We start from the raw sequence: 88,145 nt of genomic DNA, 5'->3' as shown, positions 1-88,145 counted from the left end.
CGCCTTGCCAAGGCGAGGGTCGCGAGTTCGAATCTCGTCATCCGCTCCATTTTTTTATGTATCCTTAGCTCAGCTGGATAGAGCGTCTGGCTACGGACCAGAAGGCCGGGGGTTCGAATCCTCTAGGATACGCCACAAAAACTTGTAATTTTATATTACAAGCTTTTTTGTTTTATGCAGGAATGCTGGAATAGGCAGACAGGCATGTTTGAGGGGCATGTGCGAGAAATCGCGTGAGGGTTCAAGTCCCTCTTTCTGCACCAAAAAACTACTTAACTTTTGTTAGGTAGTTTTTTTATGCAATTTTTTAAAAATTTAAGACTTAAAATTTATATAAGTGAAAAATTTTTTAAATAAAATTCCCTTAAAAGACAAAAATATTAGTGAGATTAAGACATCTGTGATATACTAAAATAAGCAAAATAAAGGAGGTTTTTTATGGAGCAAAATGTCTATTTAGATAAGGAGCGCCTGGAAAATTCCAAATCTACTACTAAGGCTTTGGGAGAGTCTCTTGAGATTGATTCTCTTAAGGAAAAAGTTGTTGAACTTAATAAAAAACAAATGGAACCAGGTTTTTGGGACGACAATGATGCTGCCCAAAAAGTTATAAATGAAACAAATTCATATCAAAGGAAGATAGATCAGTACGACGAGTTAAATGAGTTAATTACCGATGCAGAGGACCTCATTACTCTAATGGAAATAGAGGAGGATTATTCTTCTTATTCTGATTTTCAAGCTGTAGTTGATGAAATCGAAAAGAAAACTGCTGACTTTAAGCTAAACACTCTTTTAAATGGTGAGTACGATTCACATAATGCTATTCTTTCTATTCACGCAGGTGCTGGTGGTACAGAAGCGCAAGATTGGGCTAGTATGCTTCTTAGAATGTACACTAGATATGCTGAAAATAAGGGCTTCAAAGTTGAAACTCTTGACCTCTTAAAGGAAGATGAGGCTGGCATTAAGTCTGTTACTCTTAAAATTTCTGGCGACAATGCCTATGGTTATTTAAAGGGTGAAAAGGGAGTCCACAGACTTGTAAGAATTTCTCCTTTTGATTCCAACAAGAGAAGACACACTTCTTTTTCATCTGTTGATGTCTTCCCAGAGCTTGATGACGATAATGAAGTTGAAATAAAGGAAGAGGAGTTAAAGATTGACACTTACAGATCTTCTGGTGCTGGTGGACAACACGTAAACACTACTGACTCTGCTGTTAGAATCACCCATATTCCTACTGGCATTGTTGTTCAATGTCAAAATGAAAGAAGTCAAATTCAAAACAGAGAAAAGGCAATGAACATGTTAAAGGCAAAACTTATTGCCCTTGCTGAAGAAGAAAAGAAGGAAAAAATCGAAGATCTTCAAGGTAATTATTCGCAAATTGCATGGGGTTCACAAATTAGGTCCTATGTATTCCAACCTTATACAATGGTCAAGGACCACAGAACTAATGTAGATGTTGGAGATGTGGAAAGAGTAATGGACGGAGATTTAGATACTTTTATTAACGCCTATTTGCAAGAAAAGGCGACTGCAGAAAGCTGAGGTTGACATGGCAAAGGATGTAATTATTGCCCTTGATTTTCCAAGTGGCGAAGTAGCTCTTGATTTTTTAAAAAATTTTAAGGACGAAAAAGTTTATGTAAAAGTTGGAATGGAGCTTTTTTATAAGGAAGGTCCAAGTATTATTAATGAGATAAAAAAGCTTGGACACAAAATATTTTTGGATTTAAAAATTCACGACATTCCAAATACTTGTAAGGGTGCTACAAATTCTCTAATTTCACTTGATGTTGACATGATAAACTACCACATAGCTGGCGGCAAAAAAATGTTAAGTGAAGCTAGTGAAATTGTAAATAAGGAAAAGCCTGAGATGATTACTCTTGGCGTAACTATGCTTACTTCTACTGATGAAGAAGTTATGCACCATGAGCTTAAAATTGATAGAGAAAAAACTCTAAAGGACGTTGTTCTTGATTATGCAAATCTTGCCAAGGAAGCAAACTTATCTGGCATAGTTTGCTCTGCCCTTGAAGTGCCAAAGATTAAAGAAAACTTAGGAGATGACTTTATCACAGTTACTCCTGGCATTAGAAAAGTTAAGGGTACTGACGATCAAAAGAGAGTTGTAACTCCAAGTGAGGCAAGAGAATTAGGGTCTGACTATATAGTTGTTGGAAGACCTATCACAAAGGCTGAAGACCCACTAAAGGAATATAAGGAAATTAAAAGAGACTTTTTAGGAGGAGAATAATGCGAGAAATTGCGAAAATTTTATTAAAACTAAAGGCTGTAACACTTTCACCGGAAGAACCTTACACTTGGGCATCTGGCATAAAGTCTCCTATTTACTGTGACAACAGACTTACACTTTCTTATCCAGAGGACAGAAAAGTTGTAGAAGAGGGTCTTGTAAATTTAATTAAAGAAAAGTTTTTTAATGTAGAATATATTATGGGTACAGCAACTGCAGGCATTCCTCACGCTGCTATGATTGCTGATAAAATGAATTTACCTATGGGCTTTGTGAGATCTTCAAACAAGGACCATGGCAAGCAAAATAAAATTGAAGGTGCAAAAATTCCTGGCGCCAAGGTTGTTGTAATTGAAGACTTATTTTCAACTGGTGGCTCATCTATTGAAGCTGCAAAGGCCCTTTCAGATGAGGGATATGAAGTTCTTGGCATAGTAAGTATTTTTACTTACAATATGAAATCAGCTGCTGAAAACTTTAAGGCTTCTGGCTACAAACACGAGTCACTTACAAATTTTGATGAACTAATTGATGTTGCTCACGAAATGGACTATATCAAGGAAAGTGAAATTGAAAAGTTAAAATTATTTAGGGACAATCCAAAGGATTCCTCTTGGATGAATGTTTAATTTATTTTTTGGGTAAAGGAAAAGTGAAATTCAAACTTAGGGGGAAAAAAGTTGAATTATTATAGAACTTTAAGAAAGATATTACCTTACGCCAATCAAGTTTTTAAAAATAAAGATAGGTTAAACAAAGTTATTGAGGAATCCATGTCACAGACTAATAAACTTGAATTGTTAAAAAAAATTTCTCGTGAACTTAAACTTGCCCTTGGACTTGTCATGGACTATTCAAAGGGAAATTATAGAGATGTAAAGAAAAAAGATATTATCTTAATTTTGGCAGGATTTTTGTATCTATTAAATCCAGCTGACATTGTTCCAGATTTTATTTTATTTTTTGGCTTTTTCGACGATTTAAGTGTTTTAACTTACATCATTAAGAAATTGAACAGGGAATTGGAAAAATATGATGAGTGGAAAAATTCTAGGAACTGATTTTTTCGAGAGAGATACTGTTGAAGTTGCAAAAAATTTATTAGGAAAGGAAATTATCAGAAATATTTCTGGTAATTTTTTCTGTGCAAAAATAGTTGAGACTGAAGCCTATCTTGGTCTCAAAGACAAGGCATGTCACTCCTACGGCGGAAATATTACAAAGAGAAATGAAATTTTATATAGACATGGTGGCACAATTTATGTCTACTTGATTTACGGAATGTACAATCTCTTAAATATTGTGACAAGAGATGAAGATGAGCCAGAGGCTGTCCTTATTCGTGCAGTGGAACCCCTAGAAAACCTTGACGCCATAGCTATTAATAGATTTGGAAAAGTTTATAGGGCTCTTTCAAGCTATCAAAGGAAAAATCTTACTAATGGACCAGGCAAACTTTCCCTGGCACTGGGTATAGATAGAAGCTTAAATGGAAAAATTCTTTCGCCAGATTATCTTTACATAGAAGAGGGCGAAGATGTAAAAAATATTGTTGAGGCTAAGAGAATTGGAATTGATTATGCTGGGGAAGACGCTCATCTTTCTCTCAGATTTTACTTAGGGGATAGTCTCTACGTCTCAGTTAAATAATATAGATTTTTGTTAAGTTATGATTTATAATAGGTTAACATAAAGGTGATAAAATGATTAGCATAAAAAATCTGTCTTTTAAATATGATTATGAAGACGAAAATGCAATACAAATTTTAAAAAATATAAATTTAGAAATAAAGGAAGGCGAGTTTGTCGCCCTACTTGGACACAATGGTTCAGGCAAGTCAACTCTTGCAAAATTAATTAATGGACTCTTAATTCCTGGCGAAGGAGACGTCCTCGTTGACGGCATGAACACAAAAAATGAAGAGGAAATTTGGGACATAAGGCGCAATGCTGGCATGGTTTTTCAAAATCCGGACAACCAATTAGTTGCCACAATTGTTGAAGATGAAGTTGCCTTTGGTCCTGAAAATCTTGGCATTGAGCCAGCTGAAATAAGAAAGAGAGTAGACAAGGCCCTAGAAGATGTTGGCATGTCTGATTACAAAAAGAATGCTCCCCATCTTTTATCTGGCGGACAAAAGCAAAGAGTTGCCATAGCAGGAATCCTTGCCATGAGTCCAAAATATATAATTTTAGACGAGCCAACTGCCATGCTTGACCCTAGTGGAAGGCGCGAAGTTATTGACACTCTCGTGAAGTTAAATAAAGAAGAAAATAAAACTATTATCCTAATCACTCACTACATGGAAGAGGCTGCAATTAGCGACAGAGTAGTAGTAATGGAAGATGGAAATATTGTCCTAAGTGGAAAACCAAGAGAAGTATTTTCTCATGTTGATGAAATAAAAAAATTGGGACTTGATGTGCCACAAGTTACAGAGCTGGCACATGAACTTAAAAAATATGGTATTGAGATTTCTACAGAAGTTTTAAATATCGAAGAAATGGTGAAGGAAATATGTCACTTATAGAGATAAAAAATTTAACACATATTTATAGTGAAGGCCTTCCCTTTGAGAAGAAGGCAATTGATGATATAAATTTAAAAATCGAAGAAAATGAATTTATTGGTCTCATTGGTCACACAGGCTCTGGCAAATCAACTTTTATTCAACACTTAAATGGACTTTTAAAGCCAAGCAGTGGAGAAATAATTCTTGATGGAATGAAGGTAGACAAGTCCAGCTCAAACTTAACTGAGCTTAGGAAAAAAATTGGTCTTGTTTTTCAATATCCAGAGTACCAACTTTTCGAAGAGACTATAGAGAGAGACATAGCCTTTGGACCAGGAAATTTAGATTTATCTGAAGAAGAAGTCTCAAGAAGAGTTAAATCTTCTATGGATTCAGTAGGACTTGACTACGAAACTTATAAGGACAAATCGCCCTTTGAACTTTCTGGTGGACTAAAGAGAAGAGTTGCCATAGCAGGTGTCCTTGCCATGGAGCCAAGGGTTTTAATCTTAGATGAGCCAACGGCAGGACTTGACCCAAGAGGTCGTGACGAAATTCTTAGTGAAATAAAAAGTATTCACGAAAAAAGGAAGATCACTGTAATTTTAGTTTCTCACTCCATGGAAGATGTGGCAAAAATTGCGGAGAGAATTATTGTAATGGACAAGGGAAAAGTATTTTTGGACTCAAACCCAAGAGAAATCTTTAGGAATGAGAACAAACTCCTTTCAGTTGGACTTGGTATACCACAAATCACATCCCTTATGAGAGCTTTAAAGAAGAAAGGACTAGACATAAACGAAGACTCCATTACAGTGGAAGAAGCCAAGGAGTCCTTGATAAAATATTTGAGAGGTGTTTCTCATGTTTAAAGATATAACAATTGGACAGTACTTTCCAGGAGAAACCCTAGTTCATAAATACGACCCAAAACTAAAGATGCTTACTATGATACTTTTCATTGCATCTCTGTTTTTCATCTCATCAGTATTTATGTATTTGCCAGTGGTAATTTATTTGTTGCTTATTATTTATGTGGCAAAACTACCTATGGGCTTAGTCCTTCGCGGACTTAAACCACTTAGATGGATAATCTTAGTAACCTTTATAATTAATTTATTTTTCTCACCAGGAGAAGCAAAATACACATTTGGAATTTTAAAAATTTCTCAAGAAGGAATTGACCTTGCAGTATTTATGGGCATAAGACTTATACTTTTAGTTCTTGGAACATCACTACTTACTTATACAACTTCGCCAATTGAACTTACAGATGGAATTGAGTCACTCCTTAGACCATTTAGAAAAGTTGGAGTGCCAAGTCACGAAATCGCCATGATGATGACAATTGCCCTTAGGTTTATCCCAACTCTAATCGAAGAAACTGACAAAATTATGAAAGCACAAATGGCAAGAGGGGCAGATTTTGAATCGGGAAATATAATAAAACGTGCAAAAAATTTAGTTCCCCTACTTGTTCCCCTCTTTATAAATTCTTTTAGAAGGGCAGAAGAACTTGCCACAGCCATGGAAGCAAGATGCTACAGAGGTGGAGATGGCAGGACAAAAATGAATGCATCAAAAATTGTGAAAAAAGATGTAATTATTTTTGTGGGAAATATAATATTTTTCGCAGCAATAATTTTGGTTTCAAAAATATGAATATACTGATAAAAATAACTTATGACGGCACGAACTTTCACGGCTTTCAAAGTCAACCTAATGAGAGAACTGTGGAAGGCGAACTAAATAAGGGTCTTGCCAAAACCTTAAAGGAAGAAGTAAAAGTTTTTTACGCAGGCAGAACTGACAGGGGAGTTCACGCCCTTGGTCAGTACGCAAATTTTTATTCGGAAACCACAATTGACATTGGAAATCTTCCAAAAGTTATAAACTTTAACTTGCCTGAAGATGTTTCAGTTGTTGGTGCAAAATTTGTTCCAGATGATTTTCACGCCAGATACGATGCAAAGTTAAAAAAATATCGCTACGTAATTCACAGATCTCGCTATAGAAATGCTTTACTTTTAAATAGAGCTTATGAATATCCCTATGAAGTGGATCCAGATAGAATGAGAAAGGCTCTCTCATACTTAATTGGCGAGCATGACTTCAACTCCTTTATGGGAAAGGGAGCTGTAGTAAAAGATTCCATAAGGACAATAGAGCGAATTGATGTAATAGAAGATGGAGACTTTTTGTATCTGGACTTTGTGGCAAAGGCCTTCTTAAAAAATATGATACGAATAGTTACGGGAACTGCCCTTGAAATAGGACGAGGACAGAGAGAAATTGAATATATGAAGGAAGCCTTGGAAAAGAAAAAGAGAAAGGCTTCAGGACCGACAGCACCAGCCTGCGGACTATACTTAGTAGATGTTAAGTATTAGCCCTCGGGCTTTTTATTTTCTAAAAAATTTGATTTGACAAAAATTTCAAGAAAAACTTTATTTTTAAAAGTGCGGCAAAGTGCAATAAATTGATAATATAAGAAGTATTTGGTATAATTATTTTAGTTAATTTGGAGGTGTAATAGTGGATAATAAATATCTTGTTAATGGTAATGAGGCAGATGGTAAGGTTAAGATTTCTGAAGATGTTATCGCTACAGTTGCATCAGTTGCAGCTGAAAGTGTTGATGGCGTTGTTAAAGTTGGCTCAAACTTCAAGTCTCAAGTTACTGACATTTTAAATACAAAAAACTTCAATAGGGGAGTCAAAGTAAATATTGGCGAAAGAGAAACTATTGTAGATGTATATATTACTATTGAGTACGGAATTAAAATCGTTGAGGTTTCTGAAAAGGTGCAAGCACAAGTTAAGGAAGCTATTGAAAATATGACAGACTTTGATGTTGTGGAAGTAAATGTTCACATCTCAGGCATAGCTGTTAAAAATTCTGAAAAGACGATTGTAAAATGAGTAGGAAGAAAGCAAGAATAGGTGCCATGCAGGCACTCTTTTCTATGGATATAAACAATGATTTTTCTCTCGACAATTTAAATTTATTTATGGAAAATAATCACTTTTTAGGTGATGAAGCTGATTACATTAATAGGGTTGTGCCAGATATTTTGGAGAAGCTTGAAACTGTCGATGAGACAATTGAAAAGAACTTAAAAGGCTGGACTATGGCTAGGCTTGCCAAGGTGGACAGGCAAATTTTAAGAATTGCTGTCTATGAATTTTTGTATAAAGACGATATTCCACCAGAAGTTTCTATTAACGAAGCTGTTGACATTGCAAGACTCTATAGTTCTGACGATGCACCTAAATTTATAAACGGAATTTTGGGAACTATTTATAGGAGTTTTTAATTTGGCAAAGGCTGCTTTTAATGTAAGTGAACTTAATAATTACATCAAAAAGCTAATCTCAATGGACTACATCTTGAGGGATATTAACATCACTGGCGAGGTCACGAATTTAAATGTGCACAGTAATGGCAATATTTATTTTTCTCTAAAGGACAAGTTTGCAAGAATTGATGCAATGGCAAGTCAGGATGATGTAAATATTAAATTATCTGACGGTGCCAAGGTCATGGCTAAGGGCACTGTCACTTACTATGAGAGAAGTGGCAGGATTTTTTTGTATGTCAGTGAAATTGAGCTTGATGGCAGGGGGAATCTCTATCAAAAATACTTGGAATTAAAGAAAAAACTTTCTGAGGAAGGTCTTTTTGAGCCTTCTCACAAGAAAAAAATCAAAAAATATCCATCTTCAATTGGATTAATCACATCTACAAGTGGTGCTGCAATAAAAGATGTGGTAAATATTTTTAGAAAGAGAAATAAAAACTGTGACATTTATGTTTTTCCAAGTTTAGTTCAAGGCGATGCGGCAAGTGAAAATTTAATTCGCGGCATAAAATATTTTAATGAAAAAGAGATAGTTGACACAATAATTATTGCTCGTGGTGGTGGAAGTTTTGAAGACTTATTTGTCTTTAATGACGAGAGCCTTGCCAGAGAAATTTTTGCGTCAAAAATTCCTATTATTTCTGCCGTTGGTCATGAAATTGACTACACCATATCAGATTTTGTATCAGATTTAAGGGCGGCAACGCCAACAAATGCAGCTGAACTTGCAAGTCTAAGTGAAGATGAAATTAAAGACTATCTTTCTAAAAAGAAAGTTGAGCTAAGTAATTTAATGGAGAGAAGGCTAAGTGCCAGTCACTTGAAGCTACTTTCTCTATACAAAAATATTTCTTTAAAAAACCAGGTCTACAAGATAAATTCAATGACGAGAGACCTACTTTATAAGGAAACTTTATTAAATAATTCCATGAAAAAAATTTTGCAAGCACATGCCTTTGAACTGCAAAATAAAAAGTTCTACTTGCAGAATTTTAAGTTAAATAAGTCCAAGGAAATTGAAAATTATTCCTATAGGCTTAAAAATATTTCAGTAAAATTATCTTCCAAGATCAGCAAAAATAGAGAAAATTTGAACTTTAACAAAAAACTTTTATCTTATTATTTTAATTCACGCATCAAAGATGAATTTGACAAATTTAAATCCTATGAAAAGTTTATTTTGGACTACGATTTAGATAACAGGTTAAAAAATGAAAGAGAAAGGCTAAATTTTTTAAAGGTAAGATTAAATTCAGCCTTTGATAAGATTAATAAAATAGAAATACTTACAGAAGATGGATTAGAGTTAAAATCTGCCAAAGATGCAAGGCTTGGAGAAATTATTTCTTTAAAATTCAAGGATGGCAATGTTAAATCCAAGGTTCAAGAAGTGGAAATGAGGGATTAAATGCAAAGAGATTACGAAAGTTCTTTTAGAGAGCTTGAAAAAATTATAAAGGAACTTGAGTCTAAGGACATTAGTCTTGAAGATTCCATAAAAAAGTACGAAGAAGGCATTGAACTTTACAAGTATCTTAACAATACTCTAAAAGCATATGAAGGCAAAATTAAAACTATTGCAGAAGAAAATTCTGAATTTATTGAGGACAAAAAAGATGACAGATACAGATAATTTACTAGAAAAATTTAACAACTATTTGAGCTCACTACTTGAATACGACGACAGTCCACAACATAAGGTAATTGATTCTATGAAATATTCACTTTTTTCTGGTGGAAAGAGAATTAGACCTATGCTAACTCTTTTGACTTATAGCGAGTTTTCAAGTGAAGAGGATTCCTTTGATAAAATTCTTCCCTTTGCTGCTGCAATTGAGATGATACATACTTATTCTCTAATTCACGACGATCTTCCAGCCATGGATAATGACGATTTTAGAAGAGATAAGCCAACTAATCACAAGGTTTATACAGAGGGAATTGCCACTTTGGCAGGGGACGGACTTCTAAATATGTCCATGGAAATTCTTCTTAGACATATTGAAAATCTTGAAGACAAAGATGACCTCAAACTTGCAATTAGGGCAATGAAATACATTTATAATGCAACTGGTGTAAATGGAATGATTGGCGGACAAACTATTGACATAGATTTTAAGGTGACTGACTACAATGTCGACATCTGCGAAAATATGTACAAGCTAAAGACAGGCGCTCTCATAAAGGCATCTGTAGTTGTAGGTGGCATAATAGCAGGAGTTGAAGCAGATAACATCACTAAGCTTTCAAAGTTTGGCGAAAATATTGGTCTTGCTTATCAATATGAAGATGACCTACTTGATGAGGACAAGGATCCTGACAGTGGCGAAATAAATATGCTCTTTTTCAAGGATAAAGAGGATTTAAAAAATGAAATTGTGGATTTAACTAATTCTTCCTACGAAGCACTTGAAGACCTTGAGCTTAAAGACAATTTACTAAAAAGTTTTGTTGCAAAATTAATAAATAGGAGCAAATAATGGCTAAAAAACGTGCAGATGTTTTATTAGTTGAAAAGGGCTTAATTGATTCCAGAGAAAAAGCCAAGAGATTAATTATGGAAGGCAAGGTTTTTATTGGCACTGAAAGAGTAGAAAAACCAGGCATGCAATTAAAGGATGATGCCAAAGTCTACATTAAGGGCTTAGAGGACAGCTTTGTGTCAAGAGGTGGTCACAAGCTTGAAAAAATGATTGACGACTACGACATAGATTTAAAGGATGCTGTCTGCGTTGATATAGGTGCTTCAACTGGCGGATTTACTCACTGTATGCTAAAACATGGAGCCAAAAAAGTTTACGCCATTGATGTTGGTTACAACCAACTTGACTACAGACTTAGGATGGACGAAAGGGTAGTCTCCCTTGAGAGAACTAATATAAGATATTTTGACAGAGAATTAATAACAGAGGAAGTTGATTTTATTTCCATTGATGTTTCCTTTATTTCTCTTGAATTAGTCCTTCCAGTTGCAAAAGAAATTTGTGGAGATAAGGGAAAAATTGTAGCCTTAATCAAACCACAGTTTGAAGCTGGAAAAGGCAAAGTTGGCAAGGGCGGCATAGTAAGGGATAAAAAAGTACATATTGAAGTTATTGAAAAGATAATAGGCCTTGCAAGGGACTTGGATTTAAATATTGTTGCCCTCACAAATTCTCCAATTAAGGGCACAAGTGGCAACATTGAATTTTTAATTTACTTGTCAAATTCTGAAGTGTCTAGTGAAAATTTTGATGCAAGTGAAATTGTAAATAGGGCTTATGAAAGTTTAAATGATTAGGTGAAATATGCTTTTAGAGTTAAATATTGAGAATTTTGCAATAATTGAAAATATGAAAATTGAGTTTGAAAGTGGCTTAAATGTTTTAACTGGAGAAACTGGCTCTGGTAAGTCAATTATCATAGACTCACTTGGTCTTGTCCTTGGTCAAAGAGTAAATAAGGACATTATAAAAAAAGGCAAGGACAGGGCTTTTATAGAAGCAGTTTTTTCTTCCTATGACGAGGAGACGAAAGAACTTTTGTCTCAATATGGGATTGATTCAGGAGATTTAATTGTAATTTCCAAGGAAATAAGGGACAAGGGTCCATCAATTACTAGGATTAACAACAGAACTATAACTTCTCAAATTTTATCAAAAATTTCAAGTCATCTCATTGATATTTTTGCACAACATGAGTCAATTTCACTTATGGACAACAAAAATCAGCTAAAATTAATCGATGATTTTTCTGGAAAGACTCAAAAAGATTTACTCTTGAAGCTAAGAGAACTTGTACAAGATATAAATTCTTTAAAAGATGAATACCAAGAAAAAACACTTCTCGAAAAAAATAAGGATAGGGAAATGGATTTATTGGGCTATCAAATAAAAGAAATTGAAGATGCAGGCTTAACTGATTACGATGACGAAGATCTTTACGATGATTTTAATGCCCTAAACAACATGACTGATACCCTAGTAAAATTATCTCAGGCAAAGTCACTTATAAATGACGGCTACGAAAGTGCCTCTGCCGAAGATATTTTAGACAAGATAATAGGCAATATTGTTGATGTTACAAAGTACAACAAGGACTTAAAAAGAACAGAAGAAGAACTTGAGGACATTAGGTACAGGCTATCTGACATTGCAAAGGACATTGATAGAATTATAAATTCCAGCGAAGTTGACGAGGAAAAACTCCAGTATTTAAAGGAGAGAATTGACCTTGTAAATAATTTAAAATTAAAATACGGAAACAATGTCAAAAAGATAAATTCATTTTATGATGAAATAAAGGAAAGACTTTTATTTTTGCAAAACTTTGAAGATAATTTGCAAAAACTTTTAAATAAAATAAAAAACTTAGAAGACCAGGCTTTAAAGCTTGCAGGAGAAATTAGCGAAAACAGAAAGAAAACTGCAAGAGTTTTAGAGAAAAAGGTAGAAGAAGAGATTAACAAGTTGAATATTAAGGGTGCAAAATTTAAAATCGATATAAGGGAAAAAAACCTTTCTCTTGATGGAATTGACAAAATTGAATTTTTAATTGCACCGAACTTAGGTCAAGACTTAATGCCTATGGCAAGAGTTGCATCTGGCGGCGAAATGAGTAGAATTATGCTTGGTTTTAAAAGCATCATTGCTGAGAAAGACAACATCCCTACTCTGGTTTTTGATGAAATTGATACGGGTATTAGTGGAAAGACTGCACAAATTGTGGGCAACAAGATAAAAGAACTTGCAAGGGACAGACAAGTCATTGTAATTTCTCACTTGCCACAAATTGTTGCACTGGCAAACACACATTTTGCTATAAAAAAAGATGTGGTTAATAACAGCACGATTTCTACAATTGACAAGCTAAATTATGACGAGAGAGTGGAAGAAGTTGCGAGATTAATTGGCGGAATGAATGTAAGTGAAGTTGCAATAGAAACTGCAAAGGAAATGATTGGTGATTAAATGGCAAATTCAAATAATGAAGAGAGAACTATGAAATCCACAAAGATTTTTGACGGCAAAGTCTTACAACTAAGAGTTGACACAGTTGAGATGGAAGGTCAAAAGTACACTAAAAGAGAAATAGTGGAGAGACAGCCTGCTGTTGGCATAATTGCTATAACAGAAGATGACGAGATTATCCTTATAAAACAATACAGAAAGGCAATTGACAAAGAAATTTATGAAATTCCTGCAGGTATGGTGGACTTTGGAGAAGAACCACAAAAGGCAGCTCTTCGTGAATTAAAGGAAGAAACTGGTTATGATGCAGAAAAATCTGAATATCTTTTAGAGACTTATTCTTCTCCTGGCTTTACTAATGAAAAATTATTTATTTTCTACGCAGGTGGACTCACAGAAGGAGACCAAGATCTTGACGAGTTTGAGCACCTAAGTGTGGTAAAAGTAAAATTCGAGGAAGCGTTAAAACTTATAAGTTTTGGCGAAATAACTGACTCAAAATCTGTGGCAGGAATTTTATTCTACAATAATTTTAGGAGGGAAAATGGATAAGACTATTAAATATATAAGAGAAAAAACAAAGCTTGAACCTGAAATTGGAATTGTCCTTGGCTCAGGACTTGGCGACTTTGCAGATTCAATTGAAGATAAAGTTGAAATAGCCTACAAAGACATTCCAGGCTTTCCTGTTTCAACAGTTAAGGGGCACGATGGCAAGTTAATTTTTGGCAAAATAAATTCAAAAAATGTCTGCCTAATGAAGGGGAGAATTCACTTCTACGAAGGCTACGACATGTCTGATGTTGTCTATCCTATAAGAGTTCTTGCAGATTTGGGAGTTAAGACTTTAATTTTAACTAACGCTGCAGGTGGAGTAAACACTGATTTTAATCCAGCAGACCTTATGATAATTACAGACCACATAAATTTAATGGGCAAAAATCCATTAATCGGTCCTAATGACGAGGATCTAGGTCCAAGATTTCCTGACATGACTGACCTTTACACTCAAGAACTTGTTGATCTTGCAGAAAATTCTGCAAAAAAACTTGGCATTGGCATAAGAAAGGGTGTCTACATGTACTTTACAGGACCATCTTATGAGACAGCAGCAGAAGTTAAAATGGCAAGGATACTTGGAGCAGATGCTGTTGGCATGAGCACAGTACCTGAAGCAATTGTTGCAAGACACAGAGGACTTAAGATTCTAGGCATCTCAACTATTACTAACATGAGTACTGGCATTCTCGACACGCCACTTGACCACGCAGAAGTTGTAGAAGTGGGAAATCTTGTTGCCGGCAAATTTAAAGAACTTTTAAATGAAATCATTGAGGAGATTTGATGAATTTTTTAGATATTATTCAAAAGAAAAAGGAAAATAAAGCCTTAAGTGAAGAAGAAATAAAATTTTTTATTGAAAATTATGTAAAGGGAGAAATACCTGACTACCAAGTTTCAGCTTTTTTGATGGCAGTTTATTTTAACAAGTTAAATTTAGATGAAACTTATTACCTTACCAAGGCAATGATAGAATCTGGTGATCGCGTTGATTTATCTGAAGTGCCAGGTTCTAAGGTTGACAAACATTCAACTGGTGGCGTTGGCGACACAGTTACCCTTGTCCTTGGACCACTACTTGCATCAGTGGGTCTTGTCTTTGCCAAAATGAGTGGCAGGGGACTTGGACACACTGGTGGAACTCTTGACAAGCTTGAGTCAATCCCCGGTTTTAATATAAATATTGGCGGCAAAGAATTTGTTGAAATTTTAAAAAAATCAAATATAGCAGTAATTGGTCAAACAGAAAATATTGTTCCTGCAGATAAACTTCTTTATGCCCTAAGAGATGCAACGGCAACTGTTGACAATGTAAGTTTAATTGCATCATCAATTCTTTCAAAGAAAATTGCCCTAGGCACAGACGGTCTTGTTTTAGATGTAAAAGTAGGAAATGGTGCCTTTATGAAGGATGTGCCATCAGCTGTTGAACTATCAGAACTCATGGTAAATCTTGGCAAAAAATTTGGCAGAAACACTAAGGCAATAATAACAAGCATGAACGAGCCTCTCGGCGATGCCATAGGCAACAGCCTAGAAGTTATTGAAGCTATAAATATTTTAAAGGGCAAAAAATCTGGTCATCTTAAGGAAATTGCACTGAAAATTGGCTCTAAGTTAATGATCATGGAAGGTCTGGCAAAAAGGGAAGATGAGGCAAGAAAAGTTCTTGAAGGGAAAATTTCTGACGGCTCTGCAATAGAAAAGTTTAAGGAAATGGTTGAGCTTCAAGGTGGAGATCCATCCTACATTGATGACACAGATAAATTTAAAAAGTCATCAATAATAAAAGACATCACATCAGAAGAAACAGGCTTTGTAAAAGCCATTGAAGCAATTGAAATTGGCATTGCATCAAGAGATCTTGGAGCTGGTAGACACAAGAAGGGCGATGTTCTTGATTTAAGTGCAGGAATTTACCTTCACAAAAAAGTTTCAGACTTCGTGGAAAAGGGCGAAAAAATTGCCACAATTTACACTGAAAAGGAAAATGAAGTAGAGGGCGCTATTGATAGAATTAAAGCTGCCTATGCTTTTTCTGACAAGAGGGAAGATTATAAATTAATTATAGAAGAGATTGATTGAAATGAATAAATTAGATATAGCATCTATTGCAATAAATATTATTGCACTTATGATTGCCATTATTCCACATGAGATAGCCCACGGCTATGTTGCCTATCTCTGTGGCGACACAACTGCAAAGGACGACGGAAGACTTAGCTTAAACCCACTTAATCACATTGACCCTGTGGGTTTAATTTCTATGATTATTTTTAGGTTTGGCTGGGCAAAGGCTGTGCCAATTAACCCCTATAGGTTTAAAGGCAACAGAAAAGTGGCATCACTTTTAGTTTCCCTTGCAGGAGTTTTTACTAATTTTGTACTTGGTTTCATTTCAGGAATTATTTTAGTTTACTTAAACTACAAGTCATCCTTTTTGACACCACTTTTCACATCAATTTTTTGGTACAACATTATGCTTGGCGTATTTAATCTTGTGCCCCTTCCACCCCTCGATGGCTCAAAGGTTTTGGCAACACTTTTGCCAGAAAAGTTGGAATATAAATTTTATAAGTACGAAAAATATTTTTACTTTGTCCTTGTAATAATGATATTTTCTGGTTTTGTAGACAAATTTATAGCGCCAATTATTGAAAATATTTTAAGTGGAATTATTTACTTGGGAATCAAGCTATGGAATACAATATTGTTTTAAAAACTTATGAAGGTCCAATGGATCTTCTTTTAGATTTAATAAAAGAAAATGAAATAGATATTTACGACATTCCAATTTTTAAAATCACTGAAGAATTTTTAAAATACATTGAAAATATGAAGAAGCTGAACCTCACTCTCACTTCTGATTTTATTTTAATGGCAGCTACTCTTTTGGAGATAAAATCAAAAATGCTTCTTCCAAAAAAAGAAGCCTTAGATGATGAAGAAGTGGAAGAAGACCCAAGACTTGACCTGGTTGAAAGTCTTTTGGAATACAAAAAGTACAAAGAGGCGTCAGAGATTTTAAAAATTCAAGAGGAATACGAGTCAAAATCCTTTTACAAGCTAAGGACAGAAATATTTTCCATGAGCGAAATGGATTTTTTAAAGGATTCCAATGTGGAAAAACTTTCCCTTGCCTTTTTCAATATTTTGAAAAACTACAAGGACAAGGAAATTGTTGGCATTGAAAGAGAATATTTTAAAGTTGAGGACGCATCGAGAAAGATTAAGCAAGCTTTAAAGAAAAATAAAAAAATAAAATTCAGCCAACTTTTAGTAGATATAGTCTATAAGGTTGATGTTATAACTTATTTTTTGGGAATGCTTGAGCTTATAAAGAATCAGTATATCACGGCAAATCAAAGCGACAATTTTGCAGATATTTTAATTGAAGAAAGAGAATACCATGGACAAGAACAAACTCAAATCAATAATTGAATCAATACTTTTTATTTGGGGCGACCCCATAAGCCTTGAGGACCTTGCCAGCACTCTAAAGCTGAGAAAGGACTACGCAAGGGAAATTCTCATGGAAATGAAGGAAAATTATAAAAATGAAACTTCAGGACTTAGGCTAAGAGAAGTAGACGGCAAGTTTCAACTTGGCACTAAGCAAGAAAATGAGCCCTATCTTAAAAATTTAATCAAAGAAAAAAATGAGAAAAATCTTTCAAAGCCTGCCCTTGAAACTCTTTCCATTATCGCCTACAAGCAACCAGTGACAAAAGTTGAAGTAGAAGAGTTAAGAGGAGTCAACTGTGACAGCACAATAAAAGGTCTTCTTGATTTTAATTTAATAGAAATTTCTGGCAAGCTTGACAGAATCGGTCATCCAAATTTATACAGCACCACTGATAAATTTTTGCAAAAGTTTGGCATGAAAAATTTGGAAGACCTACCTGATTTAAAGGAATTAGAGGAGGAATCTAATTGAGATTACAAAAATACATGGCTCACTGCGGAGCTGCATCCAGAAGAAAGTGCGAAGAATACATTAAGGAAGGTCTTGTAAAGGTCAACGATAAAATCGTCACAGAGCTTGGCACAAAAATTGACCCTAATGTGGATAGAGTTTACTTAAATGGAAAGAGACTCACTCTTGAAAATAAAAAAATTTATATGATTTTAAATAAGCCAATTGGAGTTGTCACAAGCGCCAATGATGAAAAGGACAGACAAACTGTAACTGACCTTGTGCCAGACGACTACAGAGTTTATCCTGTGGGAAGACTTGACATTGACACTACAGGCTTAGTCCTTTTAACAAATGATGGCGAGCTTGCAAATATTTTAATGCATCCAAGATATAAAATTGGAAAAAAATATATTGTAACTGTGGAAGGGACACCTAATGCTCATGAGCTTTCTCTTTTAAGAGCAGGACTTGACATTAGAGACTTAAAGACTTCTCCAGCAAATGTAAGAATTTTAAAAAACTTTAAGCAAGATTCAATTTTAGAAATAGAAATTTTTGAGGGACAAAATCATCAAGTGAAGAGGATGTTTGACTACATTGGTCACAGTGTAAAAAAACTAAAGAGAATTTCCATGGGAGAGATTGAACTCCTTGACCTTGAAGTTGGAAATTATAGATACTTAAATGAAAAAGAAATAAAGTATTTAAAGGGATTAAAATGATTGTAAAGGAAAAATATTTTGAGATAGTTGACGAGATTCTATCTCATAATTTTTTAGGCAAAATTGCTGTTGATGCCACTGTGGGAAAGGGTAAGGACAGCCTAAAACTTTTAGAGGCAGTTGGAGATGAGGGCTTCCTCTATGGCTTTGACCTGCAAGAAGAAGCTATTGACGCTACAAAAAAACTCTTAAGGGATTATAAAAATTATAAATTATTTTTGGAAAGCCACGAAAACATTGATAAAATAGAAAAATTTGACCTAGTAATTTATAATCTTGGATATCTTCCTGGCTCAGATAAAAAAATTACAACTCTAAAAGATTCAACTATTTCATCACTTAAAAAAGCCACAGAAAAAATTTCTGAGGGTGGAATAATAATTGTGGTTTCCTATTTAGGCCATGAAAATTCTCTTGAAGAAAGACTTGGAGTAGATGAATTTTTAAAAAATCTCAACCAAAAGATTTTTAAAGTTGAAAAGAGAGAGTTTTACAATCAAAAAAATAATCCACCTATAGTTTATTTAATTGAAAAGAAGGTAGAGAGATGAAAATTGCAATAATTGGAGGAGGACCTGCTGGGATGATGTGTGCCATAAAGGCTGCAGAAAATCACCAGGTTACCATCTTCGAAAAAAATGAAAAATTGGGCAAAAAATTATTTATTACGGGCAAGGGAAGATGCAATCTCACAAATTATTGCGATGAGAGAGAATTTTTGAAAAACCTGGTAAATAATTCTAGCTTTATGTATTCATCAATTTATTCTTTTTCACCCTTTACAACTTACTATTACTTTGAAGAACTGGGCCTTCCTCTTAAAGTTGAAAGAGGTAATAGAGTTTTTCCTGCTAGCGACAAGTCCTCTGATGTCATAAAAGCCTATGAAAAAAAATTAAAGGATCTGGGAGTAAAAATAAATTTAAATTATGAAGTGACTTCCATAGAAAAAGTTGACGACAAGTTTATTATTAATGGCAGAGAAAAATTTGACAAAGTCGTAATTGCAACGGGCGGCATATCCTATAAGCTCACTGGCTCAACTGGCGATGGCTATAAGTTTGCTAAAGGCTTTGGCCACAAGGTCATAGACCAAGTGCCAGGACTCATTGGCATAAATTTAAAAAACAATTTTTCTTTGGCAGGCCTAACTTTAAAAAATGTGGAGTTAAAAATCCTAAAGGATAAAAAAATAATTTCCAGAGAATTTGGCGAAATGCTCTTTACTCATAGGGGCATTAGCGGTCCCATAGTCCTAACAACTTCAAGTAAAATAAATAGATTAAAAGATTTTGAAATGTACTTGGACTTAAAACCAGCCCTTGAGCCTGAAAAGCTTGATGCTAGAATTTTAAGGGACTTTCACGAAAATCAAAATAAAAATTTAGAAAATGTAATGAGAGCACTTTTGCCAAAGGATTTAATTATTTATATTCTTGAAAGTGCAGGCATATCTGGAGACAAAAAGGTAAATCAAATTACAAAAGAGGAGCGAGAAAGTTTAGTAAGAACTATTAAAAACTTTGCCTTAAAATTTGATTCATTAGATGACATTGATAGAGCCATAGTAACAAGTGGCGGCGTCGATGTAAAAGACCTGGACCCAAAGACTATGGAGTCAAAAAAAGTAAGTGGACTTTATTTTATTGGCGAAGTCCTAGACCTTGACGGACTAACTGGTGGATTTAACATTCAAATTGCAAATTCAACAGGATATTCTTGCGGAATCAATTTGTAAGTCCTTTACTTATTTTTGAAAATAAAATATAATTATGTTAATCACTACTATGGATTGTAGTGATTTTTTTTGGAGGTAAAAATGAAAATTGCAATAGATGGACCAGCAGGCTCTGGCAAAAGTTCCATAGCAAAGGAAATAGCAAAAAGACTTGAGATTTTATATATAGATACAGGTGCCATGTACCGTGCCATAACTCTTAAACTTTTAAGGGCAGATGAAAGTGACTATGAAAAAATTTTAAAAGAAACAAAAATAAATTTTGATGGCGAAAAAATTTTTTTAGACGGAAGAGATGTGTCTAAGGAAATTAGGGAAAATGAAATTTCTAATAAAACTTCTGAATTTTCTAAGAAAAAAATTATTAGAGATTACTTGGTAAAGATGCAAAGAGAAATTGCCAAGAATAGAGATGTTGTCATGGAGGGAAGAGACATTGGCTCAGTGGTTTTAAAGGATGCTGAATACAAATTTTTCCTCACAGCAGATGTAGAGACTCGCGCCATGAGAAGGTACAAGCAACTTGGCGACAATAGCCTAAAATTTGAGGATGTCCTTGCCGATTTAAAGGTTAGAGATTACAACGATTCTCACAGAGAAAATTCGCCACTAGTTAAGACTGATGATGCCATTTTAATTGACAGCACAGACTTAAATGCTGAAGAAACTATAGAAAAAATTATTTCATACATTAAAAGGTGATTTATGTTTTACAAATTTGTACAAGTTTTTATTGGATTTTTTGTAAAAATTATATATAGAGTTGAAGTTCTTGGAATAGAAAATATTCCTAGGGAAGACAAAAGACTAATAGTTTGTGGAAATCACAAAAGCAACCTTGACCCAGTGACACTTTCTGCAATTTTTCCAAGGCAAATTCATTGGATGGCAAAAAAAGAACTCTTTCAATATAAAATTCTAGGCGGTTTTTTGAATAAAATGGGAGCCTTTCCCGTGGACAGAAATAATAATGATTTAAAGGCAATAAAGACTGCCCTAAAAATTTTGAAAAATGAAGATGTCCTTGGGATTTTTCCAGAGGCAACTAGGGTTAGTGAAATTGACTATACTAGAATAAAATCAGGCGTGGCACTAATTGCACAAAAAACTAATTCAGAAGTCCTTCCAGTTTATATAGATGGAGACTACAAGCCCTTTAGGAAAACAAGGATTCATTTTAGAAAGCCAGTAAAAATTAATAAGGAAATAAAATATTCTACTGAAGAATTAGAAAATATTTCTCAGGACATAATGAGAATGGTTTATGGTGATGAGATAAAATGGAAATTATTGTAGCAGATGTAAGGGGCTTTTGTGGAGGAGTAAAAAGAGCTGTCAAGATGGCATTTGATAGTGCTGAGGAGGGCGTCTACTCCTATGGCGACTTAGTCCACAATGAATTTGTGGTAAAGGACCTAGAAGATAGGGGTGTAAAAAAAATTGACGACACCCATGTCCATGATTCAAAGGTAATTATAAGAAGTCATGGAGTCCACAAAAAGATTTTAGATGAATTGATAGAAAACAATAATGAGATAATAAATTGCGTGTGCCCCAAAGTAGAAAAAGTTTATAATATAGTAGATAATTTCTACAAAAAAGGTTATAATATAGTAATTGTCGGGAATTATAATCACCCTGAAGTTATAGGGATCAATTCTCGTTGCAATGACTCTGCAACTATTATTTCTAGCTTGGAAGATATAAAAATTCCAGAGGGAAAAATTGTAGTGGTATCACAAACTACAAATAATGTAGAATTTTTTGAAAGTGCAATAAATATTATAAAAGATATTTCAAAAGATGAAGTTTTAGTTTATAATACTATATGTAATGCAACTTTCAAGAGACAAGAGAGTATTAGGGATTTATCAAAAAAAGTTGACGCTGTGATTGTACTTGGCGGCAAAAAATCTTCTAATACAAAAAAACTTGCAGAGATTGCAAAATTAAATTGTAAAAATGTATTTTTAATTCAGTCTATTAAAGACATTGATTTAAATATATTTAAAAAATTTAATAAAATAGGTATTACCGCCGGAGCATCCACACCGGAATCGGTAATCAAGGAGGCTGTTTGTAGGATGGAAAATTTTGACAAAGGTGAGATGATGGAAGCCATTGATAATTCTTTCAAAAGAATTAGAAAGGGCGAAGTAGTAACTGGAGAGGTTTTATATATAACTGATTCAGAAGTAATGGTGAATCTTGGATACAGATCAGATGGTATCATTTCAAAAGATGAACTAGCAGGAGGACCAGATGTTAATCCTCAAGATCTTTATGAACAAGGTCAAGAAATTGATGTATATGTTCTAAAGATGGATGATGGAGATGGCAATGTTGTTCTTTCAACAAAAAGAGTTGCTGATATGAAGATTTGGGATGAAGTTGAAGAACTTTATAACAACAAAGAAAATATCACAGTAACTGTAAAGAACCAAGTAAAGGGTGGTTTAACTGCAGATTACAGAGGATTAAATGTATTTATCCCAGCATCTCATGTTTCTGTTAGATTCCAAAAAGATTTAAGCAAATTCATTGGAGAAGAATTCGAAACTGAAATTATCGATTTTGATAAGAGAAAGAAGAGAATTGTTGTATCCAGAAAGAATGTACTTCAAGAAGAATTAGACAAAGTTCGTGACGAAGTATATGACAAGCTTAAAGAAGGAGACATTATCGAAGGAACTGTACAAAGACTAACTAACTTTGGTGCCTTTGTAGACGTTGGAGGAGTAGATGGACTTATCCATATCTCTGAACTTTCATGGAACAGAGTAAAGCACCCTTCAGATGTTGTAGCACCTGGAGATGTAGTTAAAGTACAAGTTCTAAATGTTGATAAAGAAAAAAATAGAATTGCACTTGGACTAAAACAAACTATGGAAAAACCATGGGATGTATTTACAAGTGAAGTTAAAGTTGGCGATGTAGTTAAGGGTAAAGTAGTTAACCTTCTTGACTTTGGTGCCTTCGTAAGACTTGAACAAGGCGTTGATGGACTTCTTCATGTATCTCAAATTTCAAGAGAACATGTTGAAAAACCACAAGACAAACTTTCTATTGGCGAAGAAGTTACAGTTAAAGTAACTGACATTGATGAAGAAAATCAAAAGATTTCTCTTTCTATCAAGGCTCTAATTGAACCTGAAGAAAAAGAAGAATCTGAAGAAGCTAAACCAAGAGAAAGAAAACCAAGAAGAGAAAGAAAGCCAGCTCCAAAGAGAGAAAAGAAAATTGAAGAACCAAAACAAGATGACTTCAACATGACTATTGGAGAAATGCTAGGACTTAACTTCGCTGATGCAGAATTAGATTCTGAAATTATTGAAGATGAAAAAGAACTTGCTGATTCAGAAGAAACTGAATCAACAGAAGTTCATGAAGAAGTAAAAGAAGAATCTGAAGAATCAACTGAAGAATAATTTTATATAAAATTAGAGAGAGTTTACTCTCTCTTTTTTTTGAATTTATTCAAATTTTAAAAGGAGATGTTCTTGAATAGTTAGCTATTCTTAAACATCTCCTTTTGCTTTTTTATTATTTACTTACTTAATTCTCTTACTATAATTTTTCTCATTAATTCCACTTGGTTTTTGAACTTGTGGTTTTTGTAGTAGAGGATTTGAATTTGTGGTGGACTTTTTATTTTGCTTGGGTTTGTCAAGTCAAAGTCCAAGCCTTTTTTCTTTACATAGTAGCAAGAATTTTTGTCATCATAAAGTCCGTCCTCTGTATTTATTTTTAAGGAAAAATTTTTAGGTTCTTCCTTAATTTTTCCTTGTTCGCAAATTTTTTCTTCTTCCTCAAGACCACTTATCTCAATTGTGTATAATTCATTGTTGGAGAAATAGTCGGATCCGTAATTTGTGACGCCAGATATTTCTAGCTTGTTATCCAAAAGTTTTATGTCTCTTATAAAAAATGTGAAGTCTAAAATTTTTAGGGAGAGATTTTTTTCAAGATTTTCTTTTATTTTTGCGTCAAGTAATATTAAGTTTTCCAGGCTCATAAAATTATAAGCTAAAATTTTTTCTATAGCAGACCTATCGCCCTCTAGGTAATTTTTAAAGAGGGATTTTATTTTTATGCCCTGGTATTCTTTTTGCTCTTTTAAATTTTCTAGTCCAATAAATTTTTCTAGAAGATTTTTATTGGAGTGGGAATCTAAATTAAAGATGAAGTTGTATTTTTTTGTCACTTCTTGCAAGTCTATGAGTTTTAAGTCAAGGTCTCTATTAAAATAAAATTTTACTTTTTCTCTTATAAAGGGAAGGTCGAAGGTCTTGCCAGAGTAAGTTACAAATTCTTTTCCTTCAAGGATAGGCATGACTTCTTCCAACAAATTTTTTTCCTCCTTTAAATTTTCTAAATAAAAAGTTTTTAGGACATCTCTATTTTTTTCCACAAGGCTCACTACAATAATTGAATCTATTTCTCGTGATAAGCCCGATGTTTCTATTTTTAAATAATTTTCCCTAGATTTTATTATTTTTCTTTCCAATTTTTTCATCCTATCACCACTTCAAGTATATCATTAAAACATTTATAAATTTAAAAATTTTCCCTCAAGTTCCAATCTAAATAGAGATAGAAGGACACTTCATGTTATAGTATAATGTATTAGAAAGAAATTATGATAGAAGGAAGATATATGATTTATTTAGATAATTGTGCGACGACAAAACCTGATAGGGAAGTTGTTGATGTCATGATGAAGGCTCTCACAGAGGACTTTGCCAACCCTTCATCTCTTCACAGCTTCGGCTTAAAGGTGGAAAAGAAAATTGAAGAGGCAAGGAAAAATGCTGCTGAGCTTATTGGTGCTCAGGCAGATGAAATTTATTTTACCTCTGGCGGAACTGAGAGCAACAACATTGCAGTTCACGGTTCCATTTTAAAAAACAAGAGGAAGGGCAAGAAGATAATCACTTCTGCCATTGAACACGCATCTATTGACGACCAATTTAAGCACTACAAGGAATTGGGTTACGAAGTAGTTTATCTTGATGTAGACGAGACTGGCGCTGTTGATTTGGAAAAGTTTAAAGAGGAAGTAAATGATGACACTATTTTAGTTTCTCTAATCTATGTTCACAACGAGCTCGGCACTGTCAATAAGGTGAAAGAACTTTTTGAAATTACCAAGGCAAAAAACAAGGATATTTTATGTCACGTTGATGGAGTTCAAGCTGTTGGGAAAATTCCTGTAAATGTTAAGGACTTGGGCTGCGATACTTTTTCTTTTTCTTCCCACAAGATTTATGGACCAAAGGGTATGGGAGCTCTTTACAAAAGACGCGATTTAAACATTGAAAGTCTTGTAATCGGTGGAGGTCAAGAGAAGGGACTAAGATCTGGTACAGAAAATGTTCCTGGAATTCTTGGTTTTGGCAAGGCTTGCCAGCTTACTAAGAGAGATTTAGACAAGAGACTTAGCCACGCCAAGGAAATTAAGGCATATCTTTTAAAGAAACTAGAAGAAAATTTAGAGGACTACAGAATAAACACTCCAGAAAATGCCACAGATTTTATTGTTTCTCTTTCAATTTTAGACATCAGGGCAGAGGTCCTTCTTCACTACTTAGAGGGCGATGAAATTTATATTTCCACTGCATCTGCCTGCACATCTAATGGTACTCACAAGTCCACAACCTTAAAGGCAATTGGTCTTTCAAATAAATACTCTGAAGGCACAATAAGAATTTGCACTTCCAAGGACACTACAAAAGAGGACATAGATATTTTTGTGGAAAAACTTATGAAGTATGTAAGTGAAATCAGAAAGATAATGAGATAGGTGATAGAATGAAAAGAGTTATGGCACTCTCCCTTGGAGAGCTTGTCCTAAAGGGTAAAAACAGGTATAAATTTGTAAATAAACTTATTTCCACTATAAAGAGAAATTTGAGAAATCTTGATCATGGTAAAATTTATCAAAATATGGGCAAGGTCTATGTTGAACTTGTAACAGATAATGAAGAAAAGATGATTAATAGGCTTAAACATGTCTTTGGCATTGTCTACATTGCGCCATGCTATGTTGTGGAAACCGACAAGGAAAAGATTGAAGAAGCTGTAATAAAAATTGTAGATGAAACTTTGAAAAAAAATCCATCTTACAAAACTTTTAAGGTTAAGACCAATAGGGGCGATAAGTCCTTTCCACTTAATTCCATGGAAATTTCTGCAAAAATTGGTGGCGTCATCTTAAAAAATTTTGACATAAAGGTTGATGTTCATGAGCCTGACTTTTTTGTTTATTGTGATTTGAAAAAGGATACCTATATTTATGTAGATAAGATTAAAGCTCACGGTGGACTTCCATCTGGCACAAATGGCAGGGGACTACTTCTTCTTTCAGGAGGTATTGATTCTCCAGTAGCAGGATTTTTAATGGCAAAAAGAGGCGTCCTTGTAGACTGCTTGCATTTCCATTCCTATCCTTTTACATCTGAAAGAGGAGAAGAAAAGGTCAAAAAACTTGCAGAGGACATTTCAAGTTTTTCTGGTCAACTTACTTTTTATTCTGTAAATATTTTGGACATTCAAAAGGAAATAAACATAAATTGTCCTGAAGATGAAATGACTATTATCTCTCGTAGATTTATGATGAGAATTGCAGATAAAATTGCTAGAGAAAATGGCTACGACTGCATTATCACTGGCGAAAACCTTGGACAAGTTGCATCACAAACTATAGACGGTTTGAAGGTTACTAATGATATTACAGATAAATTGGTCTTTAGACCACTTATTGGCATGGATAAGGTAAATATTATTGATATTGCCAAGGACATTGATACTTATGAGACATCTATTCTTCCTTTTGAGGATTGCTGCACAGTATTTTTGCCAAAACATCCACTTTTAACGCCAAGTGTAGAGGGAATAGAAAAGTCTGAAGAGCCACTTGACTGCGAAAAACTTGTAGATGAAGCTTTAAGTAAAATAGAAATAAGTAAAATAGGAGGAGATTATGAAGAATAAGAACAGAGGTGCTGTTGGGATTATTGCCATAATTGCTATAGTAGTTGTGCTTGCAATTTTCTTCGGCGGCCAATGGAACAAACTAGTTAAACTAGATGAAGATGTTAATGGTGCTTGGGCACAAGTTCAAAACCAAGTTAAAAGGCGTGCAGATTTAATTCCTAACGTTGTAGAAACAGTAAAGGGTTATGCTTCTCACGAAAAGGATACTTTCACTGAAATCACTAAGGCTCGTGCTGGTATTAATGAAGCATCTACACCAAAGGAACTTGCAGAAGCCAATGATAATTTGACAGAAGCTATAGGAAGACTTAATGTAGTTGTTGAAAATTATCCTGAACTAAAGGCAAATCAAAACTTCTTAGACCTACAAGCTCAACTTGAAGGCACAGAAAATAGAATTGCAACTGAAAGAATGAGATATAACGAGACAGTTAAACTTTACAATCAAAAAGTTAGAAGATTTCCAACTGCTATTATTGCAAAAATTTTAGGCTTTGGACCAAGAGATTATTTTGAAGTTTCAGAAAAGGACAATAAAGTACCAGAAGTTAAATTTTAGGTGATTAAAATGAAAAAATTGTTAGCTACAATTTTATTTGCCTTCACCCTAGTCTTTAATGTCTATGCCTTTGACAAAAGTGAAATGTCCTACAATGTTTATGACGAAACAAATACTCTAAGCCAAGAGTCCATTGATTATCTCAACAAGACCACTTATGATCTTAAAAAGAAAACTGGTGGAGAAATTGCCATTGTAATCGTTAAGGATTTGGAAGGCTATTCACTAGAAGAGTATGGCACAAAGATTTTTAATGACATAAAAATTGGCGACAAGGATAAGGACAATGGCGTTCTCATGCTTGTGGCACTTTTAGATGAAAATAATAGATATGTAAGAATCGAGACTGGCTATGGCTCTGAAGGTTTTATACCCGATGCCTATGCCTCAAGAATTATAAGGGCAATGGGAAAAGTTGTCTCTGAAAATGAAGGTGACAGACCCTTTGAAAAGGCAGTCCTTGAAGGCTATGCTCAGCTAATAAAATTATATGAAGGGGAATATTATGTGGATATTGTGGCAAGAGAGCCACAGGAAGAAATTGATTATTCATCTGATGAAGGTGAAGGTAATCTATTTATATCAAGTTTTCCTATATTGAGAATAATTTTAATTCTTTTTATAATTTCGCTTATTTTTAGAAATAAGAATGATGGAGGCGGAAGAGGATCTGGCGGCAGAAGAAGACGCCCTGTAATTTTCTGGGGACCAGGAAGCTTCGGAGGTGGATACGGTGGCTTCGGAGGCTCAGGAGGTTTTGGAGGCTCTGGAGGCTTCGGTGGCGGAGGCTTTGGAGGCTTCGGCGGCGGAGGATCTTCTGGTGGCGGTGGCGCCAGTGGAGGAATCTAATTAAAGCTAAAGATTAGAGAGAAAACTCCAATTAAAATAATTTGATGAAGAAAATATATTAAAAGAGAATGCCTACCCATGACATTGATAAAGCATGGGGAGGCTTCTTTTTTTGTAAATTTTACAAAATCAAAGAGGAAGTAGCCCATGTAAAAGAGAAATATCCAGGGAATTATTGGGAAATAATCGCCTGAATAAAAATTTTCGCCAGGCAAACCTAGAAAAAATAAATTTAAGCTGTAAAAAGATTTTGGGACAAGAATTTTTCCAAAGAAAATACTTCCGTAGTAAATTTTTTTAAGTGTGACAAATAAAATTGTGTTGAGAATAAGTCCAAGCCTTGGATTTATTTTTTTTATGTAATTTTTTAAGAGCATGTGAATTAATGTTGCAACTGCAAAAAAGTGAATTACGCCAAAATAAATTGCATCATCTCTTGAAAAGATGTAGGAGCCAAGGGTGATTAAGATAGAAAGTCCAGTCAAAATCAAAAATTTTTTCTTAAAATTATTTGAAAAATGACTTGAGTAACCTGAAATCAAAATAAAGGAAATGCAAATATATTGTTGGTAGTAGTAAAAGTCGTGGTTGAAGTTAAAGCCGTAAAAATTTTCAAGGTCAAAGAGTCCGTGAAAAATTATCATATTTATAATTGTAAAGCCACGCAAAAAATCTATGGCATTGTATCTTTTTTTTCTTGTATCCATGTAACACCTCTGGAAAAATTATAACACAAGGAAGAATTATATTTTAGGAATAAATTTAGGTAGAAATTTTAATAATTTGAGTAAATTATATTTAACAAAAAATTTACTTTATTAAATAGCCCAAATCTATTGACATTAATATCTTTAACAATTATACTCTAATGAGTTTAATAATTTAAGTAATTTGTTTAATATTATAGGTGATGGAATGGATATTGGAAATAAAATAAGAGATATGAGAATTGAAAAAGGTCTTACCCAGGAAGAATTGGCTGACAGGTCAGAACTTACTAAGGGCTTTATTTCGCAAATCGAAAGAGACTTGACATCGCCATCAGTTGATTCTCTTTTAGATATTTTGGAAGCCCTAGGGACAGATCCTTCACACTTCTTTAAGAGAGATGAAAATGAAAAAATTACCTTCAAAGATGAAGATTTTTTTGAAAGTGAAAATGAAGAGCTTGGCTATATCCTTGATTGGGTGGTGCCCAATGCACAAAAAAATCAAATGGAGCCCATGCGAATAAAGATCAGCCCAGGTGGTAAATCTAAAGAGATTTCTCCCTACGAGGGCGAGGAGTTCGGATATGTCATAAGGGGGAGTGTGACTCTCATTTATGGCAATGAACAATACAAGATTAGGAAGGGCGAAAGTTTTTATTTTAAGGCAAATAGCTCTCACTATTTAAAGAATGATGGAAAGCTTGAAACTGAGATTTTGTGGATTTCATCTCCACCAAATTTTTAGGCGGTGAATTATGGAAAATTATGTAATTGAATTAAAAAATGTGACAAAATCTTTTGGAGACAATGTTATTTTAAAGGATTTTGATTTTAAGGTTAAAAAAGATGAATTCTTAACAATTTTAGGTCCTTCTGGCTGTGGTAAAACTACGATATTAAGACTTATTGGTGGCTTTGAAGAACCTGATGAGGGGAAAATTCTTTTCAATGGAGAAGATATTACTAATAAAGAGCCCTATGAGAGAAAAATCAACACAGTTTTTCAAAAATATGCCCTCTTTCCACACATGAATGTCTACAACAACATTGCCTTCGGCCTTAATATTAAAAAAATGGACAAAAAGATTATAAAGGAAAAGGTAAAAGAAGTTTTAAAACTTGTAAACCTTGTTGGCTTTGAAAATAGAGAAATTGAATCCCTATCTGGTGGTCAGCAACAGAGAATTGCCATTGCAAGAGCTCTTGTAAATGAACCCGAAGTTCTCCTTCTTGATGAACCTCTTGGTGCCCTTGACTTAAAACTTAGACAAGCAATGCAGATTGAGCTTAAAAGAATTCAAAAAAGTGTTGGCATAACTTTTATTTATGTAACTCACGACCAAGAAGAGGCACTCTCCATGAGTGACACTGTTGTCGTCTTAAATAATGGTGAAATTCAACAAATGGATAGTCCTTTAAATATTTACAACGAGCCAAAAAATGCCTTCGTTGCAGATTTTATTGGCGAATCAAATATTATCAAGGCGAAGATGCTTCGTGACTTTAAGGTAAGATTTTTAGATTACGACTTTACTTGCGTGGACAGTGGTTTTAAGGACATGGAAGATGTTGAAGTAGTTGTAAGACCTGAAGATGTGCTCTTAGTAGATGAAAATTATCAAATTGAGGGAACTGTGACAAGTCTTGTCTTTAAGGGTGTTCACTATGAGATGACTGTGGATGTAGATGGTTACTCCATGCTTGTGCAATCAACAGAAAAGAGAGAAGTGGGTGAAAAGACAGGCATAATTATAAAGCCTGATCTAATCCATGTAATGAGGTTGATATGAAAAAATTTTCACTAATTTATTTATTTTGGGGACTAATTTTTATTGTACTGCCACTATTTTTAATACTTGCTCATGCCCTAAGTTCAAATACAGATTTATCTGAATTTGCCTTTACTCTTGACAACTTTTCAAGATTTTTTGAACCTTTATATGTAAAAATTTTAATAACTTCACTAATTCTTGCTGGTCTATCAACAATTTTATGCTTAATTGTTGGTTATCCAGTTGCCTATATTATTTCAAAGATGAGTGAAAAAGTTAGAAATAACATGATTTTAATTTTCATAATTCCCATGTGGATGAATTTCTTACTAAGGACTTACGCTTGGCTAACTCTTCTCGGCAACAAGGGACTTATAAATAAATTTATTGGACTTTTTGGACTGGGACCTTGGGATCTTATGTATAATTCCAAGGCAATTATGATAGGCATGGTTTATAACTTCTTGCCCTTTATGGTTCTTCCCATTTACACAGTCCTCTTAAAAATGGATCAAAAATTAATTGAAGCAGCCAAGGACCTAGGAGCAAATGACTTTGAAGTTTTCACAAAAGTTATTTTTCCGCTATCACTTCCTGGCATTTACACTGGCATAACTATGGTATTTATTCCAGCAATTTCTACTTTCGTAGTGCCTAACCTACTTGGTGGAAACAACTTCTACTTAATAGGTAACTTAATCGAAAAACAATTTACTTTCACAGGAGATTGGGGCTTTGGCTCTGCCATTTCCATGATTTTAATTGTAATTATGCTTTTGATTTTAGTTGTGCCAAAACTATTTAACAAAAAAATTAAAACTGGAGATTTGGGAGGGGATATATTTTGAAAAAAATAATTGATAGAATTTATTTATTTTTGATTTTTGTATTCTTGTACGCTCCCATAGTAATTCTCGTTGTCTTTAGTTTTAACAATTCAAAACTAAGGGGTTCCTGGGCAGGCTTTACCTTAAAGTGGTACAAAAATTTATTTAATGACCCAGCAATTTTATCCTCCCTTTGGACAACAATTTTTGTGGCTCTTGTGGCGACAATAATTTCCACAGTAGTTGGTACAATTTCAGCCATAGCCATAAATGAACTTAGAGGATTTAAGAAGGATGCAATCTTAAATATAAATTATCTTCCAGTAATAAACCCAGACATAGTAACAGCTGTGGCCCTAATGGGCTTATTTGGACTCTTTAATATAAGAATGGGATACACAACTATGATAATTTCACACATAGTCTTTTGCATTCCCTATGTAATTTTGTCAATTTTGCCAAAATTAAATCAATTGCAAAAAAATACTCTTGAGGCAGCCCTAGATTTAGGCGCCACGCCAGCTTATGCAATCCTTCATGTGGTAATTCCACAAATTAAACCTGCAATACTTACGGGAGCCTTGATGTCCTTTACACTTTCCATTGACGATTTTGTAATTTCCTTCTTCAACACTGGACAAGGAGTTTCAAACTTATCAATTACAATTTATTCCATGGCGAGAAAGGGAATCAATCCGTCAATAAATGCAGTATCAACGCTTATGCTAGTATCTCTCTTGATTTTACTTGTTATAATTAACAAGAGAAGCGAAAAAAATAAAAAATTTGAGGTGGAAATATGAAAAAAATAATTTTAGCCCTATCAGTCTTAATGCTTTTGACTTTAAGTGCTTGTGGCAAAAAAGACCAAGCAAAGGAAGAAATTTATGTTTACAACTGGGGCGAATACATCGACCCATCTATTTTAAAGGATTTCCAAAAGGAAACTGGAATAAAAGTAAATTATGACACTTACGCTTCCAACGAAGACCTTTACATTAAGATGACACAATCACAAGACAAGTACGATGTAATTGTGCCAAGTGATTACATGATTGAAAGACTTATTAAGGAAGGCTTGATCCAAGAAATTAATTTCAAAAACATTCCAAACTTTGCTGGAGTTGAGGACATTTTAAAAAATCCAAGCTTTGACCCAGAAAATAAATATTCTGTGCCATACTTCTGGGGAACTGTGGGAATTGTCTATAACAAAAAAGAAGTGACAGATAAAGTTGATTCATGGAATATTTTATGGAATGAAAAATATAAAGACCAAATAATTATGTATAATTCTCAAAGAGATACTTTAGGTCTTGCCCTAAAAAGACTTGGCTACTCACTAAATTCAACAAATGAAAAGGAACTTGAAGAAGCTAAAAAATCTCTTATTGAGCAAAAACCACTTGTATATGCTTACCTTGATGACGATGGAAGAGATGTAGTTGTGCAAGGAGATGCAAACTTATCTGTAATGTATTCAGGCGATGCCCTTCTTATGATGCAACAAAATGAAGATTTAGATTATGTAGTGCCAAAGGAAGGCTCAAATATTTGGTACGACTCCATGGTAATTCCAAAGAATGCACAAAATGTTTCTGGAGCAGAAAAATTTATAAATTACATGCTTAAGCCTGAAGTCCAAGCAAAAAATGCAGAACACTGCGTTGGCTACACTTCACCAGTTAAGGGCGTAAAGGAACTTCTTCCAGATGAAATCAAAAATTCAAAGGTTGCCTATCCAGACATAGACTTACTTCCACCACTTGAAGCTTTTAGAGACCTTGGCGACTTTATAAAAGTTTACGATAGAATTTGGACAGAAATAAATGCTTCCAATCTTTAATATGCTAATAAATTTGTTTATTTTAGGACCTTCATGTGATATCATATAGTATAAGCGAAATGTTTTCATAATGGAGGTTTAAAATGAACAAGAGAATAAAAAAGCTTGTAATATTTGCAATTTTCTTATTAGTACTTATGTTAGTTTCTTTAACTGCTTTTTTTAGTAAGTCTCTTATGTGGCCAAACTCAAATGTGGAAAGAGAATTTGACGGAATTTTATTTAACAATTCCGATGGAGTGGAAAATCTTCAAGTTGCAAGGTCTGTTGTAAATGAAGGTAGTGAAAAACTCATAAAATATGACATAAAATTCAATTACACAGGCGAAGACACAACTGCAAGAATAATGGGCACACCAACAAGGCAAATTTTCTTTGGCGAGGGTGCAAACTTTAGCAAGTCAAAGGTAAAGCTAAAGGGCGACTTTGACAAAATTAACAAATCACTTTTTGAAGAAAAATTAAAATTAAAAGTTAAAGATTTTTACAACAAAACTGAAAATAAAGATTTTAATGCAGTAAGTGAAGTAAAATTAGATTTGTCAGAAAAGATTGGAGAATATGCCTTTGAAGTTTACTATAATCCAAACCCACTATATTTTTCTGGCGGACAAAAAGTTGAAGACGCATCTATATTTGTAACCAATGCAAAGGTAGAAAACTGGACAGAAACGACAAAATCAACAGATAGCGTAAAGGAAGCCTACACAAATTCAGGTTATTATATCAATAAATTGGAACTAATAGACCAAGGCTTGATAAATAAAATTTCTCTAATCAACACAATTTCAACAGTTGCCTTTTTAGTTTTGACACTTGCTGTGATTGCACTAATCTGGCTAGGCAAGGGAAGCTTCCCAATTTATCTTGGTGCACTATTTATTATGATTCCTGCCTTTTATAGATTTATGGACAAGGGAACAAGTAACCTTGGACTATTAATTATCTATCCAATTTTAGGATTTATAGCATCAATTGTTGCAAGATTTTTAGCAGCAGATGATGATGTAACTTTTGGCACAAAGGAAATGAAACAATCACTAGCCTTTTTGTTAATGTACTTTGTATTATCAGTAGTATTATTTATGATACCAAGAGTTTTCATAGGATAAAAAAGAATAACAAAATATTATTTAAAGCTCAACTCAGTTGGGCTTTTTTTATGGGAAGATTTGTGAAAACTTTTTTCTAAAAATTTTTATTTTTATATAAAATTGAAATAAGTGTCGCTATAATATATAATTTAATTAAATACAAATAGGAGGATTTATTTATGAAGAAGAAACTTACTTTGCTAGCAGTGTTATTAATGGCAATGACACTTGTTGCATGTGGTGGCGGAAATAAAAAAGAAGCTGATAATAAGGCTGCAAACGCTACTAAAGAAGAAAGTACAGAAGCTAAAACTGATGTAAATGTTGGTTTTGTTACTGACGAAGGTGGAGTTAACGACCAATCCTTTAACCAAGGTGTATGGGAAGGACTTCAAAAAGCTCAAAAAGAACTTGGAATCAAGGCTGAATACATTGAATCTAAGGACACTAAGGACTACACTCCAAACTTAGAAACTTTTGCTGACCAAGAAAAGAATTTAATCGTTGGCGCTGGTTACAAAATGGGTGGCAATGTAGCTGAAGCTGCTGGAATGTATCCTGAAATTAACTATGCAATAGTTGACGTTGATGTTACAGTTGATGGAAAGGGTAACAAGATTGAAGCTCCTAAAAACTTACTTGGAATTATGTTTAGAGCACAAGAACCATCTTTCTTAGTTGGTTACATTGCTGGTATGACTACTGAAACTAATAAAGTTGGTTTTGTTGGTGGTCAAGAAAGTAATATCATTTGGGGATTCGAATATGGCTACAAGGCTGGTGTTGATTACGCAGCTAAGGAAAGAGGAACTGAAATCGAAGTTCTTAGCCAATATGTTGGAAACTTCTCTGATGCACAAAAGGGTAAATCAATTACTGCTACAATGTACCAAAATGGTGCTGATGTAGTATTCCACGCAGCTGGTGGAGCAGGCGAAGGTGTTATCGAAGCTGCTAAAGAAGCTGGCAAGTGGGCAATTGGTGTTGATAGAGACCAAAGCGACAGAGCTCCTGAAAATGTATTAACTTCTGCAATGAAAAATGGCGATGTTGCTGTTTACCAAGTTGTAAAAGATATGCAAGAAGGCAAATTTGAAGGTGGAAGAACTATTGAATTTGGTTTAGCTGATGACGGAGCAGTAGGTATTGCACCAACATCTGATAAAAATGTTAAGCCAGAAGTTTTAAAGAGCGTTGAAGAAATCTCTAAGAAAATTGTTTCTGGAGAAATCAAAGTTCCTTATAACGAAGAAACTTACAATGAATACAAATAATTTTTGAAAAAGTTTTTTTAAAGTCATCTCATTTTTATGAGGTGGCTTTTTTCTTGCAATTTATTTCAAAAAATCATAAATCTTTGGTATAATTTACTTAATAAAACAAAGGAGCGTTTGTCTTGGAAATTGATAACAAAGATTTAGTCGTTCGCATGGAGAATATCACAAAAAAGTTTGGAGATTTCGTTGCAAATGATGGAATTGATCTTGATATTAGAAGAGGTGAAATTCATTCCCTTCTTGGAGAAAATGGTGCCGGCAAAACCACTCTTATGAATATGCTTTACGGCATGAGTACTCCTACATCAGGTGAGATTTATATAAACAATGAAAAAAAAGTATTTAAGGACCCCAATGATGCAATCAAGGCAGGACTTGGCATGGTTCACCAACATTTTATGTTAATTGAGCCCTTTACTGTCGTTGAAAATATTATTCTTGGCATGGAGCCCATGAAGGGCATAAAGGTGGACATTAAAAAGGCAAGGGAAGATGTCATTGCTCTTTCTGAGAGATATGGTTTTAAAATCGACCCCGACGCTAAGATTCAGGATATTTCTGTTGGTACTCAACAAAAAGTTGAAATTTTAAAGGTGCTTTATAGAGGTGCTGATATTTTAATTTTTGACGAGCCAACAGCTGTTTTGACGCCTCAAGAAATTACTGAGCTCATCGAAATTATAAAAAACCTTTCCAAGGAAGGTAAGTCAATTATAATTATCACTCACAAATTAAAGGAAATTAAACAAATGGCACATAGGTGCACAATTATAAGGCGTGGCAAAAAAATTGAAACTGTAGATGTCTCAGATGTTACTGAATCAGAACTTGCAGACATGATGGTTGGTAGAGCAGTTCATCTTGATGTTGACAAAAAAGATGTGGAAGCTGGCGATACTATACTTGAAATCAAAAAATTGTGTGCAAGAGATTTTAGAAATGTAAAAAAATTAGACGAGCTTGATTTAGATGTAAAGGCTGGAGAAATCCACGGCATAGCTGGCGTTGATGGCAACGGTCAATCTGAACTCATTGAGACTTTAACTGGTCTAAAGTTAGCCGAAAGCGGCTCAATTATTTTTAAGGGCGAGGAAATTTTAAATAAAAGTCCAAGAGAAATTATTGAAAGGGGAATTAATTCAATTCCAGAAGATAGACAGCTTAGAGGTCTAGTTTTAGATTTTAGCGTTGCAGAAAATTTGATTTTAAAAAATTATTACAAAGACAAATACTCTAAAAAGGGAATTTTAGATTTTAAAAAGATTGAAGACAATGCTACAAAGCTGGAAGATGATTACGACATCAGACCTAGAAATATAAATAGACTGGCTGGAGAGCTTTCTGGTGGAAATCAACAAAAGGTAATTCTTGCAAGAGAAATTTCAGAAGACCCAGATCTTTTAATTTCGGCACAACCTACTAGGGGTCTTGATGTTGGTGCCATAGAATACATCAGAAACTTTTTAATTAATCAAAGGGACAAGGGCAAGGCAGTCCTTTTAATTTCCTTTGAACTAGATGAAATTATGGCTCTTTCTGATAGGATTTCTGTAATCTACAATGGCAAAATTTTAAAAACTTTTGACGCCAAAGAAACTAATGAAAGTGAAATAGGACTATACATGGCAGGAGGTAAAAATGAAGAGAAATAGATTTTTATATACAGTGCTTGCCATTATACTTGGTATTATTATTGGCTCAATTATTTTAATAGTCAGTGGAACTAATCCAATAGAAGCTTACAAGGTTATATTTTTTGGCGCCTTTGGCAAGCCAAAATATATTTCCTGGACAATTGTAAAGGCAGTGCCACTAATCTTAACTGGACTTTCCGTTGCCTTTGCCTTTAACACAGGACTATTTAACATTGGTGCTGAAGGTCAATACATTGTTGGTTCTATTGGAGCCCTAGTTGTTGGTCTTTTAGTAGACTTGCCACCAGTCCTTCACGGTCTTGTAGCTCTTCTTGCTGGAGCTCTTTGCGGTTATATATGGGGAGCCTTAGTTGGTATTTTAAAGGCAAAATTCGAAGTAAATGAAGTTATTTCATCAATTATGATGAACTGGATTGCCTTTTACCTCAGCAACTATCTTTTAAGTTTTCCATTACTTAGAAACATTGAGTCAGACAACTCCTATCCAATTAAAAAAAGTGCCTCTATAAAAATTCTTGGCTCTTGGAAGGCAAGTGAGGCTGGTAAGGCAGTCTTGGCAAATAATAAATTTTTGAGAGATATTTTAAATCCGCCAGTGAATTTTGGAATTATTATTGCCATAGTAGCTGCAATCGTAATTTGGTATATTCTTAAAAAGACAACTCTTGGTTACGAACTTCGTGCCGTTGGCTTTAACCAAAAGGCAGCAGAATATGGCGGCATTAGCATTAATAAATCCATTGTTACATCTATGGGCATAGCAGGAATTTTGGCAGGGCTTGCAGGGGCAATTACAGTTCTTGGAGTTTCTGGAAACATAGGAATTATGGCTGGGCAAGAAGGATATGGCTTTGATGGCATGGCTGTTGCACTTATTGCTGGAAATAATCCTCTTGGAACAATTCCGGCTGCACTTTTATACGCAGGCCTAACTTATGGGGGAGGAAAACTTACAACAATTGGCACTTACTCTGAAGTAGTTAAAATAATTGTGGGCATTATGATTTTATTTATAGCAATGCCAAAACTTTTAGATATGATTAGATTTTTCTCAGGCAAATGGTTCAAGAAGGATTCAAAGGATGTAAAAAAAGGAGGAGCAAATGAATAGTCCACTTTTAAGTTTAGCAAGTATTTTATCAATTACACTTTTATATTCAGCCCCTCTTATTTATACAGCTCTTGGTGGAGTTTTATCTGAAAACTCAGGAGTTGTAAATATTGGACTTGAAGGAATGATGTCCATAGGAGCAGTAGTTGGCTCAATTGTTGGATATTATGTGGGAAATCCTTGGCTTGCCTTTATATGTGGCGGACTTGGGGGACTACTCATTGCCCTTCTTCATGCCATAGCCACGATAAATTTTGCAGCAGACCATGTTGTTAGTGGTATTGCCATAAATTTAATTGGGCCAGGACTTTCACTTTTCCTTTGCAGACTTTTCTTTGATGGAGCTGCCATGTCTAAGTCAATTAACTACGAAGATAAACTTCCAGTATTATTTGCAAATGTATTTAAGGGCGGCTCAGGTAAGGGAATCACTAGATTTTTGGACATAGTTTTTTCACAATATGTTTCAGTCTATCTTGCCTTTGTCCTAGTATTTATAGTTTACTTTATTCTCTACAAGACAAAGCTTGGACTAAGAATAAGAGCTGTGGGCGAATACCCTAAGGCAGCAGAAACTCTTGGCGTTGACGCCTACAAAATAAAATACATCTGCGTCCTTGCTTCAGGATTCTTGGCAGGACTTGGTGGAGCATCCATGTCTCTTGCAGTAGTTTCAAATTACAGGGAAACACTTATATCAGGTCAAGGTTTTATTGCCCTTGCAGCAGTAATCTTTGGAGGATGGAGACCACAAGGTGCCATGCTTGCTTGTCTATTATTTGGTTTTGCCCAAGGTCTATCAGTTTTTCTTGGCTCAATTGGAATAAAAATCGACACAAATTTACTTTCAATGATTCCTTATGCAATTACTCTTATTGTTTTAATAGTATTTGTTAAGGGCTCAAGAGCACCATCAGCAGATGGAATTCCTTATGAAAGAAATAATTAATAAAAATTATTAATAAAAAAATTTTCTCACGATTAAAAGTCGTGAGATTTTTTTTGCAAAAAATTATAAGAGATGACTTAAGAAATGTAAAATTTTGTGGCAAAAATAAAAAAAGTTTCCAGAGAAAAAATAAAATTTATTTCTGCAAAAAATAAAAGAATTTAAAAATTAAAAATTAAGATTGACTACTTTCTCAACTTGTAAAAGATTTCCCAAGTCTAAATTTTTAAGTAGAATCATATACTTTAATTAAATTTAGTGTTATAATTATAACAAAAGGTAAAAAATTAGGCTTATGCCGAATAAGGGGTGAAGTTTTATGAGTTCAAGAAATCTCACTTTTTCCGTAGGTGGAGTTCACATGGACGAACACAAAACTTTGACAGAAAAGATTGCAATTGAGAGGATGCCAAGTCCTAAGATTGCCTACATACCTATGTCACAACACATTGGAGCACCATGCTCACCAGTTGTGTCAAAAGGCGATTCTGTTAAAGTTGGACAAATGGTGGGTAATTCTGATGCTTATATATCAGCTGCTATACACTCTTCTGTATCAGGTACAGTTAAAGAGATTAAAAAAATGTACACAGCTGATGGAAGGTATTGTGATTGCGTCGTTATAGAAAACGATGGCAAAGATGAAATGACTGATGACCTTAAATCTTTTAAAGATTATAAGGATCATCCAATTGACGATTTAGTTCCTTTTATTAAAGAAAAGGGAGTCGTTGGTATGGGTGGTGCTGGTTTCCCTCTTCACGCAAAATTAAAAGGTGAAGACCCAGTGCTTGATGAATGTATAATAAATGGGGCAGAATGTGAGCCTTTCCTCACTTGCGACCACAGAATTATGCTAGAAAGAACTGAAGAAATATTAGAAGGACTAGATATCTTCTCATATTTTTACAATCAAAAAGCTTCTTACATGGCAATTGAAGAAAATAAACCAGACGCAATTGCTAAAATGGAAGAAGTTATAGGAAAGAATCCTAATTGGAGTCACTTAAAAGTTGTTGGATGTCAAACTAAGTATCCACAAGGTGATTCAAAGAGACTTTCTGAAGCCGTTGTTGGAAGAATTGTTCCACAAAATGGTGTAACAAATGATGTTGGGGTTTTCCTAACAAATGTTGGTACAACTCTTGCATTTTATGAAGCAATGATAGAAGGAAAGCCTTCTTATGAAAGAGTAATAACTGTTTCTGGTTCTGGAATTAAGGAGCCAAAGAATATTCTCGTTAAAATAGGTACTCCTGTTGGAGATATTTTAGATTTCTGCGGAGGAGTAAAGGAAAACTTTAAAGAAATTATTTGTGGTGGTCCTATGACTGGCAAGTCAGTATTTAGCCTTGATGCACCTGTTACAAAGACTACTTCAGGTATTTTAGTTTTCACTGAAGAAGAACTAACAGAAAGAATTGAATCTCCATGTATTAGATGTTCAAGATGTGTAGATCACTGTCCAGCAAATATTAATCCAACTGATATTAATCATGCAATTTTAAAGGGCGATGTTGATTTATGCAGCGCTTTACATGCTGACCAATGTATGGAATGTGGTATATGTTCCTTCGTTTGCCCAGCAAAGAGACATCTAAGTGCATCTGTTAAATTAGCTAAACGAGAAATCAGAGCTAATCAAAAGAAATAGGAGGGATCAATTTGGAAAATAATAAAATAACTAAAGATCCGATGACAGTAAATGAAGCTCGCTTCGTTTCACTTGCTCCTCACATTAGATCAAATGACACTGTTCAAAAGATTATGCTTGATGTAATCATAGCACTTGTTCCTGCAATGATTGCTTCTGTATATTTCTTTGGAATGAGGTCAATTCTCTTGATTCTAACTTGTGTAGTAGCATGTGTGGCAACTGAGTATGTAACTCAAACTGCACTTAAAAAGACTGTACAAATAAGGGACTTATCTGCTGTAGTAACTGGAATTTTGATTGCACTAAATATGCCTCAGTCTTTCCCACTATGGATGGCAGCTTTCGGATCCGTTTTTTCAATATTAATAGTAAAAGAATGTTTTGGTGGTATTGGTTTTAACTTTATGAACCCAGCTCTTGCTGCAAGACTTGTACTTATGGCATCATGGCCAAAACAAATTACAGGTTATATTTCACCTGAATTATTAAAACAAGGCGTAACTGATTTAGATTCAATAACATACGCTACACCACTTCAACTTATAGCAGCTGGAGACTTTACAAATCTTCCTCAAATGAAGGATATGTTTATTGGAAACATTGGCGGCGTAATTGGAGAAACTTCAGCAATTGCACTTTTAATCGGTTTTGTATATTTAGTATTTAGAAAGGTAATTTCTTGGGAAATTCCAGTAATTTATGTTGCAACTACTGCAGTATGTCTTGGAATTTTAGGTATTCCTATGAATATAATTCCTTACGAATTATTAGCAGGAGGATTACTTTTAGGTGCTATATTTATGGCAACTGACTACACTACAAACCCAATAAACAGAAAGGGAAGAATAATATTTGCCCTTGGCTGCGGTATTTTAACAGCAGTAATAAGAGTAAAGGCATCTCTTCCAGAAGGTGTTTCCTACGCAATATGTCTAATGAACCTTGCAACACCTTTAATTGACAAGCTTACAGTAACAAGTGCTTATGGGGAGGCGAAGTAAATGAAAGAACCAGTAAAATTTGGAATTATACTTTTAGTTTTCTGCGCCCTATCTGCAGGACTTTTGGCAGTTGTAAATAGTTTTACTGCTCCAGTAATTGCAGAAACTGAACTAAAAAATACACTTGCATCTTACGAAGTTATCTTTGGCGAAAATGCAGATGGCTTTGAAGAATATGATCAAGAAAAATTAAATTCAATTAAAGAAAAATATCCAAATATTGAAAAAATCTTTGTTGCAAAAAAAGGCGACCAAGTTGTTGGATACGGTGTTAATGTAAAATCAAATGGTTATGGTGGAGCTATGGTTAATGCTCTAGGATTTTTACTTGATGGAGATAAAATCGCTGGATTTAGAAATATTTCAAATGGTGAAACAAGTGGATTCGGTTCAAGAATCACAACTGATGAATACTATCCATCTTACGAAGGAAAATCTGCAGCAGGTCCTTTAAAACTTTCTAAGGATCCAAAGGCTGAAGATGAAGTTATGTGGCTTACATCAGCAACAATCTCATCTAAGGGTGCTCTAGCAGGTTCCAACGATGCCATTAAGGTTTACGACGAAGTTTTAAAGAATGAATAAGGAGGATTAAAATGAAATTATCTAAAGTATTCTTAGACGGTGCTTTTAAAAACAATCCCGTATTCATCCAACTTATAGGGCTTTGTTCAACACTGGCTATCACAAATAACTTAACAAACTCTTTGGCAATGGGAGTCGCAGTTACTTTCGTACTAATTATGAGTAACGGAGTAGTATCTGCACTTAGAAATATAATACCTGATAAAATAAGAATTCCTTGTTTTATTGTAGTAATTGCCACTTTCGTAACATTAGTACAAATGATACTTCAAGCTTATTCACAACCAATTTATGCAGCACTTGGTATTTTCTTACCACTAATCGTAGTTAACTGCTGTATCCTTGGTGAAGCAGAAGGTTTTGCTTATAAAAATGCCCTTGTTCCATCAATAGTTGACGGAATAGGAACAGGCGTTGGATATACTATTGCCGTACTTGCAATGGGTCTTGTTCGTGAATTTTTCGGATATGGCACACTATTTAATGTTAATATTTTGCCAGAATCTTATCCAGGAATTGGAATTATGGGAGCTCCAGCAGGTGCCTTCATACTTCTAGGATTTTTAATTGCAGGATTTAAACTAATGTTAAATAGGAGGGCAGACTAATGTTAGAAAGTATTATTACGATTTTAATTTCAACAATACTTGTAAATAATTATGTTTTTGCTCAATTCTTAGGAATTTGTCCCTTCTTAGGTGTATCTTCCAAGACAGAGACTGCCCTTGGAATGGGAGTAGCCGTTACCTTTGTAGTTGTACTTGCATCTGCAATAACATGGCTAATTCAAATTTTTGTATTAGATAAATTTGGACTTGAGTATTTACAAACAATTGCATTTATTCTTGTAATTGCATCACTAGTACAATTTGTAGAAATGTTTATTAAGAAGTCATCACCTTCACTTTACCAAGCCATGGGTGTATATCTTCCACTTATTACTACAAACTGTGTTGTACTTGGTGTAACAGTTTTAAATGTTCAAAATGGATATAACTTAATAGAAACAATATTTAGCGGATTTGGAGCTTCAATAGGTTTCACACTTGCCCTTGTACTTATAGCAGCACTAAGAGAAAAATTAATGCTAGCAGATGTACCTAAGGCACTTCAAGGAGTTCCAATTGCACTTGTTAGTGCAGGCCTAATGGCAATTGCATTTTCAGGTTTCGGCGGATTGGTATAGGAGGTAATTATGGAAATGAGTACAGTACTTACCCCAGTCTTGTTTTTGGGAATTGCAGGAGCCTTTTTTGGAGTAATTCTTTCAATTGCATCTAAGGTTTTTTATGTAAAGGTAGATCCAAAGGTCGCTGAAGTTAGAGATGTACTTCCGGGAGCAAACTGTGGAGCTTGTGGATTTCCTGGTTGCGATGGTTTAGCAGAAGCCATTGCCAATGGAAAAGCACCAGTAAATGGTTGTGTAATTGGTGGTGCAGATACAGCTGAAAAAGTCAGCCAAGTAATGGGCGTTAATGCAGGAAATGTAGAAAGAAATATTGCCTGTGTACTTTGCCAAGGAGACTGCGACAAGGCAAAAAATAAATATGATTACAATGATTTAGTTGACTGTAGATTAATTTCTGACTATCAACAAGGTGCAAAGGCATGTAACTTTGGTTGCTGCGGCGGTGGCACTTGCGTAAGTGTCTGCGAATTTGATGCAATTCACATGGTAAATGGAGTTGCAGTAGTAGACAAGGAAAAATGTGTTGCCTGCATGAAGTGTATCAACATTTGCCCTAAAAAAATCATTGCACTTAGACCTTACAAATCAAAGACAGTTGTTGAATGTAAGTCACTTGATCCAGGAAAAGTTGTAAGAACTAACTGTTCAATAGGTTGTATCGGATGCGGTATCTGTGAAAAGAACTGTCCTAAGGATGCAATCCATGTAGAAAACAACCTAGCATCAATTGATTATGACAAGTGTATCAACTGTGGAATTTGCGTTTCAAAATGTCCAACAGGAGCAATTTATTGCGAATATCCTGAAAGAGTGGAAAAGATGAAACAAAAGGAAAAAGAAAAGAAAGAAAAAGAAAGACAAGCAAAACTTGAAGAAGCAAAGCTAAAGAAAGCTGAAGCAGAAAAAGAAAAAGTTAATGCTTAATCTTTAAAATCTAAATTAAGAAACTGTCGTGCAAGCGGCAGTTTTTTCTTGCAAATTTTTTAATAAATTTTAAAAAAATTTCAAATACACTTTTTTTAACTACTTTATATATATAAAAACTTCACAAAATTTTGCCATTCTATTTTTTTTTTTTTTGAATAATGTGATATCATGGTAATAAGAAGAACTAAAAATAGAGAAAAATTTAAAAGGAGTGTGTTCTATGAAAAGAAAGTTTTATATGAAGATTGTTTTTGCCTTACTTATAATGATGTTAGTAACTTCATGCAAATCTCAGGAGAAGGCAAGAGTAGAAAATACTTCTAATGCAAAAGAAGTAAGCCAAGAAAATGTAGACAAAGAAAAAGATGAAAAGGTGGAGGATAAACTCTTTGTAGAAAAAGAAAATCCAAGAATTGTTGCTATGTCAGTTAAGGCTGCAAAGGCTTTAAAATTTTTGGGTTATGAAAATGTAGTGGCAGTTCCTAATGGAGCAGAGTCCATTTATCCCGATGCAAGTAGTATAGGCGATGAAATGAATCCTAACTTTAAACTTGTAAAAAATCTAAACCCAGATTATTATCTTACAGATTCAAGTGTAACTTATGATAAACCTTTGGGACAAAAGGTGGAGGGCATTTCCTATGCTTCAGCTTCCTTTGAGACTTTAGAGGACACAAAAAATGGTCTCAACTTCTTTGCCAAGGGCTTGGGCTTAGATGAAGATGCTGCTAAAGAAAAGATTGATTCACTTACAGAAAATATTTAGAGCGAATGAATAGTTCAAAAGAAATTTAAATAATATAAAAAAAATCTCCACAGGCTCGTGGAGATTTTTTGTTACTTTGCAAAAAAAAGGGCGGATGCCCTTATTTTTATCTTTAAAATTTTTTAAATTAAATTTTAAAACAGTCGCACGTCATTAATGTGGGACTGTTTTTTATGCTTTCTTGCAAAGATGTTTTATAAAAAAATTTGAATGTTTTGTGATTAAAGTAAAATATGGTAAATAAATTCTAATTGAATATAATTAAAAAATTTTTTGAATAGAAAAGTATTTTTGTTAAGAAATTTAGGAAAGAAAATATTATAATAATCTCGATAATCATTATCAATTGATTTTTAATTAAATAAAGAGAGGTGTCATATTTTGAAATTATACAAAAAATTATTTTCCTACATACCTGAGAGAAGACTCCACGGTATTCTTGCGAGTCTACTTACAGCGGTGGGCATTTTTTTAGAATTTTATGCTTATTATTTAATTTGGATTTTGCTAAAGAATGTTTTTACTGGCGGGGTCTTGTCTGAAGAAAGGAGTCTTGCCATAAAAATTTTATTTTTATTTATTGCCTATGGTCTTTTATATTTTATGGGTCTTTGGATGAGTCACTTGGCAGGATTTAGGCTTGAAACTCGTCTTCGTGAAAGAGGTATAAGGCACCTTCTCAGGGCATCTAATACTTTTTTTGATCTACATAATTCTGGTGAAGTGAGGAAAATAATTGACAACAATGTTGAGCAAACTCACATGATAGTGGCTCATTTAATTCCAGATCAAACTGCCGCATTATTGACTCCCATACTTATGATTATTTTGACCTTCGTATTGGATTTATACCTTGGAATATTTTTTATTGTCATTGTCCTAATAAGTTTAGTCCTTGTAAAAAATATGATGGGCGATCAGTCCTTTATGAAGAAGTACATGGATATGCTTGACGAAATGAACGCAGGTGCAGTTGAGTATGTAAGGGCTATGCCTGTAGTAAAGATTTTTAATGCGCCCCTAATTGGTTTTAAAAAACTTTATGATTCAATCCTCATTTATAAGGATATGGTCTATAAATATTCTATGTCTTGCAGGATTCCCTATGTCCTATTCCAATGGCTTTTAAATATTTTTATAATTACGCCAATATTTTTGGGAATCTTTATGGTAAACAGGGGAGCTGATCCTGGTCTTTGGGCGGCAAAAATTTTATTTTTCACTTTATTCATGGGGATATTCTTTTCTAACACAATGAAAATTATGTATGTATCTATGTATATCTTCCAAGCCAATTCTGCTGTGGATAATCTTGAAAATTTATTCAAGGAGATGAAGGCCAAGGAAATAGAATTTGGAAGCCAAAGGGAATTTTTAAACAAGAATATTGAGTTTAAAAATGTCGACTTCTCTTATGACGGAGAAAATAAAATTTTAGATAAGTTCTCATTGAGTCTTGAGGAAGATAAGGTCTATGCCTTGGTGGGTAGTTCTGGCTCAGGTAAATCAACTATTGCAAAATTAATTTCTGGTCTATACCCTGTCGACTCAGGAGAAATTTTAATTGGAAACAAAAATATTTCTTCTTATGATAAGGAAAGTCTTATGAAAAATATAGGAATTGTTTTTCAAAACCCACAACTCTTCCAAGGTATTTCCATATTTGAAAATGTTAAGCTTGGAAAAAGTGATGCCTCTGATGAAGAAGTTTTAAGGGCATTAAGGCTTGCAAGGTGTGATGAATTTATAGACAAATTTAAAGATGGTTATGATGTAGTGATTGGAGCAGAGGGTGTAAATCTCTCTGGTGGAGAAAAGCAAAGGGTAAGTATTGCTAGAATTTTCCTAAAGGATCCAAAAATTATAATTATGGACGAAGCTTCAGCTGCAGCTGACCCTGAAAACGAGTATGAACTACAAAGAGCCTTTAAGGAATTAATAAAGAACAGGACTACAATTATGATTGCCCATAGGCTCACTTCCATAAGAGGGGTAGATGAAATTCTTTTGATTGAAGATGGAAAGCTAATTGAAAGAGGAAGTCACGATAAACTTTATAAGGAAGATGGTAAGTATAAGAAGTTTGTGGAAATGTATATGAAGGCAAATGAATGGAGGGTTGACTGATGAAAAATTATTTGAAAAATCGTTTTGGACTTACAGACAAGGGGGCAGAGGGTGCCCTTGTTGCAATAAGATATTCTAGTCTAAAGAGCCTTTCTTATATGCTACCTATGTTCCTTCTTATGTATGTACTGCAAGGCCTGTTAAATTTAGGAGACTTTAGTCCAAGGCTTTCGGTCATCGCCTATGTAATAATTGCCCTTCTCATGATTTTTGTAATTAATAGGGACTACATTACAACTTACAACGAAACCTATAAGGAATCTGCAAATCTTAGGATAGAAATTTCTGAAATAATTAAGGACCTGCCTCTTAGTTTTTATACAAGTAGAGATTTAACAGATCTTTCTCAAACAATAATGAAGGATGTAGAGGCAATTGAGCATAGTCTTTCTCATGCACTTTCAGGATTTTATGCCTTTATAATAAATCTAGTTATTATTTCCATTTTGTTACTAATTGGGAATTTAAAACTTGGGCTTGCAGTTATAGTGCCAATTTATATTTCTGCTATTTTGAATTTCCTTTCAAGCAAGATTCAAAAGAAGGGAGTGAGTTTCTATTATAAGGAGCAAAGGAAGTCCTCAAAGATGTTCCAAGAACTCATTGACCTATCTACAGAGATCAAGTCCTATAATTTGACTGAAGAAAAGGAAAAAAATGGCATTGACTTTGTTAGGTCCTTAGAAAAGAAACACATTAAGTCAGAACTGGGACAAGTTATCCCCATTGTTTCTGCAAGAGTTGTGGCAAACTTATCCCTAGCCCTTGCAATATATGTTGGATTAAATAGCTTGATAGATGGAGAAATAAATATCTTGTATTTTGCGGGCTACTTATTTGCTTCAGCAAGATTAATTGATGGAGTCGCTGCCTTCAACGGATTTTATGCAGAGTTAATGTATATCGATTCGCCAGTTGAAAAGATAAAGGCACTTAGGAATGAAAAAATTCAAAGGGGAAATAGAGCAGACTTGAAGTCCTTTGACATTGATGGAAGGAAGCTTACTTTTTCTTATCTCCATGACAAAAAAGTTATAGATAATATTTCCTTTAAGGCCTTGCAGGGAAAGACTACTGCCCTTGTTGGTCCATCTGGTTGCGGTAAGTCCACCCTAATCAAATTAGTGGCAAGATTATATGATTATGACTCTGGAGAAATCAAAATTGATGGCAAGGAGATAAAAAATATTGCCACACAAGACTTGTTCAAACACATTTCCATGGTCTTTCAAGATGTAACCCTCTTTAATGGATCAGTAATGGAAAATATTAGGTTGGGTAGGTCCAGTGCCAGTGACGAAGAAGTCCTTGAAGCGGCAAGACTTGCCAACTGCGATGACTTTGTAAAGAAATTGCCAAGGGGATATGAAACAGAAATTGGCGAAAATGGTTCAAACTTATCTGGCGGTGAAAGACAAAGAATTTCCATAGCGAGAGCTTTCTTAAAGGATGCAGAAATAATTCTTTTAGATGAAATTGCTGCATCACTTGATGTGGAAAATGAAAAGTATATCCAAGAGTCTTTGAATAAATTAATAAAGAAGAAAACTGTCATCATAATATCCCACAGGATGAAGTCAATAGAAAATGTAGACCAAATAATTGTTATGAAAGACGGAAAAATTGAAGACTTTGGAAGACATGAAGAACTAATAGAAAGAAGCAAGACTTACAAGAAGATGATTGAGTCATCAAAGAAGTCAGAAGAATTTGTATATTAGGAGGAGATAAAATGAATAAAAATAATATGAATGGTCTAAAAACAAAGGATTTGATTACTATAGGGGTTTTCACAGCTCTCTATTTTATATTTAATATGATTGGGGGAATGCCTTTTGGAATGAATCCTGTATTAACCTTTTATCAGCCAATGGGTAGTGCTCTTTTGTCAGGAATAATATTTATGTTTCTGATCTCGAAAGTGGCTAAAAGAGGAACGATTGCTATTTTGGCAATAATAATTTGTATTTTGAGATTTGCAACTGGCATGCATTGGGCTATGGGTCTTGGAACTTTAGTTATGGGTATAATTGCTGAATTTATAGCAGGAAGCAAGGCATATAAAAGTAAAAAAATTAACATCCTTTCTTTTGGAGTATTTGCACTTGGAGATATAGGGACTTTTGTTGTATATTTCATGGATCCTAAGTCTTGGTCAAATGCAATGATAGAAAAGGGGACAGATATAACATATATAGAGTCTATGAATGCAGCAGCTGCTGATTGGATGATTTATGTTATTGTAATTGGAACTTTTTTAGTTGCTTTATTTAGTGCTTTTATAGGTTCTAAACTTTTAAAAAAGCAATTTGAAAAGGCGGGTATTATATGATTTCAGGAGAATTGAATACACATATTAATCCATGCACAAAAATAGTTTTACTATTTTTGTGCATAATTATATCTAGTATATTGCCCTCAATAGAATACGAATTAGCTTTTGTAGCATTAATTGCTATTTTTAGTCTTATAAATAGAAAAATCAAAATTGCTTTTACTGGGATATTAATATATCTATTAGTATATTTTCTTAGTATTTTAACTGTAAGATATGGAAGTAATACTTTTAGAAGCATATTTATGCCATTTTTGGGTTTAGTTAATAAAATTTATCCGGTATGTATGCTCTCTATGATAATACTTAGTACAACGAAAGTAGGGGAGTTTTTATCTGCTATGGATTATGTTGGTGTTTCTAAAAAAATTTCTATCCCACTAGCAGTAATGCTTAGGTATATACCAACTATAAAAGAAGATTGGCTATATATAAAAGATTCAATGGGGCTTAGAGGGATTTCTCCATCCTTTTTTGGATTTATAAAAAACCCTTCTTTAACCGTAGAATGCATTTATTCTCCTATGATAATTATGGCGTCAAAAGCCGCAGATGAATTAACTATAGCTTCTATCACAAGGGGAATTGAATCACCAAATAAACGAACTTCAATTATAAGAATTAATTTTGGAATTTTAGATTATTTATCTCTAATAATTGGAGTAATAATTACTGCATTTACAATATATTTGAGGTATTCTTATGATTAAGTTAAATGAAGTTTGTTTCAAATATAGAAACACTAAGGATATTAGCCTAGATAATATAAATCTAGAAATAAAAAAAGGAGAGTTTATTTTAATATGTGGTTCTTCTGGATCTGGCAAAACCTCTATTACAAGACTTATAAATAAGTTGATACCATATTATTATGAAGGAGATTTAAATGGTGATGTAAAAATAAATGATAAATTATTATCTAACTGTCAAATGTTTGAACTTTCAAAAAATGTCGGAAGTGTTTTTCAAAATCCTAGAACCCAATTCTTTAATGTGGATACAAATAGTGAAATTGTATTCGCACTAGAAAACCAAGGAGTAGAAAGAAAAATTTTAGAAGAGAAATTAGATGAAACCTGCAATAAATTAGAAATAAATAAACTAAAAAATAGAAATATTTTTCATTTATCTGGAGGAGAGAAACAAAAAATTGCTTTTGCATCAGTTTATGCAACAAATCCAGATATTTATTTACTTGATGAGCCTTCTTCTAATTTGGATATACCGACCATTGATATATTAAAAAAACACTTATCCATGTTGAAGGAGAGTGGTAAAACAGTTATTATATCTGAGCACAGAATCTATTATATAATGGATTTAGTTGATAGAATTATTTATATGAAGAATGGGAAAATTGATAAAATTTTTTCCAATAAAGATTTTTTAAGTTTATCTGAAGATGAAATTAAGACTATGGGTTTAAGAACAAGAAACAAACCTAGTTTAAATATAAAAGAAAAATCATCAATTATAGATAAGTCTTATTTACAGGTGAATAATGTTTCAATTTATAGGAAAGATACATGCCTTATAGATAGACTTAGTTTTTCTGCAAACAAGGGTGATATTATTGCTGTTTTAGGATCTAACGGCATAGGGAAAACTACTTTTTTAAGAACTCTTTGTGGACTTTATACTGATTATAAGGGTGAGTTTATTTTAAAATCTAAAAAAATTGATGAAAAAGCAAGAAAACAAATATCTTATATGGTTATGCAAGACGTTAATTATCAATTATTTGCTGAGAGTGTCTTTGCTGAATGTAAACTAGGAATAAAGAACGTAAAAGATGGTTTGATTAATGAACTGCTAAATGATTTTGACTTATATAATTATAAAAATAGTCACCCTAACACTTTGTCTGGGGGACAAAAGCAAAGACTTGCCATAGTTTGTGGACTATTGTGTAACAAAGACATTTTTATTTTAGATGAACCTACAAGTGGGCTTGATTATAAAAATATGCTTAAAACTGTAGAATTATTAAAGTCACATTCAAAAGATAAAATTATTTTTATATCTACCCATGATTTTGAATTTGCAAGTTTAATTTGCAATCGTGTGTTGGATTTAGAAAAAGTTCGAAAGAAAATATAGTGGAGTTTGTAAATGAAAAATACTAATTATTTAGCTTCCTGGGACTTTGAGGTTGTCGATGATAATGATGATTTTATAGAGTATCAAGGAATAAGCCATCCTAAAAATAAAATGAAAAATTATAAACTTTTTCCAGGACTTATGCTGATGTATATTGACTTAAGAGAAAAGTATCAAGTGAAAGCTTCTGAGAGTAAGGGAAATAAGGGTTATAGGATTTCTTATTGCTATGAAGGTAATTACTTTACTTATATTAACGATACAAAAATTTTAATAACGAGAGAAATTTTTATTGGCAAGGCACTTCCCTATGCACGGGAATCTTATACAACCAAGGACAGGGTTCAAGCTTTTAATTTTTTGATTTTTGAAAACGAAATAGATAAGGATTCTTTTTCCGGTAAAATCCTAGTGGAATTTTTGAGAAAAATAAATTCAATAAAGGATATGGGTTTTGTCTATAAAAATGAAAGACTAATTCAAAGGGCCAATGAACTTATCCAAGTCCTAAAAAGTGAAGACGTCTTGGGGATTTCTATAAAGGCTCTGGATTTAATTTACGATATCACGAGAGAAAAAACTTCAGAAATAAGAAAATCTTATCAAAAGGAAGAAAGAAGCGAGGAAATTATTTTAATTGAAGAGTTTATTAAAGAGAATTTAGACAAGGATATAACTTTAGATTTGCTTACAAAGAAATTTAAGATTTCTAAGTCAAACTTAAATAATAAATTCATCAGAAAATTTCAGTACACTCCTATAAAGTACCTCAACAATTTAAGGATGATGAAGGCAGAAGAAATTTTGATGAAGACAGAAAAAAACATAACGGAAATTTCTATGGAACTTGGTGTCACAAGCCCATCAAATTTTACAAGGTCCTTTAAAAAATTTACAGGTCTAAGTCCAAGTGAATACAGAAAAAAAGAAGCTCTAAAGGAATGAGCTTCTTTTTAATGTTTAAATTTTATAGTGTAAAGGAACCAATGTAATAATATTTACCTGCATCCTTTAAGTCGATTGTCCATTTTTTATTTATACCAATAGTCTTTAGCATTTCTTCCATGTAGAATAAGATTACGCCCATGTCGATAAGCGATCTGTTGTCTTCATCAGATTTTACCATATAGGCATCAACTTCTGCTCCCTTAAGGACAAATCTCCAAGGTTGGAAATTTTTGTGACTTGGTGCATATCTTACTGATGAAAATACATCAAAGACGCCATAGTTTTCTAATGTTTCTATGGAAATAGGATTTCCAATTGTATCTGCGAAAACAATTTCTTCAACGCTAAGTCTTGAACTTGTAACTTCTGGGTCAAATAATTTTTTCTTTTGTCCATAACCAAGGGCAATTAAATAATCTATGCCTGTGCCATTTTCTCCGAAGATGGCTCTTTTTGTATCTGCATCAACGCTATCAACTGTGATCCAACAAGTGTCTATGTCAAGGTCAACAATTTTTGTGTTTAATTTTTCTAGGCAGTAGCCACCCTTTAATATGTTAAGTGGTTTGTCTCCGTCAATGTCTAGTGCAATGTAGTGTGGAGCTTCTATCATGACTCCTGCATAGCCTGCCTTGCCTCTTAGACCTTCAGCTACAATTTTTCCGTTTTCATAAAGAGAAAAACTTATGCCGCTTTCATTAGTTCCCAATTCTTCCATAAGTAATTTTATATTTTCCAAGGCATCTCTTGGAACTGTGTCCGTTTTAAAATTTCTGACAGACTTTCTTTTTTGCAAGAAATTTGTCATTAACATAGTTATACCCCCTAAACCAGTTTATATTTAAATTATATCACAATGGCAGGGTTAAAAAAATAGATTTAAAATATTTATGAAATAGTTTACACTAGAGTGGGAGGGATAAAGTGAAATTAACATCTAGTCAATTAAAAGCTGTGGAACATTTCAAAGGACCTGCAATAGTTCTTGCTGTTCCTGGTGCAGGCAAGACAACTATGATTTTACATAGGACTAAGAGATTAATAGATAGGGGAGTGGACCCAAAGAGCATTCTTACTATTACTTTTTCCAAGGCGCAAGCTGTGGACATTAAGATGCGTTACAATTTAATGTTTGAGGATAAAAATGCTGTCTTTTCTACTATTCACGCCTTTTGTTATTCCATAGTTCGCGACTACTCTAAAAAATCTGGCAAGTCCCTTAGCCTCATTGATTCAAATTTAAAGAAAAAATATGAAATTTTAAGAGATATTTATAGAGATGTCAACAAAACTTATCCCACTGAAGAGCGAATTGAAACGGCAATTTCTGAAGTTGGCTACTGCAAAAATATGATGCTCAGTCCATCTTCTTTTGCAAAGACAAAAAGATGCGACACTGACAACTTCGTAAAGTTTTATGAGACCTATGAAAAGTATAAAAAGGACAAAAATTTAATTGATTTTGACGACATGATAAATCTAGCTTATGAGATTTTAAAAAGTGATGCATCTATAAGAAAAAAATATAGAGACAGGTTTAAATTTATCCAGCTTGACGAAGGACAAGACACAAGTAGGAGTCAGTTTCAAGTTTTAAAACTTTTGGCTAAGCCTGTCAACAATTTATTTGTTGTTGCCGACGACGACCAGTCCATTTACGGCTTTAGGGGCGCTAGCACTGAAGAACTTTTTAAGCTGCAAAAAGATTATGAGGACATTGCGACTTTTTACATGGAAGAAAATTTTCGTTCTACAAAAAATATTGTAAACATTGCAAATATTTTTATTGCCCAAAATGAAAATCGCTTCGAAAAAACTGTTGTCACAGACAATCCCTTTGCTAAACCTGTTAATATTATTAAGGTCAAGGAGCCTAAGGACCAGTATGCCTTTATCGAAAGGGAGCTTCAAAAGGAGGCAGGGGACCTTTGTGTTTTATACAGAAACAATCTATCCAGCATTGGACTTGTGGAGTATTTTGAGAGAAAAAATTATGATTTTAATATAAAGGACAAAAAGACTAAGTTCTTTTCTCACTTTATAACTCGCGATATTTTAGATATTTTAAATTTTTCACGTGACCTTTCCGATATTGACCTCTATGAAAAATTTTACTTTAAATTAGATGGCTACATTTCCAAAAAGCATATCGACTATATGAAGAGAAATAGGGGCAAAAATATTTTTAATATTTTAAAGGACTATCCAGGACTTCCATCTTACTACCACAAAAATATTAACAAGTTATTAGTTGGCTTTAAAAAAATTGCCAGATCTAATGTCTACGATGCCATTAATTATATTGACAAGGAAATGGGTTATGGCAAATATTTAAGAGAAAATGCTAAGAGATTCATGGAAACAGAGGCGACTTTAAACGAATACCTCTACTATTTAAAGTTAATTGCAAAGAGCACAGAGTCTCTGGATTTATTTATTGGCAGGTTAAAGGAATTGGAGTACGACCTCTTAAAGCCAAGAACTAATAAGGCAAATTTAACTTTTTCAACTATTCATTCTGCCAAGGGGCTTGAGTTTTCCCGAGTTTTTGTTGTAGACTTATATGAGGGGACTTTGCCATCTACTGCAAGTCTTGAAGCCATAAGAGAAGATGAAGAACTTTTTTGTGAAGAGAGAAGACTCTTTTATGTTGCCATGACTAGGGCAAAAAATGAATTATATTTAATGTACTCCCGATACACAAATGGAATGAAAAATGAAATTTCTTCTTTTGTAACAGATTTAGAAACTTTGGCAGGTGATTAAAATGGATTTAAATGAAGAGATAAGAAAAATTATAAAAATAAAAGATGACATGCTCTTAAACAGTCTCTTTGATGAGTATCACCCTGTAGATATTGCACTTGAAGCAGAGGATTTAGAAGATGAGGACCTGGAAACTTTTGTCAGCCTAGTGAGCCATGACAACATGGCACTTCTCTTTGAATCGGCAGAAGATGATCTCAGCGCTAGGATGATGGCATTTTTTACTGATGATGATCTAATAGAAATTTTTGCTCACATGGAAACTTCAATAGTTGCCGACCTTTTGGGAGTTCTTTCTACTGTTAGGAGAAAGGCAATTTTGTCCTCAATGAAAAGTGCTGAGAAAAACACCTTGAAGATGATACTTTCCTTTGATGAAGAGTCTGCCGGCGGTATCATGACCACAAATTTTATTGCACTTAAGGCAAACTTGACGGCAGAAGAAGCCATAAAAAAACTTAGGGCAATTTCACCTGAGACAGAAATTATTGACGAAATTTTTGTCACAGACGATTATCACAGACTGCAAGGCATTGTGACAATAAGGGATCTCTTAGTTGCCAACGCCAAGACTCCTCTTCAAGATATTTTAAAAGAGGTTGACTTTTATGTATATGGCACTGACGACCAAGAAGTTGCGGCAAACTTGTTTAGCAAGTACGAGCTAGACATTTTGCCAGTAGTTAACAGCAACATGGCAATCCTCGGCGTTATTACATCAGAAGACATTATCGCCATAATCGATCAAGAGCACAACGAAGATATTTTGCAGATGCACGGTGTTAATGCAGACGAAGTCTACGACTCAACTTGGCTGGACTCCTTTAAGAGCAGGATTCCCTGGTTAATTGTAAATTTACTGACAGCCTTTTTGGCATCATCTGTTGTAAAGGGCTTTGAGTCCACAATTTCACAGGTAGTCGTCCTATCTGCAGCCATGCCAATTGTAACGGGGATGGGCGGCAACGCAGGCTCACAAACTCTTTCAATTATACTTACATCACTTGCTCGAGGTGAGTTGTCTTTAAAGGAAGATTACAAACTCATCTTTAAGGAAATATTTTTGGGACTTTTTGAAGGAGCCATTATAGGAATTTTGGCAGCTGGAGTTTTTGTATTTTGGCATCACAATATCTATTTAGGATTTATTTTATTCTTAGCCATGATTGCCAACATGATAATTGCCTGCTCCATGGGCTTTCTCATTCCACTTATCTTGGATAAGATAAAAATAGACCCAGCCATAGCCTCATCAATTTTTCTCACAACTTTTACAGATGTATTTGGTTTTTTTATCTTCTTAGGACTTGCTACAGTTTTCTTGCCACTTTTAATTTAAATAAAAACCACAGTTTACTTTAAGATTTTTAGTAAGCTGTGGCTTTTTTTTAATTTCTTTCAATATAATTTTGTATTTCTCTTTGACTTGAAACGACAACTTTTCCATCAGAGTCTAAAAGGGGAGTGAGGCTGATTCCGTAGCCTGCATTTAGGTGTATATAGTTAACTCCCGTCTCAGTGTCTAATAGAATTTGTATGGACTCAGTAAGAGAGCCCTCCTTAAAAATTTTTATAAACCTCTTGTCTTCTCTATCTTTAAACATATTAACCTCACAATACTTTTTCATAGGCAAATCTTTCACTTTTGCCGCCAAGATAAACTAGTCCCACATAAGTATAGCCAAGTGTATTTAAAAGATTTTGCATGGACTTATTTTTTCTGTGGGTGTCAATGCGAACTGATTTAAAATTATTTTCCCTTGCATAGGCTTCTGCAAATTCAATAATTTTTCTGCCATAGCCCTTTTTTCTCTCACTTGCAAGGCTTCCAATCCTGTGAAGAGCCACATAGGGCTTTGGACTTTTCCATTCTCCAGCTAAATTATTTTCATAGTCCTCATCATGGTCGTAAATTATTACAGTGGACACTACTTTTCCCTGGTCTTCTAAGACATAAATATTTCTGTTTTCAATAAGATCTTTAAAATTATTTAAATTTGGCTTGTCAGCACCCTGCCACTGGTCTATGCCCAGCGATTTTAATTTAAGAGAGCCATCTTCATAAATTTTTTCGATTTTTTCTCTATCTAATTCTTTTGCAAGTCTAAATTCCATCTTTCCTCCAAAACTACAGGCACTTTTTCTGATATTTCCATTGAATTTCTCGTTACTAGGCAGTCGTAGGCGAGAATATTAACTCCAGCCTTTCTTGCCCTTATAAGTCCCTGTGAAAAATTTTTATCTGTCAGGTAATTTGGTGTGAAAAATTTTACGCCCTTCATTTGAATTACAAAGAGGATGTAAGTTAAGTATTCGCCACTAGCTTCAATGAGACCATTTATATGCTTAAGTCCCCTTGTAGTTGGCGCATCGGGAAAGGCGACGATGCCCTTATTTTCAAGAGTCACGCCCTTGACTTCTAAGAGAGCCCTTTTGCCTTCACCTTCTAAATAAAAATCAAAGCGGGAATCGCCATGAGAGTATTCTCTTTTAATTTTATTGTACTTAAAGCCAAGGTTAATTTTATTTTGCAAAAATGCCTGGTAAGCTACCTCGTTGGGAGCTTGCGAGTCAATATTTATTATTTTATCGCCCTTCATGACGGCAATGAGGGTGTAGGAAGTCTTTCTATTGGGATTGTCGTTGTAGGTAAGAAAAACTGTGGCACCTTCTGTTAAAATTTCCTTGCATCTGCCAGTGTTTGGCACATAGACAGTAAGAGTCAAGAAACCCTTCTTGCAAAGAGCGATAAATCTATTTTTTCTATATAAAAATTCTGCTTTTAAAACACTGTTGTATTTCATAATTCACCCCAAAATATTATACAGTGAACTTTAAAATATGTAAAACTTGTTGTATCATAGGATAAAGGAGTGAGGACATGGACGCATTAGTTGTAATTGACATGCAAAATGATTTTATAAGTGGCTCTCTAAAGGGAAAAAAGACAGAAAAACTTTTAGATAAAGTTGTGGAAAAGGTAGAGGAATTTAAGGGGGAAATAATTTACACCTTGGATACCCATTATGAAGACTATTTAAAGACAAAGGAAGGAGAGAATCTTCCCATTGAACACTGCATAAAGGGGACATGGGGTCACGAAATTGCAGATAAGTTAAAGGAAACAAAAAGTTTTGATAGGGCAAAAATATTTGAAAAAAATACTTTTGCATCAATCGAACTTGGAGAGTATCTAAAAAGTTTAGATGAAAAAGAGGGCATAGATAGTATTTATTTCTTGGGACTTGTGACAGATATTTGCGTGGTTTCAAATGCCTTATTGGTAAAGGGATTTTTGCCAGAAAAAAATATTTACCTCTACAAGGATTTGACAGAGGGACTTACAGAGGAAAAGAAAGCAGCAGCCATAAGTGTAATGGGATCTTGTCACATAAAGGCTATTTAAATTTTATTTAATGTTAAGGTAAAAAATTTTAGTGTTAAAAATTTATAGGTAAAGAGAAAAAAGACAGGGGGACTGTCTTTTTTTTGCGTTATTTTTAAATTTATTTTGAAATTATTTTTGGCTCGCCTATATTTAAGGAGTAATAGTAAATTTTTGCTGCGTCTTCCACATATTCTGCTGATAAAAAGGCAGACTCCATGTCCTTGCCGCAAGATACTACTCCATGATTAGAAAGTAAGCAGGAGTTTGATTTTTTCAAATAGGGAAGGATAGACCTTGCAAGTTCAAGAGAACCTGAAGGTTCAAAGGGAGCTACTTCAATTTCGCCACCTAAAAAGGGTTCCATCTCAATTAAAATTAGGGGAATCTTTTTTCGTGAAACTGCAAAGGCTGTGGCAAAACTTGAATGAGTGTGGACTATGGCATTGTATTTTGGATAATTTTTATAAATTTCCGCGTGCATCATCCACTCTGAGGAAGGTTTTTTGTCGCCCTCTAATCTTTCACCCTTAAAATTTATTTTTACAATGTCATCTTCTTTGATTTCTAAGTAGTCCATGCCACTTGGCGTTATGTAAATTTCATCGTCTTGACCCCTAAGGCTTAAATTGCCGCTAGTGCCTGCCACTAATTTTTTATCTAAAAGTTTTTTTCCATATTCTACTAAAATTTTTCTGTAATTCATGTCGCACCTCAAATATAATTTATCACATCTTACCTGCAATTGACAATTGATTATGCTGTGTTAGACTAAAGATAAATGGAGAGGTACTATGTTAAAGAAAAAAATTTTTGATACTTATAAAAAAAGTGCAGACTATATTTTAGACAAGATAAAAATAAGACCTGAGCTTGCCATAATTCTCGGCACAGGCCTTGAAAATCTTTTAGATGAAATGGAAGATAAGCTAGAAATTGACTACAGAGATGTGCCAAATTTTTTGGTTTCCACAACTAATAATAGTGAGGGGAAATTTATTTTTGGAAAATTATCTGGAAAGTATGTTATATGCATGACCAAAAGATTTCACTACTATGAAGGCTACGACTTTGACGAACTTGCCATGCCAGTTTATGTTTTAAAACTCCTTGGGGTGAAAAATTTAATTCTTACAAATGCAGCTGGAGCTGTGAATTATAATTTTTATCCAGGAGATATTTGCCTAATTAGAGACCATATAAATTTTGCTGGCCTTAGTCCTACAAGGGGCAACAATTTGTCAGAATTTGGAGAAAGATTTTATCCCATTGACAATTTATATGACGAGAAACTTCGCAGCCTTGCAAAAAAATTTGCCCTCCAAGAGGGGATTGAATTAAAGGAAGGAGTTTACTTCTTCACTGTGGGACCATTTTTTGAATCGCCATCAGAAATAAGAGCCATAAGAAGTCTTGGTGGCGACTTAGTTGGCATGTCAACTATTACAGAAACTTTGACGGCTGGTCACTGCGGCATAAAGGTCCTTGCCTTCTCAGTTGCCACAAATTATTCATCTGATCGAATAGAAAATATGGACGGAAGCGAAGTTGAAGATGTGGCAAGAGAAGTTTCGCCAAAATTAAAAAATTTAATTGTGAAAATAATTGGAGAGTTGGAATAAATGAAGAGACAAGATTATGATATGCCCTTTATGCTAAGATATGAAAATGTGGCTTGGTATGAAGATGGAGAAGTTAGGATTTTAGATAGAAGAGTCTATCCCAAGGAAATACGCTTTGAAATATGTAGGACTCACAAGGAAGTTGCAAGAGCTATTAAGGATATGGTGACACAGTCAGCAGGACCCTACACAGCAGCAGGAATGGGCATGGCACTTGCAGCCTACGAGGCGAGAAATTTAAAGGGAGAAGATTTATTAAACTTCTTAGAAGATGCAGCAGAGACAATTTCTACTGCAAGACCAACTACATCTACAAGGCTAAAAAAAGTCACTAGAGGGTCTATAGAAGCTGCCAAAAGGGCAATGGAAAAGGGAGAAGACATAGTGGAGGCTCTCTTCCAAGAATCTATAAATTCTTTAAACAGAAGATACAGCGCCATGAATGAAGTTGCAAAATATCTCTGCGATTTGATACCTGATGGTGGAAAAGTTTTGACTCAATGTTTTGCAGAGACAATTATTGGCACAATGACTAGGACTTTAAAAGAGCAAGGGAAGAATGTAAAATTCTACTGCGCCGAAACTAGACCCTACTATCAAGGGGCAAGGCTCACTGCAACATGCATAAGCCAAATGGGTTTTGACACCACAGTCATAACAGACAATATGGTTGCCTACATCATGGAAAATATTGGCATAGACTTATTTACATCGGCATCGGACACAATTACTCTGGATGGTCATGTGGCAAATAAAGTTGGCACCCATCAAATTGCTATTTTGGCTCGAGAATTTAAGGTGCCCTTTTATGTAACAGGCATGCCAGATGGTGAAAAGAAAGGTAAAGACGATATAGTAATTGAGCTTCGTGACCCTTCACTTGTATTGGGAGACCACACAGCAAGGGGAGTAAAGGCAATTTATCCTTCCTTTGACATAACGCCTCCAGAACTTATTACAGGCTTTGTGACAGACAAGGGTCTTTATAAGCCAAGTGATTTAAAAAAATATTTTGAGACAGATTATAAAAGTTTTTATTAATTTTAAAAATTCGCATGAAAAAAGGAGAGCAGTTTGAGTTTACTGTTCTCCTTTTTGTTTTCTAATCATTAATATTATTTTTGCAAGTAGTTCATGAATTTTTAAATATAAATCTTGTATTCTAGCTTTTATTAGACTTTCCTCACAAGTGTAAGAAAAAATAACTCGCTTGCCATCTTCGTCATCATACCAGCAACTACCCATAATAAATCCTTTTTCTTTGCATTCTTTTCGCATTTTCTTTTCTAATTTATATCTAAAAATTATTTTTCTAAAAAATTTCATAGTTTAATTATTTAAAGAAATTGGTTATACCATTATTTAATTCATCAATAGATACTTCAAATTACCTGTTTTCAGGATCTAGGAAAATTACAGAATTATCACACTTTGCAAAAACAAGATTTGTACATAATACACATACAAAAACTAATGAAGTTTTTAAGTTAAATTTTTTTAACTTCAAGTTATAACCTCCTATTTAAACAACATTAAGAAAAAGGTTTACTTATGAATAATATATCCATTATTAATTAATAATATACAATATCTTAAAAAAGTGTTACGAAAATAAAGTTAATTATGAACCAAATCATCTTAAATAGGAGTTCAAAAAGTGTAAAGGCAATGGCGTACCAGCCAATGAAATTAATTTTTGATCTTCCAATAAATTCTCTACTGTAAAGAGTGATTGCAATAAGTAGAGACAAGATAACTAAAATCAAAGTTGCAAGAGGCATTGCTGTCAAGGCTTGCAACATGTTGTATTTTAAGAAGCCACCGAAGGGTGAAATTAAAAATCCGAGGAACAAAAATACCTTACAAATTATCCAGTTTATAAGGGCGAATTTTTTCACTTCAGGATAAGATGTGTCTATGTCGTCTCTGTCAGTTGCAATATTAAGTGGTACATAAAATTCAAAATAGTCAAAGACCATTTTAAGAATTAAAAATAAAATTAAAATAAACCTAAAAGATCCGCTGCCAATTAAAAGTGCAATGGCATTTAATAAAGCGCCTATTCCAATTACAATTTTACTTTCCTTTGAGCCAAAGTCGCCAATGTAATTTGAAATCTTGTTAGTGATTTTATTTAAAGAGTCTAAGACTTTGTCGAGACCCTTCATGGATTTTTGTGAAATTTTTGTTTCTACATGACTTACTTTTTTGGATAAGTCTTCTTCAATAACCTTGTCAACTTTTGAATCCACAGCTTTTATCTCTTTGACAGGTTTTTCTCCCTTGTCCTTAAAGGAAAATAGTGCCTTGAGATTTTTAGATTTTTTCTCTTTAAGAGGAGTTTCTGCCTCTTTTTCTAGGGGCTCTATTAATTCTAAAGGTTTTGAATCCACGGAAGTTTTTTCTTCGTTAGAAGCTTTAATTTTATCATGATCCTTTTTGTCAGAAATAATTTCTTTTGATTTTTTTACATCTTCAGCTTCTTCTTTTTTCTTTTTTTCCTCTTCAGATTTTTTTATGGCATTTTCAATATCAATCTTTGGAGTGGAAAGAGTGTTCTCAAAAGTTTTTTCTGAATCTTCAAGAGATTTGCTAATCTCTAAATTTCTCGTGTCTTCTTTTTTCTTGCTGTCGTCTTTTATGCTTGAGAAAATAGAAAATTCATCGTCTTCCTCATTTATAAAATTTTTCCATTTTTCCTTTAAAGAAAATTTCTTAGGATTTTCAATTTTTATATTATCTAAACCATAAGAACTTTCAAAAGAATTATCCTTAGAGATACTAGATTGTGAAGATTTTTCTTCTTTTGCAGGAGAAGAAGTTTTTTCTTTTTCTTTAAATTTTGATTTTTTAAGCTCCTCTTGAACTCTTCTAATGAGTTCTTTTTGACTCATGCCTGAATCAGACTTTGAGTCTTTATTGGCAGCTAAAAATTCTTTGTCGGCTTTTTCTGCTTCAATAGGATCAAATTTCTTTTCAGAAAGCTTAGATTTTTTCTCTATATCAATATCCTTTGCAGGAGATTTTTTTATTAACTTTTCCTTCTCAGGTGATTTTCTTTGGACATTGCCCTTTTGGTAGTCTTCAATATTTTTGGAAATTTTTCTGTCTACTTCAGCAATAATATTTTTGAGCTCATCAGTGGTGTCAATGGCATCAAGAGACTTTGGATTAAAGACTCTAGTGTGTTCAGAAACTTTTTTTACCTTAGTAGTGTCTTCTTTTTTGTCATCTCTCTTATATGTAATTTTTATTTTAACATCCTTTAAGTTGTGACCACAGGAAGCACAAAAGTTGTCATCCTTAGAGACAGGATTTCCACATTTTGGACAAAACAATTTAGCACCCTCTTTCATTATTTCTATTAAAATATTATAACATATTTTTACTAGTGGACAAATCTTTTATATAGTAAATTAAAGAATTACAAAAGACTTTTACCAGTGAAAAAATATATTTAATTGTAAAATTATGTAAAAAAAGAAGCCTCGAAAGGCTTCCTTTAAAAATTTAAGCTAAATTATTTTGCTTCTTTTTCAGCGTTAGCTTGGTTAGTAGCTTCTTCAGTTTTAGCGTTTTCAGCTTTAGCGTTTACTTCTTCTTTAGCTTTTTCTTCTTCAGCTTTTACATTAGCTTCAGCTTCTTTAGCGTTAGCTTCAACTTTAGCTTTGTTAGCTTCAGCTTGTTCTTCTACTGCTTGGTTTTTAGCGTTAGCAGCTTCTTCAGCTTTTTTGTTAGCGCCTTGGCATGCTACCATACCTAACATTAATACAGAAATCATTCCAACGCTTGCTATTTTCTTTAAATTTTTCATTTTAATAAATCCTCCTATTTGAAACACATTGTTTCTTTGATTTGTCTACATAATATACTTGCCATGTGAAAATTATGTGAAGAAGATGTTAAAGATTTTGGAAATAGAAAAATTGTCTCTAAATGCTTAAATTTAATTTAATAAAAATTTTTTTCATGTATAATTATTTTAGGTGAGAAAATGTACAAAGCATTATATAGAAAATACAGGCCAAAAACTTTTGACGAGATTTGTGGTCAAGAAGCAGTTACAACTTCATTAAAGAATCAAGTAAAAAATGGCGAAATTAGTCACGCCTATATATTTCAAGGAACTAGGGGAACGGGAAAAACTTCTGCTGCAAAAATTTTGTCCCGTGCAGTTAATTGTCTTCATCCAGTTGATGGCAATCCCTGCAATGAGTGCGAAAATTGCAAGGCGATTTTAAGTGAATCAGTTTTAGATGTAGTGGAAATGGATGCTGCAAGTAACAACGGTGTTGACGATATAAGAGAGTTAAAGGAAAAAGTAATTTATCCGCCTCAATCATTAAAGTACAAGGTCTACATAATCGACGAGGTTCATATGCTCTCCAAGGGAGCCTTTAATGCCCTCTTAAAAATTTTGGAAGAGCCGCCAAGACATTTAATATTTATACTTGCAACAACTGAGATACAAAAAATCCCTGCCACAATTTTATCTAGATCTCAAAAATATAACTTTAAGAGAATTTCTATAGAAGAAATTACAGAAAATTTAAAAAAAATTACAGAGCTTGAGGGAAAAACCTGTGACGAGGAGGTCTTTACCCTTATTGCCAAGTCTTCTGATGGCGCAATGAGAGATGCCCTTTCAGTTTTGGACCAACTTATTACAAAGAGTAAGGATCACATCAAATTAGAAGATGCCATGGAAGTCCTTGGAATTTCTTCATCAGAACTTTTATTTAATCTTTCAAAGGCACTTGTGGAAAAAGATGTAGGTGGGGCACTTTTTGCCATTGATGGAATTTATAAAGAGGGCGTGGACTTTAACACTCTTTCTTCACAAATTTTAAATCACTTTAGAGATTTTTTATTGGTAAAAACTTTAAAGGACCCGAAAAAAATAATCTACACATCTCACTTAAGCGAGTTTCAAGAAATGGCTGGAAAAACTGATCTAGAAGACCTGCTTATTATTATTGACATTTTAAAAAATCTTGCTGTTGAAATAAAATATGCAGACAATAAGCGCGTGGTCTTCGAAATGAATGCAATAAAAATTTGCAAGAGACTTGTAAAAGACGATGTGGCTCTAAGACTTAAGGCCTTGGAAGACAAGTTAAATGGTCTTGAAAATAAGGGGCTTCCAAATAATTTTAAGTATGAAGAAGTTTTTCAAGAAAAAGAGAAAACAAATGATATAGATAAAAATATTGATAAGACTATTGATAAAAAAGAAGTACAAAAAAATTCTGACCATGATATTTTAAGGGATGGGGCAGAGGACCAGTCAATTGAAAAATCAAATCTATCTGCTATAATAGAGGATAATGGTGAAGTTAATCAAGTTGGAGAAGTTCCACTTTCTCTTGAAAAAATAAATGGCGATTGGCAAAAAATTCTAGCAGAACTTAAATCTAAAAGTTATGCTGGCTTTGGAGGATTTTTGACCTTTGCTAAACTAGAAAAGTTTCACGACAATATTTTAGAAGTAGTTTTTCAAGAGGGGTATGAATTTTACTATAATTACTGCTCAGAGCCTGAGAGAAAAAATATTTTGCCAGACCTATTTAAGTCTATTTATGGCAAGGATATTGATGTTAGGTTTAAATTACAAAAAACTGGAGCGGACAAGTTAGAAGAAATTTTTGGAAAAAATAATATAGAAGAAATTTAGGAGGAAATATGGCTAGAGGTGGATTTAACGGCTTCCCTGGTGGAGGCGGAAGAAATAATATGATGAAGCAAATTGAAAAGCTTCAAAAACAAATGGAAGAAATGCAAGAAAATTTGGCAAATGAAGAAATTTCTGCAACTTCTGGTGGCGGAGTAGTTTGTGCAACTGTAAATGGAAATAAGGAACTTATTTCTATTAAACTTGATAAAGATGCAGTTGATCCTGATGATGTTGAAATGCTTGAAGATTTAATCGTGGCTGCAGTAAACGAAGCTATGAGAAGTGCTGAAAGCAAAATGAATTCTCAAATGGGCAAATTTACTGGCGGATTAAATATTCCGGGGCTATAAGATGAACAAAGAGATTGGTCCTATTGAAGATTTAATAAAAAAATTAAATAGACTTCCTGGGATTGGTTCTAAAACAGCTCAAAGGCTTGCCTATCACATCATAGGTCTTGATGATTCGGAAGTTATAAGTTTAAGTGATGCCATAATTGCTGCAAAGAGAAATACAGTTCAGTGTTCCATTTGCATGAATTATGCTGACAGCGACCCATGCCATATTTGTTCTAATAAGACAAGGGACGACTCTATTATTTGCGTAGTAGAAAGCCCCAAGGATGTAGACGCCATGGAAAGGTCTAACAGTTTTCACGGAAAATACCATGTTCTTCACGGTGTAATTTCGCCATTAAAGGGCAAATCGCCAGAAGATGTAAGAGTAAAAGAACTAATTGACAGAGTGAAAAAAGAAAATATTAAGGAAGTAATAGTTGCAACTAATCCCACTGTTGATGGCGATGCAACTGCTACTTATATAAAAAATATTTTAAAGGACTTTGATATTACAGTTTCAAGAATAGGATACGGCTTGCCAGTTGGAGGAGATCTTGAGTTTTACGACGAGATCACCATTCAGACAGCCATGGAAAATAGAAGAAGGCTAGATTAATTTTGGGACTTGGTCCCAAATTTTTTCTTTAAAAAACTTTAGAAAGGGGAAAATTTTGTCTAACAACAAAAATAATTTTAATAAATATGTTCCCACAATTCTCTATGTAATTTTGGCGATAGTAATTTTTTACCTAGTCGCCATAGTTTTTGTGCCAAGGCTTAACAAGGAAAAGGACATAAAAGAAATTGACTATGTTTCCTTTGTAAATCTTGTCAACAGAGGCGAAGTTAAAAAGGCAGAGGTTCGAGATAGAACCATTGCCTTTGAAATAGAAAAAGATGGGAAAAAAGTTAAGTATGAAACTTTTAGGATGTACGACCCTGACTTAGTTGACAGGTTAGTAAATAAAAATGTAAAGTCTGCTCAAGTTTATAAGCCTGAAATGAATCCAGTGCTTTCCTTTATAATTTCAACTCTTGCTACTTTTGCAATTTTTATTGCCTTTTGGCTATTCTTATCAAAATTTATTTTCAAGAGAATGGGCGATGTTGGTCCCATGAGTCTTGGCAAAAGTGGGGCAAAGATTTATGTTGAATCCACTGATGGAATTAAATTTGAAAATGTAGCGGGACAAGATGAGGCAAAGGAAGCTTTGTCAGAACTTGTAGACTTTTTGCACAATCCGAAGAAGTACACAGAAATTGGTGCCAAACTACCAAAGGGGGCACTATTAGTTGGTCCTCCAGGAACTGGTAAGACTCTTCTTGCCAAGGCTGTGGCAAGTGAAGCCGAAGTACCCTTCTTTTCAATTTCAGGCTCAGCCTTTGTGGAAATGTTTGTAGGTCTTGGTGCTGCTAAGGTTAGAGACTTATTTAAGCAAGCAGTGGAAAAGGCTCCATGTATAATTTTTATTGACGAAATCGACACAATTGGAAAGAGAAGAGATGGCTCTGGAATTTCTGGAAACGATGAAAGAGAGCAAACTCTTAACCAACTACTTTCAGAGATGGACGGTTTTGATGCCAAGGCTGGAGTTGTAATTCTCGCAGCTACAAATAGACCAGATTCCCTTGACCCTGCTCTTTTAAGACCAGGTAGATTTGACAGGAGAATACCAGTTGAGCTTCCAGACTTAAGTGGAAGAACTGCAATTTTAAAAGTTCATGCTAAGGACATAAAAAAAGAAGAGGCAATTGATTTTGAAAAAATTGCTCGTGCAACGGCAGGTGCATCAGGTGCTGACCTTGCAAATATGATAAATGAGGCAGCCCTTCGCGCAGTTCGTGAAGGCAGAGACAAAATGAGTGAAAGAGACTTGGAAGAATCTGTAGAAGTTGTACTTGCAGGTTATGAAAAGAAAAATGCAGTTATTTCTCCAAAGGAAAAGAGAATAATTGCCTACCACGAAGTTGGTCACGCCCTAGTTGCTGCAAAGCAAAAGGATTCTGCTCCAGTTCACAAGATTACAATTATTCCAAGAACTTCAGGTGCTCTTGGCTACACTATGCAAGTTGATGAGGAAGAAAAATTCCTTATGACTAAGGAAGATGCCATAAATAGCATTGTAACTCTAACTGGTGGAAGGTCAGCTGAAGAATTAATTTTTAACATCAGGACAAGTGGCGCATCAAATGACATTGAAAAGGCTACAAAAATTGCCAAGGCTATGGTTACAAGATTTGGCATGACAGATGAATTTGGCTTTGTGGCACTAGAATCTATGACCAATGCCTACCTTGGAGGAGACACATCTCTACAATGTTCTCCACAAACTCAATATGAAATAGACGAGGCAGTTCAAAAAATTATTGACGATGCCCATGACAAGGCAAGAAAAATTTTAAAAGAAAACATCAGGGCTCTTCATGCCATTGCAGAATATCTTCTTCGTCAAGAGACAATTACTGGAGAAGAATTTATGGACATCTTAAAAGAGTATGATGAAAAAGAAAGTCAAGCTGAAGTTAAAGATGAAAGCGAGTCTATAGATTAAAAGAATAAATATAAAAATAAATGCTCGTAGAAAGTGCTTAGACAACTAATTAGCTGTCATAAAATTTTAACTTTATATCATAGCTAAATTAATATTTATTATAGAAAAGATTTTTCTTATTTAAGAAAGGTCTTTTTTTTATATAAATTTTAGATTAAAATGTATAAAAGAGGTAAATGAAATTAATAAAGAAAAGGGGAAAAAATGATTTTTACAAATGCAGTTGTGTTGTCAGTAATAATTTTGGCAGCCTTATGTTTAGCAAAAGTCCCTGTATTTTTTGCACTGATGATTTCAGGTATATCTGCAGGACTTATCTCAGGACTTGGGATTACTGAGACAATGAAAGTTTTAATAGGAGGAATGGGAGGTAACGCTGAGACAGCTCTTAGCTATATTCTTCTTGGTTCTCTTGCCTATTGTATGGAAGAAACTGGTGCCGCAGCCATAATGGCAAAAAAAATTGGCTCACTAGTTAAAGATAATAAAATTTTATTATGTGCAATCATAATAGTAATTGCAATTGCTGCAGAAACTGTTATACCAATTCACATAGCTTTTATACCAATTTTGATACCACCACTTCTTGCCATCACTAACAAAATGAAAATGAATAGAAAGATGCTTTCTGTTTCCTTTGGATTTGGACTCAAGGCACCTTATATTGCCCTACCTATTGGTTATGGTGCAATATTTCACGGCTTGATTATCGATTCCTTTGCAAGATCAGGACTTACTATTACAGATAAGGATGTAACAGGAACTAACTGGATAGTTGCGCTTATAATGTTTTTAGGTCTATGTGCTGGTTTAATATTCTTTATGAAGGATAAGGAATATGACACTAAAAGTGTTGAAGGTAAAATAATTGAAGTGCCAGAAAAATTGGAAAAGAAACATGTAATTGTTCTATTATCAGGAGTAATAACAGTTGTTGTTCAAATACTAACAGAATCACTTCCACTTGGAGCCTTAATTGGACTAATATTTGTAGTTGTAACTGGTGTAGTTAAGTGGTCTGACATGCAAAAAATGCTTGACGGTGGTATTAAGATGATGGGCTTTATTGCCTTTGTAATGTTATTGGCAGCAGGATATGCAGAAGTAGTTAAAGAGTGTGGAGCAGTTGACGATTTAGTTCAAGTGGCAACTAACTTCTTAGGTGGCTCAAAACTTGTAGCATCTTATGTAATGATTCTTTTAGGACTTATGATTACTCTTGGAATAGGAACATCCTTTGGTACAGTTCCTATTATTTCAGCAATTTATGTGCCAATTGCATCAAGTCTTGGATATTCAATACCAGCTACTATTTTACTTGTAACTGTAGCAGCAGCTTGTGGTGATGCAGGTTCACCAGCATCAGATACAACTTTAGGGCCTACATCTGGTCTTTCAGTTGACGGACAACATGAGCACATCAAGGATACTTGTATTCCACAAATTTGTTTCTTTGGAGTTCCACTAATTATTCTTGGTGGATTTGTAACAACATTAATTTAAATTTGAAAACAAAATATATAAATAAAAGAGGCTTCTGCGGGGTGTACAGAAGCCTCTTTTATTTGTCAAAATATAAGTTTAGTATTTAAAATAAATCTTCATTTTACTTATATATTATAACTCTGTCATGGAAAAAGTAAAGAATTATTTTGCCATGTGAATAGTATTCCACAATGCGGTTTATTTATTTTTTTGACAGTCGGGACAGATGCCACGAAGTTCAACTATATGATTTGTCACAGTGTAGCCAGTTTCTTCTTCAGCAATTTTTTCAAAATCTGAAATTGGACAATTTTCTATGGCAGAAATTTTGCCGCACTTGTCACAAACTATGTAGTGTCTGTGGCCCATATTTGCAAATTCAAAATAATAAAGTCCATTGTGATACAAATTTTTCTTCAAAATATTTTTATCAGTAAGTTCATTTAGCATCCTGTAAAGGGAAGTGAAGCTAGGAAGAGATTTTTTGTCCACAGCTTCAAAAATTTCTTCTGTATTCATTGGTACATGAGAATTATATAGAAGATCTAAAAGGGCAAGCCTTCCCTTAGTTACCTTTAAATTATTTTTCTTTAATATATCTTCAAAATTTTTCAAAAATTCACCTGCTTTCAATCTTATAAGTATTATAACAAAATTTATTTAATTTAAAAAATTACTTTAAAAATAAAAAAATTTTGTTATAATAATTAATGGAAATCATTATTGTTTAGGAGGAAAAAAGAAAAATGAAAAATATTAAGAAAATATTATTTTTATTGGCGGGAATAGTTTTATTCTCAGGATGCTCTAAGAGTGCAGAAACAAAGGATGCTGCAAAAGATACAGAAAATAAGGAAGGGCTAAAGGTTTATGCATCAGTTTATCCAATGTATGACTTTGCAAAAAAAATTGCTGGCGACAAAATAGATGTTGAGATGGTAATGCCACAAGGAACAGAACCTCATGGATGGGAACCAGATACTAAGACAATTAAAAATCTAGAAAATGCAGATTTATTTATCTATAATGGTGCAGGTCTTGAAGATTGGACTGATAAGGTCATTGATTCTCTATCAAATAAAAATCTAAAAGTAGTTGAAGCATCTGAGGGCGTAGAACTCATTAAGTCAAGTCATGATCATGAAGATGAAGATCATGACCATGAAGCAACTGAAGAAAATCACAATCATGAAGCAGCTGAAAATAATCACAAACACGAAGATCATGCAGAGGATCATGAACATGAAGGTCACCACCATGGACCTATGGATCCCCATGTTTGGATTTCACCAAAGAATGCAAAAATTGAAATGGAAAATATAAAAAATGCTTTAGCTGAACTTGACAAAGAAAATGCAGATTATTATGAGTCAAATTACCAAAAATATGCTAAAATGTTAGATGAACTTGATGCAAAATATTCTGAAAAATTAAGCGCTCTTCCAAATAAGACTATTGTAGTTAGCCACGAAGCTTACGGCTACCTATGTAAGGACTACGGACTAAATCAACTTGGAATTAAGGGTGTGAATGCAGAAACTGAACCAGATGCAAAGAAAATGGCTGAGATAATTAACTATGTAAAAGAAAATAAAATCACAACTATTTTCACAGAAGAGTTAATTGATCCAAAGGTTTCAAAAATTATTGCCGATGAAACGGGATGCCTTGTGAAAGTCCTTTCACCAATTGAAGGATTAAGCGAAGAACAAATAAAAAATAATGAGGATTATTTTAGCATCATGGAAGAAAATTTAGAAAATTTAGTAGGTGCTTTAAAATAGTGAAGGAAAAATTGTTAGAAATCAAAAATCTAAGCTTTAAATACAGCGATGAATTAGTTTTAGATGATATAAATTTTGATGTCTATAGGGGCGACTATATCGCCCTTATAGGTTCTAACGGTGCTGGAAAGTCGACTTTAGTTAAGCTGATTTTAAATCAACTTAAACCACTTACCGGCACTGTTTCTTTTTATACAAAAAATGGATTAAAGGACATCGGCTATGTGCCGCAATTATCAGTCCCATCTTCTTTGGAATTTCCAATAACAGTTACAGAATTATTATCTCTTGCACTTTACCCAAAGAACAAGGGCTTTAGAAAATTAAAATCTTATGACAGGGAAAAAATTACAAGTGCTCTAAAGCTTGTTGGCATGGAAAAATATAAGGATAGACTTTATACAGAATTATCTGGTGGCCAAAGGCAGAGAGTTTTAATTGCCAAGACCCTTGTATCCACACCTGAGTTTTTAATCTTAGACGAGCCCATGACTGGTGTGGACAGAGAATCTAAGGAGTCACTATTTCATCTTTTGAGCCACATCAATAGAGAACACAATATTACAATTTTAATGATCACCCACAATCTTGAAGAAGTGGAAGAAAATGTAAATAAAGTTTTTGAGATAAAAGACGAAAAAATTAGGGAAGTGAAATAATGGAAATCTTTCAATATTCATACATGATAAAAGCTCTAATAGTTGGAGCCTTCTTGTCAATAATCATACCTTGCATGGGTGTTGTAGTTGTCAATAAAAAGATTTCTGTAATTGGCGATGCCCTATCCCATGTGTCCCTTGCTGGTGTAATGCTTGGACTAATTACTTCAACTTCACCAGTCCTTGGAGCCCTAGTCTTGTGTGTTCTCGGCTCTTTATTTTTGGAATATGTGAGGACAAAATTTCCTGGTTACCAAGAAATTTCCTCTGCAATTTTAATGAGTACAGGCATTGGTCTTGCATCGCTTTTTTCTGGCTTTGTAAAGACAAGTGCCAACTTTGAAGAATATCTTTTCGGCTCTATAATTGCCATACCAGAATTTGATTTTTATTTAATCTTAATAGTTTCTCTTGTGGTATTTATTTTATTTTTCTATCTTTTTACTGACCTCATGTATATTTCCTTTGACGAGTCATCGGCGAGATTATCAGGAGTAAATGTTGATAGGGTAAATTTAATTTTTATGATTTTAATTGCAGTTACAATTTCTGTTTCTGCAAGAACTGTTGGGATTTTAATTATTTCATCCCTTATGGTAGTGCCAGTAGCATCAGCCATGCAGTTTAAGCTGGGCTACTTAAAGACCACTATTCTTGCATCAATCTTTGGCTTTATCTTTACAATAACGGGGCTTGTTTCATCCTTTTATATTGGACTAAAACCAGGCGGCGCAATTGTATTAATTGGCGTTTTATTTTTAACGATTATACTTTTAATAAAGAAAAAATAAAGAGTGAGGACGCCATGTGTCCCCACTCTTTATTTGATTTATTTTAATTATAAATATATTCCAAGATTATATAAACAAATGCAAAAAACAAAAACAATGAAAGCTATAACAGTGCAGAGGTATGTAAGAATATAGTATTCTTTTTTAAAGGATTTTTTAAAATCAGAAAAACCTAGATTTCCAAGTATGACAGGAAAAAAGGGTAATAAAATAATTAAAAACTGTCTAAGTAAATAATTAACAAAATTGCTCATATAATCACCTCATATTAATTATAACATGTTTTTACTAATTTGCAACGATACTGAGATAAAGTAAAATATTTTAGCTTAAAGCTAATAAGATCCTTTATTTATAGGCATCTTTGTTTTATTATAGAGAGAGCAAGGCATAGGAGTGTTTTATGAAAATTCAGGTTAAAGAAAATAATTATACGATAGATATTGATTATAAAAATGATGAAAAGTTAAGGGACTATTTATTTAAAAATGAAGACGCAAAATTTTTAGTTATAACAGACGAAAATGTCTTGGGTATTTATAGCGAGAGATTAAAAAAACTTATGGATGGCTTAAATTATTTTATTTATAAATTTCCTGCTGGCGAAAAATCCAAGTCCATGGAAAATTATATAAATATAAATAAGTTTTTATTGGAAAAAAATTTTAACAGAGGCGACATAATCATAGCCTTTGGTGGCGGTGTTGTTGGCGATATATCTGGTTTTGTTGCAGCAACATATCTTAGGGGAATTGATTTTATCTCTGTGCCAACTACGCTTCTTTCCATGATTGACTCTTCTGTTGGCGGAAAAAATGGCATAAATTTTATGAATTTAAAAAATCAAATTGGCGCCTTTTATTTTCCAAAATGTGTCCATATTGATTACAGTTTTTTGGAAAGTCTTGACCAGAGAAATATTAACAACGGACTTGCAGAAATTTTTAAATATTCTGTCTTAAGGGAAAAGGAATTTTTTGATTATTTAAAGTCTGCAAAAAAACTTGACTATGAAAAAATTATTTACAAATCTTTAAATATTAAGCTGGACTTTGTAAGAGATGATGAAAGGGACAAGGGCAAGAGACAAAAGCTAAACCTCGGTCACACTATTGGTCACGGCATAGAATCTCTTTCAAATTATAAACTAAACCATGGTGAAAGCATTGGCATTGGAACAATTTATATGGCAAGGGCAGCTTATAAAATGGGGCTTGCGGAAAAAGATTTTTCTAAAGACTTAGTAAGAGCCTTTAAAAAATATAATCTTCCAACTGCTTATGACTTTGAGACAGAAGAAATTTTGGTGATTTTAAAGCACGACAAGAAGATTAATAAAAATCTCATAAATGTAATTCTTCCAGTAAAAATTGGCGAAGTTATAAGTAAAAAAATTACTTTTGATGAGCTTAAAAAAATAATTGATTTAGGTAAGGAAAATGAATAGAATTATTGAAAATAAAAAATTATCTGGAGAAATTTCTGCAATTACATCAAAATCCTATGCCCATCGTGCAATTTTTTGTGGAGGGCTTGCAAGGGCGGAATCTGTAATAGAGATTCATGACCTTTCAAAGGACATAGAGGCATCTCTTAATGCCGTAAAAGCCCTTGGAGTCAGCCTAAAAAAAATAGAAAATAAATTTTATTTTGATCCACCAGAAAAATTCTCTGGACCAGTTACTATTGATGCCCTTGAAAGTGGATCTACCCTTAGGTTTTTACTACCAGTCCTTGCCGCCCTTGGTCTTGAGGCAAAAGTTATAAGAAGGGGAAGTCTTGTTGCTAGAACTAACTCTGTCTACTTCCATGAATTTCCCAAGCATGGAGTAGATCTTAAAGAAGTTGGAGATTCAATTTATCTAAGAGGAAAGCTAAAGGATTTTAATTTCACTCTTCCAGGAAATATTAGCTCCCAGTTTATATCTGGTCTTATGCTTGCATCAGGCTTTTGCCAGGAAGACTTTAATATAAGGCTCACAAGTGAAACTGAATCAAAGCCCTATATTGACATGACAATAGATGTCATGAAAAATTTTGGAGTTGAAGTAATTGAAGGTAAAAATTCTTTCACTTGCAGGGGAAAATTTTCTCCAGCAAATTATGTGGTGGAAAAAGATTGGAGCAACGCACTATTTTTCTTGGCAGCTGGCGTAAGGGTCCTTGGACTTAATAAAAATTCACTGCAGGGAGATAGAAAAGCTTTAGATTTTTTAAGGGATTTGGGTTATGTTAATATTTCTAAAGATGAGTTTCAGCTAAAAAAAATAAACGATGCTAAGAAAAAAGTAACCTTAGATGCAAAAAATATGCCCGATGCCGTTTCAATTCTTTCAATAATGGCGGCACTTTCAAATACAGAGACGGAAGTTATAAATATAAAAAGGTTAAGGTTAAAGGAAAGCGACAGGGTAAAGAGCACTGTGGATATGCTGGAAAATTTGGGAGTTCAGGTAAAATTATCTGAAGACTCCTTTTCCTTTAGGGGAGTGGAAAAATTTAAGGCAGCAAAAATAAATTCTTACAATGACCACAGAATTGCCATGGCTGCCTCTATTGCCGCAACTTTTGCAGATGGTCCAATCACTATCAATGATAGCCAGTGCGTGGAAAAATCCTACAAAAACTTTTTTGACGATTTTAAATCTTTAGGAGGGAAGACAAATGTCATATAGCTTTGGAAAAAATTTTAAAGTAACACTCTTTGGTCAGTCACATTCTGAGGATCTTGGAATTGTCATTGATGGAATTAGTGCTGGATATAAAATAAATAAAGATTTAATAAGAAAAAACCTTGATAGAAGAAAACCTGGCAGGAATAATTTTTCCACTGCTAGAAAAGAAGATGACGATTTTAAAGTTGTGAGTGGAGAAGTGGATGGCATAACTTGTGGGGCACCTCTTTGTGCTCTTATAGAGAATAAGGACCAAAGGAGCAGGGACTACGACAATTTAAAGGACAGACCTCGTCCATCTCACGCAGACTATCCAGCCTATGTTAAATTCAAGGGCTTTAACGACATAAGAGGGGGCGGACAATTTTCTGGCAGGATGACTGCTCCCATAGTCATTGCAGGTTCTATTGCTGAAGATTTGCTTTTAAAGAGGGGCATAAAAATTTTCTCTAGGATAAAAAGCCTAGGCGATGAAAGTGACATTGACATAAATTTAAATGATATTGGCGAAGAAAAACTTTACAATTTAAAAAATGAAGACTTCCCAGTTTTTGAAGATTCAGCAATGGAAAGAATGCAGGAAGAAATTTTAAGGGCAAAGGAAGAGGTAGATTCCCTTGGCGGAATTGTTGAGACTTTTATTTTAAATATGCCAGTGGGCATTGGCGAGCCTTTTTTTGATTCTCTCGAGTCGGTAATTTCTCACGCAGTTTTTTCAGTTCCCGGCATAAGAGGAATTGAATTTGGCTCTGGATTTGAGGCGGCAAAAATGTGGGGAAGTGCCCACAACGATGAATACTATTACGAAGATGGAGAAGTAAAGACTAAGACCAACAATCATGGGGGAATAATTGGTGGACTTTCAAGTGGCATGCCAATAATTTTTAGGACAGCAGTGAAGCCTACCAGCTCCATTGGGAAAAGGCAAAGGACAATATCGCTAAGAGATAAAAAAAATGTAGACCTAGAAATTGTGGGAAGGCACGACCCTTCAATTGTGCCAAGAGCCCTAGTTGCCATTGAAATGATTACTGCTATTGCAATTTTAGACTTAGTAATGGAAGGTGAAAGATGAAAAATTTAGATGAGTCAAGAAAAAATTTGGACGAAATTGATTCACAAATTGTCCATCTTTTAGAAAAGCGAATGGAAATTTCCAAGGAGATTGGAATTTTTAAAGCAAATAATAATTTAAAAACAGAAGACTCGGGTCGGGAAGATGAAATTATAAAAAACTTGGAAAATAAAATTGCTCCAGAATTTAAAGATGCCATAAAGCCAATTTATTGTGAAATTTTTAAGGAGAGCAAAAAAATAATTTCGAGAGTTAAAGATGAAAATTTTAAGTTTGGACTTATTGGCGAAAGTTTGTCTCACAGCAAATCCAAGGAAATTCACCAATTATTTGGAAGATATGACTATAATTTAAAAAATTTAAAACAAAATGAAATGGAAGGTTTTTTTGAAAAGAAAAATTTTAGGGGAATTAATGTTACTATTCCCTACAAGGAACTTTCTATAAAATATTTAGACAAGGTTGACCCTCTTGCAAGAGAAATTGGCGCAGTTAATACAATTGTAAATAAAGACGGAGAATTATTTGGTTATAACACAGACTATCTTGGCTTTGATTATTCCTTAAAATATTTTGACCTTGACCTGAAAGATAAAAAGATTTTAATTCTAGGATCTGGAGGGGCAAGTAAGATGCTCCAAAAACTTGCAGCTGATAGGGGAGCCAAAAGGCTTGTTGTCATTAGCAGAAGGGGCGAAAATAATTACGACAACATAGGAAAATTTAGTGACTTTAATGTAATTATTAATGCAAGTCCAGTAGGCATGTATCCAAATAATATGGAATGCAAGGTGGACTTAAAAATCTTTAAAAAGCTAGAGGCTGTAATAGATTTAATTTACAATCCCCTCAAGACAAAATTAATTTTAGATGGGGAGAATCTTGGCATAAAGACTATGAATGGACTTTTAATGTTAGTTGCTCAAGCCTTCTTTGCAGCCGAACTTTTTTTAGATGAAAAATTAGATGAATCTTTAATTGAAAAAATTTATTTTAAAATTAAAAGTGACATGGAAAATATTGCCCTTGTTGGCATGCCTTCCTGCGGCAAGACTACAATGGCAAGGCTCTTGTCAGAAAAATTAAATAGAGTTTATTTTGACACAGATAAATTAATTGAGGAAAGGGAAGGAAAAATCCCAGAGATTTTCGAAAAAAAAGGCGAAAAATATTTTAGGGACCTTGAGACAAGCGTACTAGAAGAGGTCTCCAAAAAAACGGGAGTCATAATTGCCACTGGCGGTGGCACACCCCTAAGAAAGATTAATAGAGACCTTCTTTTACAGAACTCACTTGTAATTTATTTAGATAGGGACTTAAAAAATCTTGAGACAGAGGGAAGACCCCTCTCAAAAAATTTAGAGACCTTAGAAAAAATGTATGGAGAGAGAAATAAAATTTACCAAGAAATTTCTCACATAAAAATAAAAGTTATTGAAGACGAGGAAAAGACTTTGGAGAAAATTCTGGAGGAAATAAAAAATTATGAAAATTTTAGTAATTAATGGTCCCAATATTAATTTGCTAGGCATTCGCGAAGTTAATATCTATGGCAGGGATACTTACGAAAATTTGTTAAAATTAATAGACCAAGTTGCTCATGAAGAAAATATTGAAATCCAGGAGTTTCAATCAAACCATGAAGGGGATCTTGTGGATAAAATTCAAAGTGCCTACAAAAAAGTTGATGGCATTGTTATAAATCCAGCTGGCTACACTCACACTAGCGTGGCAATTTTAGATGCCCTAAAGGCTGTCAGCATTCCCACAGTTGAAGTTCACATTTCAAAGGTATCAGACCGTGAAGATTTTAGGCAAGTTAATTTTATAAGGCCCTGTGCTATAAAATCCTTTGAAGGCTATGGAATAGAAGGTTACAAAAAGGCAATAATTTATCTGAAAAATTATTTAGGGGAGCAAAAATGAAATCACTTATAATTGACAATTATGATTCTTACACTTATAACCTCTTTCAGTTAATTGGAAAGGTCAGTGGCATAGAAGCTCTTGTAATTAAAAATGATCAGATGACTTATGAGGAAATTTTAGATTTAGACTTTGACAATGTAATTATTTCTCCAGGTCCGGGTAGCCCTGATAAGGAAAAGGACTTTGGTGTTTGTAAAGACATCATTGAAAAACTTGACAAGCCAATTTTGGGAATTTGCCTAGGTCATCAAGGGATATATTATTACAATGGCGGCAAAATTTTAAGGGCAAGTGAGCCCATGCACGGCAGACTTAGCCAGGTTATTCACAATGGCAAAAATTTATTTAAGGGAATAAAAAATAATTTTGTTGTAACAAGATATCACTCACTAACTTGCCAGGACAAGGAACTTGAAAACATAAATATTGATGCAAGGACTCCTGATGGAGTTGTCATGGCAATTTCACACAAGACTAAGCCAATCTATGGCCTTCAATTTCATCCTGAGTCCATAGCAAGTGAATGCGGCGAAAAATTAATTGAAAATTTTATAAATATTTGCAGAGATTTTTATAAGGAAGGCCAGCTTTATTATGAAATAATTGATAAAAGTTTTGATACAAAAAATATTTATGAAAAACTTTATGAATATGACAATAAAACTCTTTGGCTGGACTCAAGCAAGGTGGAAGAAGACCTTTCAAGATTTTCAATTTTTGGCCTCAAAGGTCCAAAGGCTCACACAATAAAGTATGACGTGGACAAAAATCTTGTAGAAAAAACCTTTCTTGATGGAAGAAAAAAGGAAAGCTTTAATACTGACATCTTCACTTATTTAAAAGAAAATCGAAAGAGATGGACTTACAAGGAATCACTTCCCTTTGATTTTCAATTGGGCTACATTGGTTACTTGGGTTATGAATTAAAAAAAGACACAGAAAAGGTCACAAATAAGAATTCCTACGACTATCCAGACGCTTACTTTAAGTATTGCGACAGGGCTCTTGTCTACGACCACAGAGATGAAAAACTCTACATCCTATCTTGCCAAGAGGACAAAGATTGGATTAAAGAGATAAAAAATATCTTGGAAGAAGATTTTGAAGAAAAAAATAAAGATACAAGCAAGAAAGATTTTCCAAAATTAAAATTTGTAAAGGACAAAAAAACTTATATAGAAGACATAAAAAAGATAAAAGACTTAATTTGCCAGGGAGAGACTTACGAAGTATGTCTTACAAATCGCTTAGACATCTATGATAAGCTCGATGGCAAAAAGTATTACATGAATCTTCGAGAAAAAAGCCCAGGACAATATTCTGCCTTCTTGCCCCTAGATGAGATAAAGATTGCCTCATCTTCCATGGAAAGATTTTTAAAGGTGGATAAAAATAAAATTGTGACGACAAAGCCAATTAAGGGTACTATTAGAAGAGGAGACTCCTTAGAAGAAGATCAAAAACTTATTGATAAACTTAGAAATGAAGAGAAGACCAAATCTGAAAATTTAATGATTGTAGATTTACTTAGAAACGATTTGGGTAAATTTTGTGAGATTGGTTCAGTTGAAGTGCCAAAGTTAATGGATGTTGAGACTTATAAAACTCTCCACCAACTTGTAACTACAGTTTCTGGAAAAATTAAAGAAGATGTGGATATAATTGATGTGCTGAAAAATACTTTTCCAGGTGGGTCTATGACTGGTGCGCCAAAAAAACGCACACTGGAAATCATTGACGAGTTAGAAAATTATCCTCGCGGAATTTATTCAGGCACAATCGGTTTTATATCAAATAATTCTACAATGGATTTTAATATTGTCATAAGAACTGCCCTTATAGAAGAAGACAGGGCAACTCTTGGAGTAGGTGGAGCCATAATTCTTCTATCAGATGCAGAAGAAGAATTTGAGGAAATTGTCTTAAAGGCAAAGGGGTCTCTCAATGCACTACAAGCGTATTACAATAATTTTGATGAGATAGATATTGAGGGAAGCAAAGGATAATGAGTGAAATGAGTAAAGGGAAAATTGTAAAAATTAGAGATGTGAATGTGGGAGGAGGCAAGCCAATAATTATAGCTGGACCCTGCTCCATAGAATCTCGAGAACATATTATTGAAGAAGCAAAAGCCTTGAAGGAAAGGGGCATAGACATTCTAAGAGGTGGAGCCTTTAAACCAAGGACAAGTCCCTTTGATTTTCAAGGGCTTGGCTTTGAAGCTGTAAAATATTTAAGGGAAGCATCTGATAAGACAAATCTACCCATAGTTACAGAAGTCTTAAGCGAAGACCATGTTGATGCCATGGTGGACTATGTAGATGCCTTTCAAATAGGTTCTCGAAATATGTATAACTATGCTCTTTTAAAAAAAGTTGGAAAAACTATGAAGCCAATAATTTTAAAGAGAGGTTTTTCTGCAACTCTTAGAGAATGGGAAATGGCTGCAAAATATATTGAAGTTGAGGGCAATCACAATATAATTTTTTGTGAGAGAGGCATAAGGACCTTTGAGACTGAGCTTAGAAACACTCTTGACTTTGCAGGAGCCTATTATATAAAAGAAAAGACTGGCTATCCAGTTATAATAGACCCAAGTCATGGCACTGGCAGGCGAGACTTTATTGAGCCAATGGTTAGGGCGACACTTGCCCTTGGCCTTGATGGAGTCATGATTGAAGTTCATGAAAATCCTGACCTGGCAAAAAGTGATGGGCAGCAAACTATTGACTACGAGGCTTATGAAAAAATTGCAAAGTTCCTAGGAGAATTTAATGAAAATAGAATTTGATGATGGATTTTCCTTTGGCAAGGGCGCCTTTGAAACTATTAAAGTAGTGGATGGTGACCCTCTCTTTTTAGAAAAACATTTAGAGCGATTAAAAAAATCTTTAAAATTTTTTGAAATTGAAAGAGAAATTGATGAGGAAAAAATTTATGACTATATAAAAAATTATAAAGATAAAGATTTTGCCCTAAAGCTAATAGTTTCTGATGAAAATTTTATTTTGACAAGTCGCAAGGATAATTACAGAGATGATAATAAAATTTTTAGTTTAAAAATTTCTAAGTTTAGAAGAAATAGCACTTCAAAAATAATTTATCACAAGAGCCTTTGTTACTATGAAAATATTTTGGAGCACAGGTGGGCTGTGGAAAGTGGTTATGACTCAGCCCTTTTCTTAAATGAAAGGGATGAGGTTTGTGAAACTTCTTTTGCAAATATTTTTTTCGTGAGAGATCATAAAATCTTTACTCCAAAAATTTCTTCAGGACTTTTAAGGGGAACTATGAGAGATTTCCTCCTTGAAAATTTTGAAATCAATGAAGAAAAAATTTGCGCCAAAGATTTAATAGGCTTTGATGAGTGTTTCATTTCAAATTCCTTGATGGGCGTGAGAAATGTCATGTCGATCGACGAAATAAAATTTACTGGTAGAGACAAGACAAGGGACATTCAAGAAAAATTAAAAATTTATGGATTTTAAGAGACTGGCGAGACCAGTCTTTTTTTAATTTGCTAAAGAAGAAGATTAAATAGATGAAGAAAATTCTTTTTTGTTGTAAAATTAAAGTAGATGAAAAGGTGATTTTATGAAAAAAACAAATGCAATGAGAATCCTTGAAGGGGAAAATATAAATTTTGAAATAATCGAATACTCAACTAAGGACGGAATTGGCGGAGTAGATGTTGCAGAAAAATTGGGAGAAGACAAAAATAGGGTCTTTAAAACTCTTGTCACAGAAGCAAAGGATGGCGAGCATTATGTCTTTGTCGTTCCAGTTTCCAGTGAACTTGATTTAAAAAAGGCAGCCAAGGCATCGGATTCCAAAAAAATTGAAATGATTCCACAAAAAAAACTTCTTCCACTGACTGGTTATGTTCACGGAGGTTGCTCTCCCGTTGGCATGAAAAAATCTTTTAAAACTTTTATAGACTCATCAGCAGAGGACTTAGACTACTTTTATGTTAGCGGAGGAAAGGTTGGCATGCAAATTAAAGTAAATCCCGAGGAATTAATTTCTGCAATTGATGGAGAATTTTCTGATATTAAAAAGGAGTAAGTATGTATAGAGATATTTATGAAAAATGGCTTTCTAGTGAAAAGTTAGATGAAAATTTGAAGCGAGAACTTTTAGATATTAAAGATAATGAAGAAGAAATTGAAGACAGGTTTTATAAGGATTTAGAATTTGGAACTGCAGGACTTCGAGGCATTCTAGGAGCAGGCACAAATCGCATGAATTATTTAACTGTAGGAAGAACTGCTCTTGCTCTTTCAAATTTAATAGAAAGACTTGGCGAAGATGCAAAGAAAAGAGGAGTTGTAATAGGTCGCGACATAAGACATTACTCCTACGAATTTTCTATTTTAACTGCAAAAATTTTGGCAGAAAAGGGCATTAAGGTTTACCTCTTCCCAGGCATTGTTCCAACGCCACTTCTTGCCTATGCAATTAGATACTTAAAAACTATTTCTGGCATAATGATCACAGCCTCTCACAATCCAAAAAATTACAATGGCTTTAAACTTTATTGGGAAAAGGGCTCGCAAATTTTATCAGACATTGCTGATATGGTAGAAGCTGAATCACAAAAAATTGACATCTTAGATTTTGATTTTGCCAGCTTAAAAAAATTGGGAGAGTATGAAAATATAAAATTCCTTGGAGATAGGGTCACTAAATCTTTTTACAGAAATACATTAAAACACACTCTTACTGATGATGTGGACAAGGAAATAAAAATTGTCTATACTCCACTTAGCGGCTGCGGCAATAAGTATGTGAGAAAAATTTTAGACCTTCGAGGTTTTAAAAATGTTTATGTAGTGCCTGAACAAGAAAATCCCGATGGAGATTTCACTAATGTGACAAATCCAAACCCAGAAGATCCAAGGGCCTTTGACAGGGCAATAGAACTTGCAAAAAAAGAAAATGCCGACATAATTATTGCAACTGATCCTGATTCAGATAGGGTGGCTGTAATGGAAATGGGCGAAGAGATTTTTAGAATCACTGGAAATCAAATGGGCTTTATCCTTGGAAACTTTATTTTGGAAAGAATTAAGGATAAAAATATAGAAAATGGTGCTCTTGTTAAGACTCTTGTAACTGCCGATTTGATTAAAAAAATCGCTGCAGACTATGGCGTAGAAGTCTTCGAAACTTTAACGGGCTTTAAAAATATTTGCAACCTTGCAAATATTTGGGATGAAACTCGCGAGAAGAATTTTATTTTTGGCTACGAAGAGTCCATTGGCTATGTAATTGGCGACCACATAAGAGACAAGGATGCCATTGGCACATCAATGATTGTGGCAGAGATGGCAGGCTACCTAAAAAAGAGAAATTTAAAAATAAAAGATTATCTGGAAGAAATTTATAAAAAATATGGTTACTTTGAAGAATTTTTAGACTCAGCTTATTTTGAAGGCAAAGATGGAAAAGAAATCATGAAAAAAATCATGGATGATTTTAGAAAGATTGAAGACTTTGAAAAAATTGACGACCTAAAGAAAAAAGTTGACTATATAGATGATAAGGAAAATCCACAAGATCTATTAAAATTTTATTTTGGCGAAGAAACTTGGTTTGCTCTAAGACCATCAGGCACTGAGCCAAAATTAAAAATTTATGCCTATGCAGTTTCTGAAGATAAAGATGAAGCGAAAAGAAAGATAAGCGCAATGAAAGAAGAAATAATGGAAAAGATTGAGGCAAGCAGGTGATTTAATGATACTATTTTGTGACTTTAACCCAAAAATTGTTAGAGAATTTAAATTAAATAATGAGACAGAAAATATAATTGAAAGCTCAAAAATTTATCCCAGCGGCAATGGCCTTTACATGTCTCTTTTTGCAAAAAAACTTGGCGTGGATTCAGAAGTTTTTATGCTAAAGGGAAGCGCTAGGGGTAGAGAAATTGCTCTCAGCCTCAGCCGACTTGGCATTGATGTAAATTATACTGCCCTCAAGGATGAAAATGTTGAAGAAGTTATAATAAGGGGTGCAGATTTTGTAAAAGATTATAAGACTCAAGACCCTAGAATCACTATGGAAGATAGGAACGACATTTTAAATTCCTTTGAAAGAGCCCTTTATAACAAAAAAATTGCAGTGATTCCAAAAATTGATTTACTTGGACTTGACGACGAAATTTACCATAGATTAATTAAAATTTGCTTTAAAAACAATATAAAAGTTGCAGTCAATCCAAAAAATCTCCAAACAATGGAAAAGACTAATCCTTATATTTTAATCTTTGACAAGGATGACATTGAAAAGGAAAAGAATATTAATTACACTGGCGAAGTTATTAACTTCAACAAAAAATTTATTCAAGCTGGAGCTAAAATTGTCCTTGTCAATAGCAAGAGAGCCACAATAATTTCCACAGAGGATAAAAATTATAGGGCCTATGTCAATAAGGAAAAATTAGGAAGAAAAGAATTGACAGAAAAATTTGACACAGAACTATCCCTTGCAGGTCTTGCCATGGCAATTGACAGAGATTACGATTTTATCACTTCAATAAAACTTGCAATAGCCTGTGGAGTGTGGGAAAATTTTGTTGAAAAAGATGTAATTGAAATGAGCGCTATTAAAAAGATTATGAATAGCGTTGAAGTTGAAGAAATTTAAGAGGAGGATAAATGAAAAATTTTCACTTAAATAGAGATAATGTGCTTTTTGCCTTTATTGACATTCAAGATAAACTTTTAAAGGCCATGTATAACAAGGAAGAAATTGTAAAAAATTCTACAATTATGGCAAAGGTGGCAAGCATTATTGGTGCAGAAGCAATTTATACAGTCCAGTATCCAAAGGGACTTGGCTACACCAATGAAGAAGTTAAAGCGCCTTTAAAAGATAAGGAAGAATTTCCAAAGCTTACTTTTAATTCCTATGGCGATGAAGGAATAAAAAATGAAATTGATAGACTTGGTAAAAAACAAATTATTATCTGCGGCATGGAAACACATATCTGCGTTTTCCAAACAGTTAGGGCACTTTTAGAGGCTGGCTTTGAAGTTTTTGTAGTAGAAGATGCTCTTGGCTCAAGGTCAGAAAAAAATACAAAAAATGGTATGGCACAACTTGGCGAAATGGGTGCAGTTATTACAAATACAGAAACAGTTTTATTTGATTTAGCAGGCATTGCTGGTACAGATGAATTTAAAACTTTACAAAAATTAATTATTTAATTGAGGAGCTTCTAAGTGGAGCTCTTTTTTAGTTTCACTGTGATATAATTACTTTGGTGATAAGATGAAAATAATTCACGCAGGTGATTTACATTTAAAAAAATTTTATAAGGGAAGATTACCTCTTGAAGTTTCAAATAAACTTTTAGAGGATACTTGGCGTGCCTTTAAAGACTTAGCTGACTTTTCCAATGAGGTCCAGGCAGATATTTTTTTACTTGCTGGAGACCTATTTGAGAGAGAATTTTTTAATCTAAGGGACTTAAAGAGATTTCTAGATATAATTGAGACCATTAAGGCAAAGGTCTTTGTAGTCTTTGGAAATCACGACTATCTTTCTTCTGACAATTTATTTTTAAAGGTAGATTTACCAGAAAATTTATATATATTTAAAAGAGACTTGGATTTTTATGAATTAAGTGACTTAAACACTAGAATTTATGGAATATCCTATGATAATTATAATTTCAAGAAAGATTTTAGCTCTGTTAAACTAGATAAAAACTTTATCAATATTGGTCTCTTTCACTCTGACCTAAAAGACGAGAGGTACCTGCCCCTTGATGAAAGTTTTATGAGAGAATTTAATTATCTAGCTCTTGGCCACATCCACAAGAGGGGCAAGGTCCTTGACAATGCCTACTACTCTGGCTCACTGATTCCACTTTCCTTTAAGGATGAAGGCAAGAGGGGGATAATTTTTTTAGATGATGAGAAAAAAATCCTTGAATACAAAGATTTCTCTAGGAGAGAGTTTGTAAATCTTGATGTAAAAATAAGTGAAGACATGACTTTTTCTGAAATTTTAAAAAAACTTCAAGACAAAATAGAAGATGACAATCTCTATAGGATTACTCTTAAGGGAAAGAGCCTCCACAAAAGGGAAATTGAA

At 33.9% G+C, this 88,145-nt stretch carries 92 protein-coding genes and 2 tRNA genes (1 of these 94 only partly in view); 83 read left to right on the top strand and 11 right to left on the bottom strand.

Annotated features, from left to right (window positions below):
* Positions 1-58: 58 nt before the first annotated feature.
* The 30 genes from Q0U74_RS02695 to Q0U74_RS02550 all read left to right on the top strand — a co-directional run bounded on the left by Q0U74_RS02695 (position 59) and on the right by Q0U74_RS02550 (position 23,458).
* Positions 59-135 (top strand) — tRNA-Arg (locus Q0U74_RS02695).
* 41 nt (positions 136-176) lie between these two features.
* Positions 177-263: transfer RNA gene (locus Q0U74_RS02690), tRNA-Leu, on the top strand.
* Between the two features lie 175 nt (positions 264-438).
* The gene (gene prfB / locus Q0U74_RS02685; RefSeq protein ID WP_297392565.1) at positions 439-1,554 is read left to right on the top strand and encodes a peptide chain release factor 2; all 1,116 of its coding nucleotides are present in this window, start codon (positions 439-441) and stop codon (positions 1,552-1,554) included.
* Positions 1,555-1,561: 7 nt separating this feature from the next.
* Positions 1,562-2,266, top strand: a complete 705-nt coding sequence (gene pyrF, locus Q0U74_RS02680; protein WP_297392564.1) for an orotidine-5'-phosphate decarboxylase — start codon at positions 1,562-1,564, stop codon at positions 2,264-2,266.
* Positions 2,266-2,895 carry an orotate phosphoribosyltransferase gene (gene pyrE, locus Q0U74_RS02675; RefSeq protein WP_297392563.1) on the top strand — a complete coding sequence of 210 codons (630 nt, stop codon included), beginning with the start codon at positions 2,266-2,268 and terminating at the stop codon, positions 2,893-2,895. Before pyrF ends, pyrE begins: the two co-directional genes overlap by 1 nt.
* A 51-nt stretch (positions 2,896-2,946) precedes the next feature.
* Positions 2,947-3,327, top strand: coding sequence for a YkvA family protein (locus tag Q0U74_RS02670; protein ID WP_297392562.1), 381 nt, complete (start codon positions 2,947-2,949; stop codon positions 3,325-3,327).
* On the top strand, positions 3,302-3,916 hold the full coding sequence (locus Q0U74_RS02665; RefSeq protein WP_297392561.1) for a DNA-3-methyladenine glycosylase: 615 nt from the start codon (positions 3,302-3,304) through the stop codon (positions 3,914-3,916). Before Q0U74_RS02670 ends, Q0U74_RS02665 begins: the two co-directional genes overlap by 26 nt.
* A 53-nt stretch (positions 3,917-3,969) precedes the next feature.
* The gene (locus Q0U74_RS02660; RefSeq protein WP_297392560.1) at positions 3,970-4,797 is read left to right on the top strand and encodes an energy-coupling factor transporter ATPase; all 828 of its coding nucleotides are present in this window, start codon (positions 3,970-3,972) and stop codon (positions 4,795-4,797) included.
* Positions 4,785-5,651 carry an energy-coupling factor transporter ATPase gene (locus Q0U74_RS02655; RefSeq protein WP_297392559.1) on the top strand — a complete coding sequence of 289 codons (867 nt, stop codon included), beginning with the start codon at positions 4,785-4,787 and terminating at the stop codon, positions 5,649-5,651. Before Q0U74_RS02660 ends, Q0U74_RS02655 begins: the two co-directional genes overlap by 13 nt.
* Positions 5,644-6,441 (top strand): energy-coupling factor transporter transmembrane protein EcfT, encoded by a 798-nt coding sequence (locus Q0U74_RS02650; RefSeq protein WP_297392558.1) that lies wholly within the window; start codon positions 5,644-5,646, stop codon positions 6,439-6,441. Before Q0U74_RS02655 ends, Q0U74_RS02650 begins: the two co-directional genes overlap by 8 nt.
* Positions 6,438-7,169, top strand: coding sequence for a tRNA pseudouridine(38-40) synthase TruA (truA, locus tag Q0U74_RS02645; protein ID WP_297392557.1), 732 nt, complete (start codon positions 6,438-6,440; stop codon positions 7,167-7,169). Before Q0U74_RS02650 ends, truA begins: the two co-directional genes overlap by 4 nt.
* Positions 7,170-7,314: 145 nt before the next feature.
* Complete coding sequence (locus tag Q0U74_RS02640) at positions 7,315-7,701, top strand: Asp23/Gls24 family envelope stress response protein (RefSeq protein ID WP_297392556.1); 387 nt, start codon at positions 7,315-7,317, stop codon at positions 7,699-7,701.
* Positions 7,698-8,096, top strand: a complete 399-nt coding sequence (nusB, locus tag Q0U74_RS02635) for a transcription antitermination factor NusB (protein WP_288166385.1) — start codon at positions 7,698-7,700, stop codon at positions 8,094-8,096. Before Q0U74_RS02640 ends, nusB begins: the two co-directional genes overlap by 4 nt.
* A 1-nt stretch (position 8,097) precedes the next feature.
* On the top strand, positions 8,098-9,549 hold the full coding sequence (gene xseA / locus Q0U74_RS02630) for an exodeoxyribonuclease VII large subunit (protein ID WP_297392555.1): 1,452 nt from the start codon (positions 8,098-8,100) through the stop codon (positions 9,547-9,549).
* On the top strand, positions 9,550-9,774 hold the full coding sequence (gene xseB / locus Q0U74_RS02625) for an exodeoxyribonuclease VII small subunit (RefSeq protein ID WP_019124819.1): 225 nt from the start codon (positions 9,550-9,552) through the stop codon (positions 9,772-9,774). It begins immediately after the preceding gene.
* Positions 9,758-10,621: a polyprenyl synthetase family protein gene (locus tag Q0U74_RS02620; RefSeq protein ID WP_297392554.1), complete on the top strand. Its 864-nt coding sequence runs from the start codon at positions 9,758-9,760 to the stop codon at positions 10,619-10,621. Before xseB ends, Q0U74_RS02620 begins: the two co-directional genes overlap by 17 nt.
* Positions 10,621-11,421, top strand: coding sequence for a TlyA family RNA methyltransferase (locus Q0U74_RS02615; protein ID WP_297392553.1), 801 nt, complete (start codon positions 10,621-10,623; stop codon positions 11,419-11,421). The genes Q0U74_RS02620 and Q0U74_RS02615 overlap by 1 nt, the downstream gene beginning before the upstream one ends.
* A gap of 7 nt (positions 11,422-11,428) precedes the next feature.
* On the top strand, positions 11,429-13,090 hold the full coding sequence (recN, locus tag Q0U74_RS02610; RefSeq protein WP_297392552.1) for a DNA repair protein RecN: 1,662 nt from the start codon (positions 11,429-11,431) through the stop codon (positions 13,088-13,090).
* Positions 13,091-13,642 (top strand): NUDIX hydrolase, encoded by a 552-nt coding sequence (locus Q0U74_RS02605; RefSeq protein WP_297392551.1) that lies wholly within the window; start codon positions 13,091-13,093, stop codon positions 13,640-13,642.
* Positions 13,635-14,435, top strand: a complete 801-nt coding sequence (locus tag Q0U74_RS02600) for a purine-nucleoside phosphorylase (protein WP_297392550.1) — start codon at positions 13,635-13,637, stop codon at positions 14,433-14,435. The genes Q0U74_RS02605 and Q0U74_RS02600 overlap by 8 nt, the downstream gene beginning before the upstream one ends.
* A complete protein-coding gene (locus tag Q0U74_RS02595; protein ID WP_297392549.1) occupies positions 14,435-15,736 on the top strand; it encodes a thymidine phosphorylase in 1,302 nt (433 codons plus the stop codon). Before Q0U74_RS02600 ends, Q0U74_RS02595 begins: the two co-directional genes overlap by 1 nt.
* A gap of 1 nt (position 15,737) precedes the next feature.
* Positions 15,738-16,370, top strand: a complete 633-nt coding sequence (locus tag Q0U74_RS02590) for a site-2 protease family protein (RefSeq protein WP_297392548.1) — start codon at positions 15,738-15,740, stop codon at positions 16,368-16,370.
* Complete coding sequence (locus Q0U74_RS02585) at positions 16,349-17,092, top strand: ScpA family protein (protein WP_297392547.1); 744 nt, start codon at positions 16,349-16,351, stop codon at positions 17,090-17,092. The genes Q0U74_RS02590 and Q0U74_RS02585 overlap by 22 nt, the downstream gene beginning before the upstream one ends.
* Positions 17,061-17,588, top strand: coding sequence for an SMC-Scp complex subunit ScpB (gene scpB, locus Q0U74_RS02580; RefSeq protein WP_297392546.1), 528 nt, complete (start codon positions 17,061-17,063; stop codon positions 17,586-17,588). Before Q0U74_RS02585 ends, scpB begins: the two co-directional genes overlap by 32 nt.
* On the top strand, positions 17,585-18,292 hold the full coding sequence (locus tag Q0U74_RS02575) for a pseudouridine synthase (RefSeq protein ID WP_288166393.1): 708 nt from the start codon (positions 17,585-17,587) through the stop codon (positions 18,290-18,292). Before scpB ends, Q0U74_RS02575 begins: the two co-directional genes overlap by 4 nt.
* Positions 18,289-18,843, top strand: coding sequence for a class I SAM-dependent methyltransferase (locus Q0U74_RS02570; protein ID WP_297392545.1), 555 nt, complete (start codon positions 18,289-18,291; stop codon positions 18,841-18,843). The genes Q0U74_RS02575 and Q0U74_RS02570 overlap by 4 nt, the downstream gene beginning before the upstream one ends.
* Positions 18,840-20,030 (top strand): NAD(P)/FAD-dependent oxidoreductase, encoded by a 1,191-nt coding sequence (locus Q0U74_RS02565; RefSeq protein WP_297392544.1) that lies wholly within the window; start codon positions 18,840-18,842, stop codon positions 20,028-20,030. The genes Q0U74_RS02570 and Q0U74_RS02565 overlap by 4 nt, the downstream gene beginning before the upstream one ends.
* An 81-nt stretch (positions 20,031-20,111) precedes the next feature.
* A complete protein-coding gene (gene cmk / locus Q0U74_RS02560; RefSeq protein WP_297392543.1) occupies positions 20,112-20,732 on the top strand; it encodes a (d)CMP kinase in 621 nt (206 codons plus the stop codon).
* Between the two features lie 3 nt (positions 20,733-20,735).
* Positions 20,736-21,326 carry a 1-acyl-sn-glycerol-3-phosphate acyltransferase gene (locus Q0U74_RS02555; protein WP_297392542.1) on the top strand — a complete coding sequence of 197 codons (591 nt, stop codon included), beginning with the start codon at positions 20,736-20,738 and terminating at the stop codon, positions 21,324-21,326.
* Entirely contained in the window at positions 21,311-23,458 is a 2,148-nt protein-coding gene (locus Q0U74_RS02550) for a bifunctional 4-hydroxy-3-methylbut-2-enyl diphosphate reductase/30S ribosomal protein S1 (protein ID WP_297392541.1), read from the top strand. Before Q0U74_RS02555 ends, Q0U74_RS02550 begins: the two co-directional genes overlap by 16 nt.
* 119 nt (positions 23,459-23,577) lie before the next feature.
* On the opposite strand, the gene Q0U74_RS02545 is transcribed toward Q0U74_RS02550, so the two are convergent.
* The gene (locus Q0U74_RS02545) at positions 23,578-24,546 is read right to left on the bottom strand and encodes a ribonuclease H-like domain-containing protein (RefSeq protein WP_297392540.1); all 969 of its coding nucleotides are present in this window, start codon (positions 24,544-24,546) and stop codon (positions 23,578-23,580) included.
* 141 nt (positions 24,547-24,687) lie between these two features.
* Here Q0U74_RS02545 and Q0U74_RS02540 point away from each other — a divergent pair, with 141 nt between their 5' ends.
* Genes Q0U74_RS02540 through Q0U74_RS02525 form a run of 4 tightly spaced genes read left to right on the top strand, consistent with a single transcriptional unit; the run spans position 24,688 to position 28,434 of the window.
* Positions 24,688-25,833 (top strand): cysteine desulfurase family protein, encoded by a 1,146-nt coding sequence (locus tag Q0U74_RS02540; RefSeq protein WP_297392539.1) that lies wholly within the window; start codon positions 24,688-24,690, stop codon positions 25,831-25,833.
* Between the two features lie 8 nt (positions 25,834-25,841).
* Positions 25,842-27,023: a tRNA uracil 4-sulfurtransferase ThiI gene (gene thiI / locus Q0U74_RS02535; protein ID WP_297392538.1), complete on the top strand. Its 1,182-nt coding sequence runs from the start codon at positions 25,842-25,844 to the stop codon at positions 27,021-27,023.
* On the top strand, positions 27,013-27,585 hold the full coding sequence (locus tag Q0U74_RS02530; protein ID WP_297392537.1) for a LemA family protein: 573 nt from the start codon (positions 27,013-27,015) through the stop codon (positions 27,583-27,585). The genes thiI and Q0U74_RS02530 overlap by 11 nt, the downstream gene beginning before the upstream one ends.
* Positions 27,586-27,594: 9 nt before the next feature.
* Positions 27,595-28,434: a YgcG family protein gene (locus Q0U74_RS02525; protein WP_297392536.1), complete on the top strand. Its 840-nt coding sequence runs from the start codon at positions 27,595-27,597 to the stop codon at positions 28,432-28,434.
* Here Q0U74_RS02525 and Q0U74_RS02520 read toward each other — a convergent pair.
* Positions 28,431-29,141, bottom strand: coding sequence for a heparan-alpha-glucosaminide N-acetyltransferase (locus tag Q0U74_RS02520; protein ID WP_297392535.1), 711 nt, complete (start codon positions 29,139-29,141; stop codon positions 28,431-28,433). The genes Q0U74_RS02525 and Q0U74_RS02520 overlap by 4 nt on opposite strands.
* Positions 29,142-29,349: 208 nt before the next feature.
* On the opposite strand from Q0U74_RS02520, the gene Q0U74_RS02515 reads away from it, so the two are divergent.
* From Q0U74_RS02515 to Q0U74_RS02405, 23 genes are all read left to right on the top strand, one after another.
* Positions 29,350-29,889: a helix-turn-helix domain-containing protein gene (locus tag Q0U74_RS02515; protein WP_297392534.1), complete on the top strand. Its 540-nt coding sequence runs from the start codon at positions 29,350-29,352 to the stop codon at positions 29,887-29,889.
* 10 nt (positions 29,890-29,899) lie between these two features.
* Complete coding sequence (locus tag Q0U74_RS02510; RefSeq protein WP_297392533.1) at positions 29,900-30,934, top strand: ABC transporter ATP-binding protein; 1,035 nt, start codon at positions 29,900-29,902, stop codon at positions 30,932-30,934.
* The gene (locus Q0U74_RS02505) at positions 30,931-31,764 is read left to right on the top strand and encodes an ABC transporter permease (RefSeq protein ID WP_205052457.1); all 834 of its coding nucleotides are present in this window, start codon (positions 30,931-30,933) and stop codon (positions 31,762-31,764) included. Before Q0U74_RS02510 ends, Q0U74_RS02505 begins: the two co-directional genes overlap by 4 nt.
* A complete protein-coding gene (locus Q0U74_RS02500) occupies positions 31,761-32,546 on the top strand; it encodes an ABC transporter permease (RefSeq protein ID WP_297392532.1) in 786 nt (261 codons plus the stop codon). Before Q0U74_RS02505 ends, Q0U74_RS02500 begins: the two co-directional genes overlap by 4 nt.
* Complete coding sequence (locus Q0U74_RS02495; protein WP_297392531.1) at positions 32,543-33,589, top strand: PotD/PotF family extracellular solute-binding protein; 1,047 nt, start codon at positions 32,543-32,545, stop codon at positions 33,587-33,589. The genes Q0U74_RS02500 and Q0U74_RS02495 overlap by 4 nt, the downstream gene beginning before the upstream one ends.
* 83 nt (positions 33,590-33,672) lie before the next feature.
* Positions 33,673-34,701: a hypothetical protein gene (locus Q0U74_RS02490; RefSeq protein ID WP_297392530.1), complete on the top strand. Its 1,029-nt coding sequence runs from the start codon at positions 33,673-33,675 to the stop codon at positions 34,699-34,701.
* A 161-nt stretch (positions 34,702-34,862) separates the two neighbouring features.
* Positions 34,863-35,957: a BMP family ABC transporter substrate-binding protein gene (locus tag Q0U74_RS02485; protein WP_297392529.1), complete on the top strand. Its 1,095-nt coding sequence runs from the start codon at positions 34,863-34,865 to the stop codon at positions 35,955-35,957.
* A gap of 122 nt (positions 35,958-36,079) precedes the next feature.
* Positions 36,080-37,612 carry an ABC transporter ATP-binding protein gene (locus Q0U74_RS02480; RefSeq protein WP_297392528.1) on the top strand — a complete coding sequence of 511 codons (1,533 nt, stop codon included), beginning with the start codon at positions 36,080-36,082 and terminating at the stop codon, positions 37,610-37,612.
* Positions 37,599-38,726, top strand: a complete 1,128-nt coding sequence (locus Q0U74_RS02475; RefSeq protein WP_297392527.1) for an ABC transporter permease — start codon at positions 37,599-37,601, stop codon at positions 38,724-38,726. The genes Q0U74_RS02480 and Q0U74_RS02475 overlap by 14 nt, the downstream gene beginning before the upstream one ends.
* On the top strand, positions 38,719-39,675 hold the full coding sequence (locus tag Q0U74_RS02470; RefSeq protein WP_297392526.1) for an ABC transporter permease: 957 nt from the start codon (positions 38,719-38,721) through the stop codon (positions 39,673-39,675). The genes Q0U74_RS02475 and Q0U74_RS02470 overlap by 8 nt, the downstream gene beginning before the upstream one ends.
* A gap of 319 nt (positions 39,676-39,994) precedes the next feature.
* Positions 39,995-41,329 carry an electron transport complex subunit RsxC gene (rsxC, locus tag Q0U74_RS02465; RefSeq protein WP_297392525.1) on the top strand — a complete coding sequence of 445 codons (1,335 nt, stop codon included), beginning with the start codon at positions 39,995-39,997 and terminating at the stop codon, positions 41,327-41,329.
* 11 nt (positions 41,330-41,340) lie between these two features.
* Positions 41,341-42,333 carry an RnfABCDGE type electron transport complex subunit D gene (locus Q0U74_RS02460; RefSeq protein WP_297392524.1) on the top strand — a complete coding sequence of 331 codons (993 nt, stop codon included), beginning with the start codon at positions 41,341-41,343 and terminating at the stop codon, positions 42,331-42,333.
* Positions 42,334-42,918 carry an FMN-binding protein gene (locus Q0U74_RS02455; RefSeq protein WP_297392523.1) on the top strand — a complete coding sequence of 195 codons (585 nt, stop codon included), beginning with the start codon at positions 42,334-42,336 and terminating at the stop codon, positions 42,916-42,918.
* 11 nt (positions 42,919-42,929) lie between these two features.
* The gene (gene rsxE / locus Q0U74_RS02450; RefSeq protein ID WP_297392522.1) at positions 42,930-43,526 is read left to right on the top strand and encodes an electron transport complex subunit RsxE; all 597 of its coding nucleotides are present in this window, start codon (positions 42,930-42,932) and stop codon (positions 43,524-43,526) included.
* Positions 43,526-44,104, top strand: coding sequence for an electron transport complex subunit RsxA (gene rsxA, locus Q0U74_RS02445; RefSeq protein ID WP_019124231.1), 579 nt, complete (start codon positions 43,526-43,528; stop codon positions 44,102-44,104). Before rsxE ends, rsxA begins: the two co-directional genes overlap by 1 nt.
* A gap of 9 nt (positions 44,105-44,113) precedes the next feature.
* Complete coding sequence (locus tag Q0U74_RS02440; protein ID WP_297392521.1) at positions 44,114-45,031, top strand: RnfABCDGE type electron transport complex subunit B; 918 nt, start codon at positions 44,114-44,116, stop codon at positions 45,029-45,031.
* Positions 45,032-45,254: 223 nt separating this feature from the next.
* Positions 45,255-45,800, top strand: coding sequence for a hypothetical protein (locus tag Q0U74_RS02435; RefSeq protein ID WP_297392520.1), 546 nt, complete (start codon positions 45,255-45,257; stop codon positions 45,798-45,800).
* A 381-nt stretch (positions 45,801-46,181) separates the two neighbouring features.
* Positions 46,182-47,927, top strand: a complete 1,746-nt coding sequence (locus Q0U74_RS02430) for an ABC transporter ATP-binding protein (protein WP_297392519.1) — start codon at positions 46,182-46,184, stop codon at positions 47,925-47,927.
* On the top strand, positions 47,927-49,648 hold the full coding sequence (locus Q0U74_RS02425; protein ID WP_297392518.1) for an ABC transporter ATP-binding protein: 1,722 nt from the start codon (positions 47,927-47,929) through the stop codon (positions 49,646-49,648). Before Q0U74_RS02430 ends, Q0U74_RS02425 begins: the two co-directional genes overlap by 1 nt.
* Before the next feature lie 11 nt (positions 49,649-49,659).
* Complete coding sequence (locus Q0U74_RS02420) at positions 49,660-50,259, top strand: MptD family putative ECF transporter S component (protein ID WP_288166329.1); 600 nt, start codon at positions 49,660-49,662, stop codon at positions 50,257-50,259.
* Positions 50,256-50,972, top strand: coding sequence for an energy-coupling factor transporter transmembrane component T (locus tag Q0U74_RS02415; protein WP_297392517.1), 717 nt, complete (start codon positions 50,256-50,258; stop codon positions 50,970-50,972). The genes Q0U74_RS02420 and Q0U74_RS02415 overlap by 4 nt, the downstream gene beginning before the upstream one ends.
* Positions 50,965-52,362 (top strand): ABC transporter ATP-binding protein, encoded by a 1,398-nt coding sequence (locus tag Q0U74_RS02410; protein WP_297392516.1) that lies wholly within the window; start codon positions 50,965-50,967, stop codon positions 52,360-52,362. The genes Q0U74_RS02415 and Q0U74_RS02410 overlap by 8 nt, the downstream gene beginning before the upstream one ends.
* A gap of 12 nt (positions 52,363-52,374) precedes the next feature.
* Entirely contained in the window at positions 52,375-53,307 is a 933-nt protein-coding gene (locus Q0U74_RS02405) for an AraC family transcriptional regulator (RefSeq protein WP_297392515.1), read from the top strand.
* 22 nt (positions 53,308-53,329) lie between these two features.
* On the opposite strand, the gene Q0U74_RS02400 is transcribed toward Q0U74_RS02405, so the two are convergent.
* Positions 53,330-54,124, bottom strand: coding sequence for a nitroreductase family protein (locus Q0U74_RS02400; RefSeq protein ID WP_297392514.1), 795 nt, complete (start codon positions 54,122-54,124; stop codon positions 53,330-53,332).
* A gap of 110 nt (positions 54,125-54,234) precedes the next feature.
* Here Q0U74_RS02400 and Q0U74_RS02395 point away from each other — a divergent pair, with 110 nt between their 5' ends.
* Positions 54,235-56,076: an ATP-dependent helicase gene (locus Q0U74_RS02395; RefSeq protein WP_297392513.1), complete on the top strand. Its 1,842-nt coding sequence runs from the start codon at positions 54,235-54,237 to the stop codon at positions 56,074-56,076.
* Between the two features lies 1 nt (position 56,077).
* Positions 56,078-57,415 (top strand): magnesium transporter, encoded by a 1,338-nt coding sequence (gene mgtE, locus Q0U74_RS02390; RefSeq protein WP_297392512.1) that lies wholly within the window; start codon positions 56,078-56,080, stop codon positions 57,413-57,415.
* A 49-nt stretch (positions 57,416-57,464) separates the two neighbouring features.
* Here the strand turns inward: mgtE and Q0U74_RS02385 are convergent, their stop codons facing one another.
* Genes Q0U74_RS02385 through sfsA form a run of 3 tightly spaced genes read right to left on the bottom strand, consistent with a single transcriptional unit; the run spans position 57,465 to position 58,880 of the window.
* Positions 57,465-57,680, bottom strand: coding sequence for a DUF6440 family protein (locus Q0U74_RS02385; protein WP_297392511.1), 216 nt, complete (start codon positions 57,678-57,680; stop codon positions 57,465-57,467).
* A 7-nt stretch (positions 57,681-57,687) separates the two neighbouring features.
* Positions 57,688-58,191: a GNAT family N-acetyltransferase gene (locus Q0U74_RS02380; RefSeq protein WP_297392510.1), complete on the bottom strand. Its 504-nt coding sequence runs from the start codon at positions 58,189-58,191 to the stop codon at positions 57,688-57,690.
* The gene (gene sfsA / locus Q0U74_RS02375) at positions 58,164-58,880 is read right to left on the bottom strand and encodes a DNA/RNA nuclease SfsA (protein WP_297392509.1); all 717 of its coding nucleotides are present in this window, start codon (positions 58,878-58,880) and stop codon (positions 58,164-58,166) included. The genes Q0U74_RS02380 and sfsA overlap by 28 nt, the downstream gene beginning before the upstream one ends.
* A 77-nt stretch (positions 58,881-58,957) precedes the next feature.
* On the opposite strand from sfsA, the gene Q0U74_RS02370 reads away from it, so the two are divergent.
* Positions 58,958-59,482 carry a cysteine hydrolase family protein gene (locus tag Q0U74_RS02370; RefSeq protein ID WP_297392508.1) on the top strand — a complete coding sequence of 175 codons (525 nt, stop codon included), beginning with the start codon at positions 58,958-58,960 and terminating at the stop codon, positions 59,480-59,482.
* 100 nt (positions 59,483-59,582) lie between these two features.
* Here the strand turns inward: Q0U74_RS02370 and Q0U74_RS02365 are convergent, their stop codons facing one another.
* Complete coding sequence (locus Q0U74_RS02365) at positions 59,583-60,167, bottom strand: class II aldolase/adducin family protein (protein WP_297392507.1); 585 nt, start codon at positions 60,165-60,167, stop codon at positions 59,583-59,585.
* An 88-nt stretch (positions 60,168-60,255) separates the two neighbouring features.
* Here Q0U74_RS02365 and Q0U74_RS02360 point away from each other — a divergent pair, with 88 nt between their 5' ends.
* The gene (locus Q0U74_RS02360; RefSeq protein ID WP_297392506.1) at positions 60,256-61,083 is read left to right on the top strand and encodes a purine-nucleoside phosphorylase; all 828 of its coding nucleotides are present in this window, start codon (positions 60,256-60,258) and stop codon (positions 61,081-61,083) included.
* Positions 61,084-62,124 (top strand): s-methyl-5-thioribose-1-phosphate isomerase, encoded by a 1,041-nt coding sequence (locus Q0U74_RS02355; protein ID WP_297392505.1) that lies wholly within the window; start codon positions 61,084-61,086, stop codon positions 62,122-62,124. It begins immediately after the preceding gene.
* 39 nt (positions 62,125-62,163) lie between these two features.
* On the opposite strand, the gene Q0U74_RS02350 is transcribed toward Q0U74_RS02355, so the two are convergent.
* The 3 genes from Q0U74_RS02350 to Q0U74_RS02340 form a co-directional block, all read right to left on the bottom strand.
* Positions 62,164-62,328 carry a hypothetical protein gene (locus Q0U74_RS02350; protein ID WP_297392504.1) on the bottom strand — a complete coding sequence of 55 codons (165 nt, stop codon included), beginning with the start codon at positions 62,326-62,328 and terminating at the stop codon, positions 62,164-62,166.
* A gap of 347 nt (positions 62,329-62,675) precedes the next feature.
* A complete protein-coding gene (locus Q0U74_RS02345; RefSeq protein ID WP_297392503.1) occupies positions 62,676-64,421 on the bottom strand; it encodes a zinc ribbon domain-containing protein in 1,746 nt (581 codons plus the stop codon).
* Positions 64,422-64,603: 182 nt separating this feature from the next.
* Positions 64,604-64,897, bottom strand: coding sequence for a hypothetical protein (locus Q0U74_RS02340; protein WP_297392502.1), 294 nt, complete (start codon positions 64,895-64,897; stop codon positions 64,604-64,606).
* A 180-nt stretch (positions 64,898-65,077) separates the two neighbouring features.
* Between Q0U74_RS02340 and dnaX the strand changes: the two genes are divergently transcribed.
* The 5 genes from dnaX (at position 65,078) to Q0U74_RS02315 (ending at position 71,150) form a co-directional block, all read left to right on the top strand.
* Positions 65,078-66,757, top strand: coding sequence for a DNA polymerase III subunit gamma/tau (gene dnaX, locus Q0U74_RS02335; RefSeq protein ID WP_297392501.1), 1,680 nt, complete (start codon positions 65,078-65,080; stop codon positions 66,755-66,757).
* An 8-nt stretch (positions 66,758-66,765) separates the two neighbouring features.
* Positions 66,766-67,107 carry a YbaB/EbfC family nucleoid-associated protein gene (locus Q0U74_RS02330; protein ID WP_297392500.1) on the top strand — a complete coding sequence of 114 codons (342 nt, stop codon included), beginning with the start codon at positions 66,766-66,768 and terminating at the stop codon, positions 67,105-67,107.
* A gap of 1 nt (position 67,108) precedes the next feature.
* A complete protein-coding gene (gene recR, locus Q0U74_RS02325) occupies positions 67,109-67,711 on the top strand; it encodes a recombination mediator RecR (RefSeq protein ID WP_297392499.1) in 603 nt (200 codons plus the stop codon).
* 55 nt (positions 67,712-67,766) lie between these two features.
* Positions 67,767-69,647: an ATP-dependent zinc metalloprotease FtsH gene (ftsH, locus tag Q0U74_RS02320; RefSeq protein WP_297392498.1), complete on the top strand. Its 1,881-nt coding sequence runs from the start codon at positions 67,767-67,769 to the stop codon at positions 69,645-69,647.
* A 204-nt stretch (positions 69,648-69,851) separates the two neighbouring features.
* The gene (locus Q0U74_RS02315) at positions 69,852-71,150 is read left to right on the top strand and encodes an SLC13 family permease (protein WP_297392497.1); all 1,299 of its coding nucleotides are present in this window, start codon (positions 69,852-69,854) and stop codon (positions 71,148-71,150) included.
* A 180-nt stretch (positions 71,151-71,330) separates the two neighbouring features.
* Here the strand turns inward: Q0U74_RS02315 and Q0U74_RS02310 are convergent, their stop codons facing one another.
* Positions 71,331-71,747 carry a Fur family transcriptional regulator gene (locus Q0U74_RS02310; RefSeq protein ID WP_297392496.1) on the bottom strand — a complete coding sequence of 139 codons (417 nt, stop codon included), beginning with the start codon at positions 71,745-71,747 and terminating at the stop codon, positions 71,331-71,333.
* 131 nt (positions 71,748-71,878) lie between these two features.
* On the opposite strand from Q0U74_RS02310, the gene Q0U74_RS02305 reads away from it, so the two are divergent.
* The 16 genes from Q0U74_RS02305 to Q0U74_RS02230 all read left to right on the top strand — a co-directional run.
* Positions 71,879-72,916, top strand: coding sequence for a metal ABC transporter substrate-binding protein (locus Q0U74_RS02305; RefSeq protein WP_297392495.1), 1,038 nt, complete (start codon positions 71,879-71,881; stop codon positions 72,914-72,916).
* On the top strand, positions 72,916-73,575 hold the full coding sequence (locus tag Q0U74_RS02300; protein ID WP_297392494.1) for a metal ABC transporter ATP-binding protein: 660 nt from the start codon (positions 72,916-72,918) through the stop codon (positions 73,573-73,575). The genes Q0U74_RS02305 and Q0U74_RS02300 overlap by 1 nt, the downstream gene beginning before the upstream one ends.
* Entirely contained in the window at positions 73,575-74,366 is a 792-nt protein-coding gene (locus Q0U74_RS02295; RefSeq protein WP_297392493.1) for a metal ABC transporter permease, read from the top strand. Before Q0U74_RS02300 ends, Q0U74_RS02295 begins: the two co-directional genes overlap by 1 nt.
* Before the next feature lie 403 nt (positions 74,367-74,769).
* A complete protein-coding gene (aroB, locus tag Q0U74_RS02290; protein ID WP_297392492.1) occupies positions 74,770-75,813 on the top strand; it encodes a 3-dehydroquinate synthase in 1,044 nt (347 codons plus the stop codon).
* The gene (locus Q0U74_RS02285; RefSeq protein WP_297392491.1) at positions 75,806-77,041 is read left to right on the top strand and encodes a 3-phosphoshikimate 1-carboxyvinyltransferase; all 1,236 of its coding nucleotides are present in this window, start codon (positions 75,806-75,808) and stop codon (positions 77,039-77,041) included. Before aroB ends, Q0U74_RS02285 begins: the two co-directional genes overlap by 8 nt.
* Positions 77,031-78,116, top strand: a complete 1,086-nt coding sequence (gene aroC, locus Q0U74_RS02280) for a chorismate synthase (RefSeq protein ID WP_297392490.1) — start codon at positions 77,031-77,033, stop codon at positions 78,114-78,116. The genes Q0U74_RS02285 and aroC overlap by 11 nt, the downstream gene beginning before the upstream one ends.
* Positions 78,113-79,621 carry a shikimate kinase gene (locus tag Q0U74_RS02275; RefSeq protein WP_297392489.1) on the top strand — a complete coding sequence of 503 codons (1,509 nt, stop codon included), beginning with the start codon at positions 78,113-78,115 and terminating at the stop codon, positions 79,619-79,621. Before aroC ends, Q0U74_RS02275 begins: the two co-directional genes overlap by 4 nt.
* Positions 79,602-80,042, top strand: a complete 441-nt coding sequence (gene aroQ, locus Q0U74_RS02270; RefSeq protein WP_297392488.1) for a type II 3-dehydroquinate dehydratase — start codon at positions 79,602-79,604, stop codon at positions 80,040-80,042. Before Q0U74_RS02275 ends, aroQ begins: the two co-directional genes overlap by 20 nt.
* Positions 80,039-82,051, top strand: a complete 2,013-nt coding sequence (gene pabB / locus Q0U74_RS02265) for an aminodeoxychorismate synthase component I (protein ID WP_297392487.1) — start codon at positions 80,039-80,041, stop codon at positions 82,049-82,051. The genes aroQ and pabB overlap by 4 nt, the downstream gene beginning before the upstream one ends.
* A gap of 8 nt (positions 82,052-82,059) precedes the next feature.
* A complete protein-coding gene (gene aroF, locus Q0U74_RS02260; RefSeq protein ID WP_297392486.1) occupies positions 82,060-82,836 on the top strand; it encodes a 3-deoxy-7-phosphoheptulonate synthase in 777 nt (258 codons plus the stop codon).
* Positions 82,820-83,533, top strand: a complete 714-nt coding sequence (locus Q0U74_RS02255) for an aminotransferase class IV (protein WP_297392485.1) — start codon at positions 82,820-82,822, stop codon at positions 83,531-83,533. The genes aroF and Q0U74_RS02255 overlap by 17 nt, the downstream gene beginning before the upstream one ends.
* A 106-nt stretch (positions 83,534-83,639) precedes the next feature.
* Positions 83,640-84,110, top strand: coding sequence for a Cys-tRNA(Pro) deacylase (ybaK, locus tag Q0U74_RS02250; protein ID WP_297392484.1), 471 nt, complete (start codon positions 83,640-83,642; stop codon positions 84,108-84,110).
* 2 nt (positions 84,111-84,112) lie between these two features.
* Positions 84,113-85,777, top strand: a complete 1,665-nt coding sequence (locus Q0U74_RS02245; RefSeq protein WP_297392483.1) for a phospho-sugar mutase — start codon at positions 84,113-84,115, stop codon at positions 85,775-85,777.
* Between the two features lie 4 nt (positions 85,778-85,781).
* Positions 85,782-86,690: a tagatose-6-phosphate kinase gene (locus Q0U74_RS02240; RefSeq protein ID WP_297392482.1), complete on the top strand. Its 909-nt coding sequence runs from the start codon at positions 85,782-85,784 to the stop codon at positions 86,688-86,690.
* Between the two features lie 11 nt (positions 86,691-86,701).
* Positions 86,702-87,253 (top strand): isochorismatase family protein, encoded by a 552-nt coding sequence (locus Q0U74_RS02235; RefSeq protein WP_297392481.1) that lies wholly within the window; start codon positions 86,702-86,704, stop codon positions 87,251-87,253.
* 64 nt (positions 87,254-87,317) lie between these two features.
* Positions 87,318-88,145: the 5' portion of a DNA repair exonuclease gene (locus tag Q0U74_RS02230; RefSeq protein ID WP_297392480.1), read on the top strand. The gene runs 195 nt beyond the window's last position; only the first 828 of its 1,023 coding nucleotides appear in the window; it begins with the start codon at positions 87,318-87,320; its stop codon lies beyond the right edge, outside the window.

The organism is uncultured Peptoniphilus sp. (assembly GCF_946998875.1).
Lineage (GTDB): Bacteria > Bacillota > Clostridia > Tissierellales > Peptoniphilaceae > Peptoniphilus_A.
This window is presented reverse-complemented; position numbering and strand designations above follow the sequence as displayed.

Coding starts and splice junctions, on each gene's coding strand:
- prfB (WP_297392565.1), top strand. CDS start 439: ATGGAGCAAAATGTCTATTTAGATAAGGAGCGCCTGGAAAATTCCAAA.
- pyrF (WP_297392564.1), top strand. CDS start 1,562: ATGGCAAAGGATGTAATTATTGCCCTTGATTTTCCAAGTGGCGAAGTA.
- pyrE (WP_297392563.1), top strand. CDS start 2,266: ATGCGAGAAATTGCGAAAATTTTATTAAAACTAAAGGCTGTAACACTT.
- Q0U74_RS02665 (WP_297392561.1), top strand. CDS start 3,302: ATGAGTGGAAAAATTCTAGGAACTGATTTTTTCGAGAGAGATACTGTT.
- Q0U74_RS02660 (WP_297392560.1), top strand. CDS start 3,970: ATGATTAGCATAAAAAATCTGTCTTTTAAATATGATTATGAAGACGAA.
- Q0U74_RS02655 (WP_297392559.1), top strand. CDS start 4,785: ATGTCACTTATAGAGATAAAAAATTTAACACATATTTATAGTGAAGGC.
- Q0U74_RS02650 (WP_297392558.1), top strand. CDS start 5,644: ATGTTTAAAGATATAACAATTGGACAGTACTTTCCAGGAGAAACCCTA.
- truA (WP_297392557.1), top strand. CDS start 6,438: ATGAATATACTGATAAAAATAACTTATGACGGCACGAACTTTCACGGC.
- nusB (WP_288166385.1), top strand. CDS start 7,698: ATGAGTAGGAAGAAAGCAAGAATAGGTGCCATGCAGGCACTCTTTTCT.
- xseB (WP_019124819.1), top strand. CDS start 9,550: ATGCAAAGAGATTACGAAAGTTCTTTTAGAGAGCTTGAAAAAATTATA.
- Q0U74_RS02620 (WP_297392554.1), top strand. CDS start 9,758: ATGACAGATACAGATAATTTACTAGAAAAATTTAACAACTATTTGAGC.
- Q0U74_RS02615 (WP_297392553.1), top strand. CDS start 10,621: ATGGCTAAAAAACGTGCAGATGTTTTATTAGTTGAAAAGGGCTTAATT.
- recN (WP_297392552.1), top strand. CDS start 11,429: ATGCTTTTAGAGTTAAATATTGAGAATTTTGCAATAATTGAAAATATG.
- Q0U74_RS02605 (WP_297392551.1), top strand. CDS start 13,091: ATGGCAAATTCAAATAATGAAGAGAGAACTATGAAATCCACAAAGATT.
- Q0U74_RS02600 (WP_297392550.1), top strand. CDS start 13,635: ATGGATAAGACTATTAAATATATAAGAGAAAAAACAAAGCTTGAACCT.
- Q0U74_RS02595 (WP_297392549.1), top strand. CDS start 14,435: ATGAATTTTTTAGATATTATTCAAAAGAAAAAGGAAAATAAAGCCTTA.
- Q0U74_RS02590 (WP_297392548.1), top strand. CDS start 15,738: ATGAATAAATTAGATATAGCATCTATTGCAATAAATATTATTGCACTT.
- Q0U74_RS02585 (WP_297392547.1), top strand. CDS start 16,349: ATGGAATACAATATTGTTTTAAAAACTTATGAAGGTCCAATGGATCTT.
- scpB (WP_297392546.1), top strand. CDS start 17,061: ATGGACAAGAACAAACTCAAATCAATAATTGAATCAATACTTTTTATT.
- Q0U74_RS02570 (WP_297392545.1), top strand. CDS start 18,289: ATGATTGTAAAGGAAAAATATTTTGAGATAGTTGACGAGATTCTATCT.
- Q0U74_RS02565 (WP_297392544.1), top strand. CDS start 18,840: ATGAAAATTGCAATAATTGGAGGAGGACCTGCTGGGATGATGTGTGCC.
- cmk (WP_297392543.1), top strand. CDS start 20,112: ATGAAAATTGCAATAGATGGACCAGCAGGCTCTGGCAAAAGTTCCATA.
- Q0U74_RS02555 (WP_297392542.1), top strand. CDS start 20,736: ATGTTTTACAAATTTGTACAAGTTTTTATTGGATTTTTTGTAAAAATT.
- Q0U74_RS02550 (WP_297392541.1), top strand. CDS start 21,311: ATGGAAATTATTGTAGCAGATGTAAGGGGCTTTTGTGGAGGAGTAAAA.
- Q0U74_RS02545 (WP_297392540.1), bottom strand. CDS start 24,546: ATGAAAAAATTGGAAAGAAAAATAATAAAATCTAGGGAAAATTATTTA.
- Q0U74_RS02540 (WP_297392539.1), top strand. CDS start 24,688: ATGATTTATTTAGATAATTGTGCGACGACAAAACCTGATAGGGAAGTT.
- thiI (WP_297392538.1), top strand. CDS start 25,842: ATGAAAAGAGTTATGGCACTCTCCCTTGGAGAGCTTGTCCTAAAGGGT.
- Q0U74_RS02530 (WP_297392537.1), top strand. CDS start 27,013: ATGAAGAATAAGAACAGAGGTGCTGTTGGGATTATTGCCATAATTGCT.
- Q0U74_RS02525 (WP_297392536.1), top strand. CDS start 27,595: ATGAAAAAATTGTTAGCTACAATTTTATTTGCCTTCACCCTAGTCTTT.
- Q0U74_RS02520 (WP_297392535.1), bottom strand. CDS start 29,141: ATGGATACAAGAAAAAAAAGATACAATGCCATAGATTTTTTGCGTGGC.
- Q0U74_RS02515 (WP_297392534.1), top strand. CDS start 29,350: ATGGATATTGGAAATAAAATAAGAGATATGAGAATTGAAAAAGGTCTT.
- Q0U74_RS02510 (WP_297392533.1), top strand. CDS start 29,900: ATGGAAAATTATGTAATTGAATTAAAAAATGTGACAAAATCTTTTGGA.
- Q0U74_RS02505 (WP_205052457.1), top strand. CDS start 30,931: ATGAAAAAATTTTCACTAATTTATTTATTTTGGGGACTAATTTTTATT.
- Q0U74_RS02495 (WP_297392531.1), top strand. CDS start 32,543: ATGAAAAAAATAATTTTAGCCCTATCAGTCTTAATGCTTTTGACTTTA.
- Q0U74_RS02490 (WP_297392530.1), top strand. CDS start 33,673: ATGAACAAGAGAATAAAAAAGCTTGTAATATTTGCAATTTTCTTATTA.
- Q0U74_RS02485 (WP_297392529.1), top strand. CDS start 34,863: ATGAAGAAGAAACTTACTTTGCTAGCAGTGTTATTAATGGCAATGACA.
- Q0U74_RS02475 (WP_297392527.1), top strand. CDS start 37,599: ATGAAGAGAAATAGATTTTTATATACAGTGCTTGCCATTATACTTGGT.
- Q0U74_RS02470 (WP_297392526.1), top strand. CDS start 38,719: ATGAATAGTCCACTTTTAAGTTTAGCAAGTATTTTATCAATTACACTT.
- rsxC (WP_297392525.1), top strand. CDS start 39,995: ATGAGTTCAAGAAATCTCACTTTTTCCGTAGGTGGAGTTCACATGGAC.
- Q0U74_RS02455 (WP_297392523.1), top strand. CDS start 42,334: ATGAAAGAACCAGTAAAATTTGGAATTATACTTTTAGTTTTCTGCGCC.
- rsxE (WP_297392522.1), top strand. CDS start 42,930: ATGAAATTATCTAAAGTATTCTTAGACGGTGCTTTTAAAAACAATCCC.
- rsxA (WP_019124231.1), top strand. CDS start 43,526: ATGTTAGAAAGTATTATTACGATTTTAATTTCAACAATACTTGTAAAT.
- Q0U74_RS02440 (WP_297392521.1), top strand. CDS start 44,114: ATGGAAATGAGTACAGTACTTACCCCAGTCTTGTTTTTGGGAATTGCA.
- Q0U74_RS02435 (WP_297392520.1), top strand. CDS start 45,255: ATGAAAAGAAAGTTTTATATGAAGATTGTTTTTGCCTTACTTATAATG.
- Q0U74_RS02425 (WP_297392518.1), top strand. CDS start 47,927: ATGAAAAATTATTTGAAAAATCGTTTTGGACTTACAGACAAGGGGGCA.
- Q0U74_RS02420 (WP_288166329.1), top strand. CDS start 49,660: ATGAATAAAAATAATATGAATGGTCTAAAAACAAAGGATTTGATTACT.
- Q0U74_RS02415 (WP_297392517.1), top strand. CDS start 50,256: ATGATTTCAGGAGAATTGAATACACATATTAATCCATGCACAAAAATA.
- Q0U74_RS02410 (WP_297392516.1), top strand. CDS start 50,965: ATGATTAAGTTAAATGAAGTTTGTTTCAAATATAGAAACACTAAGGAT.
- Q0U74_RS02405 (WP_297392515.1), top strand. CDS start 52,375: ATGAAAAATACTAATTATTTAGCTTCCTGGGACTTTGAGGTTGTCGAT.
- Q0U74_RS02400 (WP_297392514.1), bottom strand. CDS start 54,124: ATGTTAATGACAAATTTCTTGCAAAAAAGAAAGTCTGTCAGAAATTTT.
- mgtE (WP_297392512.1), top strand. CDS start 56,078: ATGGATTTAAATGAAGAGATAAGAAAAATTATAAAAATAAAAGATGAC.
- Q0U74_RS02385 (WP_297392511.1), bottom strand. CDS start 57,680: ATGTTTAAAGATAGAGAAGACAAGAGGTTTATAAAAATTTTTAAGGAG.
- Q0U74_RS02380 (WP_297392510.1), bottom strand. CDS start 58,191: ATGGAATTTAGACTTGCAAAAGAATTAGATAGAGAAAAAATCGAAAAA.
- sfsA (WP_297392509.1), bottom strand. CDS start 58,880: ATGAAATACAACAGTGTTTTAAAAGCAGAATTTTTATATAGAAAAAAT.
- Q0U74_RS02370 (WP_297392508.1), top strand. CDS start 58,958: ATGGACGCATTAGTTGTAATTGACATGCAAAATGATTTTATAAGTGGC.
- Q0U74_RS02365 (WP_297392507.1), bottom strand. CDS start 60,167: ATGAATTACAGAAAAATTTTAGTAGAATATGGAAAAAAACTTTTAGAT.
- Q0U74_RS02360 (WP_297392506.1), top strand. CDS start 60,256: ATGTTAAAGAAAAAAATTTTTGATACTTATAAAAAAAGTGCAGACTAT.
- Q0U74_RS02355 (WP_297392505.1), top strand. CDS start 61,084: ATGAAGAGACAAGATTATGATATGCCCTTTATGCTAAGATATGAAAAT.
- Q0U74_RS02350 (WP_297392504.1), bottom strand. CDS start 62,328: ATGGGTAGTTGCTGGTATGATGACGAAGATGGCAAGCGAGTTATTTTT.
- Q0U74_RS02340 (WP_297392502.1), bottom strand. CDS start 64,897: ATGAAAAATTTAAAGAAAATAGCAAGCGTTGGAATGATTTCTGTATTA.
- dnaX (WP_297392501.1), top strand. CDS start 65,078: ATGTACAAAGCATTATATAGAAAATACAGGCCAAAAACTTTTGACGAG.
- Q0U74_RS02330 (WP_297392500.1), top strand. CDS start 66,766: ATGGCTAGAGGTGGATTTAACGGCTTCCCTGGTGGAGGCGGAAGAAAT.
- recR (WP_297392499.1), top strand. CDS start 67,109: ATGAACAAAGAGATTGGTCCTATTGAAGATTTAATAAAAAAATTAAAT.
- Q0U74_RS02315 (WP_297392497.1), top strand. CDS start 69,852: ATGATTTTTACAAATGCAGTTGTGTTGTCAGTAATAATTTTGGCAGCC.
- Q0U74_RS02305 (WP_297392495.1), top strand. CDS start 71,879: ATGAAAAATATTAAGAAAATATTATTTTTATTGGCGGGAATAGTTTTA.
- Q0U74_RS02295 (WP_297392493.1), top strand. CDS start 73,575: ATGGAAATCTTTCAATATTCATACATGATAAAAGCTCTAATAGTTGGA.
- aroB (WP_297392492.1), top strand. CDS start 74,770: ATGAAAATTCAGGTTAAAGAAAATAATTATACGATAGATATTGATTAT.
- Q0U74_RS02285 (WP_297392491.1), top strand. CDS start 75,806: ATGAATAGAATTATTGAAAATAAAAAATTATCTGGAGAAATTTCTGCA.
- aroC (WP_297392490.1), top strand. CDS start 77,031: ATGTCATATAGCTTTGGAAAAAATTTTAAAGTAACACTCTTTGGTCAG.
- Q0U74_RS02275 (WP_297392489.1), top strand. CDS start 78,113: ATGAAAAATTTAGATGAGTCAAGAAAAAATTTGGACGAAATTGATTCA.
- aroQ (WP_297392488.1), top strand. CDS start 79,602: ATGAAAATTTTAGTAATTAATGGTCCCAATATTAATTTGCTAGGCATT.
- pabB (WP_297392487.1), top strand. CDS start 80,039: ATGAAATCACTTATAATTGACAATTATGATTCTTACACTTATAACCTC.
- aroF (WP_297392486.1), top strand. CDS start 82,060: ATGAGTAAAGGGAAAATTGTAAAAATTAGAGATGTGAATGTGGGAGGA.
- Q0U74_RS02255 (WP_297392485.1), top strand. CDS start 82,820: ATGAAAATAGAATTTGATGATGGATTTTCCTTTGGCAAGGGCGCCTTT.
- ybaK (WP_297392484.1), top strand. CDS start 83,640: ATGAAAAAAACAAATGCAATGAGAATCCTTGAAGGGGAAAATATAAAT.
- Q0U74_RS02245 (WP_297392483.1), top strand. CDS start 84,113: ATGTATAGAGATATTTATGAAAAATGGCTTTCTAGTGAAAAGTTAGAT.
- Q0U74_RS02240 (WP_297392482.1), top strand. CDS start 85,782: ATGATACTATTTTGTGACTTTAACCCAAAAATTGTTAGAGAATTTAAA.
- Q0U74_RS02235 (WP_297392481.1), top strand. CDS start 86,702: ATGAAAAATTTTCACTTAAATAGAGATAATGTGCTTTTTGCCTTTATT.